We start from the raw sequence: 88,520 nt of genomic DNA, 5'->3' as shown, positions 1-88,520 counted from the left end.
CCGCGCCGCAACGTCGAACATCTCGGACAGCATTGCGGTTCGCGCTGCTGGCGTCGATCGTCAACCGTTCCGGCTGGGGTGAGGGCTTATATGGGATCGTCGGATCGGCTGTAAAGAGCTTTTTTCAGCCCCTGCGGCTTGCATCCGTTGGGCTGCGCGTTGAGCGTTGAGATGGACCAATCACGTCTTGATCAGCGGCTCCTTAGCCCCAGGCGCCGCCGGCTGCTGCGGCAGCGTCGGCCCAAAGCGCTCCAACGCGCCCTTCAGCGCGTCCAGTCCGGCGCCAACCTTGTCACGGGCGGCGTTCATCGCGTCGGTCAGCGCAACGCACAGCGCCTCGCGCCGCGCCGGATCGTTGCGCGACGCCTCCACCTCGCGGCCCAGATCGGCGGCCGTATCGTCACCGGGCTGCGCCGGCACCGTCTTCGGGTCGATGCCGAGCAGCGGCAGCAGCAAGTCCCGCCCCTTCTGGCGGGCGACGTCCGCGGCCCGGCTGCCCAGCTTCTCCGCCGCCGCGACGCCGGCGTCCCAGGTGTTCAGCGCCAGAGCCACCGACGGGGCACAGGCGGGCAACGGGTCCGCCGCATGGACCGGCGGCGCAGCCAGCAGGACGGCGGCGACAACGAAGGCGGACAGGCGGACGGCGGACGGCATGACGGCTCCTCGATCGGACGGCCCCGTGCATGTGGGAGCGTCGCCGCGGCCGTTCCAGAGGGGCGTTCCGCCGCAAACCGCGCTATCCTTCCCCGCGATGCTGCGCCGGCTCCTCGCCCTCCTCCTCGTCCTCCCTACCCTCGCCGTCGCCGAGCCGGTGGAGGTCCGCGTCGGCGTGCTGGCCTACCAAGGGTCCGAGCGCGCGGCGCGCGACTGGGAGCCGACGCTGGCGCACCTCGCGCGCGCCATCCCGGAACACCGCTTTACCATGGTGCCGCTCGACCTGCCGGGGATGGTGCTGGCCGTGGCCGACCGCGGCATCGACTTCGTCATCACCAACCCCGGCAACTACGTGACGCTGGAGGCGCGCTTCGCCGTCACCCGCATCGCCACGCTGGAGTCGGAGTCCATCGGCTCGCCGCTCGCCGCACTGGGCTCGGTGGTGATCCGCCGACCAGAGCGAACGGAGATCACCACACTGGCCGACCTCAAGGGCCGCACGCTGGCGGTGGTGTCGACCGACGCCTTCGGCGGCTTCCAGATCGCCTGGCGCGAGATGGAGGAGGCCGGTGTGCGCCCCTTCAAGGACCTGCGCGAGCTGCGCGTCGTCGGCTTCCCCATGGAGGGCGTGGTGGCGGCGGTGCGCGACCGGCAGGTCGATGCCGGCGTGGTGCGCACCTGCCTGCTGGAGGAGCTGGCCGCCCAGGGGCGCGTCGCCCTGGACGAGTTCGTCGTGCTGAACGGGCACCGCGCGCCGGAGCTGCCATGCAGCACGTCGTCGCGGCTCTACCCCGACTGGCCGTTCGCCCGGCTGGCGCACACGTCGCGCGACCTGGCGCGGCGGGTCGCCGCGGCGCTGCTGACCATGCCGGCGGTCGAGGGCAAGACGTGGACGGCCTCGCTCGACTACACCAGCGTGCACGAGCTGTTCCGCACGCTGCACATCGGCCCCTACCCGCGCACCCCGCCGACGCTGGAGGAGCTGGTCAACGAATATTGGCACTGGCTGGTGGCGATCGGCGCGGCGGTGCTGTGGTGGGTGGTGCACGCCGCCCGCGTCGAGGCGCTGGTGCGCCGCCGCACGGCCGAGCTGGAGCGCGAGATCGCCGAGCGCGAACGGGCCGAGGCCGCGGCGCTCCGCCTGCGCGAAGAGCGCGACCAGCTCTCCCGCCTGGGCGTCGTCGGCGAGATGGCCAGCAACATCGCGCACGAGCTGAACCAGCCGCTCGCCTCGATCAGCAACTACGCGCACGGCATGGGTCGCATCCTGGACTCTGGATCCCCCAACCTCGACCTGCTGCGCGCCGGCGCGCGCTCGGTGGCGGAGCAGGCGGAGCGCGCGGCGGCGATCATCCAGCGCACCCGCGGCTTCGTCCGGCGCCGCGACGCGCAGCGCTCGACCCTCGACGTCAACGCCGTGGTGGCGGAGACGCTGTCGCTGTTCGGCTCCCCCTCCGTGCCGATCCGCAGCGAGCCGGGCGACGGGCTGCCCCCCGTACAGGCCGACAAGGTGGAGCTGCAGCAGGTGCTGCTGAACCTTTTGCAGAACGCGGTGGAGGCCACGCCGGCCAGCGGCGGCGAGATCATCGTGCGCACGGCCTCCATCGAAGGTATGATCCTGGTGGAGGTGCGCGACGCCGGTCCCGGCGTCCCCGACGGTGCGGCGGCGCGGATGTTCGATCCCTTCTACACCACGAAGCCGGACGGTCTGGGCCTGGGCCTGTCGATCTGCCGCACCATCGTCGAGCGGCACGGCGGGCGCATCTGGGCCGAGCCGGCGGACGGCGGCTTCGCCGTGCGCTTCACGCTGCCGCCGGCGGACGATGTGGAGGAGGCTGCGGCATGAGCGACGACACCCCGCTGGTCCTGGTGGTGGACGACGACGAGGCGATGCGCACGTCGGTGGGCTACCTGCTCGCCTCCGTCGGCATCGCCTGCGAGACCTACCCGTCGGCCGAGGCGCTGCTGGAGTCCCCCTACCTGCGCCCGCCGCTGCGGCCGGGCTGCATCCTGCTCGACGTGCGCATGCCGGGCATGAGCGGCATCGAGCTGCTGCGCTTCCTGAAGGAGCGCGGCTGCAAGCGCCCGGTGGTGATGGTCACCGGCCACGGCGACGTGCCGCTGGCAGTCGCCGCCATGAAGGCCGGCGCCGAGGACTTCATCGAGAAGCCCTACAAGGACCAGACGCTGCTCGACGCCGTCAACGCGGCGATCCGCAAGTGCCGGCAGGTGCTGGTGCGCAGCGCCGGCCGCGATGCCGTGCAGGCCCGCCTCGCCCAGCTCAGCCGGCGCGAGCGCGAGGTGCTGACGCTGGTGCTCGACGGCAAGCAGAACAAGGAGATCGCCGCGGCGCTCGCCATCTCCATCAAGACCGTCGAGGGCCACCGCCAGATGGCCATGGAGAAGATGCGCGCCCGGTCCGTCGCCGAACTCGCCCGCATGATGCTGGCGCCGGGGGAGACGGGCGAGGTGTGATATCAAAGGCGCCTGATGGAAGCCATCAGGCGCCTTTGATCCAAACCGGCAGCTCAATGCGCAGCTCTCGCCCTTTGCCTGAGGCAAAGGGCTGCCGCCAGCGCTTTCGGAACGAAAGCGCGAGAGGCATTGAGCGGGAGGGCCATACGGACGAAGCCTTCGGGCGCCGTCCGTATGGGCAAGGGTTTACCCTGGGTCGGCCGCGGGTTCCACCCGATGGCGGGTGTAGTTTCTTCCCCGTATCATTCATCCCAATGAAAATCCCGGCAACGGCCGGATGGGAATGGGATGGAAATGACCAGGGTGCGGCCAGCGGGCGCGGAATCCGCCCGAACCGATGCGTTCGACAACAGCGTGGCGTCCGGCCGCCTCCGGCGGGCGCCCGAGAACTTCCTGAGCCGCGAGGAGATCACGCAAGTCAGCCAGGGCCGGCGCGACTTCCTGCGCTCCAGCTTCCTGGCCGCCGGCGCCGCGCTGGCCGGCGCGGCCGCGTCGGCTCCCCAGGCGCTGGCGCAGAATGCCGGCGACGACGCCATCCTCACCCCGCAGCCCTGGGCCACCACGCTGGGCCAGCCGGTGGCCTCCAATCCCTACGGCCAGCCCTCCAGGTTCGAGCGGGCGCTGGCCCGCCGCCAGAGCCCCGGCCTCACCCAGACCACCGCCGCCTCGGTCTCCTTCTGCCCGCTGCAGGGCCTGTTCGGCATCATCACCCCCTCGGGCCTGCACTTCGAGCGCCACCACCAGGGCTGGTACGACGTCGATCCCGCCAAGCACCGCTTCATGGTCAACGGCGCCCGCCCGGAGTTCGTCAAGACCCCCAAGGTCTACACGCTGGATGACCTGATGCGCCTGCCGCCGGTCTCGCGCATGCACTTCATCGAGTGCGGCGCCAACACCGGCATGGAGTGGGGCAACGTCGCCGTGCCCACCGTGCAGTACACCCACGGCATGCTCTCCTGCTCCGAGTTCACCGGCGTGCCGCTGCGCACGCTCCTGGAGGACTGCGGCGCCGACCTCTCCAAGGCCAGGTTCGTTCTCGCCGAGGGCGGCGACGGCTCAGCCATGACCCGCACCATCCCCATCGAGCCGGTGCTCTCCGGCGAGGTGCTGGTCGCCTACGGGCAGAACGGCGAGATGCTGCGCCCCGAGAACGGCTACCCGCTGCGCCTCGTCGTACCCGGCGTGCAGGGCGTCTCCTGGGTCAAGTGGCTGCGCCGCATCGAGGTCGGCGACCGCCCCTACGCTACGAAGGACGAGGCCGTCCACTACATCGACCTGATGCCCGACGGTCAGCACCGCCAGTACACCTCGATCCAGGAGTGCAAGTCGGTCATCACCACGCCGTCCGGCGGCCAGACGCTGCTCGACAAGGGCTATCACACCATCTCCGGTCTGGCGTGGTCGGGCCGGGGCAAGGTCAAGCGGGTGGACGTCTCGATGGACGGAGGCCTGACCTGGGTCGAAGCAACCTTGCAGACGCCGGTGCTGTCCAAGTGCCTGACGCGCTTCACCGCGCCCTGGGTGTGGGACGGCCGGCCGGCCATCCTGCAGAGCCGCGCCACCGACGAGACCGGCTTCGTGCAGCCGACCTACGGCCAACTGCGCGCCGCACGCGGCACGCGCTCGATCTACCACAACAACGCCATCCAGTCCTGGAAGGTCACCGAGAGCGGGGAGGTGAGCAATGTCCAAATTCTCTAAGCTCCTCGCGCTTGCGCTTCTGGCCAGCGCGCCGGCACTGGCGGCCGAACCGTTCCCTGGGGTGGGGCGTCCGGCGACGCCGGCCGAGGTCAAGGCCTGGGACATCGACGTCGGCCCCGACTTCGCCGGGCTGCCGAAGGGCTCGGGCTCGGTCGAGCGCGGGATGGGCGTGTGGGAGGACAAGTGCGCCTCCTGCCACGGCACCTTCGCCGAGAGCAACAGCGTGTTCACCCCGCTGGTCGGCGGCACCACCGTCGAGGACGTGAAGACCGGGCACGTGGCGAACCTCAAGCGCCCCGACTTCCCGCAGCGCACCACGTTCATGAAGGTAGCGACGGTGTCGACGCTGTTCGACTACATCCGCCGCGCCATGCCCTGGAACGCGCCGAAGTCGCTAAGCGACGACGAGGTCTACGCGGTGCTGGCCTACCTGCTGAACCTCGCCGAGGTGGTGCCGGACGATTTCGTGCTGGATGACCAGAGCATCCGCGCGGTGCAGGAGCGCCTGCCGAACCGCAACGGCATGACCACCGCGCACGCGCTGTGGCCCGGCGTGGGACTGGGCACCGAGAGGAACAGGCCGGACACCGCCAACACCGGCTGCATGGCGGACTGCAAGAAAGCTGTGGAGCAGGTCTCGGCGCTGCCCGACTACGCGTGGAACGCGCACGGCAATCTGGCGCAGCAGAACCGCCGGATCGGCGGCGTGCGCGGCAAGCAGACCGGGCCGGAGGAGGCTGAGACCGAGGCGGGCGCGCCGGCGCTGAGGCTGGCGGAGCGGCAGGGCTGCCTGTCGTGCCACGGAGTGAGCAGCCGGATCGTGGGGCCAAGCTACGCCGAGGTGGCGGCGAAGTACCGCGGGCGGGACAGCGCGGCGGCGCTGGTGGAGAAGGTGAAGGCCGGCGGCGAGGGGGTGTGGGGCTCGGTGGCGATGCCCGCGCAGCCGGAGCTGAAGGACGAGGAGGCGAAGGCGCTGGTCGAGTGGATCCTCGCCGGAGCGCCGGAAAAGTAATCCAAGGAGGAACGGGTGATGCTGGAGAAGACGGTCGGGCGCCGGGACGCGCTCGCATTCCTGGGGGCGCTGACGGCGGCGGGCTTCGTGCTGCCGCGGGCGGCGTTCGCCAACTGGGACAAGGCGGCGTTCGACGCCAAGACCATGGACGACGCGCTGAAGGCGCTGGGGGCGGGGACGCCGGCGAACAGCGCCGAGGTGCAGATCATCGCCTCGGACATCGCGGAGAACGGGGCGGTGGTGCCGGTGCAGGCGGTGAGCAAGCTGCCCAACACCGAACGCATCGCGATCCTGGTGGAGAAGAACCCGAACATGCTGGCGGCGAGCTTCGAACTGGGCGCCGACACCGTTCCGGACGTCACGGCGCGGCTCAAGATGGGCCAGACGTCGAACGTGGTCGTGGTGGTGAAGGCCGACGGCAAGTTCTACCAGGCGTCCAAGGAGATCAAGGTGACGCTGGGCGGCTGCGGCGGCTGAGCGGATCGGGAGAGGAGCACGAGCATGGGCAATCCGATGAAGATCCGGGCCGCGTCGAAGGACGGGGTGACGGAGGTCAAGGTCCTGATGAACCACGAGATGGAGACCGGCCAGCGCAAGGACGCGAGCGGCGCGGTGATCCCGGCGTGGTTCATCAACGAGGTGACGGCGAAGCTGGACGGCAAGACGGTGCTGAGCGCGCAGTGGGGCCCCTCGATCTCGAAGAACCCGTACCTGGCGTTCAAGGTGAAGGGCGGCAAGGCCGGCGACAAGGTCACCGTCACCTGGGTCGACAACAAGGGCGACACCCGCACCGACGAAGCCACCGTGACGTAGGGGCGTTTGCCCCTCCCCACCCCTCCCCCGCTGGCGCGGGAGAGGGCCTAGGGAGGGGGCAGACCACGCAATCAAAACAAAAAGCATCCGGGAGGAGATATGGACCGCAGACGCGTGGGGGTGGCGGCGTTCCTTGCCCTGGCCGTGGCCGGGGCGACGACCGCGTATGCCCAGAAGGACAAGGCGCTGGAAAGCATCGATGCCTACCGCGAGGCCCTGCAGGACGGCAACCCCGCCGAACTCTACGAGGCCACCGGCGAGGAGCTGTGGAAGACCCCCGCCGGACCGAAGAACGCCTCTCTGGAAAAGTGCGACCTCGGCCTCGGCGCCGGCGTGGTGCAGGGCGCCTACGCGCAGCTGCCGCGCTATTTCGCCGACACCGACCGGGTGCAGGACCTGGAATCGCGCCTGCTGACCTGCATGGAGACCCTGCAGGGCAAGGACCCCAAGCCGTACATCCAGGCCTCCTTCAAGGACCCGCCGAAGGAGGAGATGAACGCGCTGTCCGCCTACGTCTCCGGCCTGTCGAAGGGCACGCCGATCAACGTCAAGCCGACGCATCCCAAGGAGCTGGCGATGGTCGAGCTGGGCCGGCGGATGTTCTTCTTCGAGGGCGGGCCGTACGACTTCTCCTGCGCCACCTGCCACGGGCAGGAGGGCACGCGCATCCGCATGCAGGAGCTGCCCTACATCCCCTCGGCCAAGGGGGCGGCCAGCGGCTGGACGAGCTGGCCGGCGTACCGCGTCAGCTCGGGCGAGATGTGGTCGATGCAGTGGCGCATCAACGACTGCTTCCGCCAGCAGCGTTTCCCGGAGCCGGTCTACGTCTCCGACGCCACCATCGCGTTGTCCCTGTACATGGCGGCCACCGCCTCGGGGGCGACCATGAAGACCCCCGGAATCAAGCGCTGAGGAGGCCGTCATGAAACACTTCGTGGTCCTCGCCGCCCTGCTGCTGAGCGGCCCGGCGCTGGCGCAGTCCGCGGGCAAACCCGCGGCCTGGGGCCCCGGCGCCGACGACGCGGCGTTCGCCGCCATGCTCAAGACCAGCTTCAAGGACAAGGGCATCGCCACGCTCGACCGCCTGAAGCAGGACGAGACGCAGGCCTTCTGCTCCGACCCCGGCGCCGCCTCAAGCCCGGCCGCCGCCGCGCAGCGTGAGCGGATCGAGGCCGCCAATCTCGCCACCGTCAAGTGGCCGTCGGACGGCAAATACCTCGGCGACTGGAAGGAGGGCGAGAAGCTCGCGCAGAGCGGCCGCGGCCTGACCTGGACCGACAAGGCGGACCAGCCGAACGGCGCCAACTGCTACAACTGCCACCAGATCACGCCGCAGGAGATCTCGCACGGCACCATCGGGCCGAGCCTGCTCGGCTACGGCAAGGTCCGCGGCACGTCGGAAGACGTGCTGAAGGCGACCTGGGCGAAGATCTGGAACGCCAAGGCGACGAACGCCTGCTCGCTGATGCCGCGCTCCGGCCACATGGGCATCCTCGGCGAGGCGCAGGTCAGGCACCTGATGGCCCTGCTGCTCGATCCCCAGTCACCGGTCAACAAATAAGACGGAAAGCGTTTCCCCATGAACCGTCGCGACTTCCTGCACGTCCTGACCACGGCCGCCGCCACCGGCATGGTGCTGCCCTCCTCCTTCGCCCGCGCGCAGCAGGCGGCGGCCGAGTTCTACGACGCGACGCCGTTCGGCAACGTCTCGCTGCTGCACATCACGGACTGCCACGCCCAGCTGAAGCCGATCCACTTCCGCGAGCCGAGCGTCAACCTCGGCATCGGCGCCATGGCGGGGCGGGCGCCGCACCTCGTGGGGGCCAAGTTCCTCGATCACTTCGCAGTCAAGGCCGGGACGCGCGAGGCGCACGCCTACACCTGCGTCGACTTCGAGCGTTGGGCGCCGGTGTACGGCAAGGTCGGCGGCTTCGCCCACCTCGCCACGCTGGTCAAGCGGGTGCGCGCCAACCGACCGGGCGCGCTGCTGCTCGACGGCGGCGACACCTGGCAGGGCTCGGGCACCGCGCTGTGGACAAAGGGGCAGGACATGGTGGACGCCGCCAAGCTCCTGGGCGTCGACATCATGACCCTGCACTGGGAGTGCACCTACGGCCAGGAGCGCGTGCAGGAGATCGCCGAGAAGGACTTCGCCGGTTCGGTCGAGATCGTCGCGCAGAACATCCGGACCGCCGACTTCGGCGACGCGGTGTTCAAGCCCTTCACGCTGCGCGAGGTCAACGGCGTGAAGGTGGCGGTGGTCGGGCAGGCGTTCCCCTACACCCCCATCGCCAACCCGCGCTACATGGTCGCCGACTGGACCTTCGGCATCCGCGAGGAGGAGATGCAGGCGACGGTGGACGACGCCCGCGCGGCCGGCGCCGCGGTGGTCGTCGTGCTGTCGCACAACGGCATGGACGTCGATCTGAAGATGGCGTCGCGCGTGCGCGGCATCGACGCCATCCTCGGCGGGCACACGCACGACGGCATGCCGGCCCCGACCATCGTGCCGAACCCGGGCGGCAAGACGCTGGTCACCAACGCCGGCTCCAACGGCAAATTCCTCGGCGTGCTGGATCTGGAGGTCAAGGACGGCAAGGTCGCCGGCTTCCGCTACACGCTGATGCCGGTGTTCGCCAACCTGCTGCCGGCCGACCCGGAGATGGACGCGCTGATCACCAAAGTGCGGGCGCCGTTCGAGGCGAAGCTCAATGAGACTCTGGCGGTCAGCGAGGGGCTGCTGTACCGGCGCGGCAACTTCAACGGCAGCTTCGACCAACTGATCCTCGACGCGCTGATGGCCGAGAAGGACGCGGAGATCGCCTTCTCCCCCGGCTTCCGCTGGGGCACGACGATCCTGCCGGGGCAGGCCATCACCATGGAGAACCTGCTGGACCAGACCGCCATCACCTATCCCAGCGTGACGCTCACCCGCATGAGTGGGGAGATGATCAAGACGGTGCTGGAGGACGTCTGCGACAACCTGTTCAACCCCGACCCCTACTACCAGCAGGGCGGCGACATGGTGCGCGTCGGCGGGCTGTCCTACACCTGCGACCCCGCGGCGCCGGCCGGTCGGCGCATCCAGGACATGACGCTGCGCGGCCAGCCCGTCGAGGCGTCGAAGACCTACACGGTGGCCGGCTGGGCGCCGGTGTCGGAAGAGGCGCGCGACGCCGGCGGCGAACCGGTGTGGGACTTGGTCGCCCGGCACCTGCGCGCGAAGAAGACGGTGGCGCCGCCGGCACTGAACCTGCCGAAGCTCAAAGGCGTGGACGGCAATCCCGGCGTCACCGCCTGACCGTCCCTTCCGTCATCCCCGCGAAAGCGGGGATCCGGGGAGAGCCGCGGTAGCGGCGGCATGAGGCATGAGGCTCGCGGACGCGAGCACGGGATTCCCGCCATCGTGGCGATGGCGAAGAAAGACGAGGGAGGAGGGACGGAGATGCTGAAGGCAATGACCGTCGCGGCGGCGCTGGTGTTCACGGCGGTTCCGGCGCTGGCGCAGGACAATGTGGTGTACCACATCGACGACGCGGCCGTGCAGGGCACCAAGGCGCTGCGCAACATCCGCAATCATCTGGACGTGGCGCCGGAGACGAAGATCCGCGTGGTCACCCACGCCGACGGCGTCGACCTGCTGCTGGAAGGCCAGAAGGACGCCAAGAACAACATCGAGTACGCGCCGCTGATCTCCGACCTGAAGACCCGCGGCGTGGCCTTCGAGGTGTGCGAAATCACAATAAAGCGCCGCAACCTGGACAAGGACAAGTTCATCATGGAGGCGGAGTTCACCCCCTCCGGCGTCGCCCGCATCGGCCAGCTGCAGGCGCGCGAGCACTACGCGTACATCAAGCCGTAGCGCGGGGGCACCAGTCAGGAAGGTGTGCCGATGACGTTCGACGGCCTCATGGAACTCCTCGGCGAGGAGGGGTTCACCGCGCTCGGCGGGCTGGTGATCGGCGCGGCGTTCGGGGTGCTGGCGCAGCGCTCGCGCTTCTGCCTGCGCGCGTCCACGCTGGAGGTGGCGCACGGCCGGCTCGGCGGGCGGCTGGCGGTGTGGCTGCTCGCCTTCTCCACGGCGCTGATCGCCACCCAGGGGCTGATCCTGCTGGGCTGGTTCGACACCGGCAACGTGCGTCAGCTCAACAACCCCGGAAGCCTGTCCGGCGCCGTCATCGGCGGCCTGATGTTCGGCTGCGGCATGACGCTGACCCGCGCCTGCGCCAGCCGCATGCTGGTGCTGTCGGCCAACGGCAACCTGCGCGCGCTGCTCTCCGGCCTCGTCTTCGCGGTGGCGGCGCAGGCGTCGACGCGCGGGCTGCTGGCACCGGTGCGCACGGCCGTGAACGACCTGTGGACCATCGGAAGCGCCCAGCGCGACCTGCTGGCGCTGGCCGGCATCGGGCACGGCGGGGCGCTGCTGTTCGCCCTCGGCTGGCTGGCGGCCGGCGCGGTGCTGGTGCGGCGCAACCGCGTCTCGGCCTGGGCCTCGCTCGGTGCCATGGGTGTCGGGCTGACCGTCGCGGCCGCGTGGTGGTTCACGTGGCGCGCCGCCGCCTCGGCGTTCGAGCCGGTGAACGTGCACTCCCTGAGCTTCACCGCCCCCTCGGCCGACTTCCTGATGCTGGTGCTGTCGCCGCCAGGATCGCGCTGGGGCTTCGACACCGGGCTGATCCCCGGCGTGTTCCTCGGCTCCTTCCTCGCCGGCTTGGCCGGCGGCGACCTGAAGCTGGAAGGGTTCAAGGACGGCTCCTCGATGACCCGCTACATCACCGGAGGCTGCCTGATGGGCTTCGGCAGCGTGTTGGCGGGCGGCTGCGCCGTCGGGGCCGGCGTGTCGGGGGCCTCGATCTTCGTGCTGACGGCGTGGCTGGTGCTGTGGTCGATGTGGATCGGCGCGGTGCTGACCGATGTCCTGGTGGATCGCCCATCGCGAGGCACCACGCTCACCCTGCAGGAGGTTCCCCGATGATCCGCCGCCGTTTTCTCACCGGCACCGCCTTCGCCGCCGCGGCCGTGCCGGCGGCGCGGCTGGTCGATTGGAGCGCCCTGAGCGCGCTCGCCGCCGAGCTGGAGGCCTTCGTCAAGGGCCCGCCGGTCAAGGACCAGCCGGTGACGCGGATCAGCCCGCACGTGTACGTGATCCAGTCCCCGGACGGCTTCCCGACGCCAGAGAACCAGGGGATGATGGCCAACATCACCTTCGTGGTGGGCGCCGGGGGCGTGATCGTCGTCGATTCCGGCGCGTCGCTGCAGATCGGCGAGATGGCGATCCGCCAGCTGCGCACGGTCACCGACAAGCCGGTGGTCGGCATCGTCAACACGCACTACCACGGCGACCACTGGCTGGGGAACCATGCCTTCGTGGACGCCTATGGCATGGATCTACCGCGCTACGCCCTGCCCCACACCCGCGAGGCGATCCAGGGCGTGCACGGCAGCTTCTGGCTGACCTCGATGATCAAGTGGACGGCGCAGGCGTCGGCGGGCACGAAGATCGTCCCGCCGAACCGGGACGTGGCGCATGGCGACACGCTGTCGCTGGGCGACGTGACGCTGCGCCTGCACCATTACGGCCGCGCCCACACGCCGTCCGACGTCGCGGTGGAGGTGGTGGAGGATGGCGTCATGTGCGTCGGCGACATCCTGATGGACCGCCGCATCGCCAACATGGACGATGGCTCCTACACCGGCACCTTCCAGACCATGGATGCGCTGGCGGCCAACAGCGCCACGAAGATCTGGCTGCCGGCGCACGGCACGCCGGGGCCGGAGGTGATCGTCTGGCAGCGCGCGCTGTTCGAGGGCATCTACGAGCCCTGCGTCGCCGCCGTGAAGGCCGGCCAGCCCGTGGAGGAGGCCAAGGCCGCCGTGCTGCGCGACCCGCGCGTCGCGTCGCGCGCCGCCGAGACCAAGGGCTGGGACAGCAACATCGGAAAGTATATAAGCCTCGCCTACCTTGAGGCGGAACAATCGGATTTTTAGCACGTCCGCCGTGCATACCATGTTATGCTGACGACAGCCGGCGACGCTGGGTCGGAGGCATGGCATGGACGTGCGTGTGGAGACGGACCCCGTTCGCCCGATCACCGACCTGATGCGCGAGCGCGACCAGGAACTGGAACGGATGATCGCCCGCGACCGGCGTCTGTTGGCCGCGGTCCTTGCGGGGTTGTGCGTGGCCGGCCTGACTCTCTGGCTCGCCTGACCTGCGGCGGCTCAGGCGCATCGCTCCGCCGGGGTGGCGCCGGTCAGCCAGTCGCCGAACGCCTTGTCTTCCCTCATGATGTGGTTGACCAGCCACGCCTTCAGAAAGGCGCTGAGGAAGCGGTACAGCTCGACCTCGTCGGCGTCGCGGATCAGCAGGTCATGGATTCGCCGCGCCGCCGAGTCATGCGCCGCGGCATGCGCGGCGGCACCGGGATAGCCGGCGGCGACCATGCGCTCCTCCTCGTCCACGAAGTGATGCTCGGCGTAGGTCACCAGATCGGACAGCAGCACGCGCAGCTCGTTGCGATTCGCCCCCGGCTCGCCGGACACCGCGCGTAAGCGGTCGAGCATGCCGACGAAGACGCGATGCTGCGCGTCGATCTCCGGAATGCCGATGGAAAGCGCGTCCGACCATTCCATGACGGGAAGCCTTGCTGCGTGAATCTGCGGCGCACGCTCCACAGGCAGCAGGGTTCCGGCATTGACCGGCATCAATTCGTGGCAAAGTTGGTCGTACCAGTTGAGGCACAGACTACTCCCAGGGCCCCAGCGTCCGCAGCACTACGTCGTCGGCCATCGGCTGCAGGCCGCTCACCAGCAACACCGCGTAGAGGTCGAGCGCCTCGTTGGCGGCCTTGACGAGGTCGTCGCGCTCCTCCGACTCCCAGAGGCGGACGGCAAGGTACTCCACCGCCATGCCGACGCCGGTGGCAACCACCCCCACCACCGGGGCAGCCAACAGCGGCGCGCCCTCCAGCAGCGCCACCGGCAAGCTGGCCATCAGCGCCGGCTCGGCGGCAAGGCCGGTGCCGCGCCGGGCCGCCTGCCGGCCGGCCATCACCAACGCCTCGCGCCCGCCCAGCCAGCCGACCTCGCCGGAGGGGTCGGGAATCGGCACCTGCGGGCGCAGCGGGTCGGGAGTCGGCAGGCCGAGCGCGTCGGCCTCCGACACCGCCGCCATCACGGAGCCGGAGCCGGCCGACAGCCCACGCTCCGCCGCCATGCGGTCGAGGGCGGCGGCGCGCTCGACCGTCAGCGCGGCGCGGCGTGCAATGGTGTCGGCGGCGACGGCGTCCATGGCGGCGGACAGGCGGGTGCGCAACGCATCGGGGTTCAGCACCAGGGCGCGGAAGCGCTCAGCCGTCACCGCGCCGACGGACTCCGCCGGGCTGGTGCCGGTGAAGGCCCCGGCGAGGGCCGAGAAGGTCAGGCGGTAGGTGGTGAAGAAGGAGAAGCGCCACGCGAGGAAGGCCGGGATGTCTGCTCGCATGGCGGCGACCGCCTCGGCCACCGTGGCCTTCACCCGGGCGGTGGCGGCGTCGCGGGCGCTGCGGGCGGCCTCGGCGCGGGTGGTGCGGCTGGCGGCGAGGAAGGCCTCCCAGTCCGCCGCCTCCAGCGTCACCGGTCGCGACGGCGCGGCGCCCGGCGCGCTGCGCACGATGGCGACGCGCTCGCCCGGCGCGCCGACGGCCACCACCACCGACCCCAGCAACGCGACGACCACGCCCGCCACCAGCCAGCCCGCACCCGTGATCCGCCGCACCGTTACCATCCCGTCAACCGTCTTGCCCGCCAGGATAGCCGATGCGGCATGGCTTACGGTAGCGTCTCGGCCAGCGGCTCCGGCGGTGTTTCGGCGCGGTTCAGACGGGCGCTGAGCGTCAGGTAGAGCGGGTTGGACAGCATCTCCACGTAGATCCGCGTCAGCGAGCGCAGGATCGGCGGCATGGCCGAGATGGCGTGCTTGAAGTCCTCGCGGCGAATCACTTCGCAGGTGGTCTGGCCGACGGCGACGGCGGTCGCCACCCGCGGCTGGGAGCGCAGCAGCGCCAGTTCGCCGAAGATTCGGCCGGGGCCGAGCACCGCCAGCTCCGCGCCGTCGCGGCGGATCGACACCTGCCCGAACTGGATCAGGTAGGCCACCGTGGCGGAATCGTCCTGGCGGAAGAAGACGTGCCCGTCGGAATAGCCGCGGCGGTCGAGCACCCGGTCGAACGTGCGGCGTGAGCGCACCGGCCCGTCCTTCGGATCGCGCTCCTCCACCCACAGGCCGTGGGCGCGGCGGATGGCGGTGATCAGGCTGGACAGCAGATAGGAGGCGAGCGGCGGCCCGGCCGCGATGTGCCGGCGGACCATCGCCCCGGTCAGTTCCAGCGCGTTGACGTCGCTGAGCGCCGTCACCGTGGCGCTGCGCACACCGGAGTCGATCAGCGCCATCTCGCCCACCAGGGCGCCGGGGCCGAGGACGGCCAAGCGCTTGGTGCCGGCCGGGGTCTCCAGCGCCACTTCCACCTCGCCCGATTCGAGGATCCAGCCGCAGTCGCCGGTGTCGCCCTGCCGGACCAGCACAGTGCCGGCCGGGAAATGGCGATGATCGACGGACTTGGCGTGCGCCGTCACGGGAGTCTCCTAATAGTCAACCCCACCACCTTAGGACGCAGGACTACTGAACACAACGAGTCTAAACAAACCGCCCGACAAAGACGTGGTCACCGCGCATTTCTTGGAAGTACGCGTGTTGTGTCCGCCCACGAATTCCCGCATAAGACGCATTGCCAGATGGTCTTGCGGCTGCTTTGCCACACCGGCTCCATGTCTGGTGGTGCGGCGCGGAAATCCGGGGCCGCTCGTTGCGCGAAGGCGGGTGGCTGCTCTAAGACTCGGGCCAGAGGTTGCGAGCGGGAACGACGAGATCATGCCTTTGCGGTCCACGGCCGCCACTCCGGGTCGATTCGCTTGGTGGCTGCCGGTCCTGCTGTGGGCTGCGGCGCTGCCCGCGCCCATCTCCGCCTCGGCCCAGAGCCTGCCCGGCCCCATCGACCCGAACCGGCTGGAGCAGCGCTTCGACCAGCCCCCCACCCCGCAGTCGGTGCCCGAACCCGAGCTGCCGGCGCCCGAGCAGGCGCCGCCGCCCAAGGACGCCGAGGGCATCCGCTTCACCCTGTCGTCCATCGAGCTGGACGGCGCCACCGTCTACACCACCGACGAGCTGCGACCGCTGTGGGAAGGGCTGTTGAACCGCACGGTGACGCTGGCCGAGGTGTACGGCGTGCGCGACGCCATCACCGCGAAGTACCGCAACGACGGCTACGTGCTCTCGCAGGCGGTGGTGCCGGCGCAGCGCATCCGCGGCGGCGTGGTGCGGCTGCAGGTGATCGAGGGCTACATCAACGAGGTGACGGTCCAGGGCGACTTCGCCGACCACGCCGGCATCCTCCAGGGCATGGCAGCGAAGATCAAGGCCTCGCGCCCGCTGCGCATGGACGACATGGAGCGCTACGTCCTGCTCGCCGACGACCTGCCGGGCGTCACCGTGCGCACTGTGCTGGAGCCGGCGGAGGGCGTGCCCGGCGCCTCCAACCTGACCTTCAACCTGGAGCGCAAGGCCATTTCCGGCTCACTGTCGCTGGACAACCGCGGCACACGGTCGGTGGGCGTGCTGCAGCTGTCGGGCAGCGTCACGGCCGACGACCAGCTCGGCCGCTTCGACCGCACCACAGGGACGGGCAGCATCGCGCAGCAGATCCGCGAGCTGCGCTTCCTCGACGTCACGCACACTGAAGTGCTCGACAGCGAGGGCACCACCGCCCAGCTCGGCCTGCGCCGCAGCTGGGCCGAGCCCGGCGACAACGTGCGCGCGCTGGAGATCGACAGTTTGACCTCGTCGCTGCGGCTGGCGGTGGCGCACCCGTTCCTGCGCAGCCGGTCGGAGACGCTGCGCGGCGAACTGGCCTTCACCGTGCGCAACAGCCGCACCAACATCCTGCAACGCCGTCAGAGCGAGGACCGCCTGCGCGTGCTGTCCGGCACGCTGTCCTACGACATCGCGGATTCCTGGGACGGCAGCAACCTGGTGCAGGCGACGCTCGCCCAAGGCCTCAACGTGCTGGAGGCGACGCGGCGCGGCACGGTGGCGGCGCGTTCGCGCGCCGGGGGCCGCAGCGACTTCACCAAGTTCGGCCTCGTCGTGCAGCGCGACCAGAAGCTCAGCGAGGAGTTCGCCCTGGTGCTGGCCGGCGAGGGTCAGTACGCCGGGCACGAGCTGCTGTCGTCGGAGGAGTTCGGCGTCGGCGGCAAGTCCTACGGCCGCGCCTTCGACGCCTCGGAGATCACCGGTGACAGCGGCTTCGCCACCCGCGCCGAGTTCCAGTACGTGGTCCCGCCCTGGCAGGAGTGGCTGACCTACGCACAGCTCTACGTCTTTTCGGATTATGGCAGCGTGTGGAATCGCGAATCCGGCAGCCGGCATGGCCGGCAGTCGCTGGCCTCGGCAGGGACGGGCGTGCGGTTCGGGCTGCTGGAGCGGCTGGACGCGACCGTGGAGGTCGCCAAGCCGTTCATGCGCAACCCCTTCACCACCCAGGACCGCGGGGTGCGGGCGTTCTTCTCGCTGGGCACGCGGTTCTAACGGCGGTTCGCATCGGTCAGAAGCAACGGAGCGGCCAGGGGCTTCACCCGGGCAAGAGCGGCGGACACCGATCCTGTCTGCAGCGGCGACGGCCGCTTGGCTTCGGGAGCGTTTGGCTGGGAAGGGCGACCTGACGATCTTAGGGCATCGACGATGCGGACGTACCTTTCCTGGCGATGCCACTCGACACCAGCTGCATGTAGACGCGCACCGCCTCCTCCGGCAGCTCGATGCCGCGCTCCGCCGTCATGTAGCGCAGGGCGAGATAGCCGCGCGCGGCGATGAGGATGTAGGCGAGGGCCTCCAGCGCTTCGTCGTTGAGGTCGGCGATCTCGCCGGTGGCACGAGCCTTGCGCAGGAAACGCAGGTAACCGTCGGTGATGTTGCGGAAATGCTGGCGGTGCGCCTTGGGGGCGAAGATCTCCGCATCGTTCAGAATGCGCAGGAAATAGGGCATGCGCTTGAGGAAGCCGAAGAAGGCGCGGAACGAGCGCTCCTCCCGCTCCAAGAAGCTGCCGGCGCCGCTCACCTGCTGGCGGATGTGGACGAGCATCTTCGCGCCGAGCACCGGCAGCAGCTCGTCGAAGATATCCTGCCGTGAGGCGAAGTAGTTGTAGAAGGTGCCGTGCGCCAGATTGGCGCGCTGGGTGATCCGGCTGATCGACGCGTCGATGTAGCCGTACTCGCCGACGATCTCGGCGGCCGCCTGGAACAGGGCGTCGCGGGCCTCCTCGGACCGCTGGACACGCGTCTTCTTGGTGGCGTTCACCCGTCTCATGGAACCCTTTCGCGCCTGCGGAGCTCGGCTGTGCCGCCGGGCATGCGGGAACGCTTTTACCTCAGTCCGCGGAACAGGGGAACTCGCCGATAGGGATGCCCGCCGGCGGGTCGTCCCCCTTCCATCAGCCCGCCCCGAACCGACGATCGAGAAAGCGCCGCAACGCCGCCCCGCATTCCCGGCCGTGGGACAGCGGAAGGCCATGCCGGGAGTGTGCGAAGACCTGGAGCTCGGAGTCCGGCAGGCGGGCGTGCAGGTCGCACATGACGGACGGCGGGATGAACGGGCTGGCGTCCGGGCTGAGCAGCAGCACCGGCATCCGGATGCCCCCGACCCCCGGCGTCAGGTCGGTCTCCAGCAGCAGGTTGGCGAGCCCCAGGGTGACATGGGCGGAGCAGGTCGCGTGCTCCCGCTCGAACCACCGGAACTTCTCCTCCGACAGCGCGCCGGGGAAGAAGCGCCGCGCCATCATCTCGTTCGCCCAGGCTTCCTGGCCGTCGTCGGCGATGCGGCGGTCCCACTGCCCACGGACGTTCTGCACGGCGCTTCCCTGGTGCGCGCCGTTGCTGACCGTCAGGCTGAGCAGCCGGTCCGGGTGGCGGATCGCCAGCGCGATGGCGACCGTCCCGCCGATGGACTCGCCCACGCAATGGAAGCGTTCGGCGCCCGCGGCCGCGGCGACCGCCAGGGCGTCGGCGACCAAGCCGTCCATGGACCACGCGAACCCCGGGTCCGGGACCGCCGAGCGGCCGAAGCCGCGGGTGTCGAACCGGACGATGCGGTAGCGGTCGGCAAGCTGCGGCAGCCACTCGCTCCAGATGCCGCTGGTGGTGCTGACGCCGTGGTGGAACAGGATGGTCTGCGGGGACTCGACCCACGGCGCCGTGATGTCGATGACGTCGTAGGAGAGGCGGCCGTCGGGAGAGTCGAGGTACGGCATCGTGTCAAACCTCCGTGATTGGGGGTCGCCCGGCGGCGTCAGGCCCGGCCGTAGACCGGCACCACCGCGCCGTGGGTCAGGCGGTTCTCCGGCGAGGCAAGGAACAGGATGGTGCTGGCGACCTCGTCGGTCTTGGGCCAGCGCGCGTGGTCGGCGTCCGGCATGTCGCGCCGGTTGGCCGGCGTGTCGAGGATCGACGGGGCGATGGCGTTGACCAGGATGCCCGCGCCGGCCACCTCGGCGGCCAGGCTCTGCGTCAGCCCGACCACCGCCGCCTTCGAGGTGGCGTAGGCCACCATCCCGCCGGCGGTGCGCGGTTCGAGCGCCGGACGGGCGGCGACGTTGACGATGCGCCCGCCCTCCGGCCCGCCGTCGGCGCGCAGGCGCCGGACCGCCTCCCGGCAGCACAGGAAGCAGGTGGTGAGATTGAGGTCGAGCATCCGCGTGAAGGCACCCTGGTCGGTCTCGGTGACCGGCGCCATGGCGAAGCCCCCGGCCAGGTGGATCGACGCGAACAGCGCCGGAACCCTCCGGTAGAACGCCATCACCGCCTCCTCCTCGGTCAGGTCGACGGCCGCCACGTGGAGCCGCACATGCCCGGCGTGGGGAAACCCCGCCAGCTCGGCCGAATCGTTGCAGGGAACGTGGCAGACCGCGCCCGCTTCCAGAAGCCGGCCGACGACCGCGGTTCCCAGCCCGCCGGTTCCGCCGGTCACCACGACGTGCCGTCCGTTCAGTCCATGCATGATTTCCTCCGGTGCGGTGTTCGGGTCCATGGTCAGAACATGAGCGAGGGAAGCCACAGGGCGATCCCCGGGAAAGCGATCAGAAGGGCGATGCCGGCGAGCAGCAGGAGCACGAAGGGCAAGGCCCCGCGCGTCACCTCGCCCAGCGAGATCCGCACCGGGTCGAGCGCCTGGATGGTGTAGAGGTTCATGCCCACCGGCGGCGTGATCAGCCCGATCTCCAGCAGGATCACCAGGATGATGCCGAACCAAACCGGGTCGTAGTCGAGCCCGGTGATGACCGGGTAGACCACCGACAGCGTCAGCACCATCATCGAGATGGAGTCGATGAACATGCCGAGGATCAGATAGATCGCGACGATGACGCCGAGGATCGCCAGGCGCGGGTAAGGCAGGCCGGTGATCCAGTCCGAGATCTCGTAGTTGACGCCCCAGCTGAAGATGGCGAAGGAGAAGATCTGCGCGCCGATGATGACCAGCAGCAGCATCGCCGTGAAGCGGACGGTGGCGACCACGGAGTCCCGGACGACCGGCCAGGTCAGCTGCCCTTGCAGCAGCGCCAGCCCGGCGGCGGCGACCACGCCGAGCGCCGCGACCTCGGTCGTCGTCGCCCAGCCGAAATAGATGCCGCAGAGGATGATCGCGATGATGAAGAACAGCGGCAGCATGGCGCCCAGCGAGCGCAGCAGGGCGGCGGCGTCGGGCCGCCCGCCCAGCCGCGGGGCGGCCTCCGGGCGGCGCCACGCCACGATCCACAGATAGCCGCTGAAGATCAGCGCCATCATGATCCCGGGAATGATCGCCGCCACGACGAGCCGGCCGAGCGACACCTCGACCAGCGCCGCGTAGATGATCAGCGGGATGCTGGGCGGGATGAGGATGCCCAGCGTGCCGCCGGCCGCCAGCGACCCCAGCGTGAGCCGGCGGTCGTAGCGCAGCCGTTCGAGGTTGGGGATGGCTGCCTTGCCGATGGTGGCCGCCGTCGCCACGCTGGAGCCGCTGACCGCCGAGAACAGCGAGCAGGCGGCGATGTTGGCGTGCAGCAGGCCGCCGGGGATCGGGCGCAGCCACAGCGACACGGCGTCGTAGAACCGGTTGGCGAAGTTGGCGCGCTCGATCAGTTCACCCATCAGGATGAACAGCGGGATGCTGATGAGCACATAGTTCTCGGCGGTGTTCCACACCGCGTGCCCGGCGCCGCGCAGCAGGTTCGGGTCGAGCAGGGCAATCCACAGGAGGCCGCTGCCCCCCAGGGTCACCGCGATCGGCACGCCGATCACGAGCGGCAGCAGCACCGTCAACCCCATGAGGAGGAGCGTGGTCATGGCTTGGGCCCGACGGCTGAGACGGGAAGGGAATGTGGCGGCGCGGGATCCGGGGCCTTCGCGTGCCGGAAGACGAAGGCGGCGTGGCGCAGCCACAGCAGCGCGAGGCCGAGCATCATGCCGAGCTGCGGGATGGCGATCGGCGTGCGCAGGATGCCCTGCGAGCGCAGGTCGTCGGCGAGGCTGGTCATCGTCAGTTCACCGCAGATGTAGACCAGGGCGCTGACGTAGAGCAGCGCCGCCGCGTCGCCGACCCGCTCGAACCCGCGCTGGACCGCCGGCGGAAAGCGGCTGACGAAGAAGTCGGCGGCGATGTGCTGCCGGGTCCGGGAGACCGTGGCCAAGCTGAAGAAGATGAGCCACGCCATGAGGAAGCCGCTCATCTCCCCGGCGACGTGGAAGGCGACGTTGAGCGGCCGCAGCCCGATGTCGAGAATGGTCAGAATGGTGAGCAGGCCGCAGGACAGGGCGCCGATCACCAGCGCCGCCGTCTCAAGCCTGTGCAGGGCACGTTCCATGGGCGGTCACGTCCGGAAATACAGCGCGGTCGGGTTGTCGACGAGCACGCGGCGGCGGGTCGCCTCGTCCCCGGTCCAGTCGGCCAGGGCGTCGAGCAGCGCGCCGTCGTCGGGCGGCGCCTCGCCGTAGGCGACGTGCGGCCAGTCGCTGCCCCACAGCGCCCGCTCCGGGTTGGCGGCGATCAGGCGCCGCGCGCGCTCCGCCGACGGCGGGAACAGGGCGTTGGACAGCTTCACCCACGCGCGGCCGCCGGCCAGCAGGTCGAGCAGGATGCGGAAACCCTCCTCGTCCACGCCGCTGTCGGGTTCGACGTGCGCCATGTGGTCGAAGACGACGTCGACCGGCAGGCGCCGCAGCCGTTCGGCGAGATCGGGCAGCCGCCGGGCGTCGAGGTAGAGTTGCACGTGCCAGCCCAGCGGCTGGATGCGGGCGGCGACCCGCTCGATGGCGTCGAGGCTGAGCCCGCCCGTCGCCACCATCTGCAGGCGCACCCCGCGCGCGCCGCGGTCGTGCATCGCCTGCAACTCGTCGTCGGCGGTGTCGGGATCGACCACGACCACCGCCCGCGCCCGCCCTTCCATCCGGGCGACGGAGTCCAGCGTGCAGGCGTTGTCCTTGCCGAAGAAGCTCGGCTGGACGATCACCATACGGTCGATGCCCACCGTGCGCGCCGTCGCGAGATAGTCGTCGAGGGTCGATTCCGGGGGCGTGAAGGTGCGCGTCTCGCGCAGAGGGTACGTCGCGTACGGCCCGACGATGTGCATGTGGCAGTCGCAGGTGCCCGGGATGGGCGGGGTGCGCGGCGGGCGCACGTCGCGGCGGAAGCCATCGGGGTTGGTGCGCAGGGCGGGGGTGCCGGACATGGCTCGCTCTCCTCGCCGGGGGTCAGTGGAAGCGGTCGAGCACGTGGCCCGGCCCCTTGGGAAGCTCCAGGCAGCGGCCGTCGCCGTAGACCCGCACGCCGTTGACCCACTGTCCATGGAGGCCCTTCGGCTCGCGGATGGTGCGGGTGGCACCGGCGGGCAGGTCGCTGACGCGCAACGGCTTCGAGATGCCGACGGTCTGCGGGTCGAAGAGCAGCAGGTCGGCCCAGGCGCCCGGCGCGATGCGCCCGCGGTCGGGGATGCCGTAGAGGTCGGCGGGATGGCTCGTCAGGCGGCGGATCCCCTCCGCCAGGTCGAAGTCGCCCCGCTCGCGCACCCAATGGGCCAGGAAATGCAGGCCGTAGCCGGCATCGCACATGAAGGACAGGTGCGCGCCGGCGTCCGACAGCGCGATCACGCCGGACTGGTGTCGAAGGATGGGCGCCACCCCCTCGTCGTCGGCGTTGAGCAGCTTGCCGACGAAGACGGTCCGCAGATCCTCCTCCAGGCTGAGGTCGAAGAAGGCGTCCACCGGATCGCCGCCGCGGCGGCGCGCGACCTCGGCGACGGAAAGGTTCTCGAATTCCGCCAGGGCCGGGGTGGCGGCGACGGCGACGCTGACCCGCTCCCAGTTGCCGTGGAACAGCACGCCGGGCTGCGGCGCGCGCAGGTTCTGCCGGAAGGCCTCGCGGAACGCCGGGTCGGCGAAGATCCGCCGCTTCTCCGCGCCGTCCACCTGACGCACGCGGTCGAAGGCGGCGTGGCTGAAGAACGGGTAGGCGTTGTCGGCGGTGAAATCCAGGGACAGCGGCTGGCACGTCACCTGGGCGTGGACCGAGCGCCCGCGGTTGCGCGCGCCGGCGATGCGGTCGAGGATGGTGAGAGCCGTCTGCGGCTCGGCCTCGTTGAACATGGTCAGCGCGGCGCTCATGATCACCGGGCGGGAAGTGTCGGCGCTGAGCGATTCCAGGAGGTCGACCGTCGCGCGCGCGCCCGTCGCCATCTGGAAGACGCCGCGTCCCTCCTCCCCCAGGACGCCGACGATGGCGCGCAGTTCCTCCTCGGTGGAGAGCGTGGAGGGCATCGGCACGCCGCCGTAGCCGCTGTGATTCGGCGAGAAGGAGGAGGCAAAGCCCATGGCGCCGGCCCGCAAGGCCTCGCGCACCGTCTCGCGCATGGCGTGCAGCTCGTCGGCCGTCGGCTGCTCGCGCACCGACGCGGCGTCGCCCATCACGGTGGTGCGCACGGTGGAATGGCCGATCAGCACGGCGGTGTTCAGGTACGGCGATTGCCGCCGCAGGAAGTCCATGTATTCGGGGAAGGTCGTGAACTCCCAGCGGATGCCGGCGCGCAACGCGTCGAGGTCCATGCCCTCGACCACCGACAGGTTGCGCATCAGCGTCTCGTTGGCCGGCGGCGGGCAGGGCACGATGCCGAACCCGCAGTTCCCCATGACGACCGTCGTCACCCCCAGCGACGAGGAAGGGGACAGCGTCGGGTCCCAGGTGACCTGGGCGTCGTAGTGCGTGTGGACATCGACGAAGCCGGGGCTGAGGCACAGCCCGTCGGCGTCCACCACCTCGGCCGCCTCGCGCCCCGGCGCGCCCAGCGCGGCGATGCGCCCGTCCTTGACGCCGACGTCGGTCCGCACCGGTTCCGCCCCCTGGCCATCGACGACCGTGGCCCCACGGATCACCAGATCAAACATCCCTCTCTCCCACTGGAAGTTCGTGATCGCCGTGTGTCCGGCGCTTATTTCCCGGCGATGGCGCTGGTGATTTCCGCCAGGATCTTCTCGGACTCGCCGCCGGCCCGCTTGCTCCAGGACGGCCACACGCCGGTGGAAGCGACCTCCCGGAAGCGGGCGTAATCTTCCGGGGACGCTTCGGTGATGGCGAAGCCGGCCGTCTTCAGATCGGCCTGCTTGGCCGCGTCGCTTTGCGGCATGAAGGCCTGCAGGGCGTCGGTCGTCGTCTTCATCTCCTCGACGACGATGGCCTGCAGGTCGGCCGGCAGCTTGTCCAGCGCCTTGCGGCTCACCAGGATGGTGGTCGAGGTGAACATGAGGTTGGTGATGTAGCCGGAGCGGAGCACCTCGTTCCACTTCGAGCCGCGGATGTTGCCGGAGCCCGTAATGACCCCGTCGAGCACGTTGCGCTGCAGGGCGGTGTAGACCTCCGTCGTCGACAGGTTGACCGGCGAGGACCCGACGTGCGCCATCAGGTCGGCCAGCTCGGGGCTGTAGACGCGGACCTTCTGGTTGTGGAACTCCTTGACCTCCTTGACCGGCTTGACGAACCAGAAGTTCATCGGCTCGAAATAGTACCGGCCCAGCAGCTGCGCCCCGTGGTCCGCCAGGACGCGCTTCATGGCGGCGTCCACCGACGGGCTCGCCCAGGCGCGGTTGACGGCCGCCTGCCCATCCGCCGAACTCGTCCGGGCGGGAAGCAGGAACGGCAGTTCCGGCGCCGCCAGCACCGGATAAGTGCCGGCGCTGTAGGAGGGCAGCCACTCCGTCATCTCCGCCAGACCGTCGCGCATGACAGTGAGCGCGTCGGTGACCTTGTAGGGGGTCTCCGCGTAATAGGAATAGCGGACGGACAGGCGCCCGCCGCTGCGCTGCTCGATCTTCTTCAGGCCCTCCATCAGGCGCTTCGGGTAGTCGTGCGTCGTCGGCAGCGCGCCATACAGGCGCCACCGGTATTCGGCGGCGTCGGCACGCGCGGCGCCGAGCGTGAACACCGCGGCGGTCGCGGCGCACAGAAGCATGATCCGCTTCATGGTGGTTCCCTTCCCTCCGGTTTTTCCGACGCGGGCCTCGCCCAAATCTTCGGGGCCGCGCTCGTATTTATGACTTACGACTCACCATTCATGACCAAGGCACGGCGCTACCCGGCACGCTCGTCAACCGCAATCGGCTCGACGAGGCCTCACACATGGGATAACCGCCCGTCAGGCGGCTTCAACGCATCATTACAGCGCAAATAATGTCATATGCAGCCCGTACTCCGAGCTTCATCATCAAAACAGAAGCTCATCAAGCTCGTCTGTTCATAATTTTATTAGTGACACATTCAATTATTGTTGTCAACGCTGATAATGCGCTTATCAATATTTATGATTTATGAAGCGCCCCGCGCGCGTTCCTGCACCCCTTCTTTCCCAAGGGAAGAAGGGGTGCTGGTCAACCTCCGTCACGCCCGCCCCGGTGCGTCCGGCAGACCGTCCAGCCAGCGGCGCAGCCGGCGGACACCGTCGCGCACCGCCACCACCGCCTCCCAGCCGAGCGCCTCCCTGGCCTTGGCGGGCGAGATCAGCAGCCGGTCGTGCTCGGTCGAGCGGGCCCTGCGGGTGTCCGCCACGTGTTCCGGCCGGAGGGGGCTGCCGTACTCCTCCAGGACCATGGCGACGATCTCGTTGACGCTGGTGGAGCGGCCCGACGCCAGGTTGTAGGCCTCGCCCGGCGCGCCCCGCTCCATGGCCGCGACGCACCCGGCGGCGGCGTCGCCGGCGTAGAGGTAGTCGTGCGCCTCCGCGCCCGAGCCGCGGATCGTCGGCGCCCGCCCGTCCCGCACCGCCTGCAGGGCTTCGAGGATGTAGAGCGCGTTGACCCCGCGGCCGTGCTGGTTCTCGCCGTAGACCGTGGAGAAGCGCACGGCGCAGAACGGAACCCCGTGCTTCTGCGCGTAGAGGCGTCCCATGCTCTCGCCCAGCAGCTTGGAGGAGGCGTAGGCCGCGAAGGCGGCCGAGACGTCGTTTGAGCGGAACGGCGTCGCCTCGGTGACCTCGTCGTGCACCTCGCCGCCGTAGACGGCGATGGAGGACGCGAAGACGACCTTCCGGCCGCCGAGCAGACGGGCCGCCTCCAGGATGTTGAGCGCCCCCATGACGTTGACCTCCACCCCCAGCGGCGGATCGGCGGCCAGCGGCAGCGTCAGGTAGGCGGCCAGCGCGAACACGCCGTCCACGCCCGCCATCGCGTCCATCAGGGACGGCAGGCGCAGCACGTCGCCGCGCACCGCCCGCACGCGGTCGTCGCGCTGCAGAGCCTCGACCACCGCGCCGCTGCCCAGGCTGAGGTTGTCGTACAGCACCACCTCGGCCGCCCCGGCGTCGAGCAGCGCGCGGGTGAGGTGCGAGCCGATCAGGCTGGCGCCCCCGGTGATCAGGTATTTCCGCCCGGCGACGCCGCTCATGCCGTCACCTTCAGCTGCTCGCGGCAGCCGAGCGCCGCCGCGCGCAGCGTCTTCGCCAGGATCTTGTAGTCGATGGAGTAGACGAAGAAGCGCACGCCCTTGTCGGTCCAGGCGGCGATCTCGGCCGGGTCGTTGATGTAGACGCCGACCGGGATATCGCGGCGGCGGGCGGCGGCGATGCTGGTCTCGACGGCGGCGGTCACCGTGGGATGCCGCAGCTCGCCGTGCACGCCCAGCGAGGTGGCGAGATCGGCCGGTCCGGGCATGACCCAGTCGACGCCCGCCCCCTCCAGCACCTCGTCGATGGCCTCGACGCACTCCCGGTCCTCGATGAGGCCGATGGAGAGGACGTCGCGGTTCGAGCGCGCCACCGTCGCCGCGAAGTCGGCCAGCCCGAAGCCGGCGGCCGGCACGCCGGTGCAGGTCGGCCGCGTGCCCGCCGGCCAGTAGCGCAGCGACGCCAGTGTTTCCTTGGCGCCGGACCCCGGCAGCCCGAGGTGCGGCAGCATGATCCCCTGGGCCCCGGCGTCGAGCAGGCGGGGCGCGTCCGCCAGGGTGGCGTTGCCGAGCCGCACCACCGCGCCGATGCCCGACGCGGCGCAGGACCGAAGGTGGGCCAGCACGCTGCGCACATCGTTGAGGGCGTGTTCCATGTCGATGATGACGAAGTCGAAGCCCGCCTCCGCGTAGACCTCCGGAATTCCGGGGTCGGGCGAGAAGACGAAGCTGCCGAGCAGGCAGGAGCCCACGTTCAGTTTCTCTTTCAGGGTCTGGGACGGTGCCGGCATGGGCGCGTCTCCTGCTGGGGGTAACGGGGGCGGCTGCGCGCCGCGCGTGGTGTTAGCGTGGGCGCGGCTGTGCGCCGCGCATGGCGTTATCGGGGGCGCGGCTGCGCGCCGCGCACCAGGCGCCCGGGCAGATGGCCGGTCGGCGCGCCGTCGCGGTAGGTGATGGCGCCGGACACGATGGTCGCCCGGTAGCCGTCGGCGCGCTGCCCCAGCCGACGGCCGTTGGCCGGGAGGTCGTGGACGATCTCCGGCGGGTGCAGGCGCAGGCCGGCGAAGTCGATGACGTTCACGTCGGCCTTGTAGCCCGGCGCCAGGACGCCGCGGTCGTGCAGCCCGACGGCGGCAGCCGTGTCCTGCGTCTGCGCCTTGATGACCCAGGGAAGCGGCAGCCGCTCGCCGCGCGTCCGGTCGCGGACCCAGTGGGTCAGCAGATAAGTCGGAAAGCTGGCGTCGCAGATGTAGCCGTAGTGGGCACCGCCGTCGCCGAGGCCGAGCACCGTGTCGCGGTGGCTCATCATCTCCAGCACCACGTCGAGGTTGCGGTCAGTGTAGTTGTAGAGCGGCCGGTACAGGATGGCGGTGCCGTCCCGCTCCATCAGGATGTCGTAGGCGACCTCGGCCGGCGGCCGGCCCTCGCGCCGGGCGATGGCGCCGATGCTCATCTCGGGCGGCGGCTCGTAGTCGGGCGGGTCGTCGACGCGGTAGAGGTTGTCGTAGTTGGCGACGCGGTTGGCGAAGACCGGATCCTCGGGCCGCTCGGCGACGATCCGCGCCCGCACCTCCGGGTCGCGCATGCGCCGCAGCCGCTCGGCCAGCGGCAGGTGCGCGATGGACTCGTAGGTCGGGCATTGCGAGAACGGGCACAGCGACAGCGCCAGGCTGAGCAGGATCGCCACCGGGCGGGAGCCGACCTGCGCCCGCATCTCCAGCCCGTCGTCCACCGCCTGGGAGATGTGACCGAGCAGGTGGCGCCAGCGCTGCGGCGCGTGCTCGTGCTGGAGCAGCGACAGCGACAGCGGGCGCCCCGACCGCTCGACGATGCGGCGGATCATGGCGAACTCGGCGTCCACGTCGTCGAAGTCGGAGATGAGCTGGAGCACGCCCTGCCCCGCCTCCCCTAACCCCCGGGCGATGGTGGTCAGCTCGTCCTCGGGCGCGCCGAGGCTGGGCGTCGCGGAACCGTCGCTGCTGCGGTGGATGATCGTCCGCGAGGTGGAGAAGCCCAGGGCGCCGGCCCGCACCGCCTCGGCGGCGAGGCGGGCCATCTCCGCCTTGTCGGCGTCGGTTGCCGGCTCGCGCCGCGCGCCGCGCTCGCCCATGACGTAGACGCGCAGCGGGGCGTGGCCGATCTGCGCCGCCACGTCGGCGTCGAAGCGGCGGGCCTCCAGCGCATCCAGGTACTCCGGGAAGGTCTCCCAATTCCAGGGCAGGCCTTCGGCCAGGACGACGCCGGGAATGTCCTCCACGCCCTCCATCAGGCGCACGAGGATGTCGCGATGGTTCGGCCGGCACGGCGCGAAGCCGACGCCGCAATTGCCCATCACCACCGTGGTCACGCCCAGCGTGGAGGAGGAGCGCAACCGCTCGCTCCAGGTGACCTGGCCGTCGTAATGGGTGTGGATGTCGACGAAGCCGGGCGTGACCAGCAGCCCGCGCGCGTCGATCTCCTCGGTTCCGCGGCCGGGGACCCGGCCGACGGCGGCGATGCGCCCGCCGGCGATGGCGACGTCGCCCTCGAAAGGCTCGCCGCCGGTGCCATCCACGACGGTGCCGCCGCGGATGACGATGTCGAATGTCTCGGACATGGTAGGGAATTCCCGATGGGTCGCGTTCGTCGTCGCGTCAGCCGCTCATGTGCATGGGCAGCCACATCGCCAGCTCCGGCCACAGGAAGAGCAGGCCGAGCAGGACGAACATGATGAGGTGGAAGGGGATCGAGCCCATCACCACATCGCTCAGCTTGCCGTCCCAGATGCTCTGGATGACGAACAGGTTGATGCCGATGGGCGGCGAGATCTGGCCCAGCTCGATGAAGACGACGAGGATGACCCCGAACCAGATCGGGTCGATGCCGTAGCTGTGCAGGATCGGGTACAGCAGCGGCACCGTGATGACGATCATCCCCAGGCTTTCGACCAGGCACCCCAGCACGGTGTAGAGGATGAACAGCGCCAGGAAGAACTCCAGCCGGCTGAGGTCGAGGCTGATGACGAAGGCGGTCACCGCCTCCCCCACCCCGGCGTAGCTGATCGCGTAGGAGAACAGGAAGGCGCTGTAGGTGATGAACAGGATGTTCCCGATGACGCCCACCGACCGGCGCAACGCGTCGAAGAAGATCCGCGGCGTCATGCGCCCCCAGACCGCGCTGACCACGATGGCCAGCAGGCAGCCGGCCGCCGCCGCCTCGGTCGGCGTGACGAAGCCCAGGTAGAGCCCGCCCAACGTGGCGCCGATGATCAGGAAGAAGGGCGCCATCTCGACGAGCGCGCGCAGCGCGTCGGCCGCCGTGCGCACCCCCTGCTCCACCGGCGCGACGCCCGGCCGGTAGATGGCCTGGACCGCGATGTAGGCCATGAACATGGCGGTGAGCAGCAGGCCGGGCACCACGCCGGCCATGAACAGCTTGGCGACCGAGGTCTCGGTGAAGGTGCCGTAGATGATCATCGCCAGGCTGGGCGGGATGAGGATGCCCAGCGTGCCGCCCGCCGCCAGCGAGCCGGCCGACAGCCGCCGGTCGTACTGACGCCCGATCAGCTGCGGCAGCGCCGCGCTGCCGATGGAGGCCGCCGTGGCGACGCTCGACCCGCTGATCGCGGCGAACACGGCACAGCCGGCGATGTTGGTCTGCAGCAGGCCGCCGGGTATGCGCGCCACCAGACGCGACAGCCCCTGGTAGACCCGCTGGTTCAGCCCGCTAGCCTGGAGGATCTCGGCCATCAGGATGAACAGCGGCACCGCCGTCAGGGTGAAGCTGTCCATGCTGCCCCAGCTGACGAGGCCGAGGGCCTTGAAGGCCACCAGCCCGCCCTGGAAGTAGAGGTAGAGCACCGCCGGCAGGGCGATGGCGAAGGGCACCGCCATGCCGGCGGCGAGCAGCCCGAGGAACACCACGAAGACCAGGATGATCTGCAGTTCAGGCCCCATGGCGGCCTCCCGGTTCCCTGACGGCCAGCCGCTGGACGTCGCGCACCAGAGTGCGCAGGAGGGTGAAGCCCAGCACCGCGCAACCGATGGGCATGGACAGGTACGGGAGCCACAGCGGCGTCGCCAGGTTGGTGGGCGCGGTCTCGCCGCTCTGCCACGCCACCAGGACCAGCCGGCCGGTCTGCCACAGCAGGATGAGGGCGAAGCCGAAGGAGAGCGTGTCGAACACCAGTTCCGACCACGCCCGGCCGCGCTCGCCCAGGCGCGCCTGGACGAACTCGACGCGGTGGAAGGCGTGGTCGACCTGGCAGACCGAGAAGCTCAGGAACGTCAGCGCGACCAGCAGATAGCCGCCCAGCTCGTCCGTTACCTCGAGCGAGTGGTTGAGAACGCCGCGCGCCACCACCTCGGCTCCGATCATCACCATCATGGCGATGAGGATGGCTTGGCACAGCCATTCCGCCCCTCTCTCGGCGGCGCTCTTGCGCGGGGCCCAGCGCCGGGTGTTGAGGAACGGGGACGCCCCGGCGCCGTGCGGGTCCCCATGCGGGTCCAGGGGGCGGTCCATGCTCAGCGCCCTACGGTGGCGCGGATCTTGCCGAGCGCCTCGACCGCCTCCGGACCGTGCGACTTCGCCCACTCGTCCCAATAGGAGGCCATCGTCTTCTGTGCCTGCTGCACCTCCTCGGGCTTGGCCTCCGTCACCACGATGCCGGCCTCGGCCAGCTTGCGGGTCAGGTCCTGCTCGTCCTCGCGCATGGTGGCGGTGATCCAGGGGCCGGCCTCCTCCACCGCCTTGCGCAGCTTCGCCTGGGCCTCGGGCGGCAGCTTGTCGTACGCCTCCTTGTTCGCGATGATCAGCGAATTCACGTAGTTGATGCCCAGGCGGTAGTTGTACTTGACGAGGTCGCGCCACACCCAGCCGAGGCCGGAGCTGGCGGTGAAGCCGCCGTCGATCACGCCGCGGTCGATGGCCGAGGGCACCTCGGGCGCCCCGAGCGTGACCGAACTGCCGCCGAAGCGCTTCAGGAACTCGCTCTGTTCGGGCGAGGTCACGCGCAGCTTCTGGCCCTTGATCTCGGCGAGGCTCTTCAGCGGCTTGCGCGACCACGCCACCTGCTGCGGGTAGGAGTACGAGCCGAGGACCACGATGCCCTTCTTGGCGTACGCCGCGGCCATGTACGGCTCGACGATCGCCGAGACCTTGGCGAATTCCTGGTCGTCCTGCACCAGCATCGGCAGCCGGGTGACGCCGGCCATCGGGATGCTTCCGGTGAAGAAGGAATCGGCCGCGATCTGCACGACGTTGTCGGCGACCGCCTGGGTGATGTTGGAAGCCTTGATCGGCAGCGACCCGCCCAGGTGCAGCTTCATGGTGAGCTGCCCGTTGGTGTCCTTTTCCACCGCTTCGGCGATCCTGGCCAGCCCTCTGGCCCCCGCCACCGTCGCCACCGGGTTGTACGTGTACATTTCCCATGTTTCCGCCGCCGCCGGAGCGGCCGCGATAGCGGTGCCTGCAAAGCCGAAGATGAGGGCGAGCGTGGGCTTCGAGGCGCAGGTCTTCCAACCGGCCATGGCGTTCCCTCCCAAGTATGTTCTTTTTTCAAGGTTGAGCTTTTTCCCGATCCGGCCCATAGTCAAGTACAAAAATGACTTATGAGTCATAAGTCATATCGTGTGTGAAACAGTGAATCGTGATGAATGAGTCCTTACCGGACCAATGAACAATCGCAAGGGAGGATCCATGTTTGCACCGCCCCCCACCGCCGAGGCGCGCGTCTTCGCCCGCCTCCCCGAACAGTTCTCGCGCGCGGCGTCGCGTTCGGCCTGGGTCGACGTCCAGTTCCATGGGGCGCCGACGCCGAGCTTCCTGGAAGGACCGTCCTTCGATCGCGACGGGAACCTCTGGGTGGTGGATATCCCCTGGGGGCGCATCTTCAGGATCGCACCGGACGGGCGTGTGGACCTCGCCGCGGAGTACGATGGAGAACCGAACGGTCTGAAGTTCCACCGCGACGGCCGCGCCTTCATCACCGACCACCGGCACGGGCTGATGGTGCTCGATCCGGCGAGCGGGCGGGTGGAACCCTACCTGGAGCGCGCCCTGCTGCAGCGCTTCAAGGGGCTGAATGATCTCGTGTTCGCGTCGAACGGCGACATCTACTTCACCGACCAGGGGCAGACCGGCCTGCACGACCCGACCGGGCGGCTGTTCCGGCTGCGCACTGACGGACGGCTCGACTGCATCCTGGACAATGTGCCGAGTCCCAACGGCCTGGTTCTCAACAAGGACGAAACCATCCTCTTCCTCGCGGTCACCCGCGACAACGCGGTGTGGCGGGTGCCGCTGATGAAAGACGGCGGCGCCAGCAAGGTGGGCGTCTTCATCCAGATGTCCGGCGGCGGCGGGCCTGACGGCATGGCCATCGACGAGGACGGCAACATCGCCGTCTGCCACGTCGGTCTGGGCTCGGTCTGGCTGTTCAGCGCCATCGGCGAACCGATGCTGCGGATCAAGTCGCCCGAGGGCCTGCTGGTAACCAACTGTGCCTATGGCGGCGCCGACAACCGGACGCTCTTCATCACGGAATCGAAGTCGGGGACCGTTCTGGCGGCGGACATGCCGGTCGCCGGCCGGCGGATGTTCTCACACAGCTGAGGAGACCGCCGCGAACATGGGGGGCCTTACCCGATGCCGCCGCAAAGGCCCCCCCGCACCGTCTCCACAAAACGCTCACGTGCACGCGCCGGGTGAACGCTGGAAGCCGACGGCTGGCTTGGGGGTCAGTTCCCCCCGCGACGCGTCAGGCCGCCGAACGGACGTTGCCGAGGAATCTCGACACCTCGCCGCGCAGCTTTTCCGCCTCCTGTGACAGGCTCCCGGCCGCTCCGGCCACCTGGGCGGCGGCTGCGCCGGTCTCCCCCGCGGCCTGATTGACGCCCAGGATGTTGGATGACACCTCCTGGGTGCCGCGCGCAGCCTGCTGGACGTTCCCCGCGATGTCGCGGGTCGCCGCCCCCTGCTCCTCGACGGCCGAGGCGATGGCCGTCGCGATCTCGTTCATCCGGGTGATGGTTCCGCCGATGCCGCGAATGGCCGCCACGGCGCCGTGGGTGGCGCTCTGGATCTCATCCACCCTGGCCTGGATGTCTCCAGTCGCCTTGGCGGTCTGGCTGGCCAAGTGCTTGACCTCGCCCGCGACGACGGCGAAGCCCTTGCCGGCCTCGCCGGCCCGCGCCGCCTCGATGGTGGCGTTCAGCGCCAGCAGGTTGGTCTGGCTGGCGATGTTGTTGATGAGGCCGACCACGTCGCCGATCTGCTTCGCCGCCTCGGCCAGCCCGGCCATCATGGCATCGGTCCGTAGAGAATCCTCGACCGCCTGGGCGGCGATCTGCGTCGAGGCGGCGACTTGGCGGCCAATTTCCTGGACGGAGGCGGAGAGTTCTTCCGTGGCCCCGGCAACCGTGTTCACGTTCGCGGACGCCTGCTCGGCGGCGGCCGCAACGGCGGTCGACTGGCGGGATGCCTGCTGGGCCGTCGTGGACATCGCCGTGGCGGCGGCCTCCATCTCCGTGGCGGCCGAGGCGACGGCCTCGACCACGTCCCGGACGCTTGCCTCGAAGGTATCGGCCATGGCCAGCATCATGGCCTTGCGCTCCTGCTCAGCCTTGGCCCTCGACGCCTCCTGCTCGGCCTGCATGCGGCGCATCTCCAGACCATTGTCCTTGAAGACCTGCATGGAGCGCGCCAGCGACCCGACCTCGTCCTTGCGGTCGGCCCCCGCGACGGTCACGTCGAGGTTGCCGTTGGCCAGGGTGGACAGCGAACCGGTGATGCGGGCCAAGGGGCGGGCGATCAGGACCACCACGATCCACACGACGAAACCGATGGCGAGCGTCAGCCCCACCGCCGCACTCACCAGAACGTTGCGCCCGGTCTGCTGCGCCATTTCGTCGGTCCGCTTGGAGATCGCCTCCATTTCCGAGCCGAGCGCCGCCACCCGCTCATCGGTGTATTTGGTGAGCGCCTTCAGGGCGGGGACGGCCTCCTCGTCCAGGAGCTTGAGGGCGGCATCCCTTCCGCTTTGCAGGCCCGCCGCCGCGGTCCTCTCGGCAGCCTTGCGATAGTCGGCGGCCAAGGCGCGCAGGCGGCTGGCGGCCGCACGGCGCTCGTCGGTGTTCGACGTCTCGTCGAGCTTCGCCAAGGTGTCGTCGAGGCGGGCGAGCCGGTCGCGCACCATCCCTGCAGCGGCCTGCGCATCGGCTTCCCGGCTGGCCAGGATGATGTTGCGCAGCTGGACGGCGGCTTCGGCGATGGTCTTGCCGCTGTCGAGCATGCGCGCGCGACGCGACGCGACGAGATGGATGGCCTCGTTGGTAAGCCTGTTCAGGCCGTCGACCTCGACCTTGGCCTCCCAGGCGATGCCACCCGTGACGATCCCCAGAAACGCGATCGGAATCAGGATCTTGGCGAGGAGGGAGAGATTTGTGAACCAGCGTGCCATGGGTGTGCCCTTCGGTGCTATGGTCGCTTCGACGCGCTCTGCCACCGGACCGATCGACGGCCTTCCCAAGGGAGCCCGGCAGAACAGCGGCGTTTTGTCGCAGCTCGCACGATGATCTCCTTCGTTCCTAAAGGAACGGTGAATTGTTCCCCGTGACCGGGCGCCTGCTGAAATCTTATTAGTGACCGCCGCACAGCCGGTGGCGATCACGGGCGAGACCGCCCACAACGTCGAGGCGGCCTTGCGCGAAACCGGACGCCGGGCGGAGCAGAGCAATGACGCGGCGATGGGACGCTTTTTCGCCCAAGCGCGCTCCGACAAGACCGCCGTGCGCCCTCTGGTCAGAGCGCCGCCCTCCGGCGCATGTCGGCGTCCTGGACCTCGCGTTGCGCCAACAAATCCTCCGGGACGTCGGCCTCCTCGTCCGTCTCGTGCTCCAGATGGCTGCGCATCCGCTCGGTGTCGAGCGCGCCCTCCCATTTCGACACGACGATGGTGGCGACTCCGTTGCCAACGAGGTTGGTCAGGGCGCGCGCTTCCGACATGAAGCGGTCCACACCCAGGATCAGGGCGATGCTCGCCACCGGGATCGTACCGACCGACGCCAGCGTTGCGGCCAGAACGATGAAGCCGCTGCCCGTGACGCCCGCTGCGCCCTTGGAGGTGAGCAGCAGCACCCCGATGATCCCCAATTCCTGCCCCAGGGTGAGCGGCGTGTTGGTGGCCTGCGCCAGGAAAATCGCCGCCATGGTCAGGTAGATGCAGGTGCCGTCGAGATTGAAGGAGTAGCCGGTGGGAATGACGAGCCCGACAACCGACTTGTCGCAGCCCAGGTTCTCCAGCTTGGCGATCATGCGGGGCAGCACCGATTCCGAGGAGGAGGTGCCCAGCACGATCAGCAACTCCTCCTTGATGTAGCGGACGAAGTGAAAGATGCTGAACCCGAACATCCACGCGATGCCTCCCAGAACCCCGAAGACGAACAGCAGGCAGGTGAAGTAGAATCCAGCCATCAGCTTGCCGAGCGACAGCAGTGTTCCCACGCCGTACTTGCCGATGGTGAAGGCCATGGCGCCGAAGGCGCCTACCGGCGCCACCCGCATGACGATGCCCACCACCTTGAACAGCGCAGCGGACGTCAGGTCGATGACGTTGAGCAATGGCCGGCCCCGCTCGCCCAGAAAATGGAGACCAAAGGCGAAGAGCACCGCGAACAGCAGCACTTGCAGGATCTCGCCCTCGGCGAAGGCCCCGACAACCGTGTTGGGAATGATGTGCAGGATGTAATCGACGGCGTTGGTCTTCTCCGCCGCCTGCGTGTAGGCCTGGATCGCCTTGGTGTCCAGCGTCGTGGGATCGACGTTCATGCCCACGCCGGGCTTCCAGAGATTCACGACCACCAAGCCGATCACAAGCGCGACGGTGGTCAGCACCTCGAAGTAGATCAACGCCTTGATGCCGACTCGCCCGACCTTCTTCATGTTTTCCATGCTGGCGATGCCGTGCACGACCGTGCAGAAGATGATCGGTGCGATCAGCATCTTGATCAGCTTCACGAAGCCGTCACCCAGCGGCTTCATGCTTTCGCCCAGCTTCGGGTAGGCGTAGCCGAGCGCGATGCCGATGGTGATCGCGCACAAGACCTGGAAGTACAGGTTTCGGTACAGCGGCTTGCGATGCGGGTTCTGAGGCGGCCGTGGACCGGATGCCGCTGTATGGGCAACGTCCTGCATGACGCATCTCCCTTGATGCCCCGCCGGTCTGCGTTCGGATGGCCGGCATTCCGTCGCTTCCCCTTACCAACCGACCCGGGATCAGTTTCCGCGCCCCCTACTCCTTTATTGCTGCCCGGTTTCTTTCGCCGAATTCACCCGACGCGGCGCCGTTAACAGGACGCTCATTGTTGAACGCTATCATTGCGTCAGACTCAGTGAAGGAGTTGGCGCCATGAGCATCCTGGATGACCGTGCGGTGACGGCGCTCCAGCGCACGAACACGCCGACGCCGGACGATCTCGCCTGGTATCGAAACGTCGCCTATTGGAAGTTCATCACCGGGGCTTTGTTCTTCAGCGCGTGCAGCCTGCTGCCGCCCCTGCTGCAACCGTGACGACACCGCCCGGGTCGGGTCTGGCTCGGCCGCCTGGGTGACGAAAACGCATTGGCGACCGGCCTTTCCCCCGAGAACCGGGCCGTCCGATCGATGCCTGACGGCAGCCCGACCAAATGGCACCGGGCACGCCCGATCTCCTGCACCTGTTCTCGCCCAACCCACTCACTCCCCCACCGAGCCGTGACGTGAGCGGGCGTGTCTGGACGCGCAGGCCCATATCTCCGACGGCTTTCACACCAGCATACTCAAGTATGCGACCCCGCATCTCTCAGCTTACAAAAGTATGGATCGGTATTGACGCATAAAGGCCGCAATAATTTCTTGCGGGTCAATTCTTATCTTCTGTACCGTTATCGCATCTCAAAGAACACGCACGCTGCCGTACGGGGCAAGCCGGGGACCAGGCGCGCCCGTATCGTCGTACAACCAACATTCCTAGGGGAGCGAAGAATGAAGACTTGGTTTGGGATGCGCACGATCTCCCGGCGTTCGGCCCTGCTGGGCGGTTCGGCGGCGGTGGCGGCCGTAGCCACGGGCGGCGGCGTCGCGCAGGCCCAGACGGGCACGCACGAAGCCCATCTCGGCGACCACCCCGGGTCGCTGGGCGCGCGCATCCGTTCGACGACGACGCCAGCACCAGCGGCGCCAAAGGCGGGCGAGGCGCTGCTGGGCGCCGCCCCGGCCGCCGGCGGGGCGCTGCCGACACCGCCCGTCCTCAAGGTGCGCCCGGGCTCCGCCGCGACGCTGGGGATGAAGGCGCAGAGCGTCCAGCTCGGCGGCCGTCCGGCCAAGAACCTGCGCGCCTACGACAACGTCACCGCCCGGCAGTACCTGATGGGCCCGACGCTGGAGTTCGGCCAGACCGGCGCCTTCGGCGTGCGCCTGACGAACGGGCTGCCGCGCAATCCCGACCAGGCGCGGCCCCACATCGTCAACGTTCCCAGCCAGTTCAACACCACCAACCTGCACACCCACGGCCTGCACGTATCGCCGGACGGCCGCAGCGACAACGTCTACCTCGAGGTTCTGCCGAAGGGCACCGAGGCCAAGCACGCCGATGGCGAGACCAGCGTCGTCGGCGGCTTCGACTACGTCTACAATCTGAAGAACCATACCCCCGGCACCTTCTGGTACCACCCGCACCGGCACGGCTCGGTGGCGGTGCAGGTCGCCAGTGGCGCGGCCGGCGCGCTGATCGTCCGCGGCGGGGCGGGCACCATCGACCGGGTGAAGGGGATCGACGGCATCACCGAGCAGGTGCTGCTGCTCCAGCAGGTGATGCTGAACGCCAACGGCGAGCTGCCGGACTTCGACACGCTGTGGAACGCGCCGGGCAACGGGGCGGCGGCCGAGTGGACGGTGAACGGCACCACCGGCCGCACGCTCGCCATGCAGCCGGGAGAGGTGCAGCGCTGGCGCATCGTCAACACCGGCTTCCAGGCCGAAGCGAAGTTCGCCCTGGTTCAGGCCTCCGGCGGCGCCCCGGTGACCGTGACGCTGATCGCCATGGACGGCGTGAACTTCAGCCCGAAGGCGGCGGCGGTGCAGGCGGTCTATCTGCCGCCGGGCGGGCGCGCCGACATCCTGGTGCAGGCCCCGGCGCAGCCGACGCGGCTGCTGGCCCAGGTCGGGCAGTACGTGGCCAAGGGACAGGGCGGGCCGACCACCGGCCTGACCGCCGGCTTCGAGATCGGCGGCGTCTGGCAGGAGGCCGCCTTCGTCGGCGATCCAGCGACCGTCTTCACCGTCGACGTGGCCGGCGCGCCGAAGCCGATGGCGCTGCCCACCGACCCGCTGCCGCGGCCGCTGGTGCCCGAGATCACCGCGGCCACCCCGCCCGACGCCTGCCGTTACGTGGTCTTCGGCGTCACCAAGGTCGTCGCGCCGGCCGGCACGCTGAAGAACGACCTGCCGAGCTACGACCCGGCGGCGATGCCGACCTCGTTCAAGCTGCAGATCAACGGCGAGCTGTTCTGCCCCGGCCGCGTCCTGTTCCAGCCGCCGCTCGGCTCGGTGGACCAGCACGTCGTCTCCACCCCCGGCGTGCATGTCTTCCACATCCACGTGAACCCGTTCCTGGTCACCGAGGTGGACGGCCAGCCGCTGTCCACGCCGCAATGGCGCGACACCATGCTGGTCGGGCCGAACGGCTACAAGGCGCTGACGAAGTACACGGACTATGCCGGCACCTTCCCGATCCACTGCCACATCCTCGACCACGAGGACGTCGGCATGATGACCAACGTCACCGTCGTGGATCCGAACGCCAAGACCCGCGTCGCCGCCGTCACGCACGGCCACTGACCGGCCCCCTCGACCGTCATCGCTCGAAGCGGGCGACCAACGCCCGCAGCCATCCACAGGGAGACTTCATGCTCACGTCCGTTCAGTCGAGCCGCCGCACGTTTCTGGTCGGGGCCGGCCGGTTCGCCACCGCGTCGGCGCTCGCCAGCGCCGTGCCGCTTTCCGCGGCGGCGGAAGCCGCCAACGGCCGCATCGCGCCCTCGGCCCTGAAGGATCTGGCCGCGGCGGTGCAGGGCGGCGTCGTGCTACCCGACGACCCGTTCTTCGGCGACTACGCCCGGCCGAACAACCTGCGCTTCCGCACGCTCCCCACCGCCATCGCGCGCTGCGCCAGCGACCAGGACGTGCAGGCCTGCGTCGCCTGGGTGCGGAAGCACGGCGCCCGGTTCGCCGTGCGCAGCGGCGGGCACAACTACGCCGGCTTCTCCACCACCCCCGGCCTGCTGATCGACATGACGCCCATGAGCGCCATCTCAGCGCTGCCCGGCGGGGACGGGCTGGTGAAGGTGGGCGGCGGCGCCCTCAACGGCATGGCCTACCAGGCGCTGGAGCGGCTGAACCGCACCATCACCCACGGGCGCTGCACCACCGTGGGCGCGGCTGGCTTCCTGCTGGGCGGAGGCATCGGCTTCAACATGCGCATGTTCGGCATGGGATCGGACCTGCTGCAGGCCACGAGCATCGTCACGGCGGACGGCGCGTTGCACGCCGACATCCAGGACGGCGGCGCCGACGCCGACCTGTTCTGGGCCTGCCGCGGCGGGGCCGGCGGGAACTTCGGCATCAACACGTCCTTCACCCTGCGCACCTTCCCGGTGGAGACGGTCACCTTCTTCGACATCACCTGGACCACGGACGTGGACGAGGTGCTGCACACCCTGCTGACGCGGCTCGCCGAGGCGCCGCCGGAATTCGGCAGCAAGATCAGCGTCACCAGCCCGCCGCGCGGCAGCGGCAGCCAGCAGATCAGCGTCTCCATCCTCGGCCAGCTGCACAAATGCACCACGACCGTGGAGGCGATCATCGGCCCCGTGCTCGAGAAGGCGTCGAAGCGGACGATCACCAGGGACATGGCCTACTGGCCGGCGCAGGATCTCCTCAGCGAATTCACCTACCCGTACTTCTATCAGGAGAAATCCTCCTACATGAAGGCGGCGGAGATCACGCCCGACGCCGTCGCCGCCATGGTGCGGCTCGCCCGCCGCATGCCGGGCACCTGCATGGCCAATTCCTTCAAGTTCTTCCAGGTGGGCGGGAAGGTGAACGCCACGCCGGCCGATGCCACCGCCTACGTCCACCGCGGCTACGACTGGCTGTTCTCGTCCGAAGTGAACTGGTGGGACCGGAAGGACCCGAAGGCGCTGGTGGACGAGAACCTGGCCTGGCAGGAGCGGTTCTACGCCACGGTCAACGCGGCGACCAAGGCGGCGGGCGCCTTCCAGAACTTCCCCGATCCCTCGCTGAAGGACTGGTCCGCCGCCTATTACGGCGGCAACTACGCGAGACTGCGGCGGGTGAAGACCGCCTACGACCGGACCGACCTGTTCACCTACCGGCAGGGCATCAAGCCGCTGTGATGCGCCCCCGGCGCGCCTGATGCCCTCAAAATCGATTGCATGGTCGAGCACTCCCCTTAAAATAGTGCAGACCATGCAACGCTCTTATTGTGGGAGGGGTCGTGAGCCGTACCGCCGCCTTCGCGCTGTTCGCCGCCATTCTCTGCGCCGGCATGCCGGCGCAGGCCCGCGACACCCGCCACATGTTCCCGGTTGACGCCGCGCTCGCCACGGCCGCCGCGCAGGAGAAGCTGGACAAGGGTGTGAAGCTCTATTTCGGCAAGCAGAAGCACCCCAAGGCGGCCAAGGACTTCGGCGAGTGGGCCACCAACAAGAAGACCAACGCCTTCAACAAGTCCGACCGCGAGGCGTGCGAGTGGGCGTTCCTCAGCGCCGTGCTGGAACTGCAGGAGCGCGCCCGCAAGCAGGGCGGCAACGCGGTGATCAACATCAAAAGCAACTACAAGAACACGGAAACGGTCAGCGACGCCGAGTACATGTGCGGCGCCGGCGGCCTCATGGCCGGCGTGGCGCTGAAGGGAACCGTGGTCAAGCTGGGTGGCAAGTAGGGTGGCCTCCGGGCGTGTCGACGGCGGCAGCGCCTGCAAGGGTGCAGGAGGCGGAAAGCGATCGATGCGGCGTCGACCGTTGCTGTTGCTGGTGATGGCCGTGACGGCTGCGGTGCTGGTCGGCGCGTGCACCTCTGATCCGGCGGATCCGCTGCCGCCCGTGATCGCCACGCCGGTGCTGGGCTGGTCGGTGATGGTCGCCAACGACGGCACGCCGCTTCCGCTGCACACCTGGGGCGTGGCGGGCCAACCGCGGGCGGTGATCGTCGCCGCCCATGGCATGAACGACTACGGGCTTGCGTTCGACCGGCCGGCGCGGCTGTGGGCGCGGGCGGGCATCGCCACCTACGCCATCGACCAGCGCGGCTTCGGCAAGGCCATGGAGCGCGGCCGCTGGTACGGCGGTGAACGCATGGCCGACGATCTCGTGACGCTGGTCAGACTGGTCCGCGAGCGCCACCCTGACGCGCCCGTCTATCTGCTGGGCGAGAGCATGGGCGGCGCGGTCGTCGTCATGGCGGCGGCGCGGGCGGAGCGGGGGCTGCTGTCCGGCATCGTGCTGTCCGCCCCGGCCGTCTGGGGCACCGGCCTGCGGGCGGCGGTGACGCTGGACGCCGCCACGATCCTGGGCTCGCTGGTGCCGGACGTGACCGTGCCGCCGCTTCGCGTGGCCAATCCCTCCACCGACGATCCCGAGGTCCTGCGCCGCATGCGCGAGGATCCGCTCATCATCCACCGGACACGCTTCCAGACGCTGGCCGGCATCGTGGACCTGATGCACGACGCCCGTGCCGAGGCGCGCAAGGTGCGCGTCCCCGTGCTGCTGATGCTGGGGGACCTGGACGTGCACGTGCCGCGCGACGGCGTGGCGGCGCTGGCCCGCGACCTGCCGCGGGACACGCGCATCGCGCTCTACCCGGCGGGACGGCACCTGCTGATGCGCACGCTGGACGGCGACCGGGTAACGCAGGACGTCGCCGCGTGGGTGCTCGACACGCGCCGCGCCCTGCCCAGCGGCGCCGACCTCCGCGCGCAGGCCTGCCCGACCCTGATGATCAACCCGCGCCGCGGCTGTCCGCAGACCCGCGTCGTCACCAACCCGCGCGCTCCGCAGCCCGCCGCCGACGGCAAGGCCGGCAACCGGCTACCCACGCCGGCCACCGCGCCGCGGACCTGACGCAGGCGGCTATCCACAACGTGACCCTGCCGTGCTAGGGTCGGCACTCGCCCTCACGGGGCAGGCCTACCGCGGGACATGCCGTTGAAGACCACCATCCGCGCACTTTTCATCGTCCTGGCAGCGGCTGTCGCGCTCGGCGGCTGCAACCGCCGGCAACCCATCTACCGGGTGACCGACCACCCGATTCCGGCCGCGGCGCGCGGCCTGCCCGCCGCGACGATCCAGCAGACGATCATGGAGGCCGCCGCCAACCGCGGCTGGCGTGTGGATTGGAAGGCGCCGGGTGAGATGACCGCCAGACAGGCGTGGAAGGAGCACGAGGCGGTGGTCGAGATCCGCTATTCACACGAAAGCTACACCATCGACCACGTCTCCACGACCAACCTGCTGGAGCAGGGCGAAACCGTCCATCGCAACTACAACAAGCTGGTGCGCGCGCTCGAGGACGAGATCGAACGGCGTCTGTACCAGGCCAAGCGTTGAGTGCAGCTCACATCATGACCGAATCCCTGCGTGTCGCTCTGCGCGGCTGGTGCGCCTGGGCGCCGGACCGCGCCACCCGGGCCGCGTGGCGGGCCTGGGCCGGCGCCCCCGCCACCCTCCACGACCATGCCGACGACGACGTGGCGCTGCCGGCGCTGCCCATGATGCTGCGCCGGCGCACCTCGACCGTCGGACAGAAGCTGATCGCCGCCGCGCTGGCCTGCGGCGACGCGGCGCAGACCGCGCGCTACGTCCTCGCCTCCGGCCACGGGGAGTTGGAACGGACCGTCGGAATCATCGACGCGTTGCGCCAGGGCGACCTGCCGTCGCCGGCCGAGTTCAGCCTGTCGGTGCACCACGGGCTGGCCGGGCTGCTGTCCATCCACACCGGCAACCGCCTCGGCCACACGGCGCTGGCCGCCGGACCGGACAGCTTCGCCTTCGGACTCCTGGAAGCCGCCGCCAGCGTCGCCGAGAACCCGTCCGAACCGGTGCTGCTGCTCTACGGCGACGCGCCCATGCCCGAGGCGTACGCTCCCTTCCGCACCGAGGCCGACGCCGCGCTGCCGCTGGCCGTCGCCCTGGCGCTCGGCCCCGTGGACGGCGGGGGCGAGACGATCGCGCTGGAGAGCGCGCCGGCCGGCGGCGAGCGCCCGGCGGAGTCCACGGCGCTGGACTTCCTGCGCTTCCTGCTGTCCGGGGCCCCGCAGGCGGCGTCGCGCGGGGGACGGCTCGACTGGGTGTGGCGCCGTGCTGGCTAGGCACCTGGACCGCCTGTGGCGGCGTGCGGCGACCGGCTTCGCGTTCGCGTTCCTGTTCGGAGGGGGGGCCATCCTGGCGCCCACCGTCTTCCCGCTGGTGGCGTTGGCCAGCCCGCGGGGCGAGATCCGGCGCCGGCGCTGTCAATACCTCGTCCACATCATCTTCCGCTTCTACATCCGGATGCTGCGGGTGTTGCGCGTCATCGACCTGGAGGTCGAGGGTGCCGGGCGCCTGCGCGACGGCTGCGGCAAGCTGGTGGTGGCGAACCATCCCTCGCTGCTCGACGTGGTGCTGCTTATGGCGCTGATGCCGCGCGCCCAGTGCATCGTGAAGAAGGAGCTGTGGGAGAGCCGCTGGCTGGGCGGCATGGTGCGCGGCGCCGGCTACATCCGCAACGATCTGGATCCCGAAGCGCTGCTGGAGGCCTGCCGGACCGCGCTGGAGGCCGGCGACGGCATCATCATCTTCCCCGAGGGCACGCGCACCGTCCCCGGCGAGCCGATCCGCTTCCGCCGCGGCTTCGCCAACGTGGCGACCCTCCTGGAAGCCGAGTTGCAGCTGGTCACCATCACCTGCGATCCGCCCACGCTGATAAAGGGTGAAAAATGGTGGATGATCCCGCCAAGGCGGCCGATTTTTCGCGTCATGGTAGGGGATCGCCTGGACGTCAAGGGGATGCTCGGCTATCAATACCGCTCGCTGGCGGCCAGGAAGTTGGTCCGCAGCTTGGAAGATTATTTTGCGGAACGGCTGGCCGATGGAAGAGCTTGAACGTGAGTTGAAGATCCTGATTGTTGACGCGCTCAAGCTCGAAGACATCGACCCGGGTGAGATCGACAGCGAGGAACCGCTCTTCGGCGACGGCCTCGGTCTCGATTCCATCGACGCGCTGGAATTGGGCGTCGCGCTGCGCAAGGCATACGGCATCAAGATTGAGTCCGTGACCGACGAAGTGAAGCAGCACTTTGCCAACGTGCGCTCCCTGGCCCGGTTCATACAATCCCAGCGCGCGGAGTAAAGGCTGATGCTGACGCAGGACGAGATCTATGCGCGCCTGAAGGGTTATCTCGAAGACATGTTCGAGGTGCCGCCGGAGAAGATTTCCCGCGACGCGAAGCTGTTCGAAGACCTCGACCTCGACAGCATCGACGCGGTGGATCTCGTGGTGAAACTGCAGGAACTGACCGGCCGCAAGTTCAAGCCCGAGGAGTTCAAGAGCGTCCGCACCGTCGGCGACGTTCTCGACCGCGTGCATGCCCTCCTCCAGGAATAGGACGGTTTCGTTCGGCATGGCGGCGCTGGCCGTCGCCGGTGTCCTCTATCCCGCACTGGTCTACGCCGGGCGCGCCGCGGTGCCGCCGCTGGCCTTCGTGGCGGTGGCCCTGGCGCTGATCGGCGGGCGCATCGCCGTCTGCTCCTCCCCCGCGGCGCGGGTCTGGCGCCGGCCGCTGGCGGCGGCGGCGGTGCTGATCGGCCTGCTGGCCGCGCTCGACGGCGCGCTGGCGGCCAAGGCGTACCCGGTGGTGCTCAGCCTCGGCACCGCCGCCGCGTTCGGCGCCTCGCTCCTGCGCCCGCCCAGCCTCGTCGAGAGCTTCGCCCGCCTCCAGGAGCCCGACCTGCCGCCGGAGGGCCAAGCCTACTGCCGCACGGTCACGGCGGTGTGGACGGTCTGGCTGGTGCTCAACGCCGCCGTCGCCGGCGCGCTGGCCCTGTGGGGCAGCGACGAGGCGTGGGCGCTGTGGACCGGCGTCGTCGCCTATGTGGTCATGGGTGCGCTGTTCGGCGGCGAGGTGCTGGTCCGCCGCGCCGTACGCCGGAGGCATGCGGGCGCATGACCGCCATCCCGCTCTCCCGCCTGTTCGCCGTGGGGCGGCCAGACGACACCCCGGTCGCCGACGGCGTCACTTTCGCCCGCTTCCGCGCCGACGTGGCCGCCAACGCCGCGCGGCTGAAGGGCTGCCGCCGCGGGCTCCTGGTCGCGGCGGACGGCTATTGGGGCGCGGTGGGGCTGCTGGCGCTGCTGCACGCCGGCGCCGAGGTGGCGATCCCGCCGAACGCCCAGCCGGGCACGCTCGCCGCCCTCGCCGGCGACGGGGCCGTGCCGGTCGGCGACGACCTGCGGCCCGGCGGCGAGGCGACGGCGCTGGACGCGCTCGACCCCGCGACGCCGCTGACCTTCTTCACGTCGGGCTCGACCGGCGAGCCGAAGCGGGTGGTCCGCACGCTCGGCATGCTGGAGGCTGAGGCGCTGGCGACCGAGGCGGTGCTCGGCCCGCTCGCCGGCCCGGCCGCCCGCGTGCACGCCACGGTGCCGCACCAGCACGTCTACGGGCTCAACTTCCGCCTGGCGTGGCCGCTGGTCTCCGGCCGCCCCTTCGCCGCCGCCATGCACGAACTGTGGGAAACGGCGCTGGCCGCGCTCGACGCCGGCTGCGTGCTGGTCACCAGCCCGGCGCACCTGACGCGGCTGGCCGGGATCGCGCCGCCGCCGCGGCGCCCGGCGCTGGTGCTGTCTGCCGGCGCCCCCTTGTCGGAGGCGGCCGCGCGCGAGGCCGCGGCCCTCTTCGGCACCCCGGTCACCGAGATCTTCGGCAGCACGGAAACCGGTGCCATTGCCCACCGCCGCCGCGACGCCGCCGACCCGCCCTGGCGCCCGCTGCCCGGGACTGTCATCGACCGCTCCCCGGACGGCCGCCTGCGGGTCCGGGCGGCACACGTCGAGGGTGGGGAGCACGTCGGCTCCGACCTCGTGACGGTGGAGGAGGACGGAGGCTTCCGCTTCCTCGGCCGCGCCGACCGCGTCGCAAAGGTCGAAGGCAAGCGCGTCAGCCTGCCCGAGGTGGAGGCGCATCTGCGCCGCTCGCCCCTGGTTGCCGACGCCGCCGTGCTGATGCGGGAGCAGCTCTGCGCCGCCGTGGTGCCGAGCGCCGAGGGGGCCGCGCGCCTGTCGGCCATCGGCGCCTTCCGCTTCGGCCGGCTGCTGCGGCGGGAGCTGTCCGCCACTCAGGAACCCGCCGGCCTGCCGCGCCGCTGGCGCTTCGTGCCCCGCCTGCCGGACGGCGCGCTGGGCAAGCGCCGGCACGCCGACATCGCCGCCCTGTTCGAGGAGACCGCCGTGACCCGGCCGACCGCCCCCGATGTCCGCGCCGTCCGGCCGCTCGCCGACGGGGTGGAGCTGGACCTCTTCATCCCCGGCGACCTTGCGCAGCTGGAGGGCCATTTTCCCGGTATGCCGATCGTGCCGGGGGTGGCGCAGATCGACTGGGCGGTGGCGTTCGCCAACGCGCATCTCGGCCTCGGCATCGAGGCGGCGCAGGCGTTCCAGGTGAAGTTCCGCCGCGTCACCGTGCCGGACACGCAGGTGACGCTGGCGCTGCGCCACAACCCGGCGCGGCGCCGCCTGTCCTTCGAGTACCGCTGCGGGGACGAGCCGCTGTCCTCCGGCTCCATCGGCGTGGAGGGGACCGCACCATGATTTCGGCGGAGGTCAGCATCCAGGCGCAGTTCTACGACCTCGACCCCATGCAGGTGGTCTGGCACGGCAACTACGCCCGCTTCCTGGAGCAGGCGCGCTGCGCGCTGCTCGACCGCATCGGTTACAATTACCCGGAGATGGCGGCGTCGGGGTACGTGTTCCCCATCGTCGACCTCCAGGTGAAGTACGTGCGGCCGATCCGCTTCGGACAGGTGATCAAGGTCACCGCGACCCTGGCCGAGTACGAGAACCGCATCCGCATCGACTACCGCATCCACGACGGGCAAAGCGGCGAACTGCTAACCAAGGCGCGGACCATGCAGCTGGCGGTCAAGGAGGACGGGGCGGAGCTGTGCTTCGAATGCCCCGCGGTGTTCACGGACAAGGTGAGGGCTCTGCTGTGAGGCGCATCGTCGTTTTCCTCCTGGCGCTGGCCGCCTTCCCGGCCCTGGCCGCCGAGACGCTGAGCGACGGGCAGGTGCTGCGCGGCGCCTTCGTGCAGGAGCGCTTCCTCAAGGGCTTCCAGGCGCCGCTGAAGAGCGAGGGCCGCTTCACGCTGGCCCCCGGGCGCGGGCTGATCTGGCGCACCGAGGCGCCCTTCGCCGTCACCACCGTCATGAGCCCGGCCGGCCTCGTGCAGGAGGTGAAGGGCAGCGAGACCATGCGCCTGCCCGCCGCGCGCATGCCCTTCATGTCGAAGCTCTACACCATGCTGGGCGGCGCATTGACCGGAGACTGGAAGGCGCTGGAGGACATGTTCGCGGTGGAGCGCGCGGGCGATGCCGGGGCCTGGACCCTGCACCTGACGCCGCGCCGCGCCGACGACCCCACCATGCCGATCCGCGCCATCGACGTGCGCGGCGGCCGCTTCGTGGAGGAGGTGGAGATCATCAAGCCGGACGGCGACCGCGACCGCCTGACCTTCCGCGACCAACGGCTGAAGGTGGAGCCGCCGACGGCGGACGAGGCGGCGCTGCTGGCCTCGGCGGGCCGGCCGTGAGGCGGCTGGCGGCGCTGCTCTGGCTGGCCATCGTCCTGCTGGCCGGCGGCTACCTCGCGCTGCGTATCCACGACGGCCTGGGCTTCCGCACCGACCTGCTGGCGCTGCTGCCACGCGAGGAGCAGGACCCCGTCCTGCAGCGCGCCAACGACGCGGTCACCAAAGCGCTCGGCCGCCGGGTGCTGGCGCTGGTCGGGCACGCCGACCGCGCGACCGCCCGCGACGCCGCGGCCAAGCTCGGCGACGCCCTGCTGGCCACCGGCCAGGTGGAGCGGGTCGGCGAAGGCATCGACGCCGACCGGCTGAAGCGGCTGGGCGGCCTCTACTTCCCCCATCGCCTCAGCCTGCTCAGCAACGGCGACCGTGCGCTGCTGGCCGCCGACAAGGGGGAGGAGATCGCCACGCGCGCGCTGTCGCAGGCGTTCGGCTTCGCCGGCTTGGTCGACGCCGGGCTGCTGCGCACCGATCCGTTCCTGCTGCTGCCGTCCTTCCTCACCAACCTGCCGTTCCCGCTGTCGCGCCTCGCCCCCGACGAAGGGATGCTGACCGTCGTCGAGAACGGCACGACCTGGGTGCTGGTCAGCGCCGTGCTGGCGGGCGAGCCGTTCGAACTGGACCTCCAGGACCGGCTGGTCGGCGCCGTTGATGCCGCCGTCGGGGACATGCCGGGCGTCACGGTGAAGCGGCTGGGCGCGGTGTTCTTCGCGCACGCCGGCTCGCAGACCGCGATCGCCGAGGCGTCCACGCTCAGCACGCTGTCGCTGGTCGGCACCATGCTGCTGGTGGTGCTGGTGTTCCGCCGGGCGGGGCCGCTGCTGCACAATGTGCTGGCGCTGGCGGTGGGCATGGCGGTCGGGTTGAGCGGTAGCCTGCTGCTGTTCGGCGAGCTGCACGTGGCGGCCCTGCTGTTCGGGTCGAGTCTGATCGGCGTGGCGGTGGACTACAGCCTGCATTACAGCGCCTGCCTGTTCGACCCGGAGGCGGGAAGCCCGCGCGAGCGGCTGCGCCACGTGCTGCCGGGCATCACGCTGGGGCTGGTCACCACGCTGATCGGCTACGCCGCGCTGATGCTGGCGCCGTTCCCCGGGCTCCGGCAGATCGCCGCCTTCTCGATCATCGGGCTGCTGGGCGCCTTCCTGACGGTGGTGCTGTGGCTGCCGCCGCTCGACCGGGCGCGGACGCTGACGCACGGCGCGGGGATGCTGCGCGCCGCGTCGCGCCTGTGGGGCTTCTGGGAGGACGGACGCTGGCGCGGCGTGCGCGCCGCGCTTCTGCTGGGCTGCGTGGCGGCCGGCGTGGTGGGGCTGGCGCGGCTGTCGGCGGACGACGACGTGCGGCGGCTGCAGGCGGTCTCGGCGGACCTGAAGCGTGAGCAGGATGACATCCAGCGCCTGATCGGCGCCACCACCGCCGCGCAGTTCCTGCTGGTCCAGGGGGCCGACGACGAGACGGCGCTGCGGCGGCAGGAGGATCTCGCCGGCACGCTGGGCGGGCTGAAGGCGAAGGGCGCCATCGCCGGTTACCAAATGCCGGCCGCCTTCGTGCCGTCCGCCCGGACGCAACGGGAAAACCGCGCGCTGGTCGCCTCGGCGCTCCACGGCCCCTGGCTGGCGACGCAGCGCGCCCGCCTCGGCCTGCCCCCGGCCGAACCCGACAAGGTGACGGACGAGGTGCTGACGCTGGAGCGCGCGCTGGCGGCGGACGCCGTGCCGTTCCTGCGCGACCTCGTGCTCGGGCCGGGGCTGCACGTGGTGGCCTTGCAGGGCCTGAGCGACCCGGACGCCGTGCGCGCGGCGGTGGCCGGCACGGCCGGCGTGCGGCTGGTCGACCCAACGGCGGACTTCTCGGCCTTGCTGGCCAAGTACCGGCACCGGGCGCTGCTGCTGACGGGGCTAGCCGGGCTGCTGATGCTGCCGGTGCTGGGGTGGCGCTACGGCCTGCGCGGTGCCTTGTGGACGCTGGTGCCACCCGGTTCCGCGCTAATCCTGGCGCCGGCGGCGGTGGGGCTGATGGGCCAGGACTTCACCTTCTTCCACGCCATGGCGCTGGTGCTGATCCTCTCCATCGGCGTGGACTACGCCGTCTTCTGCGCGGAAAGCGGGGTGGAGCGGCAGCCGGTGACCATGCTGGCCGTGTGGCTGGCGACGCTGACGACGATCCTCTCCTTCGGCCTGCTGGCCTTCAGCGGCGTGCCGGCGGTGCACAGCTTCGGCGTGACCATGCTGGTGGGGATCTCCATTGCCTTTCTTTTTGCACCACTTGCGGCGCGCGGCGCGCGGCAGGATGCAACCACAAACGGTGCGCGGGTACTGTGATTGGTGTATGGTCCACGGCACGCTCGTTTCTGGGGATTTTGCTTCACGTCATGACCGCGCATAAGGGGTGGATCGCACTCCTGCTTTGGCTGGGGGCGTGCACCGCCATGCCCGGCAGCTCAATCAACTCTGAGCCGACCGACGCACGCACGCCGCTGCTCGCCCCCGGCGAGCCGCTGGCCCTGCCGCGCCCGGCCGATCTCGGGCAGAGCGTCGAGGCGGCGCAGCTCATCACCGCCCGGCGGGACGGGCAGACCTTCGTCTTCGAAGGCCGGCTCAGCATCACGCCGGAGCGCTTCCTGCTGGCCGGGGTGGACAGCCTGGGCCGCCGCGCCATGACCGTCACCTGGACCGACGCCGGGCTGGAGGTGGAGACAGCCCCCTGGCTTCCCCCGGCGTTGCGGCCGGGCAGCATGCTGGCCGACATCGTGGTGCTGTACTGGCCCGAGGCGGCTGTGCGGCGCGCCCTCGCCCCCACGGGCGGCACGCTGAGCGCGGACGCGCACCGGCGCAGCGTGCGCATCGGCGGCAAGGAGGTGCTGCGCGCCGAGCACAGCTGGGCCGAGGGGGCGCCCTGGACCGGCACGCTGCGCTACGCCAACCTCGCCTGGGGCTACGAGATCGAGGTGCAGTCCACGGCGGCGCCGCGATGAGCCGCGCGCCGGGACTCGCCGCCATGGGCCTCGCCTCCCCGATCGGCACCGGGGCCGCCGACGTGGCCGCCGCTTTGTTCGCCGGCACCCGCGCCGGCCTGCGGCCGCGGTCCGACCTCATTTCCGGCCACAGCGTGCCGGTCGGGTCGGTCGATGCGCCGCTGCCGCCCGTGCCGGCCGGGCTGGAGACCTACGACTGCCGCAACAACCGCCTGCTGCTGCTGGCGCTGGAGCAGGTCCGCGACGCCGTCGAGGCGGCGGCCAAGCGCCATGGCCGGCACCGCGTCGCCGTGGTGATGGGCACCAGCACCTCGGGCATGGCCGAGGCGGAGGCCGGCTTTGCCGCGATGCGCCGCGACGGTGCGTGGAGCGGCCCGTTCCATTACGACCAGCTCGCCACCGGCGGACCGGCGGAGTTCGCGGCGCGCGCGCTGGGACTGACCGGGCCGGCCTACACCGTGGCGACGGCGTGCTCGTCCAGCGGCAAGGTGTTCGCGTCCGCCCGGCGGCTGATCCGCGCCGGGCTGTGCAACGCCGCTCTGGTCGGCGGCGCCGACACGCTGTGCGGCACCACCGTGGGGGGCTTCAGCGCGCTGGAGGCGGTCTCGGCCGGCCTGTGCAATCCCTTCAGCGCCAACCGCGACGGCATCAACATCGGCGAGGCGGCGGCGGTCTTCCTGCTGACCGCCGAGGACGCCCCGGTCCGGCTGCTGGGGGTGGGCGAAAGCTCCGACGCGCATCACGTCAGCGCCCCCGACCCGGAGGGCCGCGGCGCGCTCGCCGCCATGCGGGCGGCGCTGGCCGACGCGGGACTGGCGCCGGGCGACATCGCCTACGTCAACCTGCACGGCACGGCGACGGCGCTGAACGACTCCATGGAGGGCAAGGCCGTGCACGCGCTGTTCGGCGCGGGAACCCCGTGCAGCTCCACCAAGGCGATGACCGGCCACACGCTGGGCGCCGCCGGGGCGTGCGAGGCGGCGTTCCTCTGGCTGGCGCTGAATCCGGCGCACAACCCGGACGGCCTGCTGCCGCCACACCTGTGGGACGGCGTCGCCGACCCGGAGATCCCGCCGCTGAACCTGATCGCGCCCGGCGCCGCGCTCCCTCCGGGACGCGCGGCGATGCTCAGCAACTCCTTCGCGTTCGGCGGCAGCAACGTGGCCCTGGTGCTGGGCCGGGGGGAGTGGTGATGAGCACGTGTCCATGGCCCATCGAGGAACTGCTGCCGCACGCCCGGCCGATGATCCTGCTGGACGAGGTGGTCGGACGGGTGGACGGCCGCTTCGTGTCGGCGCTGACCGTGCGCGAGGGGGCTCCCTTCGTGGCGGCCGGGCGCGGCGCCCCGGCCCACGTCGCCGTAGAGTGGATGGCGCAAGCCTGCGGCGTGCAGGTTGGCGTGGAAGCCAGGGAAAGCGGCGGCGCGGTCCGCCTGGGCCTGCTGCTGGGCACGCGCGACTTCCGCGCCTCCGTCGCGTGGTTCGCCGTCGGCGAACGGCTGGAGGTGTCGGTCGCGCCGGTCTTCCGGGATGAGACCATGGGGTCTTTCGACTGCGTGGTGACGCGCACGGGCACGGGGGAGGAACTGGCGAAGGCGCAGCTCACCGTCTACCAGCCCGAGGACACGGCCGCGCTGCTCGCCAGCCAGGGTGTCCAGGTTCAGGGGGTACAGGGCACACGATGAAGAGAACGATCCTGGTCACGGGGGCCAGCAAGGGCATCGGCCGCGCGGTCGCGGAACGGCTGGCCGCCGACGGCTTCGCGGTGGCGGTGCATTACGGCCGCGACGCGGCCGGCGGCGAGGCGACGCTGGCGGGCATCCGCGCGGCCGGCGGCGAGGGCCGCCTGCTGAGCTTCGACATCGCCGACCGCGACGCCGCGCGCACCGCGCTGGAGGCCGACATGGAAGCGTTCGGGCCCTACTGGGGCGCGGTGCTGAACGCCGGGATCGCCCGTGACGCCGCCTTCCCGGCCATGGCGGACGACGAGTGGGACTCGGTCCTGCACACCAACCTCGACGGCTTCTACAACGTGCTGAAGCCCCTGGTGATGCCGATGGTCTCGGCCCGCAAGGGCGGGCGGATCGTGACGCTGTCGTCGGTGTCCGGGCTGATCGGCAACCGGGGCCAAGTCAACTACAGCGCCGCCAAGGCCGGCATCATCGGCGCCACCAAGGCGCTGGCGATCGAGCTGGCGAAGCGGAACATCACGGTGAACTGCGTGGCGCCCGGCATCATCGAGACGCAGATGACGGACGGGCTGCCCATGGAGGAAGCCCTGAAGCTGGTGCCCATGCGCCGCGTCGGCAAGCCGGAGGAGGTGGCGGCGGTGGTGTCCTTCCTGTGCTCGGACGGGGCGGCGTACGTGACGCGGCAGGTGATCGCGGTGAACGGGGGTATGGTCTGATGCGCAGGGTCGTCGTCACGGGCATGGGCGGGGTGAGCGCGCTGGGCGAGGACTGGCCCACCATCCGCGCCCGCATGGAGAAGGGCGAGACCGCCGTGCGCACCATGCACGAGTGGGACCGCTTCCACGGAATCAACACGCGCCTCGCCGCCCCGGTGCTGGGCTTCTCGGTGGACGACCGCTACCCGCGCAAGAAGACGCGGACGATGGGGCCGGTCTCGAAGATGGCCGTCTACGCCACCGAGCGGGCGCTGAACGACGCGGCGCTGCTGAACGATCCGTTCGTGAAGAGCGGGCGCGTCGGCATCGCCTACGGCTCGTCGTTCGGCAGCCCGGCGCCGGTGATCGCCTTCGCCGAGCTGATGACCCAGGGGGCGTCCAAGACGCTCAACGCCACCAGCTACATCCAGATGATGAGCCACACGGCGGCGGTGAACATCGGGCTGTACTACGGCGTGACCGGCCGCGTCATCCCGACCAGCAGCGCCTGCACCTCCGGCAGCCAGGCCATCGGCTACGCCTACGAGGCGATCAAGTGGGGCAAGGCCGACGCCATGATCGCCGGCGGCGCCGACGAGCTGGACGTGACCGAATCGGCGGTATTCGACACGCTGTTCGCCACCTCCACCCGCAACGACCGCCCGCACACCAGCCCGCGCCCCTACGACCGCGACCGCGACGGCCTCGTGATCGGCGAGGGTGCCACCACCCTGATCCTGGAGGAGCGCGAGCGCGCGATCGCCCGCGGCGCCACCATCCACGCCGAGGTGGTCGGCTTCGCCTGCAACTCCGACGGCAACCACGTCACCCAGCCGCAGGCCGAGACCATGGAGATCGCCCTGCGCATGGCGCTGGAGGACGCGGGGCTGCAACCGGACGCCATCGGCTTCGTCAACGGCCACGGCACCGCGACGGAATGGGGCGACATCGCCGAGACGGCGGCGACCCGCGCCGTGTTCGGCAGCCGCGCACCGATCCACTCGCTGAAGAGCTACTTCGGCCACTCGCTGGGCGCCTGCGGCGCCCTGGAGGCGTGGCTGGGCATCGAGATGATGCGCCAGGGCTGGTTCGCCCACACCGCCAACCTGGAGAACGTGGACGAACGCTGCGCCGAGCTGGACTACGTCATGGGCGAGGGGCGGCGCATCGAGACGGAGTTCCTCATGTCCAACAACTTCGCCTTCGGGGGAATCAACACCTCGCTGGTGTTCCGGCGGGTGTAGGCGGCGGCCGCCTACTCCGCCGCCTCGGCTTGCGCCTCCGGGATCCCCGTCACCCCAGGAATCCCGGTGATCAGGTTCGCCGCGCACACGCCGGAGATCACCACGGCCTCCACGCCGGGACCGCTCTGGCAGCCGGCGCCGACCAGCATCAGCCCCGGCAGCGGCGTCTTGGTGGGCGGGCACCATTGGCCGCGGGCGGCGCCGTAGATGGCGCCGTTGTCGGCGAGCGCGTAGCGCGTGAAGGTCGTCGGGCTCGCCGTCTGGCGGTACAGGATGCGGCCCCGCAGCCCGGGGATCACGCCCTCCGCCGCGGCGACCAGACGGTCGGCGAAGGCCTCCTTGCGCGCGCGGTTGACGGCCGTGCCGGCGGCGAACCACTCCGCGGCCTCCGGTTCGGGGCGCAGGCAGAGCATGGTGACGGCGGCGTGCCCCTCCGGGGCGAGGGAGGCGTCGATGGCGCTCGGATTGCCGATGCCGAAATGCAGGCCCCCGGCGCCGACGAACACGCGGGCGGGCAGGTCCGGCACGCCCTCCACGGCGAGGCTGACCAGCACCGCCGTCGGGCCGCGCTTCAGTCCCTTCACGCGCTGGGCGTAGCGCCTGGGCAGCAGCGCCGGGTCGACCAGCCGGGTCAGCGTGCCGACGACGTCGGAGTTGGCGAGCACCAGCGGCGCCCGGTGCACCACGCCGCCGGCGGTGACGATTCCGGCGGCGCGGCCGTCCTCGGTCAGGACGCGTTCGGCACGGGTGCGCAGGCAGACCGCGCCGCCCTTCTCCCGGATCACCGCGCACAGCAGCTCCGCCAGCCGCTGCGAGCCTCCGGCCGGGTACCAGCCGCCCTCCAGGTAGTACCCGAACAGCGGCGCCATCTCGCGCACCGACAGCAGCTCGGGACGGTCGGTGACGTACTCGCTGATGGTGGTCAGCAGGGCCTTGAGCCGCGGGTCGTCCACGTACCCGTCCAGCATCTCGGCGTAGGGGCGGTGCATCCAGCGCCAGGCGTGCGGGCGGCGGGCGGTCCAGGCCTGCATGGCCTCCAGCGTGGCGGGCGGCATCGGCACGCCCCCGGTGTCGTCCACGTCGGCGTAGAGATCGGCGTAGACGCGTTCCATCTCCGCGAAGAAGGCGGCGATGCCCGGAGCTTGGTGCGGGAACAGGACCTGGAGACGCGTCACCAGATCCGCCGGACGGTCCGGCACGTCCAGGCACAGGCCGTCCTGCACATAGCGGTGGCGGACCCGACGCCAGTCCAGCCGCGGAGCCGCGCCCAGGCCGTCCAGCAGCCGCCGCAGCGGCCCGCGCGGGCCCAGCCCGCTGAAATCCTGCACCCCGGCGTCGAAGACGTACCGCCCCACCGCGCCGTCGCGCCCGCGCACCTTGCGCAGCCATGAGGAGCAGTACCCCCCCGGCCGGTCGTGCGCCTCCACCACCAGCACCTTCAGCCCGCGCGCCGCCAGCGTCGCCGCCGCCGACAGCCCGCCGATCCCGGCACCGAGCACCACCGCGTGGTGCTCATGCTCTCCGGACGGCCAGCGGCCGAACTCCGGGACCGGCCACGCCGAGGGCTCGCGGGAAGGGGATCGATGCGTCATTCGGGGGAAAGGCTCGGGACGGCGGGTGACGTGCAGAGCACTTTATATGCATCGGCCCGCACGATGCCAGCCCAGGCTGTGCATGGACCGGTGGCTTCGCTTTACGGGCGGCCGGTCTTCGGCTCGGCCCAGAAGTCGAAGAAGTTGTACCATTGCATCGGATCGCGCAGGCAATGGTGCTCGAGCCGCCGGGCGTAGCGCGCGGCGAGCTCGGTCAGCGCGGCGTCCTTGCCGCGGCGGGGCAGGTCGATGCGCTCGGCGAAGGGTTCGAAGGTCACGCGGTGCCCCTCGCCCTCGCGCAGGCAGAACATCAGGTAGACCGGGCAGCCCATCAACGCCGCCAGCACGTAGGGCCCCTGCGAGAACGCGGCGTCCTGCCCCAGGAACGGCACCATGCTGACCCGGCCGTTGAACTCCACCGGCGTGCGGTCGCCGGCGATGGCGATCCACTCGCCGCTCTCCACGCGCTCCTTGAGGTCGATGGCCGTCTCGGGGCCGACGTCGGTGACCTGGATGGTGTGGTCCGCGGCGTCGGGGCGGACGGAACGGATCAGGCGGTTGTAGCGGACGGCGTGCCGCGTGTGCAGCAGCACGTTGATGTCCTTCTCGAACCGCATCGCCAGCCGGGCGCGCGACAGCTCGGCGTTGCCGAGGTGCGAGACGATCAGCAGCGCGCCCCGTCCCTCGGCCGCGAGGCGGTGCAAGGGCTCCGCGCCGTCCACGGCGATGGGGCCGGTGCGCTCCGGGTCGGCCCAGGCGATGAAGGTGTCCAGCGCCTTCGCGGCGAAGCTCATGTAATGGCGTAGCCCGTCCCGCCAGGACGGGGCCGGCAGGCCCTGCACCGCCTGCGCCCGCGCCAGGAAGCCCAGCGAGTGCCGCCGCCCCGCGGAGTTGCTCAGGTAAAAGTAGGCGACGACCGGCCACAGAAGCGCGATGCAACCCGGCCGGCCGAGCAGCCGGTAGACGAGCGTCACCAGCCGCATGCCCCACCACGCCCCGCGCTCGCCCATGCTCGCCCAATGCCCGCCGCCATCGAGCTTGGGCGGCCGGTTGCGCAGCACCGAGGGCAGGCGCAGCAGCATGGTCAGCACGAGGCGCGTGTGCATGCGCGTCAGCAGCACGTTGTCGCGCAGAAGGTTGAAGTTGGAGGTGTTGCCCTCGGGATAGACGACCCGCACGGGGATGTGGATCAGCGGAACGCCGCGCCAGAACAGGCGCACGACGATTTCCGGATCGAAGTCCATCCGCGTTCCGACCCGCTCGCCGTCCAGCACGGCGATGGTGGAGGCCAGCGGATAGACGCGGAAGCCGCACATGCTGTCCTTCACGCGCAGCGACAGCGTCTCCACCCAGATCCACACGTGAGTGGCCCAGCGCGCGATCAGGCGCGAGCGCGGGACGGACCGGTCGTAGACCGGGCGGCCGCTGACCAGCGCCTCGGGGTGCGCCGTGGCGGTGGACAGGAGGTCGGCGACGGCGCCCAGGTCGTGCTGGCCGTCGGCGTCCACCTGCACGGCGTGGGTGAAGCCGCGTTCGTGGGCACGCCGCAGGCCGGCCATGACGGCGCCGCCCTTGCCCCGGTTCACCTCCAGCCGCAGCACCTCGACCCCGTCCGCGGGCGCGTGCAAGGCCGCGATGGCGGTACGGGCAGGCTCGCCGCTGGCGTCATCGACGATGATGACCGCCAGCCCGTGGCCCCGCAGCGCCGCGACGATGCCGCCGAGCACCGCGTGGTGGTTGTGGCTGGGAATGACGGCGCAGGCCTGGATGCTCATGCCCTCTCCAGGGGAGCTTGCCGGTCGGAGAGGCGCCCTCCTACCCCACACCCCGGAGCAGCGTCAAGCCGTCGGACTCAGGGGCGCGTCCCGATCTGATCGAGCTTCGCCGCAATGTCGCGTTCGAGGTTCCCGACCCAGCGGTTGTAAGCGCGCTCCACCCCGTCGTCGCGGCGCTCCATGTTCTTGGCGCTGACGTACTGGATTCGGTAGGTCTGGTTCGAGAACAGCACATCGGCCTCCGCCACCCACGGCCACTTGGAGTAGGTGGCGCGGACCTGCCCGTCCGACACGTGCCGGAAATGCCAGCCGCGCCGGGCCCCGGCCTCGACGATGGCCGCCTCGATGGCGGTCAGCGGCAGCACCCGTGCGCCGGGCGGCACCGTGTGCTCCTGGGTGGTCGAGATCGGCTTGGTCTGGCAGGCGGCCAGGAGCAGGACGGCGGCGACCGCCAGGATGTTGCGCACGAAACCTATCCCTCTTGGTGTATCGCGGAGCCCTCATACTCCCTTTTCGCGAAGCGCCGGTCAACGGCCACGCTCGCGTTTGTGGATGGCGGGGCGCTTTCGTCGCCCCGGCCCTCCGATCCCGTCAGACGGTTGCTGCGTGAGTCCCCAGCGCGAGGAGGTTCGCGTCAGGCCGCGGCGGCAACGTGGGCGGCCAGCACACGGTCATCGTAGCTGTAGGCCAAGGCCCGGAGCGCCGCTGCGCCGTCGCCATGGAACGAGGGTCCGTGCATGAGCGCAAGCGTGCGCGGTGCAAGGTCGGCAAGGCGGCGGATCGTGGCGCCCATGCCGGGGTTCAGGTTGGAGTAGCGGAACATCTCCTCGGCGGCGACCGCCGGCCCGACGATATCCCCCTCGGTCAGCGCCGGCCCGTCGCCGAGCTGGGTGAACAGGTCGCCGCACAGCAGCGTGCCGGATCCCTCCTCATACAGCAGGCCGGCCTCCCAGCCGTGCGGGACGTGGGGGGTGTCGAGGTAGCGGACGCGCTTTCCCATGCCGAGGTCGATGGCTTCGCCGTCCTGCACCATGCGCGGCGCGCGGTCAGCCATGTCGTTCAGCGAAACCAAGCACGCGGTCTGCCCGTGCACCACCTCGGCGTGCGGCGCCAGCGCCAGCCAGTCGTTCATTGCGCCGCACTCGTCCGCCTCATAGTGGCCGAACGCGATCCAGCGCAGCTGCTCCGGCGGCATCAGGCGAGCGACCGCAGCGCGCACCAGCGGGAACATCGCCCGCGGGCCGGTGTGGAACAGCAGGGGTTCCTCGGCGAGGACGAGGAACTGGTTGAAGGTGAACCCGGCGGGCGGCGCGATCTCCGGCACGAACATCGAGAGCCGGTAGATGCCGTCGGCGATTTCACGGACCTTGGTCTCCATGGTGTCCTCCCTGCGGCGGTGTCGTTGGTGCCGCCCGATTTGACAGAACACGACCGTGCACTTAAAATGAGGGGACGTCAATGTTGAGAGCACGGCAATGTGCAGCGAAAAAGGATGAGCCGTCCCTATACGATGAAGCGCCGGGCCGAGCAGCAGGCGGAGACCCGCCGGCGCATCGTGGAAGCCGCGGTCGAACTGCACGGCAGCGTCGGGCCGGCGCGCACCAACACCAGCATGGTGGCGGAACGGGCGGGCGTTCAGAGGCATACCCTCTATGCCCATTTCCCCGACGAGCGGAGCCTGCTGCTCGCGTGCTCGGGCTTGGTGGCGGAACGCGATCCGTTGCCGGACGCCGAGCCTTGGCGGGGCATTGCGGACCGCTGCGAACGGCTGCGCACGGGACTGCGGGCGCTGTATGGCTGGTACGGGCGCAACGCGGATCTGGCGGGATGCGTGCTGCGGGACGTGGAGCATCACGCACTGACGAGGGAGATCGCCGAACTGCGGATTGCCCCGCACATGCGGGCCTGCCATGAGGTGCTGGGTGATGGGTTGAGCCCGAGCCAGCAGGCGATGCTGGGACTGATGCTCAGCTATTTTACGTGGCGGACGCTGGTGCGCGAAGGCGGGCTGGAACAGGACGCCGCCGTGGCTTTGGCAGCTCACGCCATCGCCGGCGCGGGATGAGGCGGAGCAAAGCCGGCCGTTCATTGCCATGCATCGGCTGGAGTGCGCTTGGACCGGCCGGTCTTCCGGCTCGTTGCAGAGGTTGTTCGCGCCTCCGGGTGATGCGGCCTTAACCTGGATAAACGACGGCGTTGGTGGCGGGCGCTACCTCTGCGGCCACAACGATGTTCAGGAGGGTCCGACCATGACCGCCAGAGGTCGCGCTGTTCCCGTCCACCCGCGGACCGGGCCGGAACCGAACGGATCCAGGGTTCCGGAATCGGCCGACGACATGGCGATCGGGCATCTCACACCCGACGCCGACCAGATCGAGTATCCGGAAGCCCATGAACTGCTGGTGGAACTGCCCGGCCTCGCAGCGCCGGACATCGACGTCGGGCTGACCGAACGGGAGGTGATCGTCGCCGCCGTCAAGCCGGATCCGGAAATGACGAGTTGCACCGCGGTGGCCCGCCACCTGATGGAGCGGCGGTACGGCGCGATCCAGCGCGCATTCGCGCTGCCACCCGACATCGACCGGAGCGCGATCCGGGCATCGGTCGAGGACGGGGTGCTGACGATCGTGCTGCCGAAAGCGCGGCGCGGAGTCTAACCCGGCACCATTGGCGGTCACGTCGACCGCCGATGGTGCCGTTTTCCCGATGGTGCCGGGCGGTCAAGTCTTGGCGACCTCGATGGTGCGCTTGTTCGGCGCGCTCGGCGCGGTCTTCGGCAGCGCGATGGTGAGCACGCCGTTCTTCATGGCGGCCGTGATGCCGTCCGCCTTCACGTTGGCCGGCAGCCGGAACGAGCGCGCGCACATCCCGTAGCGGCGTTCCGAGAAGGTGCGGTTCTTGCCCTTCTCCTCCTTTTCCTCCTTCTTCTCGGCCTTGATGGTCAAAACGTCGTCCTGCACGCTGACTTCGACGTCCGTCCCGTCCATGCCCGGGATCTCCAGGGTGATCCGGTACTCGCTCTCCCGCTCGTCCACCTCCGCCGGGGGAATGATCGCCTCGACATCGGCGTCGCTGCGCAGCAGCGGCTCCAGGTCGAACATCGGGCGGCGGCTCCACGGCAGGCGGAACATGGACGACGCCTCGTCGAACAGGCGGTCGAACTCATCGCGCAGCGCCAGCAGCGGGTGGCGGTTGCGCTCGGCCAGTTCCCTGGCGGCCGCGCCGGTGGACTTGACGTCCTGCGTCGGCTTCTCGGTGATGGTCGTGTCGGCCATGGCATCCTCCTGGGCTTTGCCGGTGATACGACGGCTTTATGCCCCCGGAGCGGCGGTCGGACTTTAATCTGGATTAACGCTGGCGGCGCTTCTTCGGGACACTCTGGGCGCAAGCGTTCCGCACCCCGGAGGCCGTCATGGTCAAGCACATCTTGGTTCCCCTCGACGGCACGTCATCGGACGAACGCGCGTTGGCGGCGCCCTTCGATCTCGCCGGCCTCTTCACCGCGCATGTCGATCTCCTGCACACCCACCCCGACCCCCGCGAGATGATCCTGGGCGGGGCCACGCGCCACAGGCTGGGCACGCCGCTCGCCTGCTCGGTCGTCCTGGCCCATTGAGCACGGCGGAGGCGGCCATGGCACGGGACGAACTGGCGCTGTTCGACCTCGATCCCGATTGGGCGCAGGGGCGGAGGATCGCCGAGCGCCTCGAACTTCCGCTTTGCCCGTTCGAGGAGCGGACCTTCGAGGACGGCGAGTTGAAGATCCGGCCGCTGGTCGGCGTGCGGGACAAGGACGTCTTCGTCGTCCAGTCGTTGCACGGCAGCCCGCACCGCAGCGTGCACGACCGGCTGTTCCGGTTGCTGATCTTCGTCGGCGCGCTCAGGGATTGCTCGGCACGGCGGGTGACGGTCGTCGCTCCCTACCTCGCTTACGCGCGCAAGGACCGCCGCACGAAGCCCCGCGACCCGGTGACCACGCGCATCATGGCGGCGCTGTTCGAGGCGGTCGGCACCGACCGCGTGGTGACCATGGACGTCCACAATCTGGCCGCGTTCGAGAACGCCTTCCGCTGCCGGACGGAGAACCTAGAGGCGCGGCCGCTGTTCGTGCGCCACGTCGCCCCGCTGATCGGCGACGAGCTGGTGTGCGTGGTGTCGCCGGACATCGGCGGCGTGAAGCGGGCAGAACGGTTCCACGCCTCGCTGTCGCGGGCCCTGGGCCGCGAGGTCGGCATGGCCTTCCTAAACAAGACGCGCAGCGCCGGCGTGGTCGGCGGGGGAACCCTGGTGGGCGACGTGGCCAGCCGGACGGTGATCGTGCTGGACGACCTCGTCAGCACCGGAACGACCCTTCTGCACGCCGGCGAGGCGTGCCGCCAGCAGGGAGCGCGGCGGGTCTTTGCCCTGGCGACACACGGCGTGTTCGCTCCCGGCGCTGCGCACCTTCTGGCCGCGCCGGCGTTCGAGCGGATCGTCGTCACCGACACGCTGGCGCCGTTCCGGTTGCCGGAGGACGTCCTCGCCCGGCGCCTCGACGTCCTGGACATCGCGCCGCTGTTGGCGGAGGCCATCGCGCGCCTGCACGCCGGCGGCTCGATCAGCGACCTGCTGGCCGACTGAGGGCGGGCGGCGACAGACGCTCGCCGTAATGCACGGCGAGGATCAGGTAGCTTCGCATCCGCGCCAGCCAGTGCGGACGGCGTTCATCCGCCTCGTCGAGCCGGCGGGCGGCCAGCCGTGCGCGGAGCCCCGCCCGGAAGCTGCGGTAAAAGTCGAGCACCGGTGCCGGTGGCGCATCGGCGGTCGCCGTGCGATAGACGTCGAGAACCACATCCCCGATCCATGGCGCTCCGAGCCTCTCGCATTCGAGCCCGAAGTAGGCGAGTTCGTCCGCGGGGTCGAGGAGACGGAGGCCGCGATTGAATTCCAGGCAGTCGATGATGATGGGCTCGTTGTCGAGGAAGATGTGCTCGGGCCGGAGATCGCCGTGCGCCTCGACGACGCGTCCTGATCGCGCCCGCTCCTCCAGAAGCCCGCCATGCGCCGCGAGGCCGGCGCGCTGTGCGGTCGCCGCCGCGTCGGCGAGGGCCGCCAGTGCAGGCGCTCGGTCCGCGACCTCCTGGAGGTTGGCGTCGATCTCGGGCGCGAAACCGTGCCGGTAGCGCTCCGGATCGCTGTCCAGTCGCGGGGCGCTTGCGTAGAACCGTGCCAGCACCTGCCCCAACCGGATGGCGTGCGAGCCGTGCACGCCGTGGGTCCGGATCGCCTCGTCGAGCCGCAGCCGCGTGGGCAGGCGTACCATCTGCACAAGCCAATCCACTTGGTGTCCCGTGCCGCCGAGGTGAAGCCGGCCGTCGTCGCGCATGACCAGCGGCACGACGTCCAGGTAGATGTTCGGGGCGAGGCGGCGGTTCAGGCGCACCTCCGCCTCGCAGTCCGCCTTGCGGGCATCGACAGTCGAGAAGTCGAGCACCGGCGTGCGCACGGGCTTCTTGAGCTTGTAGGCGTGCCGGTCGGTCAGGAACACCCAGGACATGTGCGTCTGCACGGCGTCGACGCCGATCGGGCGCTCCGGATAGGACTCGGGGCGCTGAAGGAACGCCACCTTGTCGGCGAGCGGCAGGCCACCTTCGACGTCGTTCGAGTGGAAGGCCGCCGGACCGGTCATGTACGCCCGCCGGGCATCAGTGGACGGGTTCCGGCTCGTGCTGCACGGGGGTGCCCAGCTCGCGGAAATGGAAGAGGGCCCACGCCCGCTGGCCGTTGTAGTCCAGCACGCGCAGGTCGTCCGCCTGTCGCAGATCCTGGCAAACCTTGTCGAAATGTCCGCCGTACCGCTCCTTCGCCAATGACAGGGGGATCTCGTAGGCAAGGAATTTCTCGATGCCCTTGCCCGCCAGGGTCCTGAGGAGGGGGCGCTCCTCCACGCTGTCGTAGGAGGTCAGGACGACCAGCGGGCCACTGCCGGTGATCAGAAAGAACACGCGCATGATCCACCTCGCGGCGTCGTAAAGGCCGGCGAAGGCCGGCCGGCGCCCGATCATGGCACCCCGGCTGTTCGCGGCATTAACCGAGATTAAGCGGGGCGGACCACGGTCGCCGTATCCTGGTTCGAGACCGCGCACCAGGAGCGAGGGAGGCCGCCATGGCCAACGCCCACCACATCCGCTGGTTCTCCGAACTCGGACGCGACGACGTGTCCCTGGTCGGCGGCAAGAACGCGTCCCTTGGCGAGCTGTACCGGCATCTGGCCGGGGCCGGTGTGGCCGTTCCGAATGGGTTCGCCCTCACGGCCGAGGCGTTCCGCGACGCGCTCGACGCGGCGGGCTCCTGGGATGAACTGCACGGCCTGCTCGACGGGCTGGGGAAAGAGGACGTCGGGCGTCTGTCCCGCGCCGCCGCCCGCGCCCGCGAGATCGTGTACAGCGCCGGCATCACCCCGTCGGCCGAGGCGGAACTGCGCGACGCCTATCGGGCGCTGCGCGACGAGTACGGCCCCGACCTCACCGTCGCCGTGCGCAGTTCGGCCACCGCCGAGGACCTGCCCACCGCCAGCTTTGCCGGGCAGCATGAGACCTACCTGAACGTCGTCGGCGAGGCGATGCTGGTGGACGCCGTCCGGCGCTGCCAGGCTTCTCTGTTCACCGACCGTGCCATCGCCTACCGCATCGACCAGGGGTTCGAGCACTTCAAGGTCGCGCTGTCGGTGGGCGTGCAGAAGATGGTGCGCGCCGACCTCGCGGCGGCCGGCGTGATGTTCTCCATCGACACGGAGACCGGCTTCCGGGAGGCGGTGTTCATCACCGGCGCGGTCGGGTTGGGCGAGACGGTGGTTCAGGGCTCCGTCGACCCTGACGAGTTCTACGTCCACAAACCCACCTTCCGGCGCGGCCACCGCGCCGTGCTGCGCCGGCGCCTCGGCGACAAGCAGGTGAAGATGGTCTACCGGCCGGGCCACAGCCGCGACACCACGCGGGTGATTCCGACCCCCGATGCGGAGCGCGAGGTCTTCTGCCTGACGGACGAGGAGGTGTTGCGGCTGGCCGGCTATGCCATCGCCATCGAAGACCATTACGGCCAACCCATGGACATGGAATGGGCGAAGGACGGCCTGGACGGGCGCCTGTATATCATCCAGGCCCGCCCGGAAACCGTCGCATCGCGCCGCAGCGCGCTGGAACTGGAAACCTTCGTGCCGGAAGGCAGGGGTGTGCTGCTGATCACCGGACGCGCGGTGGGTGCCCGTATGGCCAGCGGGCCGGTGCGGATCGTGAAAGGCGCGCACAACCTCGCGGCCTTCCGGCCGGGCGAGGTGCTGGTCGCCGACACCACGACACCCGACTGGGAGCCGGTGATGAAGACCGCGGCGGCCATCATCACCAACCGCGGCGGCCGCACCTGTCACGCCGCCATCGTGGCTCGCGAACTCGGCATTCCCGCCGTCGTCGGTGCGGAAAACGCCACGACGGTGCTGCGCGACGGGAGGACCGTCACCGTGTCCTGCGCCGAGGGCGATACCGGCAAGGTCTACGACGGTGCGCTGCCGTTCCGGGTGGAGCGTATCGACCTGGGCAGTCTGCCGCGGCCGCAGACCCGCATCATGGTCAACCTCGGCAACCCGGACCAGGCCTTCCAGACGGCCGCGCTGCCGGTGGACGGCGTCGGGCTGGCGCGCATGGAATTCATCATCAGCGAATCCATCAAAGTCCATCCCATGGCGCTGCTGCATCCGGAACGGGTCGGCGACCCGGTGGAACGCGAGCGCATCGCGTCGTTGACGCGCCACTGCCTGAGCGGTCCCGCCTATTTCGAGCAGCACCTGTCCGAGGGCATCGGCACCATTGCCGCCGCCTTCCATCCGCGGCCGGTGATCGTCCGGCTGTCGGACTTCAAGACCAATGAGTACGCCGCGCTCCTCGGCGGGCGCTGGTTCGAACCGGCGGAAGAGAACCCGATGCTGGGCTTCCGCGGTGCGGCGCGCTACGCGCACCCGGCGTACGAGGAAGGCTTCGCGCTGGAGTGCCGGGCGTTGGCGCGCGTGCGGGGGACCATGGGGCTCGATAATGTGAAGGTCATGGTTCCTTTCTGCCGCCGCACCCAAGAAGCGGAGCGCGTGCTGGAGGCCATGGCACGCCACGGCCTGGAGCGCGGACGGGACGGGTTGGAGGTCTACGTGATGTGCGAGATCCCCAACAACGTGCTGCTGATCGACGAGTTCGCCCGCCTGTTCGACGGCTTCTCCATCGGATCCAACGACCTCACCCAACTGACGCTTGGCGTGGATCGCGACAGCCCGCTGGTCGCCTTCGACTTCGACGAGCGGGACCCGGGCGTCCTCGCCTTCCTGCGCCATGCGGTCGAGGGTGCCAAGCGCAACGGACGCCCGTGCGGCATCTGCGGGCAGGCACCGTCGGACTACCCGGAGATGGCGGAGTTCCTGGTGCGACTCGGCATCGACTCGATCAGCCTGACGCCGGACAGCGTGTTGCGCACGCTGCGCACCGTGGTGGAGCTGGAACGGAGTCTCGGCCGGCCGCCGCGGACCGCTTCCTAACGAAGAGGGAAGAACGCCATGAAGCACGTCGTCGTCTTCGCCCACCCGCGTTCCGGCAGCTTCATCCGGCAGGCGGCGGGCGCCTATGTGGACGAGTTGGAACGGTGTGGGCATGCGGTGGAGGTGCGCGATCTCTACACCATGCGCTTCAACCCCGTGCTTTTGGCCGAGGAGTTGGCCGGCGAGGGGCCGTTGCCCGAGGACGTCCGGCTCGAGCAGGCGCTGATCGAGGCCGCCCAGGGGATCACCTTCCTGTTCCCGATCTGGTGGGCGTCCATGCCAGCGATGCTCAAGGGCTATGTGGACCGCGTGTTCACGTACGGCTTCGCCTGGGAGATGCGCGACGACCGCGCGGAGGGGAAGCTGCACGGGCGCAGGGGCGTGTTCATCACCTCCTCCGGCGCGCCCATGGACTATCTGCGCACGAGCGGAGAGTTGCAGGCGTTCACCGTCACCCAGGACGACGCGATCATGGGCCTGTGCGGGATCCGTGTGGCCGAGCACCTGCACTTCGACGACATGGGGCCGCACGCCACGGCGGACCACATCGACGCGTGCATCGCGCGCGTGCGCCGCTGCGTGCGCGACCACTTCTGACGCACGCGGCGGATCGTGCCGGGCGGCGGTGCTTCCGCGCCGTGGCCTACGCAGGAGCCGTGACGATGCGCCCCGCGTTCGCATCGCCGGCGCGGCTCACGGCAACGCCCGCCTTGCGCCGTGCCCGGCAGGGAGCGGGGCACTCACCGATGCCGCTCCGCACGACCGCGGACATCTGGAGGTTTGCGGACAACGCGCGCTGCCTCAGCGGGCATCGCTCCAGAAGCTTCTGAAGCTCACCCAGGATCACTTCTGGCGTGGCCGGCTTGCTCAGATACTGGCATCCCAATCCACGGATGAAGTCCCGGGCCTCCCTGGAGGTGTCGCCCGTCAGGACCAGCACGGACAGGTTCGGGTAGCGAAGCCTCAGCATGGCCACGCACTCCCCACCACCGACGCTGGACTTCAGGTTCCAGTCGACGACCGCAAGGCACGGCGGGTCGGTCAGTTCATCGAGGAGTTCCGGGAGGACGGTGGGCAACGGCAGGCATTGCATGCCCTTGCTGCCCAGCAGCAGTGCAAGGGAGTGTCGGCAAAGAAAATCGTCGTCTATGACAACAACGCCGCACTGTGCAACAAGTCCATCCACCATGCTTTCAATCCCCCGAGTTACGCGCGGATTGCGCGTCATGACTGGGAAGGAGAGGATTTCGCGCGGTTATCGATTCTTCTGCCTGCCGGATCGCAGGGAGGCGACATGACGTGCCTTTTACGCACAGGATTTGCCGAAAGACGTTCTCGAACTCGGAGGCGCAATATCCTGATGAGGAGAGTTAAACAAACAAGCGCGCCTGTGTACATGCGTAAGCATGCGTAGGTAGGGCTACCGAAGCGCAGCGGATGACGAGGCCATGCACCGCCTCCTTCCGACCGGAGGGGCGATGAGGATCCGGAGGGTTCATGTTGAAGGGGTGCTGCCGGATGACATCCGCTGCACACCAGCCGCGATCGCCAGCCGGATGAGGTTCGGCACCCCGGAAACGTGGAGACGGGCGGCGATGTTGGCGCGGTGGGCGTCGACGGTTCTGGGGCTGATCCCCAGGTTGAACGCGATGAGCTTCGTCGGCAGCCCGGCGACGATGCCCTGGAGGACTTCGTGCTCCCGATTGGTGAGATCGGTCAGACGCTCGCGGAACACCGCGAGCTCCGGATCGTCCGGTGTCGCGGTGCGGGCGAGCGCCATGTCGATGGCGGACAGCAAGGTCCGGTGCTCAAAGGGCTTTTCGACGAAATCGACGGCGCCGGCCTTCATGGCGCGCACCGCCAGGGGCACGCTGGCGCGCGCGGTCATGAGCACCAGCGGAATGGCGATGCCGCGCTCCTTGAGCACCTGCTGGAGGGCGAGCCCGTCGAGGCCGGGCATCGACACATCGACCAGCGCGCAACCCGACGGATCGCTGTCGATGGCGTCGAGAAAACTTGCGCCGTCCGGGTGCTCGGCCACCGCATAGCCGTCCGCCTCGAGCAGCAGCGCGACCGACTCGCGGAAGGGTGTGTCGTCGTCCACGACGTGAACCAGAGGCCTAGACATCGGCATGCCTCTTCGCAACGGGAACCGTCAGCCGGAAGACGGCGCCAACAGCATTGGTGTCCGTCCACAGCCGTCCGCCGTGCGCTTCGACGATTGCGCGGCTGGTCGACAGGCCCAGCCCCGTGCCATCGGGCTTCGTGGTGGAAAAGGGGGAGAACAACCGCGGCCGGATCTCTTCGGCAATCCCGGGACCACTGTCGGCGACGGCGATTTCGATCATGGACTCGTCGGGTTGCGCCGCGACGGAGATTTCGATCTCCTTGTCTGGCGCGTTCGCAACGGCTTCGGCGGCGTTGCGGATCAGGTTCACCAGGACTTGCTGGATCTGAACCCGGTCGATGAGCGCCGGTTCAAGGCATTCGGGAACCGAAACGCTGATCCGCAGGCCGTCGCGCAGGTCCCCCGGCAACGCGAGGGTGCAGGCCTCGTCGAGAAGCGGAGCAACGCGCTCGGACCGCAACTCGAGTTCACGCTTGGCGGCAAAGGCGCGGACCTTGCGCATCGTCGTCAGTGCGCGGGCCAGCTGTTCGCGCGCACGGCCGATGACCGTTCCAAGCTTGTCGTCTCCGGCCACCGCCTGCGCGAATTGGAGATAATTCGACGCCGCGCCGATGGGCTGGTTGACCTCATGGGCGATGGTCGTCGCCACGGCACCGATGAGGCTCAGGCGTGCCGCGTGCAGCATGGCCATTCTCGCCTGGAGGGCTTCGGCCACCGCCCGCCGGCTGCCGGTGACGTCCTGTAGCACGCCGACGATCCGCCGGCCGGAGCCTTGAAAGACCTGCAGTTTCGCATGGAACCACCGGATCTGGCCATCGGGCCGATTGACGCGGCAGTCGAACGCCGCCTCGTTCTGCCCGTCGGGCGCCAGCACCGCCCCCATCCCCGCCGCGACCCGCGCGCGGTCATCTGCGTGGCAGAGCGCGAGAAGCCGCTCGTATGTCAGTCCGGCGTCGCGGGAAACCCCGAGAAGGTCGTACAACTCGGGCAGCCACGTCCATCGGCCGGTCGCCGGATCCACCTCGAAGGTGCCGAAGCCGGCGACCTGCGCACCCAACCGGATGCGCTCCTCACTTTGTCGCAGCGCCTCCTCGGCCTCCTTCCGGGCGGTGATGACCTCGGCGAACAGGAGGGCGCCGCCGACCGCGCCCGCGGAGTCGTACCAGGGCTCCATGCGCCAGCTGACCCAATCGACCCCGCCGTCGGCACGCCAATAGCGCTCCGCTTCGCATTGGGCCGTCTCGCCGGAGAGCACCCGTGCGTGCACATCGCGCCACGGCTGCGGCACATCGGGAAACACCTCGTAATGCGACCGGCCGATCAGATCGGACGTGCTCGCTGCATCGACTCTGTGATCGGTGATGAAGCGGCGGGACGCCGACAGATACCGCATGTTCTGATCGAACATGACGATGCCGGCGGGGGCGTTCTCGATGAAATGCGCCAGTCTGCCTTCGCTCTCCCGGATGTGTGATGCCGCCTGCCGGGCTTGCGCCTCGCTCGCTATCAAGGCCGCCGTGCGGGCCTGCACCAGATCGGAGGTGACCTGAAGCGCGGTGCTCACCGCTTCGAGTTCGACGATCCCCTGCACCAGGGGTGTGATCCGCTGGCCGCTTCCCAGAGCCGCGGCGGCGGAGGCGAGTTGCGCCGCCGGTCTTGCGATGCGGCGCCCGAACAGAACGGCCCCAAGGAGCGACAGGAGGACGAGCGCCAGCCCGCCGACGCTGAAGAGCAGGATGGTTTGACGAGCGGAGGCGGCAAGCAGCGTCTCGGGTACGCTGACCCCGACCAGCCATCCGGAAGAGCGGGACAGGCGGTAACTCTGGACCGTCCGGTTCCCTTCGAGATCGGCGATGCGGTGGATACCCTCCGGGGCGTGCGTGATCCGGTTCCAGGTCGCGTCGGGAACCCTGGTCCCGACGACCTCGGCGGCGCGTGCCGAACGGCCGATGATGACGCCGTCGGCGTCGGTGATTCCCGCGATCCAGCCGGGAGGCAGGCGCCCGCCGGTGAGAAGCCCCTGCAGGTGCCGCTGATCGATGGTGAGGCTGAGCAGGTGGCGGACGGTGCCCTGGTGGACCACCGGCACGACGACGATGAGGATCGGCGCCTGGAGGAGCGCGCCCACGATCAACCCCGACACCTGAGGCCGAAGCGTGTCGATGGCCCGCCTGTCGGCCTCGAATCCGCTGTTCACCGGCAACGGGCTTCCCCAGGGAACGCGGGTGTTCAGGACTTGCTGGTTGGAACGGTCTCGAACGACGACGTTGGTCCCCAGTCGGTCGCGCACCTGCACCGCGATACCGTAGAAGGCGGCCAGATCGCCGTTCGAGAGTTCATCGACCACGGCGAGAACCTCCGCGGCGGCGGCGAGGCGCGCGATTTCCCGGTCGACATCCTCGGCCAGCAGGGCGACCCGGTCGCGCACCATCTGCTCGGTCCGCTCAACCTCCTCCATGGCGTTGCGGAGGAGGAGCGTGCCGGAGAGCAGAACGAGCGGCAGCGTACTGGCGCTGACCAGCAATACAAGCCACGTCCGCAAGGGCAAGGGGCGTCGGCGCTCTCGGGCCTTCGGCCCGGCCCGTGTGAACCGAAGCACACGAAGCATCCGCTCCCCCTGATCGAAGACATTACAGTCGATGCAGCGACCTGTTCCTGCGTACCGTCGCGATGATTCAGAAAAAATGCGCATTCCGCCGGCGCGATCGGGCGGCAACTCGCTTCCCGGCTTCGGAAGGATACGTCAATATTGTCCCGAGCGGACGATTTGGGGGCTATTGCGCGAGAGGGACGTGTCCGCCTTCGCAATGCACCTCCCCAAGCCCGTTGTTGAATGCCGCAGGCTCGACCGCAATCATTCCGCCGCCCTGGCGGCGTTGGCGGCCTGCACGCGGTTTTGCACGCCCAGCTTGCGGAAAACGTGGCAGAGGTGCGACTTCACCGTTACCTCGCTGACGTTCAGCCGGCGGGCGATCAGCTTGTTGGGCAGGCCCTCGCTCAACAAGTCGAGGATCTCGCTCTCGCGGGGGGTGAGATTCTGTTTGTGGACGCCCCGCCCCTCGGGGAGGTCAAGGGTGAGACCCGTCGGATCGAGCATGACGGCGGGAACGTAACGCTCACCGGCAAAGATCAAGCGCAGCGCCGAGAGCATTGCCTCAGCGCTCAGTCGCATGGGGATGTAACCGGCCACACCGAGTTCCAGCGCTTCCTGGATCACCTTGCGATTCGTCTCCGCCGAGAGCACCGTCACGTATACTTCCGGGTACTGGTCGCGGATTGCCCGCAGTGTATGAGCTGTCTTCAGGCGGGAGATGCGAGGGTTAATCAAAACCATGCGAATGCCGCTTACGGTAGCGAGAATATGCAGGACCTTATCGAATGTTTCCGCCTCGAAAACTTCCGTGTTTTCTGCAATTCTCATGAGGAATGGGCGCAATCCATCGCGCATCATCTCATGGTCGTCCGCAAATATAACTCGCATCACGTTTGCCGCCATTGCGACATAGACATCGAGGCAGCGCCGACGCCATGCCATTATTAGTAATAATACCATGACACGCGGCATATTTTTGGTCAACTAAGTAGAATTACCTACTATTGATATTTTGAAGGACAAACAGTTTCATTGCTGAAATGTTGAAACAATATATGAAATCCGAAGCTCAGGCCGTCATTTTATCCAGAAAAATTCAAAAGTATACGCTTCAATCAGAAGCGCATTATCGTGATCCTTCACATCTTGGCGAACGTCAAAACGCACAGGCTGCACAATCGAAAATTTAAACGATTTATTGAGATATCTCTATAGACACGATCATTCCCACACGTCGCCACCAAAAATAAAGACCAGATCGATGGTCGAGGTGGCCCCAGATCCCGGCAGTGGTCCGCCAGTTCATTAGATCCTCGGGAGGATCGCGCCACCGCGCCCACGTTCCGTCAGTTCAGCCGAGACTTTCTAATCGTATCCTGCCAGGATGCAAAAATCGGGGTTGGTTACGGCAGCCTCAACGGAAGCGCCGGTGTCGAACAACGGGGCAGAAGGCAGGCAATTGATTCTGCTACGATTCCCCCCAGCTTTGCGCGGCGTGCGCGCGCGCCTCGTGTCCTTGGCGCTTGCCAGCATGCTTCCGGTGTTTCTTTTTGCCGCCGCGGTCACCTTTCATATCGTTGACCGCGAACAGGAAGCCATCCGCACCCACGGGCTTGAACTGGCACGGCTGGCTGTGGAGGAAGTCGACCAGGAGATCGCCGTGGCGCGCGCGATGCTCGTCGGCATTTCCACCACACAGGCCCTGCGCGACCAGAACATGGAGGCGCTTTACGCACAGGCCCGGGAAGCCGCGCACCGCTATGGTAAGCCGATCGGCTTCGTCGACCGGGAAGGAAACCGGCGTTTCGTTACATTCGCTCCGCTTGGTGAGCCGCTGCCGCCGCACAACGCGCCGGACCAGCTCCGCTTGGCGTTGGAAACCGGCCAGACCCAGGTTTCAAACCTCATCCCGGCCCCTCTGCGCGGTGACCGGGCCGTCGTCCTGATGGAACCAAGTGTAAGCGGCGGCACCATCGCCGGGGCGTTCGGCATCGAGGTCGATGTCGCGGGGATCGTCGCCCGCATTGCCACGACCAAACTGCCCGAGCAGTGGCTGGTGGCCATTCTCGACCGCAATCACACCATCATCGGACGCTCGCGTGCGGCCGAGCAGTATGTCGGCACGCAGGCGACCCCCGATCTGCGCGCGCTCATCGCCGCGTCGCCAAGCGGAACGTCGCGTGCCTCTACGAAGGAGGGGCTGCCGGTGTTCACGGCCTACCGGCAGGTCCGCTCCACGGGCTGGACGGTGGCGGTGGGCGTGCCTGAAGACGTGGTGAAGAGCCCGCTGGACAAGACGCTGATCACATTGCTGGTGAGCGGCCTGACGCTCACGGCCTTGAGCATCGGGACAGCCCTCGCCGTGGCACGCGGCATCAGCAGGCCCATACTGTCCCTCACCGACGCCGCCGGTATGCTTGCACGGGGAAAAACGGTGCCGCTGGCTGGCGTAGGGCTGGCGGAGGCGGAGCAGGTCGGCCTGACGCTGCACCTCGCCAGTGTTGAACTGGAGCAGCGCACCGATGAACGCGCGGCCGCCGAGAGACGGCGGCGTACCGCCGACCGGCGCATACAGGAACTTCAGGTCGAATTGATGCACGCCTCCCGGCTGAGCGCTGTCGGAGCTTTGGGGGCGACCATCGCCCACGAAATAAACCAGCCGCTCGCCGCGATCGCCAATTACCTGGAAGTCGGACGCATGCTGGGCGAAGACACCGGGTGCAACCCCGAGGTGCTGGACGCACTCGACCACGCCCTGACGCAGGCCCGGCGGGCAAGCACCACCATTCAGCACATCCGGGCGTTCGCTGCCAAGCACACGGTGGAGTGCCGCGCCGAGGACGTCGCAGCCATCGTCGAGGAGGCATGCGTCGTCGGGCTCGTCGGCCTCCATGACGCGGGTGTGCACGTCGAACGCCGCGTGGCCCCAGGATGTCCCAGCATTCTTGCCGACCGTGTGCAGGTGCAACAGGTGCTGGTCAACCTGATCAGAAATGCCGTCGATGCCATGGGGTATGGCCCACGGCGCCATCTGATGGTCTCGGCTGCGCCGAACACGGTGGCCGATATGGTGGATTTCACCGTAGCCGACACCGGCACCGGCCTGGACCACGATACCATCAGAACCCTCTTCTCACCGTTCCGCACGACCAAAGCCAACGGTATGGGCATCGGCCTCTCGATCTCCAGGACCATCGTCGAGGCCCACGGAGGGCGAATCTGGGCCGAGGCAAATCCGGACGGCGGAGCTCTGTTCCGCTTCAGCATTCCCGCAGCCTTGGAGAAAACGCGTGATGAGGTCTGAGGTGACGATACACGTTGTCGATGACGACGCCGATTTCCGGGCATCTCTGGTCCGACTGCTGGCGGTTCTGGGGTACACCGCACGCGAGTATGGTGATGGGCGGGCGTTCGCAGACGTCGCCCCCGGCCTTTCGGACGGCTGTGCCCTGGTCGACGTCTGCATGCCGGACCTCGACGGACTGACGCTGCAGCAGGAACTGGCGGAGCGTGGCGCCGGTATTCCCATCATCATCGTCACCGGGCACGGCGACGTTCCCATGGCCGTGCGTGCGATGAAAGCAGGCGCCGCGGACTTCCTTCAGAAGCCGTTCACTCCGGCCGACTTGCGCGCCAGCATCGAGAGTTCCCTCCAGCGCTGGCCCGCCGCCACCCTGACCAATGCGGATCCCGAGGTGATCGCGTTCATGACCCACCTGGAGACGCTGACCGGACGGGAGCGTGAAGTGCTCGAAGGAATCGTCGCCGGCCATCCAACCAAGATCATCGCGTACCGCCTGGGCATCAGCACACGGACAATCGACGTGCACCGCGCCAGCATCACGGAGAAGCTGCGCGTGCGTGGCCTGCCCAATCTGGTGCGGCTGGCGCTGGCGGCCGGTGTCAGAGGCGCACCATACGGCGGGTGACGCCGATCAGCCGCCGGCCTTCCCGATGAGTCCGAGGCTCCGCGCCTCCTCGAGCCCGGCATCCAGCTCGGTGCCGAGCTGTGGCAGCAGCTCCTGTATTTGCACAAGATCTCCTTTCCGCGCTGCGTCGTTGACGGCCCTGGCAACGTCACAAACGGTCAGGAATCCGAGACTGCCGGAGACCGATTTCATGTCGTGGGCGGTTGCCCGGACCTGTTCAGCGTTGCCGGCCGACGCAAAGGCCGTGATCAGGTTCACACTCTCCCGTGCCGTCCGGGCGAATTCCTCGTACAACTCGTTCACTTTCACTTTGCTCAGGACTCTGAGCAGCGAATCCAACTGGTCGGCGCTGATCCGGTCCGTGGTGGGAAGCCGTTGGCCTTCGGGCTCCGGTTCCGACGGTGGCTTCCCGGTGAATGGCACCAACGCCGCTTCCAGCTCCGCGAATGTCATGGGTTTGGCAATGAAGCCGTCCATTCCGGCCGCCCGACACATCGCCCGGTCATAGGCGGAGGTGTTGCCGGTCATGGCGATGATCGGGATCGCGTTCTTCGGGCCGGGAAGGGAACGGATTGCAGCGGTCGCCGCGAAGCCACTCATCTTCGGCATGCAAAGGTCCATGAGCACGCAGTCCACTCCCCCTTGCCTGACCGTTTCAACGGCGTCCCGGCCATTGTCAGCCAGTTCAATTCGGTAGCCGAGCCGCTCGAGGAAGCCACCGATGATCCGCTGAAGGGTGCCGTCGTTCTCGGCCAACAGGACAACCGATGCCGCCTCGGCCGGCCGCTCCGGGGCTCGTGCCGCGGGCAGCCAAGGTGGTGCCGACGACGTGCATGGCGTTTCAGGAACGGGCGTCGGCGCGCCGGCAGGCGCAGGGAGCGGGATGACCGGCGTTGCGTTCACGCTTTCGCGCAGGTGTTTGGCCAGCATCCGGCTCAGGTCCTCACGGGTGACGGGCTTGCCCAGATGGTCGTCCATTCCTGCGCCCAGGCAGGCCTTGCGATCCTCGTTCAGCGCGTTGGCGGTGAGCGCCACGATGGTCTGCCTGATGCGCCCCGCTTCGGCTTCCTCCTTGCGGATTCGCCGGGTTGCCTCGAAGCCGTCCATCCTCGGCATCTGGCAGTCCATCAGCACCAGCGCGTACCGGCCGGCGCGCCAAGCATCGACAGCCTCCTGCCCGTCGGTCACGGCTTCCACCTCGCAGCCGAAACTCTCCAGCAGGCCGCGCGTCACCTCGGCATTGATCGGGTGGTCCTCGACCAGCAGGACCCGCGCGTGGAAGCGCACATCCTCATCCTGTTGCGAGGACGCACCCATGCCCGTGTTCCCCACCGGGCTTTCTCCGGTAAGGTCGAGCAGCGTGCTGCGCAGGTGCGACTGCCGGACCGGCTTCTGCAACCTTGCTGCGAACAGCGCGGCGTCGTCCCCGCAGTCTCCGGGATCAACGGAGGTCAGCAGCAGCAGGGGCATGCGGGCGGTTGCCGGACGGGCCTTCATGGCGCGGGCCAAGGCGATGCCGTCCATGCCCGGCATCATTCGATCCAGAACCGCCAGATCGAAGCAGCGCTCGCCCTGAGCCGCGTCGTCGAGGGCCGCCAGCGCCTGCTCGCCGCTCTCGGCACCCTCGACCGTGATCCCCCAGGCCGCCAGCATCCGCATGAGGATCTCGCGGTTGGTGGCGTTGTCGTCCACGACGAGGACGCGCAAGGCCGCCAGCCGGGCCGCCTGCGGCGCCGCGCCGGCGGTATCGCGCCCCCTGCTCAATCCCAGCCGGACGTTGAAGGTCGAGCCCTGGCCCTGTTCGCTTTCCAGTTCCAGGTCACCGCCCATCATGCGGGCAAGATCACGCGCGATGGTCAGGCCGAGGCCGGTTCCGCCATAGCTCCTCGTCGTGGTGCCGTCGGCTTGGGCGAAGGCGTCGAAGATGTGCTCGCGGACCGCCGGAGCGATGCCGATGCCGGTGTCCCGCACGGCGATGTTGACGAACACCCGCGCTGAGTCCTCGGCCACCAGGGACGCCCAAACGACCACCTCGCCGGCATTGGTGAACTTGATCGCGTTGCCGACCAGATTCACCAGGATCTGGCGTAGGCGGTTCGGGTCCCCTTCTATGGTGAAGGGCACGTCCGGCTCGATCAGGCAAGCCAGTTCGATGCCCTTGGCCTGGGCGCGCGGCGCGAAGGCGTCGGTGACCTCTTCGATCAGTTCGTGGATGTTGAAGGGAATGACCTCCAGCTCCAGCTTCCCGGCCTCGATCTTCGACAGGTCGAGGATGCTGTTGATGAGACCCAGCAAGGTGACGCTGGACGTGCGGGCGGTCTCGGCGTAATGCCGCTGCCGCGGATCGAGCTCGGTGTCGAGCAGGAGCTCCAGCATGCCGATCGTGCCGTTCATCGGCGTGCGGATCTCGTGGCTCATGTTGGCCAGGAACTGCGACTTGGCCCGGCTCGCCGCCTCGGCCGCCTCCTTGGCCAGGCGAAGCTCCGCCACGGTCGCCTCCAACTCGGCATTCGCCCTAGTCAGGTCGGCCGTGCGCGTCGCCACCTCGCGCTCGAGATTGGCGCGATGACCGGCCAGCGCGCGGTCGCGTTGCTCGATCTGGACGAGCATCCTGTTGAAGCCGTCGATCAACAGGCCCAGCTCGTCCTTGCCGAACCAGGGAACGCGGACCGTATAATCGTTGCCGTGCGAGATGTGGGCGATGGCCTTCTGCAATTGGCGGATCGGCCGCGAAATCAGGCTCTGCAGGAACATCGAGAGCCCTGCCGTCATAACCAGCGCCAACACGGCGATGGTCAGCACGGTCGCGTAGTACTGGTGCAGGCGGTCGGTCAGCCGGCCAAGGTCCGAGACGATGCCGACAAAGCCGAGCGGACTGCCGTCGAGCATCACCGGCAACGTCTCCATGAGGGTGCTGTCCTCGAGGCGCTCGCCTGGAACCGGCGGGAACGCCATGGAGATGTCGGCCGCCGCCCCGCCCGGCGGCACGAAGGTTGCCAGCGTGTGTCCAGCCTTGTCGACCACCCACGCCATGCGGATGTACGGCTGCGCCCGCAGCGCGGACAGGGTCTCCTCCGCGGCTTTCTGGTCGGAGAAGGCGAGCGGGGCGGTCAGGTTGCTCGCCATCACGCGGGCGATGCTCTCCACTTCCTCCACCGCCTGCCGGCGCATCATGGCGATGACGTCGAAGGCGAGCGCCGTCGCCGTGCCGATGATACCGACACTGCAGGCCAGCAGCATGATGGCCATCAGCTTGTGGGCAATCGGGCGATCGCGGAACTTCCGGATCATCATGGCACGTCCTCCACGATCCTGGCGAGGCGCAGCAACTGTGAGCTGAGCGTGATTCCGCTGCCGGCGAGCGCCTTGGGGTTCACCTCGAAGCGCACCCGGCCGTCGTCGAGCGTCAGGCCGATGGCGCCGCCATGGGCGGCGAAGCCTTCGGCATCTCCGATGGTCAGGATCGGCCGGCCTTTCACGATCCGCGCGACGTCGGCGAGGCGGCTCTCCAGCGGGGCGCCGATGACGAGCAGATGGCAATCCCCCGCCTCCCGCAGCATCACGTCGCGCACCGCAAGCCGACGCTCGCCCACGGGCTTGCCCTCCAGGGCGGAAAGCGCCGAGCCGAAGCCGACGTCACCGAGCCGGCACAGAACGAGCGTGGCCCTGGGCCCAGCGAAGGCCCCCTCCGGCCACGCGGCGAACTTGGCGAAGTTGTAGACGAATGCCGCCTTGACCTCGAACTCGGTGGGATCGGACAGCGGCGCGGCGGCCGCACCGCCGGCCAACGGCGATGCGAGCGCGAAGCCGGCTGCCAGCAAGCCAACGGCGTTGCGGACGGCGCGCCTTATCGCCCCCGTGGCCGCCGTCACCCATTTGACCGAGGTGCGCATGACGGGCGCTCAGAACCGACGCGTCAGCTTGGCGTACACGCCGCGCTGCACCCGGGTGGCTCGCGTGTCGATCAGGTCCGGCTTGAATTCCTGGCGCCGTCCTCCCAGGAGGTTCTGGCCGACCAGCGCCACTTCCCACGCGTCGTGCGGACGCCACGCCAGCCGCATGTCGAGCCCGACGTACCCCGGCACGCCGAAGGCCGGCAGTTCGTCCACCGCGCGCACGACGACATCGAGGTCGAGGTTGGGCGTCAGGTCGTGCGAGGAGCGCAGGACCAACTGATGCTTGGGGCTTCCGCCGGCGGCGCTGGCCGAGGCGGCGTCGGTGCTTCCCTCCTTGGGATGCAGGTGCATGTGCAGAAGGCTGTAGGAGCCGCGCAGGCGCCAGCCCTGGCGGACCTCCCACTCGCCCGCCAGCTCGATGCCGTAGGTTCGCCCCTCCAGCTGGTTTTGCGCGGTGACCGGCAACACCAGGTGCGGCACCGGATCGATGGAGAGGAACGGTATCCCGGCCTCGAAGCTCCTCAGGTCGGAGTACAGGTTGTAGAAGGTTGCCGCGTCGAGCGACACCGACCGCACGGGGTGAACGCGATAGCCCAGCTCGAAGGCGATCAGTTTCTCCGAGGCAAGGTTTTGGTTTCCCCTCAGGTTCACGGCCAGGGGCAACCCGCCGGGGCCGGCGAGTACCTGGGGGAAGACGGTGAAATCGTCCTCCGACCGCGACGGCGTGCGCACGGCCCGCGAGGCCGCTGCCCAGACCGTGTGATCGGGATGCGGCGTCCAGGCCAGCCGCACGCTCGGCTGCACCTCGAACCCTGTGTAGTCGTTGTGCTCGAACTTCGAGCCCAGCGTCAGCTTGAGGCGCGACGGGACGAGCGTGATCTCGTCCTGGGCGAACATGCTCACCAGGCGGTCGATGCGGTTCGGATAGCCGCCGATGAGGTAGGAGCCGCGCAAGTCGCTCTGGTAGTGGCGGAGGTCGACGCCCCAGAGCACGTCCTGCCGGTCGGTCAGGGCGAAGCCGTGTTCCAGTTCGACGTCCATGGTTTCCTCGCGCAGATGGCCGAGGAAGCTGTCGGACGTGGAGTGCTGGTAGTAGGCTTGCAGGGAGACGTGCGAGGAGTTGGACAACCGGCGCGTCCAGCGTCCGAGCAGGTTGCCGGCAACCCCCCGCTCGTCCTGTTCGATCAGCCGTACGAAGGGCGGCGTAAGCAGGGGAGCGAGCGTCGCTTCACCCGCGTTGCCCTTAAAAAGATCACCCTGCACCGTCAGCGTGTCGTGCGCTCCCAACGCGAGGTCGGTCCGGAACCCGGTCCGCCCGAGCTTGCCGGTGTCGTTCGTCCGGGTGCCGTCCGCCAGCACGCCGGCGTCGCGCGCTCTGGCTTCCGCGTAGACGCGGTAATGCCCGACGCCGCCGATCTGGCCGCCGTATCGAACGCCGGCCCCGCCGCGCTCCTCGGTTCCGACATGGGCCGTAACCAGTCCGCCCTGGGTCTTCGACGCCGGCTTGGTGATGATGTTGATGACGCCGTTGACGGCGTTGGCCCCCCACAGCGCCGCGCCGGGGCCCCGGATCACCTCGATCCGATCGATGTCTTCGAGGAAGACACCCTCGCGCTCCCAGAAGACACCGGAGAACACCGGCGTGTAGACCGACCGACCGTCGATCAGGACGAGCAGCTTGTTGGCGTAGCGCCCGTTGAAGCCGCGGACGGAGACCGCCCATTTGTTGGCGTCGATCTGCGCCACCTGCACCCCGGGCACCAGACGCAGCGCGTCGGGAATGGTCATGACGCCCGATCGGCGAATCTCGTCTCCGGTGAGGACGAACGCGGCGGCGGCCGTGTCGCCGAGGCGCTGCGGCCGCTTCGCCGCCGATGTCACCGTGACCTCGATGGACAGCAACTCCTCGAGGCTGAGTGTGGTCAGATCGGCCAAAGCCGGGCCATCGGGAACCGGGTTGCCGAACGCCGCGCCAGCGCCCAGCGCCACGCAGCACCCGAGGATCCCACCCCATTCCTTTCGTATGGATCGGCGCATCAGGAGGCTCCGCAGCATGCCGGCACCGGGGAAGCAATCGATTCGTTGACGTGGACGATCAGCGGGATCGGACGGGCGATCGCATAGCCCTGTGCGTAGTCGATGCCGATCGCCTGCAACTCCCGCACGATGGCCTCGCTTTCCGCGAACTCCGCAATGGTGCGGATGCCGAGGATCGAGGCGATCTCGTGGGCCGCGGACACCAGTGCGCGGTCCAAAGGGTCGCTGGACAGGCCCCGCACGAAGGAGCCGTCGATCTTCAGGTAGTCGATGGGCAGTTGCTTGAGGTAGGCGAAGGAGCAGAGCCCGGAGCCGAAGTCGTCGAGCGCGAAGCGGAAGCCCTTCTGCCGCAGCGCGGAAATCAGCGCGCGCGCGTGGGCGAGGTTGTTGATCGCCGCAGTCTCGGTAACCTCGAAGCAGATGCTCTCCGGCGGTACGCCGCAGAGGTCCGCCTGGCCGACGATGTGGTCGAAGAGCGCGTCCTGCGAGAGCGATTGGCCGGACAGATTGATCGACCAGGCTTGACGGCGCAATGGAGTGAGGCGGCTGTATTGCGCGAACGCTTCGGCGATGACCCATTGGTCGACCCGGGCCATCAGGTCGAATCGCTCCGCAGCCGGAATGAACGAACTCGGCGGAACGATCCGGTTTTCCTCGTCGATCATGCGGAGCAGGACTTCGCCGTGCTCCCGACCGTCATGGTTGTCACCAAGCGGCCGGTAGGGCTGGTAGTGCAGCACGAAGCGGCCGTCGTCGAGCGCCCGGGTGATCCGGACGGTGCAGTCCATGAGGGTGGCCGACGCCTTCAGCGTGGTGTCGTCGGCGTGGTAGACCTGCACCCGCCCCTTGCCCTTGATCTTGGCTCCGTAGCAGGCACTGTCGGCGGCCCGCAGCACGGCCATCACGTCGTCGAAGGCCGGACTCAGCTCGACCAGCCCGATGCTCATGCCGACCGTGAAGACCTTGTCGTTCCAGACGAAACGCTCGTCCTCGATGGCGCCCAGCAAGGCGGTGGCGATCTCCTCCGCCCTGTCCCTCGGGCAATGGGTGAGCAGCAGGGCGAACTCGTCGCCGCCGATGCGGGCCAGGCAATCCGACCGGCGGATATGAGCGCGCAGCAACCCGGCGATCTGGCGCAGCAAGCGGTCACCGGCCGCGTGGCCGCAGGTGTCGTTGACCACTTTGAATTGGTCGAGATCCATGAAGAGCAGCACGTGGTGCTCGCTGTGCGCGTGCGAGCCTTGCAGCGCCACGGCAAGCTCGTGTTCGAATCCCCGGCGGTTGGCGAGCTCGGTGAGCGGGTCGTGCGATGCCTGCCACAGCAGCTCTTTCGACAGTTCGCGGATTTCGTTGATATCGTGCAGGACCAGCACGTACCCCGCGGCGCCGTCTCCGTCCGCCAGCAAGGCAGACGCGGAGACCTGGACCGTGAGTTGGTCGCCGGCGCGGGTGACAAGGCGCGCCTGAAGCTCCTCGCCGACGCCCGCCGCCAGCAGCGGCTCGATCTCAAGGGGCGTGGCGGACGCCTCATCCTCCAGGATGAGCACCCGCCCGATCGGGGTGCCATGCGCCTGCGCGGCGCTCCATCCCAGCATCCGCTCGCCCGCCGGGTTGATCGACGTGACATGGCCGGAACCGTCCGTGATCACCACGGCGTCGGCTATGGAATACAGTGTGGTCTCCAACCGGGTCTTTTCCTGGTGAAGGTCGCGGATGGCGTCACGCAGCGCCCGCACCGGCATCGCCCAAAGCAGGAGAAACGAGCAGCTCCCCAGGAGCAGCCCGAAGACGGCGGCTTGTGTCGCCTTGCCCAGCAATGGGCGCACCGACCGCGCCATGACCAGCCGGCCGACCATCCGGCCGGTGTCGAACAACGGGGCCTCGCGGCGTATCGCCGGCCAGTCCGGCGGAACGCCGGCTTGGACGATGGATGCACCATCCAGATCGACGATGTCGGCGCCCTCGCCAGCCAGTCGGCCGGGGCCATTTTCAAGAATTTCCGCCAGACGCCGGTTTTCGAACATCCACGCATCGGGCGCCGCGACGATCATTTGCCCGATCTGCTCGCTTTTCAACTGCACCTTGGTTTCCAGCGCCGAGACGTGGACGTCGTAGCTGAGGCGGAAGACAACAGCCGGCGTGATCCCGGCGAACAGAGTTGTCAGCGCGGCTGCCATGAACCAGAGCGTTCGTGTAAAGCGCCTCATCGGAGGTGGTCTTCCTGTTGTATGCCGCACGGAGGCCGCGGCCCGCTCGGGCACGCCGGATCCACCGCGAAGCGGTGCAGCCGATGTGCGCGGTGCTCTGGCACCCCCACGACCGTGGCGCCGACCGCCTTGAAGAGGGCCAGCGCCGTACCGAGCACGTGTTTCAAGGACGCACTTCACTTCACAAGGTATGGCCTCCCATGCACTGCGAACGCGCAGATCATGTGCACGCGATGGAACACGTGTGGAATCCTTGGTAGAATCCGATCAATCTTCGAAAGCATGAAGCCGCACAGGGTGAACGTCGCAAACTGGGCGCCCAGAACATCCCTCCGAAACGGCAAGATCCAAGCTCCTTCCTCAAGCCGCATATTCCTTTCGAATATCCGACATCTCTCCTGATGAGTGCGCTCTGGATAACGGCATCCCGTCAATTAGGTAGAAGTACCAGTATGATCACCGGTGCGCGGCGATCTTCCGCCTTTCGGTGAGCAGACCACCATTCGTTGGTTTCACGCCGCTTCCGTCACCAGGCCGGGTTTGCTCCAGGAGGCGGGCAGACCTCCATGTACGGCCGGGCGGGCCGATTACCGCGTCGCCCTCCGAAGCAATGGGCCGCAACGCCAATGCCGCGCCCTGGCCGGTGAATGGCACCACCACGATCCCGGCGGCGTCATAGAATGCAAGGCGCCCTTTCAGCTCCGTGCCAATAAGGATCAAAGGGGATGGTCTTGTTTCACCAAAAGTCGGAGAAGCATTTCATACCGGTACTTCTACACAATTGACCGATACCCGTTATCAGGCGCGCACTTTCCTGCCGCGACTCGCCAACTTTAAGGAAAGGCGTCATGTTCGACACATTCAAAAGATCCCTGCCTTTCAAGTGGGTGCCTGAAGGCACACGGCGCCACACCACGCTTCGATCCCTGCGCACCCCGCTCAAAGGAGCGGACGCGTTGTCGACGTGAACTTGGCACGGGCGATGCTGACCAGCGGCGCGCGCGGTCCGCAGCCGGAGGAACGGGGGATGCACGCTTGAGAGGGCGCGGCCACCACGCCCGGGGGGAGCACGATGAAGGTACTGATTGCACATAGCCAAGCACTGCTTCGCGAAGGTGCGCGTTGCCTGATCGAGGACGGCTGTCACGGCGCGGTTGTCGATGAGGCGTCGTCGTTCGAGGCCCTTCTCCAGTGCTGCGCGGACGGGAAGCGCTATGATGCCATCCTGCTGGCAGCACGGTTCCTGGGAATGCCCGGCTACGATGGGCTGGACACGCTTCGCCAGATCCAGCCCGAAGCCCGGTTGATCGTCCTCTCGGATGGAAATCCGGAAGGGGCGGACTATGTCCGGGCGGCGCTGGAGCACGGAGCCCACGGATACCTTCCCCGGATGAGCGGAGCGCGGGTGCTGGTGGCGGCACTGAAGCTTGTTCTCGGCGGCGGGATCTATATTCCTCCGGTGCTTCTCGAACGTGAGGCCCTGCCCGATGAGGCGCATGCACAGGCACACCGCCTCACCCAACGCCAACACGCGATCCTGGAGTGCCTTGGGAAGGGCCAATCTGCCGCGATGATCGCGAAGCGGTTCGATTGGCCGACCTCCAAGGTGAAGATCGAAATCTCCAAATTGTACAAGCAGATGGGGGTCCATAGCCGCACCCAGGCGGCGATCGCCGCGCCCTCGTGGCGGTGACCCCTTCCCGGCAACGCAGGGCGCAACGGCAATGCTAGAGCGGGTCGAGCAGCCGTGGGCCGGGGCCAGCCTCGGAAAGCTCGTCCCAGGGGTTGCGCAGCGGGCACTCGCGGATCGACAGGCAGCCGCAGCCGATGCAGCGGTCGAGTTCGTCGCGCAGCCGCGTCAGCTTGTTGATCCGGTCGTCGAGCTCGCCGCGCCAGACCTCCGACATGCGCTTCCAGTCCTCGGCCGTAGGAGAGCGGTCCGTGGGCAGGGCTTCGAAGGCCGCGGCGATCGACGCCAGCGAGATGCCGAGCCGCTGCGCCACCTTGATGACGGCGACGCGGCGCAGGACGTCGCGGGAGAAGCGGCGCTGATTGCCCTCGCTGCGCCAGCCCTTGATCAGGCCCTTGGATTCGTAGAAGTGGATGGCCGACACCGCAACGCCGGACCGTTTCGCGACCTCGCCAACGGTCAGATCGCGGTCGTAGTTGCTCGGATCGAGCATTGGCATGCGTCGTCTCTCCTCTGCCCTTGGACCGCCCATCCTAGAACGGACGCGGCCACGCCGCCGCAGGAACGTGCAGCGGCGTGGCCCTTTCAGGCGCTCCGTGGCCCGGGAGTTGAGGCTCAGAGCAACCCGGCGGCGCGGGCCCATTTGTACTTTGCGCCCAGCACCGCCACCGGTGTCTCGGTGGAGTAGGGATAGGCGACGACGCCGTGGTCGTAGAGGTAGTCGGCCGCCTCCTCGACCTGGACGTCGCCGGCAAGCGAAGCGACGATGGGCTTCTCGATGCCCTTGGCCTTCATCTCCTCCTTCACCTCGACCACCAGTTTCGCGAAGACCATGGGCGGCGTGATGATGGTGTGCCAGTAGCCCAGGATCAGGGCGTGGATGCGGTCGTCCTCCAGGCCCAGACGGATGGTGTTCTTGTAGGTCGTCGGCGGCTCGCCTCCGGTGATGTCCACCGGGTTGCCGGCGGCGCCGAAGGGCGGGATGAACTTGCGGAACGCCGCGTCGAGGTCGTCCGGCATGGCCATCAGCGACAGGCCGTTGTCCACGCACGCATCGGACAGCAGAACGCCCGACCCGCCGGCCCCCGTGATGATCACCACGTTCTCGCCCTTCGGTGTCGGCAGCACCGGAATGCCGCGGGCGAACTGCAGCAGGTCCTGCAGGCTGCGGGCGCGCACGACGCCGCTCTGCCGCAGCACGTCCTCGTAGATCTTGTCGTTGCCGGCCAGCGCGCCGGTGTGCGAACTGGCGGCGCGCGCACCCATGGAGGTGCGTCCGGCCTTGAGCACGATCACCGGCTTCTTCTTCGACACGCGGCTGGCGGCCTCGGCGAAGGCACGGCCGTCCTTCAGGTCCTCGCAATGCATGGCGACGACCTGGGTGTTGTCGTCCTGCTCGAAGAAATAGAGCAGATCGTCCTCGTCGATGTCCGACTTGTTGCCGAGGCCGACGATGGCCGACACGCCCATCCGGGCCGAGCGGCTGAAGCCGATGATCGCCATGCCGATGCCGCCGGACTGCGACGACAGCGCCGCCTTGCCCTTGACGTCGTACGGCGTGCAGAAGGTCGCGCAGAGGTTCTTCGGCGTGTAGTAGAAGCCGTAGATGTTCGGCCCCATCAGGCGCACGTCGTATTTGCGGGCGATCTCGACGATCTCCTGCTGGCCTTCGACGTTGCCGGTCTCGGCGAAGCCCGAGGGGATCAGCACGGCGCCGGCGATCTTCTTCTCGCCGACCTCGGTCAGCGCCTGCGCGACCAGCTTGGCGGGCACGGCGAAGACCGCCACGTCGATATTACCGGGGACGTCCTTGACGCTCTTGTAGGCCTGGTAGCCCAGGATGCTCTCGGTCTTCGGGTGGATGGGGTAGATCTGCCCCTTGTAGCCGCCGTTGATGAGGTTCTTCATCACGGAGTTGCCGATCTTGCCGTCCTCGGCCGAGGCGCCGATGACGGCCACCGCATCGGGCTTCATGATGCGGTTCATCTTTTCGACGATCTGCTGCGGCGTCGGGCGGTAGCGGGCCGCCTTCGGCTCGAAGTCGAGCACGATGCGCACGTCGGCGGCGGTGGCACCGTCCTCGCGGGCGAAGACCGGGTTCAGGTCCAGCTCGACGATCTCCGGCACGTCGGCGACGAGGCGGGAGACGTTGACGATCACCGCCGCCAGCGCCTCGCGGTCCACCGGCTTGCCGCCGCGGACACCCTTCAGCAGCTCCGCGGCCTGGATGCCGTCGAGCATCGACAGCGCGTCCTCGCGGCTGACCGGCGCCAGACGGAAGGTGATGTCCTTCAGAACCTCGACCAGCACGCCGCCGAGGCCGAAAGCCACCAGCTTGCCGAAGCTCTGGTCGGTGATGGAGCCGATGATGACCTCGATGCCGCCCTTCACCATCTGCTGAACCTGCACGCCCAGCAGTTCGGCCTGAGGGTCGTAGGCGCGGGCGCGGTCCATGATGGTCTGGAAGCCGGCGTGCACCTCCTCGGCCGTCCGCAGGCCGACCAGCACGCCGCCGGCCTCCGTCTTGTGCAGGATCTGCGGCGAGACGATCTTCAGCACGACCGGGAACCCCATCGCCTCGGCGAACGCGACCGCCTCCGCGGCGTTGCGGGCGAGGCCCTCCCGCGGCACGGGGATGTCGTAGAGGTCGCAGAGTTCCTTGGCTTCCGGCGCGGTCAGCGCGGTGCGGCCCTCGGCCTTGGCGGTGTCGAGCAGGCGGCGGACGATGTCGGCCGGCCGCCCGGCGCGGATCGGATCGATGAGAGCGGTCATGGCGTTCCTCCTTGGATTTTCGGTGTGTCTGCGGCGCCGTCGGCCTATTCGGCGGCCGTCGCGCGCGCCCTGGGGTCGAGCGCCCCGCCGGCGCGGATCGCGGCGATGCGCCGGTCGTCGAAACCCAGCACCTCGCGCAGGATCTCGTCGGTGTGCTCGCCCAGCAGCGGCGAGCGCGTCACCTCGGTCGGGCTGTCCGACAGCTTGATCGGGTTGCCCACCGTCAGGT

The 88,520-nt window shown here is 69.1% G+C and carries 81 protein-coding genes and 1 pseudogene; 44 read left to right on the top strand and 38 right to left on the bottom strand.

Annotated elements, in window-relative coordinates; all coding sequences use genetic code 11:
- Window positions 1–180: 180 nt before the first annotated feature.
- Window positions 181–654: a hypothetical protein gene (locus ACRWK7_RS06635; protein ID WP_431855416.1), complete on the bottom strand. Its 474-nt coding sequence runs from the start codon at window positions 652–654 to the stop codon at window positions 181–183.
- A 97-nt stretch (window positions 655–751) separates the two neighbouring features.
- On the opposite strand from ACRWK7_RS06635, the gene ACRWK7_RS06630 reads away from it, so the two are divergent.
- From ACRWK7_RS06630 to ACRWK7_RS06570, 13 genes are all read left to right on the top strand, one after another.
- On the top strand, window positions 752–2,500 hold the full coding sequence (locus tag ACRWK7_RS06630; protein WP_431855415.1) for a sensor histidine kinase: 1,749 nt from the start codon (window positions 752–754) through the stop codon (window positions 2,498–2,500).
- Entirely contained in the window at window positions 2,497–3,129 is a 633-nt protein-coding gene (locus ACRWK7_RS06625; RefSeq protein WP_431855414.1) for a response regulator transcription factor, read from the top strand. Before ACRWK7_RS06630 ends, ACRWK7_RS06625 begins: the two co-directional genes overlap by 4 nt.
- Before the next feature lie 288 nt (window positions 3,130–3,417).
- On the top strand, window positions 3,418–4,830 hold the full coding sequence (gene soxC / locus ACRWK7_RS06620) for a sulfite dehydrogenase (RefSeq protein ID WP_431855413.1): 1,413 nt from the start codon (window positions 3,418–3,420) through the stop codon (window positions 4,828–4,830).
- Window positions 4,814–5,842 carry a c-type cytochrome gene (locus tag ACRWK7_RS06615; RefSeq protein ID WP_431855412.1) on the top strand — a complete coding sequence of 343 codons (1,029 nt, stop codon included), beginning with the start codon at window positions 4,814–4,816 and terminating at the stop codon, window positions 5,840–5,842. The genes soxC and ACRWK7_RS06615 overlap by 17 nt, the downstream gene beginning before the upstream one ends.
- Before the next feature lie 18 nt (window positions 5,843–5,860).
- Entirely contained in the window at window positions 5,861–6,319 is a 459-nt protein-coding gene (gene soxY, locus ACRWK7_RS06610) for a thiosulfate oxidation carrier protein SoxY (protein ID WP_431855411.1), read from the top strand.
- A 24-nt stretch (window positions 6,320–6,343) separates the two neighbouring features.
- Complete coding sequence (soxZ, locus tag ACRWK7_RS06605) at window positions 6,344–6,655, top strand: thiosulfate oxidation carrier complex protein SoxZ (protein WP_431855410.1); 312 nt, start codon at window positions 6,344–6,346, stop codon at window positions 6,653–6,655.
- A gap of 99 nt (window positions 6,656–6,754) precedes the next feature.
- On the top strand, window positions 6,755–7,567 hold the full coding sequence (gene soxA / locus ACRWK7_RS06600) for a sulfur oxidation c-type cytochrome SoxA (protein WP_431855409.1): 813 nt from the start codon (window positions 6,755–6,757) through the stop codon (window positions 7,565–7,567).
- A 10-nt stretch (window positions 7,568–7,577) separates the two neighbouring features.
- Window positions 7,578–8,216, top strand: coding sequence for a sulfur oxidation c-type cytochrome SoxX (gene soxX, locus ACRWK7_RS06595; RefSeq protein ID WP_431855408.1), 639 nt, complete (start codon window positions 7,578–7,580; stop codon window positions 8,214–8,216).
- A gap of 18 nt (window positions 8,217–8,234) precedes the next feature.
- Window positions 8,235–9,956, top strand: coding sequence for a thiosulfohydrolase SoxB (gene soxB / locus ACRWK7_RS06590; RefSeq protein ID WP_431855407.1), 1,722 nt, complete (start codon window positions 8,235–8,237; stop codon window positions 9,954–9,956).
- A 144-nt stretch (window positions 9,957–10,100) separates the two neighbouring features.
- Entirely contained in the window at window positions 10,101–10,517 is a 417-nt protein-coding gene (locus ACRWK7_RS06585) for a DsrE family protein (protein ID WP_431855406.1), read from the top strand.
- A gap of 30 nt (window positions 10,518–10,547) precedes the next feature.
- Entirely contained in the window at window positions 10,548–11,630 is a 1,083-nt protein-coding gene (locus tag ACRWK7_RS06580; RefSeq protein WP_431855405.1) for a YeeE/YedE family protein, read from the top strand.
- Window positions 11,627–12,643 (top strand): MBL fold metallo-hydrolase, encoded by a 1,017-nt coding sequence (locus ACRWK7_RS06575; protein WP_431855404.1) that lies wholly within the window; start codon window positions 11,627–11,629, stop codon window positions 12,641–12,643. The genes ACRWK7_RS06580 and ACRWK7_RS06575 overlap by 4 nt, the downstream gene beginning before the upstream one ends.
- Before the next feature lie 64 nt (window positions 12,644–12,707).
- Entirely contained in the window at window positions 12,708–12,866 is a 159-nt protein-coding gene (locus ACRWK7_RS06570) for a hypothetical protein (protein ID WP_431855403.1), read from the top strand.
- A gap of 11 nt (window positions 12,867–12,877) precedes the next feature.
- On the opposite strand, the gene ACRWK7_RS06565 is transcribed toward ACRWK7_RS06570, so the two are convergent.
- The 3 genes from ACRWK7_RS06565 to ACRWK7_RS06555 all read right to left on the bottom strand — a co-directional run bounded on the left by ACRWK7_RS06565 (window position 12,878) and on the right by ACRWK7_RS06555 (window position 15,268).
- Window positions 12,878–13,288, bottom strand: a complete 411-nt coding sequence (locus ACRWK7_RS06565) for a bacteriohemerythrin (RefSeq protein ID WP_431855402.1) — start codon at window positions 13,286–13,288, stop codon at window positions 12,878–12,880.
- A gap of 112 nt (window positions 13,289–13,400) precedes the next feature.
- The gene (locus tag ACRWK7_RS06560) at window positions 13,401–14,411 is read right to left on the bottom strand and encodes a hypothetical protein (protein ID WP_431855401.1); all 1,011 of its coding nucleotides are present in this window, start codon (window positions 14,409–14,411) and stop codon (window positions 13,401–13,403) included.
- Between the two features lie 53 nt (window positions 14,412–14,464).
- Window positions 14,465–15,268, bottom strand: a complete 804-nt coding sequence (locus tag ACRWK7_RS06555) for a cyclic nucleotide-binding domain-containing protein (RefSeq protein WP_431855400.1) — start codon at window positions 15,266–15,268, stop codon at window positions 14,465–14,467.
- Window positions 15,269–15,563: 295 nt separating this feature from the next.
- Here ACRWK7_RS06555 and ACRWK7_RS06550 point away from each other — a divergent pair, with 295 nt between their 5' ends.
- Window positions 15,564–17,276, top strand: coding sequence for a ShlB/FhaC/HecB family hemolysin secretion/activation protein (locus tag ACRWK7_RS06550; RefSeq protein ID WP_431855399.1), 1,713 nt, complete (start codon window positions 15,564–15,566; stop codon window positions 17,274–17,276).
- 139 nt (window positions 17,277–17,415) lie between these two features.
- On the opposite strand, the gene ACRWK7_RS06545 is transcribed toward ACRWK7_RS06550, so the two are convergent.
- From ACRWK7_RS06545 to dctP, 14 genes are all read right to left on the bottom strand, one after another.
- Entirely contained in the window at window positions 17,416–18,054 is a 639-nt protein-coding gene (locus ACRWK7_RS06545) for a TetR/AcrR family transcriptional regulator (protein ID WP_431855397.1), read from the bottom strand.
- A gap of 124 nt (window positions 18,055–18,178) precedes the next feature.
- Complete coding sequence (locus ACRWK7_RS06540) at window positions 18,179–18,994, bottom strand: alpha/beta fold hydrolase (protein ID WP_431855396.1); 816 nt, start codon at window positions 18,992–18,994, stop codon at window positions 18,179–18,181.
- A gap of 38 nt (window positions 18,995–19,032) precedes the next feature.
- Window positions 19,033–19,740, bottom strand: a complete 708-nt coding sequence (locus ACRWK7_RS06535) for an SDR family NAD(P)-dependent oxidoreductase (RefSeq protein WP_431855395.1) — start codon at window positions 19,738–19,740, stop codon at window positions 19,033–19,035.
- Window positions 19,741–19,772: 32 nt separating this feature from the next.
- Complete coding sequence (locus tag ACRWK7_RS06530; RefSeq protein WP_431855394.1) at window positions 19,773–21,065, bottom strand: TRAP transporter large permease; 1,293 nt, start codon at window positions 21,063–21,065, stop codon at window positions 19,773–19,775.
- A complete protein-coding gene (locus tag ACRWK7_RS06525) occupies window positions 21,062–21,583 on the bottom strand; it encodes a TRAP transporter small permease (protein ID WP_431855393.1) in 522 nt (173 codons plus the stop codon). Before ACRWK7_RS06525 ends, ACRWK7_RS06530 begins: the two co-directional genes overlap by 4 nt.
- A gap of 6 nt (window positions 21,584–21,589) precedes the next feature.
- Window positions 21,590–22,447 carry an amidohydrolase family protein gene (locus ACRWK7_RS06520; RefSeq protein ID WP_431855392.1) on the bottom strand — a complete coding sequence of 286 codons (858 nt, stop codon included), beginning with the start codon at window positions 22,445–22,447 and terminating at the stop codon, window positions 21,590–21,592.
- A gap of 22 nt (window positions 22,448–22,469) precedes the next feature.
- Window positions 22,470–24,155: an N-acyl-D-amino-acid deacylase family protein gene (locus ACRWK7_RS06515; protein WP_431855391.1), complete on the bottom strand. Its 1,686-nt coding sequence runs from the start codon at window positions 24,153–24,155 to the stop codon at window positions 22,470–22,472.
- Window positions 24,156–24,199: 44 nt separating this feature from the next.
- Window positions 24,200–25,228, bottom strand: a complete 1,029-nt coding sequence (locus ACRWK7_RS06510; RefSeq protein ID WP_431855390.1) for a TRAP transporter substrate-binding protein — start codon at window positions 25,226–25,228, stop codon at window positions 24,200–24,202.
- A 413-nt stretch (window positions 25,229–25,641) separates the two neighbouring features.
- On the bottom strand, window positions 25,642–26,643 hold the full coding sequence (locus tag ACRWK7_RS06505; RefSeq protein WP_431855389.1) for an NAD-dependent epimerase/dehydratase family protein: 1,002 nt from the start codon (window positions 26,641–26,643) through the stop codon (window positions 25,642–25,644).
- A complete protein-coding gene (locus ACRWK7_RS06500) occupies window positions 26,640–27,431 on the bottom strand; it encodes an HpcH/HpaI aldolase family protein (protein WP_431855388.1) in 792 nt (263 codons plus the stop codon). Before ACRWK7_RS06500 ends, ACRWK7_RS06505 begins: the two co-directional genes overlap by 4 nt.
- Before the next feature lie 86 nt (window positions 27,432–27,517).
- The gene (locus tag ACRWK7_RS06495) at window positions 27,518–29,236 is read right to left on the bottom strand and encodes an N-acyl-D-amino-acid deacylase family protein (RefSeq protein ID WP_431855387.1); all 1,719 of its coding nucleotides are present in this window, start codon (window positions 29,234–29,236) and stop codon (window positions 27,518–27,520) included.
- Window positions 29,237–29,273: 37 nt separating this feature from the next.
- The gene (locus ACRWK7_RS06490; protein WP_431855386.1) at window positions 29,274–30,575 is read right to left on the bottom strand and encodes a TRAP transporter large permease; all 1,302 of its coding nucleotides are present in this window, start codon (window positions 30,573–30,575) and stop codon (window positions 29,274–29,276) included.
- The gene (locus tag ACRWK7_RS06485) at window positions 30,565–31,143 is read right to left on the bottom strand and encodes a TRAP transporter small permease (RefSeq protein ID WP_431855385.1); all 579 of its coding nucleotides are present in this window, start codon (window positions 31,141–31,143) and stop codon (window positions 30,565–30,567) included. The genes ACRWK7_RS06490 and ACRWK7_RS06485 overlap by 11 nt, the downstream gene beginning before the upstream one ends.
- Before the next feature lie 2 nt (window positions 31,144–31,145).
- Entirely contained in the window at window positions 31,146–32,150 is a 1,005-nt protein-coding gene (gene dctP, locus ACRWK7_RS06480) for a TRAP transporter substrate-binding protein DctP (protein ID WP_431855384.1), read from the bottom strand.
- A gap of 169 nt (window positions 32,151–32,319) precedes the next feature.
- Between dctP and ACRWK7_RS06475 the strand changes: the two genes are divergently transcribed.
- Complete coding sequence (locus ACRWK7_RS06475) at window positions 32,320–33,234, top strand: SMP-30/gluconolactonase/LRE family protein (RefSeq protein ID WP_431855383.1); 915 nt, start codon at window positions 32,320–32,322, stop codon at window positions 33,232–33,234.
- A 145-nt stretch (window positions 33,235–33,379) separates the two neighbouring features.
- On the opposite strand, the gene ACRWK7_RS06470 is transcribed toward ACRWK7_RS06475, so the two are convergent.
- Together ACRWK7_RS06470 and ACRWK7_RS06465 are read right to left on the bottom strand one after the other, a co-directional pair.
- Window positions 33,380–35,080: a methyl-accepting chemotaxis protein gene (locus ACRWK7_RS06470; protein WP_431855382.1), complete on the bottom strand. Its 1,701-nt coding sequence runs from the start codon at window positions 35,078–35,080 to the stop codon at window positions 33,380–33,382.
- 341 nt (window positions 35,081–35,421) lie between these two features.
- The gene (locus tag ACRWK7_RS06465) at window positions 35,422–36,813 is read right to left on the bottom strand and encodes a dicarboxylate/amino acid:cation symporter (RefSeq protein WP_431855381.1); all 1,392 of its coding nucleotides are present in this window, start codon (window positions 36,811–36,813) and stop codon (window positions 35,422–35,424) included.
- A 214-nt stretch (window positions 36,814–37,027) separates the two neighbouring features.
- On the opposite strand from ACRWK7_RS06465, the gene ACRWK7_RS06460 reads away from it, so the two are divergent.
- The 20 genes from ACRWK7_RS06460 (at window position 37,028) to ACRWK7_RS06365 (ending at window position 55,118) form a co-directional block, all read left to right on the top strand.
- Complete coding sequence (locus ACRWK7_RS06460; protein ID WP_431855380.1) at window positions 37,028–37,189, top strand: hypothetical protein; 162 nt, start codon at window positions 37,028–37,030, stop codon at window positions 37,187–37,189.
- A gap of 453 nt (window positions 37,190–37,642) precedes the next feature.
- Complete coding sequence (locus ACRWK7_RS06455; RefSeq protein WP_431855379.1) at window positions 37,643–39,496, top strand: multicopper oxidase family protein; 1,854 nt, start codon at window positions 37,643–37,645, stop codon at window positions 39,494–39,496.
- A gap of 68 nt (window positions 39,497–39,564) precedes the next feature.
- Complete coding sequence (locus tag ACRWK7_RS06450) at window positions 39,565–41,073, top strand: FAD-binding protein (protein ID WP_431855378.1); 1,509 nt, start codon at window positions 39,565–39,567, stop codon at window positions 41,071–41,073.
- 101 nt (window positions 41,074–41,174) lie between these two features.
- Window positions 41,175–41,621: a hypothetical protein gene (locus ACRWK7_RS06445; protein WP_431855377.1), complete on the top strand. Its 447-nt coding sequence runs from the start codon at window positions 41,175–41,177 to the stop codon at window positions 41,619–41,621.
- 64 nt (window positions 41,622–41,685) lie between these two features.
- Window positions 41,686–42,798, top strand: a complete 1,113-nt coding sequence (locus ACRWK7_RS06440) for an alpha/beta fold hydrolase (protein ID WP_431855376.1) — start codon at window positions 41,686–41,688, stop codon at window positions 42,796–42,798.
- An 84-nt stretch (window positions 42,799–42,882) separates the two neighbouring features.
- On the top strand, window positions 42,883–43,284 hold the full coding sequence (locus ACRWK7_RS06435) for a hypothetical protein (RefSeq protein WP_431855375.1): 402 nt from the start codon (window positions 42,883–42,885) through the stop codon (window positions 43,282–43,284).
- A 14-nt stretch (window positions 43,285–43,298) separates the two neighbouring features.
- Window positions 43,299–44,045 carry a beta-ketoacyl synthase chain length factor gene (locus tag ACRWK7_RS06430; protein ID WP_431855374.1) on the top strand — a complete coding sequence of 249 codons (747 nt, stop codon included), beginning with the start codon at window positions 43,299–43,301 and terminating at the stop codon, window positions 44,043–44,045.
- Window positions 44,035–44,817 carry a lysophospholipid acyltransferase family protein gene (locus ACRWK7_RS06425; protein WP_431855373.1) on the top strand — a complete coding sequence of 261 codons (783 nt, stop codon included), beginning with the start codon at window positions 44,035–44,037 and terminating at the stop codon, window positions 44,815–44,817. The genes ACRWK7_RS06430 and ACRWK7_RS06425 overlap by 11 nt, the downstream gene beginning before the upstream one ends.
- A complete protein-coding gene (locus ACRWK7_RS06420; protein ID WP_431855372.1) occupies window positions 44,804–45,064 on the top strand; it encodes a phosphopantetheine-binding protein in 261 nt (86 codons plus the stop codon). Before ACRWK7_RS06425 ends, ACRWK7_RS06420 begins: the two co-directional genes overlap by 14 nt.
- A 6-nt stretch (window positions 45,065–45,070) precedes the next feature.
- A complete protein-coding gene (locus ACRWK7_RS06415) occupies window positions 45,071–45,319 on the top strand; it encodes an acyl carrier protein (RefSeq protein ID WP_431855371.1) in 249 nt (82 codons plus the stop codon).
- Between the two features lie 16 nt (window positions 45,320–45,335).
- Entirely contained in the window at window positions 45,336–45,881 is a 546-nt protein-coding gene (locus ACRWK7_RS06410) for a hypothetical protein (RefSeq protein WP_431855370.1), read from the top strand.
- Entirely contained in the window at window positions 45,878–47,521 is a 1,644-nt protein-coding gene (locus ACRWK7_RS06405) for an AMP-binding protein (RefSeq protein ID WP_431855369.1), read from the top strand. The genes ACRWK7_RS06410 and ACRWK7_RS06405 overlap by 4 nt, the downstream gene beginning before the upstream one ends.
- A complete protein-coding gene (locus ACRWK7_RS06400; RefSeq protein WP_431855368.1) occupies window positions 47,518–47,925 on the top strand; it encodes an acyl-CoA thioesterase in 408 nt (135 codons plus the stop codon). Before ACRWK7_RS06405 ends, ACRWK7_RS06400 begins: the two co-directional genes overlap by 4 nt.
- Window positions 47,922–48,521 (top strand): outer membrane lipoprotein carrier protein LolA, encoded by a 600-nt coding sequence (locus ACRWK7_RS06395; RefSeq protein ID WP_431855367.1) that lies wholly within the window; start codon window positions 47,922–47,924, stop codon window positions 48,519–48,521. The genes ACRWK7_RS06400 and ACRWK7_RS06395 overlap by 4 nt, the downstream gene beginning before the upstream one ends.
- Complete coding sequence (locus ACRWK7_RS06390) at window positions 48,518–50,836, top strand: MMPL family transporter (protein WP_431855366.1); 2,319 nt, start codon at window positions 48,518–48,520, stop codon at window positions 50,834–50,836. Before ACRWK7_RS06395 ends, ACRWK7_RS06390 begins: the two co-directional genes overlap by 4 nt.
- Before the next feature lie 107 nt (window positions 50,837–50,943).
- Window positions 50,944–51,489: a DUF3261 domain-containing protein gene (locus ACRWK7_RS06385; RefSeq protein WP_431855365.1), complete on the top strand. Its 546-nt coding sequence runs from the start codon at window positions 50,944–50,946 to the stop codon at window positions 51,487–51,489.
- Window positions 51,486–52,682 (top strand): beta-ketoacyl-ACP synthase, encoded by a 1,197-nt coding sequence (locus ACRWK7_RS06380; RefSeq protein WP_431855364.1) that lies wholly within the window; start codon window positions 51,486–51,488, stop codon window positions 52,680–52,682. Before ACRWK7_RS06385 ends, ACRWK7_RS06380 begins: the two co-directional genes overlap by 4 nt.
- Window positions 52,682–53,173 carry a hypothetical protein gene (locus ACRWK7_RS06375; protein ID WP_431855363.1) on the top strand — a complete coding sequence of 164 codons (492 nt, stop codon included), beginning with the start codon at window positions 52,682–52,684 and terminating at the stop codon, window positions 53,171–53,173. The genes ACRWK7_RS06380 and ACRWK7_RS06375 overlap by 1 nt, the downstream gene beginning before the upstream one ends.
- Entirely contained in the window at window positions 53,170–53,895 is a 726-nt protein-coding gene (locus tag ACRWK7_RS06370; RefSeq protein WP_431855362.1) for a 3-ketoacyl-ACP reductase FabG2, read from the top strand. Before ACRWK7_RS06375 ends, ACRWK7_RS06370 begins: the two co-directional genes overlap by 4 nt.
- Window positions 53,895–55,118: a beta-ketoacyl-ACP synthase gene (locus ACRWK7_RS06365; protein WP_431855361.1), complete on the top strand. Its 1,224-nt coding sequence runs from the start codon at window positions 53,895–53,897 to the stop codon at window positions 55,116–55,118. Before ACRWK7_RS06370 ends, ACRWK7_RS06365 begins: the two co-directional genes overlap by 1 nt.
- 11 nt (window positions 55,119–55,129) lie before the next feature.
- Here the strand turns inward: ACRWK7_RS06365 and ACRWK7_RS06360 are convergent, their stop codons facing one another.
- The 4 genes from ACRWK7_RS06360 to ACRWK7_RS06345 form a co-directional block, all read right to left on the bottom strand.
- The gene (locus ACRWK7_RS06360; protein ID WP_431855360.1) at window positions 55,130–56,710 is read right to left on the bottom strand and encodes a phytoene desaturase family protein; all 1,581 of its coding nucleotides are present in this window, start codon (window positions 56,708–56,710) and stop codon (window positions 55,130–55,132) included.
- Between the two features lie 101 nt (window positions 56,711–56,811).
- Window positions 56,812–58,485 (bottom strand): glycosyltransferase family 2 protein, encoded by a 1,674-nt coding sequence (locus ACRWK7_RS06355; protein ID WP_431855359.1) that lies wholly within the window; start codon window positions 58,483–58,485, stop codon window positions 56,812–56,814.
- Window positions 58,486–58,562: 77 nt separating this feature from the next.
- Window positions 58,563–58,952, bottom strand: a complete 390-nt coding sequence (locus tag ACRWK7_RS06350; protein WP_431855358.1) for a hypothetical protein — start codon at window positions 58,950–58,952, stop codon at window positions 58,563–58,565.
- Between the two features lie 167 nt (window positions 58,953–59,119).
- Complete coding sequence (locus ACRWK7_RS06345; protein WP_431855357.1) at window positions 59,120–59,863, bottom strand: hypothetical protein; 744 nt, start codon at window positions 59,861–59,863, stop codon at window positions 59,120–59,122.
- A 114-nt stretch (window positions 59,864–59,977) separates the two neighbouring features.
- Between ACRWK7_RS06345 and ACRWK7_RS06340 the strand changes: the two genes are divergently transcribed.
- A complete protein-coding gene (locus ACRWK7_RS06340; protein WP_431855356.1) occupies window positions 59,978–60,550 on the top strand; it encodes a TetR/AcrR family transcriptional regulator in 573 nt (190 codons plus the stop codon).
- Window positions 60,551–60,734: 184 nt separating this feature from the next.
- Window positions 60,735–61,142 (top strand): Hsp20/alpha crystallin family protein, encoded by a 408-nt coding sequence (locus ACRWK7_RS06335; RefSeq protein WP_431855355.1) that lies wholly within the window; start codon window positions 60,735–60,737, stop codon window positions 61,140–61,142.
- A 63-nt stretch (window positions 61,143–61,205) separates the two neighbouring features.
- Here the strand turns inward: ACRWK7_RS06335 and ACRWK7_RS06330 are convergent, their stop codons facing one another.
- Window positions 61,206–61,760: an Hsp20/alpha crystallin family protein gene (locus ACRWK7_RS06330; RefSeq protein WP_431855354.1), complete on the bottom strand. Its 555-nt coding sequence runs from the start codon at window positions 61,758–61,760 to the stop codon at window positions 61,206–61,208.
- Between the two features lie 137 nt (window positions 61,761–61,897).
- On the opposite strand from ACRWK7_RS06330, the gene ACRWK7_RS06325 reads away from it, so the two are divergent.
- Together ACRWK7_RS06325 and ACRWK7_RS06320 are read left to right on the top strand one after the other, a co-directional pair.
- A complete protein-coding gene (locus ACRWK7_RS06325) occupies window positions 61,898–62,101 on the top strand; it encodes a universal stress protein (protein ID WP_431855353.1) in 204 nt (67 codons plus the stop codon).
- A gap of 17 nt (window positions 62,102–62,118) precedes the next feature.
- Window positions 62,119–63,105: a ribose-phosphate diphosphokinase gene (locus tag ACRWK7_RS06320; protein WP_431855352.1), complete on the top strand. Its 987-nt coding sequence runs from the start codon at window positions 62,119–62,121 to the stop codon at window positions 63,103–63,105.
- Here the strand turns inward: ACRWK7_RS06320 and ACRWK7_RS06315 are convergent.
- Both ACRWK7_RS06315 and ACRWK7_RS06310 read right to left on the bottom strand, forming a co-directional pair.
- Window positions 63,083–64,153 carry a hypothetical protein gene (locus ACRWK7_RS06315; RefSeq protein WP_431855351.1) on the bottom strand — a complete coding sequence of 357 codons (1,071 nt, stop codon included), beginning with the start codon at window positions 64,151–64,153 and terminating at the stop codon, window positions 63,083–63,085. The two genes, ACRWK7_RS06320 and ACRWK7_RS06315, sit on opposite strands and share 23 nt — an antisense overlap.
- Before the next feature lie 16 nt (window positions 64,154–64,169).
- Window positions 64,170–64,475: a hypothetical protein gene (locus ACRWK7_RS06310; RefSeq protein WP_431855350.1), complete on the bottom strand. Its 306-nt coding sequence runs from the start codon at window positions 64,473–64,475 to the stop codon at window positions 64,170–64,172.
- Window positions 64,476–64,630: 155 nt separating this feature from the next.
- Between ACRWK7_RS06310 and ppsA the strand changes: the two genes are divergently transcribed.
- Both ppsA and ACRWK7_RS06300 read left to right on the top strand, forming a co-directional pair.
- Window positions 64,631–67,039 carry a phosphoenolpyruvate synthase gene (ppsA, locus tag ACRWK7_RS06305; RefSeq protein WP_431855349.1) on the top strand — a complete coding sequence of 803 codons (2,409 nt, stop codon included), beginning with the start codon at window positions 64,631–64,633 and terminating at the stop codon, window positions 67,037–67,039.
- Between the two features lie 18 nt (window positions 67,040–67,057).
- The gene (locus ACRWK7_RS06300; protein ID WP_431855348.1) at window positions 67,058–67,636 is read left to right on the top strand and encodes an NAD(P)H-dependent oxidoreductase; all 579 of its coding nucleotides are present in this window, start codon (window positions 67,058–67,060) and stop codon (window positions 67,634–67,636) included.
- Window positions 67,637–67,682: 46 nt separating this feature from the next.
- Here ACRWK7_RS06300 and ACRWK7_RS06295 read toward each other — a convergent pair whose 3' ends face one another.
- The 4 genes from ACRWK7_RS06295 to ACRWK7_RS06280 form a co-directional block, all read right to left on the bottom strand.
- Window positions 67,683–68,228, bottom strand: a complete 546-nt coding sequence (locus ACRWK7_RS06295) for a hypothetical protein (protein WP_431855347.1) — start codon at window positions 68,226–68,228, stop codon at window positions 67,683–67,685.
- Between the two features lie 306 nt (window positions 68,229–68,534).
- The gene (locus tag ACRWK7_RS06290) at window positions 68,535–69,143 is read right to left on the bottom strand and encodes a response regulator transcription factor (protein WP_431855346.1); all 609 of its coding nucleotides are present in this window, start codon (window positions 69,141–69,143) and stop codon (window positions 68,535–68,537) included.
- Between the two features lie 16 nt (window positions 69,144–69,159).
- The gene (locus tag ACRWK7_RS06285) at window positions 69,160–71,691 is read right to left on the bottom strand and encodes an ATP-binding protein (protein ID WP_431855345.1); all 2,532 of its coding nucleotides are present in this window, start codon (window positions 71,689–71,691) and stop codon (window positions 69,160–69,162) included.
- Window positions 71,692–72,021: 330 nt separating this feature from the next.
- Window positions 72,022–72,744 carry a LuxR C-terminal-related transcriptional regulator gene (locus ACRWK7_RS06280; RefSeq protein WP_431855344.1) on the bottom strand — a complete coding sequence of 241 codons (723 nt, stop codon included), beginning with the start codon at window positions 72,742–72,744 and terminating at the stop codon, window positions 72,022–72,024.
- 445 nt (window positions 72,745–73,189) lie between these two features.
- On the opposite strand from ACRWK7_RS06280, the gene ACRWK7_RS06275 reads away from it, so the two are divergent.
- Together ACRWK7_RS06275 and ACRWK7_RS06270 are read left to right on the top strand one after the other, a co-directional pair.
- Window positions 73,190–75,064 (top strand): sensor histidine kinase, encoded by a 1,875-nt coding sequence (locus ACRWK7_RS06275; RefSeq protein WP_431855343.1) that lies wholly within the window; start codon window positions 73,190–73,192, stop codon window positions 75,062–75,064.
- Window positions 75,054–75,689, top strand: a complete 636-nt coding sequence (locus ACRWK7_RS06270; protein ID WP_431855342.1) for a response regulator transcription factor — start codon at window positions 75,054–75,056, stop codon at window positions 75,687–75,689. Before ACRWK7_RS06275 ends, ACRWK7_RS06270 begins: the two co-directional genes overlap by 11 nt.
- A gap of 6 nt (window positions 75,690–75,695) precedes the next feature.
- Here ACRWK7_RS06270 and ACRWK7_RS06265 read toward each other — a convergent pair whose 3' ends face one another.
- Genes ACRWK7_RS06265 through ACRWK7_RS06250 form a run of 4 tightly spaced genes read right to left on the bottom strand, consistent with a single transcriptional unit; the run spans window position 75,696 to window position 83,799 of the window.
- Complete coding sequence (locus ACRWK7_RS06265) at window positions 75,696–78,983, bottom strand: response regulator (protein ID WP_431855341.1); 3,288 nt, start codon at window positions 78,981–78,983, stop codon at window positions 75,696–75,698.
- Entirely contained in the window at window positions 78,980–79,582 is a 603-nt protein-coding gene (locus ACRWK7_RS06260) for a YfiR family protein (RefSeq protein WP_431855340.1), read from the bottom strand. Before ACRWK7_RS06260 ends, ACRWK7_RS06265 begins: the two co-directional genes overlap by 4 nt.
- Window positions 79,583–79,591: 9 nt before the next feature.
- Window positions 79,592–81,640, bottom strand: a complete 2,049-nt coding sequence (locus tag ACRWK7_RS06255; protein WP_431855339.1) for a TonB-dependent receptor plug domain-containing protein — start codon at window positions 81,638–81,640, stop codon at window positions 79,592–79,594.
- The gene (locus ACRWK7_RS06250; protein WP_431855338.1) at window positions 81,622–83,799 is read right to left on the bottom strand and encodes an EAL domain-containing protein; all 2,178 of its coding nucleotides are present in this window, start codon (window positions 83,797–83,799) and stop codon (window positions 81,622–81,624) included. Before ACRWK7_RS06250 ends, ACRWK7_RS06255 begins: the two co-directional genes overlap by 19 nt.
- Window positions 83,800–84,901: 1,102 nt before the next feature.
- Here ACRWK7_RS06250 and ACRWK7_RS06245 point away from each other — a divergent pair.
- Entirely contained in the window at window positions 84,902–85,522 is a 621-nt protein-coding gene (locus ACRWK7_RS06245; protein WP_431855337.1) for a response regulator, read from the top strand.
- A gap of 34 nt (window positions 85,523–85,556) precedes the next feature.
- Here ACRWK7_RS06245 and soxR read toward each other — a convergent pair whose 3' ends face one another.
- The 3 genes and pseudogenes from soxR to ACRWK7_RS06230 form a co-directional block, all read right to left on the bottom strand.
- Window positions 85,557–86,018 (bottom strand): redox-sensitive transcriptional activator SoxR, encoded by a 462-nt coding sequence (soxR, locus tag ACRWK7_RS06240; protein ID WP_431855336.1) that lies wholly within the window; start codon window positions 86,016–86,018, stop codon window positions 85,557–85,559.
- A gap of 116 nt (window positions 86,019–86,134) precedes the next feature.
- Window positions 86,135–88,291, bottom strand: coding sequence for an acetate--CoA ligase family protein (locus tag ACRWK7_RS06235; RefSeq protein ID WP_431855335.1), 2,157 nt, complete (start codon window positions 88,289–88,291; stop codon window positions 86,135–86,137).
- A gap of 44 nt (window positions 88,292–88,335) precedes the next feature.
- Window positions 88,336–88,520 (bottom strand): annotated as a pseudogene (locus tag ACRWK7_RS06230) (formyl-CoA transferase); the annotation flags it as partial.

Source organism: Azospirillum sp., from assembly GCF_050789165.1.
Note: the sequence above shows the minus strand (reverse complement) of the source record. Positions and strands in the feature narration are given on the sequence as shown.

Coding starts and splice junctions, on each gene's coding strand:
- ACRWK7_RS06345 (WP_431855357.1), bottom strand. CDS start 59,863: ATGGAGACCAAGGTCCGTGAAATCGCCGACGGCATCTACCGGCTCTCG.
- ACRWK7_RS06515 (WP_431855391.1), bottom strand. CDS start 24,155: ATGTTTGATCTGGTGATCCGTGGGGCCACGGTCGTCGATGGCCAGGGG.
- ACRWK7_RS06615 (WP_431855412.1), top strand. CDS start 4,814: ATGTCCAAATTCTCTAAGCTCCTCGCGCTTGCGCTTCTGGCCAGCGCG.
- soxY (WP_431855411.1), top strand. CDS start 5,861: ATGCTGGAGAAGACGGTCGGGCGCCGGGACGCGCTCGCATTCCTGGGG.
- ACRWK7_RS06360 (WP_431855360.1), bottom strand. CDS start 56,710: ATGACGCATCGATCCCCTTCCCGCGAGCCCTCGGCGTGGCCGGTCCCG.
- ACRWK7_RS06365 (WP_431855361.1), top strand. CDS start 53,895: ATGCGCAGGGTCGTCGTCACGGGCATGGGCGGGGTGAGCGCGCTGGGC.
- ACRWK7_RS06630 (WP_431855415.1), top strand. CDS start 752: ATGCTGCGCCGGCTCCTCGCCCTCCTCCTCGTCCTCCCTACCCTCGCC.
- soxR (WP_431855336.1), bottom strand. CDS start 86,018: ATGCCAATGCTCGATCCGAGCAACTACGACCGCGATCTGACCGTTGGC.
- ACRWK7_RS06570 (WP_431855403.1), top strand. CDS start 12,708: ATGGACGTGCGTGTGGAGACGGACCCCGTTCGCCCGATCACCGACCTG.
- ACRWK7_RS06430 (WP_431855374.1), top strand. CDS start 43,299: ATGACCGAATCCCTGCGTGTCGCTCTGCGCGGCTGGTGCGCCTGGGCG.
- ACRWK7_RS06475 (WP_431855383.1), top strand. CDS start 32,320: ATGTTTGCACCGCCCCCCACCGCCGAGGCGCGCGTCTTCGCCCGCCTC.
- ACRWK7_RS06315 (WP_431855351.1), bottom strand. CDS start 64,153: ATGACCGGTCCGGCGGCCTTCCACTCGAACGACGTCGAAGGTGGCCTG.
- ACRWK7_RS06510 (WP_431855390.1), bottom strand. CDS start 25,228: ATGAAGCGGATCATGCTTCTGTGCGCCGCGACCGCCGCGGTGTTCACG.
- ACRWK7_RS06250 (WP_431855338.1), bottom strand. CDS start 83,799: ATGGCAGCCGCGCTGACAACTCTGTTCGCCGGGATCACGCCGGCTGTT.
- ACRWK7_RS06495 (WP_431855387.1), bottom strand. CDS start 29,236: ATGTCCGAGACATTCGACATCGTCATCCGCGGCGGCACCGTCGTGGAT.
- ACRWK7_RS06255 (WP_431855339.1), bottom strand. CDS start 81,640: ATGCTGCGGAGCCTCCTGATGCGCCGATCCATACGAAAGGAATGGGGT.
- dctP (WP_431855384.1), bottom strand. CDS start 32,150: ATGGCCGGTTGGAAGACCTGCGCCTCGAAGCCCACGCTCGCCCTCATC.
- ACRWK7_RS06490 (WP_431855386.1), bottom strand. CDS start 30,575: ATGGGGCCTGAACTGCAGATCATCCTGGTCTTCGTGGTGTTCCTCGGG.
- ACRWK7_RS06385 (WP_431855365.1), top strand. CDS start 50,944: ATGCCCGGCAGCTCAATCAACTCTGAGCCGACCGACGCACGCACGCCG.
- ACRWK7_RS06295 (WP_431855347.1), bottom strand. CDS start 68,228: ATGGTGGATGGACTTGTTGCACAGTGCGGCGTTGTTGTCATAGACGAC.
- ACRWK7_RS06310 (WP_431855350.1), bottom strand. CDS start 64,475: ATGCGCGTGTTCTTTCTGATCACCGGCAGTGGCCCGCTGGTCGTCCTG.
- soxC (WP_431855413.1), top strand. CDS start 3,418: ATGGAAATGACCAGGGTGCGGCCAGCGGGCGCGGAATCCGCCCGAACC.
- ACRWK7_RS06575 (WP_431855404.1), top strand. CDS start 11,627: ATGATCCGCCGCCGTTTTCTCACCGGCACCGCCTTCGCCGCCGCGGCC.
- ACRWK7_RS06530 (WP_431855394.1), bottom strand. CDS start 21,065: ATGACCACGCTCCTCCTCATGGGGTTGACGGTGCTGCTGCCGCTCGTG.
- ACRWK7_RS06525 (WP_431855393.1), bottom strand. CDS start 21,583: ATGGAACGTGCCCTGCACAGGCTTGAGACGGCGGCGCTGGTGATCGGC.
- ACRWK7_RS06625 (WP_431855414.1), top strand. CDS start 2,497: ATGAGCGACGACACCCCGCTGGTCCTGGTGGTGGACGACGACGAGGCG.
- ACRWK7_RS06335 (WP_431855355.1), top strand. CDS start 60,735: ATGACCGCCAGAGGTCGCGCTGTTCCCGTCCACCCGCGGACCGGGCCG.
- ACRWK7_RS06470 (WP_431855382.1), bottom strand. CDS start 35,080: ATGGCACGCTGGTTCACAAATCTCTCCCTCCTCGCCAAGATCCTGATT.
- ACRWK7_RS06400 (WP_431855368.1), top strand. CDS start 47,518: ATGATTTCGGCGGAGGTCAGCATCCAGGCGCAGTTCTACGACCTCGAC.
- ACRWK7_RS06550 (WP_431855399.1), top strand. CDS start 15,564: ATGCCTTTGCGGTCCACGGCCGCCACTCCGGGTCGATTCGCTTGGTGG.
- ACRWK7_RS06565 (WP_431855402.1), bottom strand. CDS start 13,288: ATGGAATGGTCGGACGCGCTTTCCATCGGCATTCCGGAGATCGACGCG.
- ACRWK7_RS06330 (WP_431855354.1), bottom strand. CDS start 61,760: ATGGCCGACACGACCATCACCGAGAAGCCGACGCAGGACGTCAAGTCC.
- ACRWK7_RS06450 (WP_431855378.1), top strand. CDS start 39,565: ATGCTCACGTCCGTTCAGTCGAGCCGCCGCACGTTTCTGGTCGGGGCC.
- ACRWK7_RS06440 (WP_431855376.1), top strand. CDS start 41,686: ATGCGGCGTCGACCGTTGCTGTTGCTGGTGATGGCCGTGACGGCTGCG.
- ACRWK7_RS06375 (WP_431855363.1), top strand. CDS start 52,682: ATGAGCACGTGTCCATGGCCCATCGAGGAACTGCTGCCGCACGCCCGG.
- ACRWK7_RS06405 (WP_431855369.1), top strand. CDS start 45,878: ATGACCGCCATCCCGCTCTCCCGCCTGTTCGCCGTGGGGCGGCCAGAC.
- ACRWK7_RS06355 (WP_431855359.1), bottom strand. CDS start 58,485: ATGAGCATCCAGGCCTGCGCCGTCATTCCCAGCCACAACCACCACGCG.
- ACRWK7_RS06265 (WP_431855341.1), bottom strand. CDS start 78,983: ATGATGATCCGGAAGTTCCGCGATCGCCCGATTGCCCACAAGCTGATG.
- ACRWK7_RS06410 (WP_431855370.1), top strand. CDS start 45,336: ATGGCGGCGCTGGCCGTCGCCGGTGTCCTCTATCCCGCACTGGTCTAC.
- ACRWK7_RS06320 (WP_431855352.1), top strand. CDS start 62,119: ATGGCACGGGACGAACTGGCGCTGTTCGACCTCGATCCCGATTGGGCG.
- ACRWK7_RS06380 (WP_431855364.1), top strand. CDS start 51,486: ATGAGCCGCGCGCCGGGACTCGCCGCCATGGGCCTCGCCTCCCCGATC.
- ACRWK7_RS06325 (WP_431855353.1), top strand. CDS start 61,898: ATGGTCAAGCACATCTTGGTTCCCCTCGACGGCACGTCATCGGACGAA.
- ppsA (WP_431855349.1), top strand. CDS start 64,631: ATGGCCAACGCCCACCACATCCGCTGGTTCTCCGAACTCGGACGCGAC.
- ACRWK7_RS06415 (WP_431855371.1), top strand. CDS start 45,071: ATGCTGACGCAGGACGAGATCTATGCGCGCCTGAAGGGTTATCTCGAA.
- ACRWK7_RS06260 (WP_431855340.1), bottom strand. CDS start 79,582: ATGCGCACCTCGGTCAAATGGGTGACGGCGGCCACGGGGGCGATAAGG.
- ACRWK7_RS06545 (WP_431855397.1), bottom strand. CDS start 18,054: ATGAGACGGGTGAACGCCACCAAGAAGACGCGTGTCCAGCGGTCCGAG.
- ACRWK7_RS06520 (WP_431855392.1), bottom strand. CDS start 22,447: ATGTCCGGCACCCCCGCCCTGCGCACCAACCCCGATGGCTTCCGCCGC.
- ACRWK7_RS06540 (WP_431855396.1), bottom strand. CDS start 18,994: ATGCCGTACCTCGACTCTCCCGACGGCCGCCTCTCCTACGACGTCATC.
- ACRWK7_RS06535 (WP_431855395.1), bottom strand. CDS start 19,740: ATGCATGGACTGAACGGACGGCACGTCGTGGTGACCGGCGGAACCGGC.
- soxB (WP_431855407.1), top strand. CDS start 8,235: ATGAACCGTCGCGACTTCCTGCACGTCCTGACCACGGCCGCCGCCACC.
- soxZ (WP_431855410.1), top strand. CDS start 6,344: ATGGGCAATCCGATGAAGATCCGGGCCGCGTCGAAGGACGGGGTGACG.
- ACRWK7_RS06455 (WP_431855379.1), top strand. CDS start 37,643: ATGAAGACTTGGTTTGGGATGCGCACGATCTCCCGGCGTTCGGCCCTG.
- ACRWK7_RS06500 (WP_431855388.1), bottom strand. CDS start 27,431: ATGCCGGCACCGTCCCAGACCCTGAAAGAGAAACTGAACGTGGGCTCC.
- ACRWK7_RS06580 (WP_431855405.1), top strand. CDS start 10,548: ATGACGTTCGACGGCCTCATGGAACTCCTCGGCGAGGAGGGGTTCACC.
- ACRWK7_RS06270 (WP_431855342.1), top strand. CDS start 75,054: ATGAGGTCTGAGGTGACGATACACGTTGTCGATGACGACGCCGATTTC.
- ACRWK7_RS06235 (WP_431855335.1), bottom strand. CDS start 88,291: ATGACCGCTCTCATCGATCCGATCCGCGCCGGGCGGCCGGCCGACATC.
- soxA (WP_431855409.1), top strand. CDS start 6,755: ATGGACCGCAGACGCGTGGGGGTGGCGGCGTTCCTTGCCCTGGCCGTG.
- ACRWK7_RS06485 (WP_431855385.1), bottom strand. CDS start 31,143: ATGGACCGCCCCCTGGACCCGCATGGGGACCCGCACGGCGCCGGGGCG.
- ACRWK7_RS06370 (WP_431855362.1), top strand. CDS start 53,170: ATGAAGAGAACGATCCTGGTCACGGGGGCCAGCAAGGGCATCGGCCGC.
- ACRWK7_RS06340 (WP_431855356.1), top strand. CDS start 59,978: ATGAGCCGTCCCTATACGATGAAGCGCCGGGCCGAGCAGCAGGCGGAG.
- ACRWK7_RS06460 (WP_431855380.1), top strand. CDS start 37,028: ATGAGCATCCTGGATGACCGTGCGGTGACGGCGCTCCAGCGCACGAAC.
- ACRWK7_RS06465 (WP_431855381.1), bottom strand. CDS start 36,813: ATGCAGGACGTTGCCCATACAGCGGCATCCGGTCCACGGCCGCCTCAG.
- ACRWK7_RS06300 (WP_431855348.1), top strand. CDS start 67,058: ATGAAGCACGTCGTCGTCTTCGCCCACCCGCGTTCCGGCAGCTTCATC.
- ACRWK7_RS06585 (WP_431855406.1), top strand. CDS start 10,101: ATGCTGAAGGCAATGACCGTCGCGGCGGCGCTGGTGTTCACGGCGGTT.
- soxX (WP_431855408.1), top strand. CDS start 7,578: ATGAAACACTTCGTGGTCCTCGCCGCCCTGCTGCTGAGCGGCCCGGCG.
- ACRWK7_RS06505 (WP_431855389.1), bottom strand. CDS start 26,643: ATGAGCGGCGTCGCCGGGCGGAAATACCTGATCACCGGGGGCGCCAGC.
- ACRWK7_RS06420 (WP_431855372.1), top strand. CDS start 44,804: ATGGAAGAGCTTGAACGTGAGTTGAAGATCCTGATTGTTGACGCGCTC.
- ACRWK7_RS06245 (WP_431855337.1), top strand. CDS start 84,902: ATGAAGGTACTGATTGCACATAGCCAAGCACTGCTTCGCGAAGGTGCG.
- ACRWK7_RS06635 (WP_431855416.1), bottom strand. CDS start 654: ATGCCGTCCGCCGTCCGCCTGTCCGCCTTCGTTGTCGCCGCCGTCCTG.